The organism is Enterobacter sp. S-33, from assembly GCF_028735835.1.
Classification (GTDB): Bacteria; Pseudomonadota; Gammaproteobacteria; order Enterobacterales; family Enterobacteriaceae; genus Enterobacter; species Enterobacter vonholyi.
Window position 1 is genome coordinate 1945072 of the sequence record NZ_CP117838.1, and the last position, 114436, is coordinate 2059507.

107 protein-coding genes and 1 pseudogene (1 of these 108 cut by a window edge) are annotated in these 114436 nt (G+C 56.2%); 37 read left to right on the forward strand and 71 right to left on the reverse strand.

Translation table 11 applies throughout. The features are described 5' to 3' along the window. The 6 genes from rsxC to blr form a co-directional block, all read right to left on the reverse strand. Nucleotides 1-1980: the 5' portion of an electron transport complex subunit RsxC gene (gene rsxC, locus PUP35_RS09245; protein WP_274242926.1), read on the reverse strand. It extends 42 nt beyond the left edge of the window; only the first 1980 of its 2022 coding nucleotides appear in the window; its start codon is at nt 1978-1980; its stop codon lies beyond the left edge, outside the window. Then, nucleotides 1973-2551, reverse strand: a complete 579-nt coding sequence (rsxB, locus tag PUP35_RS09250) for an electron transport complex subunit RsxB (RefSeq protein WP_149366757.1) — start codon at nt 2549-2551, stop codon at nt 1973-1975. Before rsxB ends, rsxC begins: the two co-directional genes overlap by 8 nt. Continuing rightward, a complete protein-coding gene (gene rsxA / locus PUP35_RS09255) occupies nt 2551-3132 on the reverse strand; it encodes an electron transport complex subunit RsxA (RefSeq protein ID WP_063438368.1) in 582 nt (193 codons plus the stop codon). The genes rsxB and rsxA overlap by 1 nt, the downstream gene beginning before the upstream one ends. A gap of 76 nt (nt 3133-3208) precedes the next feature. Beyond that, on the reverse strand, nt 3209-3649 hold the full coding sequence (locus tag PUP35_RS09260) for a DUF2569 domain-containing protein (protein ID WP_274242932.1): 441 nt from the start codon (nt 3647-3649) through the stop codon (nt 3209-3211). 86 nt (nt 3650-3735) lie between these two features. Beyond that, complete coding sequence (gene ydgT, locus PUP35_RS09265; RefSeq protein ID WP_013096896.1) at nt 3736-3951, reverse strand: transcription modulator YdgT; 216 nt, start codon at nt 3949-3951, stop codon at nt 3736-3738. A 231-nt stretch (nt 3952-4182) separates the two neighbouring features. Continuing rightward, a complete protein-coding gene (gene blr / locus PUP35_RS09270; protein WP_168112406.1) occupies nt 4183-4308 on the reverse strand; it encodes a division septum protein Blr in 126 nt (41 codons plus the stop codon). A 243-nt stretch (nt 4309-4551) separates the two neighbouring features. On the opposite strand from blr, the gene PUP35_RS09275 reads away from it, so the two are divergent. Then, entirely contained in the window at nt 4552-5592 is a 1041-nt protein-coding gene (locus PUP35_RS09275) for an oxidoreductase (RefSeq protein WP_274242934.1), read from the forward strand. Nucleotides 5593-5644: 52 nt separating this feature from the next. Here the strand turns inward: PUP35_RS09275 and add are convergent, their stop codons facing one another. From add to malX, 3 genes are all read right to left on the reverse strand, one after another. Next, nucleotides 5645-6646, reverse strand: coding sequence for an adenosine deaminase (add, locus tag PUP35_RS09280; RefSeq protein ID WP_111965673.1), 1002 nt, complete (start codon nt 6644-6646; stop codon nt 5645-5647). A 96-nt stretch (nt 6647-6742) separates the two neighbouring features. Beyond that, entirely contained in the window at nt 6743-7915 is a 1173-nt protein-coding gene (locus tag PUP35_RS09285; protein WP_274242936.1) for a MalY/PatB family protein, read from the reverse strand. A 48-nt stretch (nt 7916-7963) separates the two neighbouring features. Beyond that, entirely contained in the window at nt 7964-9556 is a 1593-nt protein-coding gene (gene malX / locus PUP35_RS09290) for a maltose/glucose-specific PTS transporter subunit IIBC (RefSeq protein ID WP_063621468.1), read from the reverse strand. Nucleotides 9557-9734: 178 nt separating this feature from the next. Between malX and PUP35_RS09295 the strand changes: the two genes are divergently transcribed. After that, the gene (locus PUP35_RS09295; RefSeq protein ID WP_115874877.1) at nt 9735-10763 is read left to right on the forward strand and encodes a Mal regulon transcriptional regulator MalI; all 1029 of its coding nucleotides are present in this window, start codon (nt 9735-9737) and stop codon (nt 10761-10763) included. Nucleotides 10764-10765: 2 nt separating this feature from the next. On the opposite strand, the gene PUP35_RS09300 is transcribed toward PUP35_RS09295, so the two are convergent. After that, nucleotides 10766-11662 (reverse strand): LysR family transcriptional regulator, encoded by an 897-nt coding sequence (locus PUP35_RS09300; RefSeq protein ID WP_274242942.1) that lies wholly within the window; start codon nt 11660-11662, stop codon nt 10766-10768. 108 nt (nt 11663-11770) lie between these two features. On the opposite strand from PUP35_RS09300, the gene PUP35_RS09305 reads away from it, so the two are divergent. Both PUP35_RS09305 and PUP35_RS09310 read left to right on the forward strand, forming a co-directional pair. Next, the gene (locus PUP35_RS09305) at nt 11771-12751 is read left to right on the forward strand and encodes an MBL fold metallo-hydrolase (protein ID WP_274242944.1); all 981 of its coding nucleotides are present in this window, start codon (nt 11771-11773) and stop codon (nt 12749-12751) included. Nucleotides 12752-12766: 15 nt separating this feature from the next. Further along, nucleotides 12767-13621, forward strand: a complete 855-nt coding sequence (locus PUP35_RS09310; RefSeq protein WP_274242945.1) for an alpha/beta fold hydrolase — start codon at nt 12767-12769, stop codon at nt 13619-13621. Nucleotides 13622-13660: 39 nt separating this feature from the next. Here PUP35_RS09310 and PUP35_RS09315 read toward each other — a convergent pair whose 3' ends face one another. Both PUP35_RS09315 and manA read right to left on the reverse strand, forming a co-directional pair. Continuing rightward, nucleotides 13661-15193: a YdgA family protein gene (locus PUP35_RS09315; RefSeq protein WP_274242947.1), complete on the reverse strand. Its 1533-nt coding sequence runs from the start codon at nt 15191-15193 to the stop codon at nt 13661-13663. A gap of 99 nt (nt 15194-15292) precedes the next feature. Beyond that, entirely contained in the window at nt 15293-16468 is a 1176-nt protein-coding gene (gene manA / locus PUP35_RS09320; protein WP_274242949.1) for a mannose-6-phosphate isomerase, read from the reverse strand. Between the two features lie 199 nt (nt 16469-16667). Here manA and fumA point away from each other — a divergent pair, with 199 nt between their 5' ends. Continuing rightward, entirely contained in the window at nt 16668-18314 is a 1647-nt protein-coding gene (gene fumA / locus PUP35_RS09325) for a class I fumarate hydratase FumA (RefSeq protein WP_274242951.1), read from the forward strand. 182 nt (nt 18315-18496) lie between these two features. Continuing rightward, nucleotides 18497-19891 (forward strand): class II fumarate hydratase, encoded by a 1395-nt coding sequence (fumC, locus tag PUP35_RS09330; RefSeq protein ID WP_274242952.1) that lies wholly within the window; start codon nt 18497-18499, stop codon nt 19889-19891. Here the strand turns inward: fumC and tus are convergent, their stop codons facing one another. The 7 genes from tus to ydgH all read right to left on the reverse strand — a co-directional run bounded on the left by tus (nt 19892) and on the right by ydgH (nt 26869). Further along, on the reverse strand, nt 19892-20821 hold the full coding sequence (tus, locus tag PUP35_RS09335; RefSeq protein ID WP_127730550.1) for a DNA replication terminus site-binding protein: 930 nt from the start codon (nt 20819-20821) through the stop codon (nt 19892-19894). A gap of 73 nt (nt 20822-20894) precedes the next feature. Next, nucleotides 20895-22193 (reverse strand): two-component system sensor histidine kinase RstB, encoded by a 1299-nt coding sequence (rstB, locus tag PUP35_RS09340; protein WP_127730552.1) that lies wholly within the window; start codon nt 22191-22193, stop codon nt 20895-20897. Nucleotides 22194-22268: 75 nt separating this feature from the next. Further along, nucleotides 22269-22529: a hypothetical protein gene (locus PUP35_RS09345; protein WP_115874885.1), complete on the reverse strand. Its 261-nt coding sequence runs from the start codon at nt 22527-22529 to the stop codon at nt 22269-22271. Nucleotides 22530-22766: 237 nt separating this feature from the next. Beyond that, the gene (gene rstA / locus PUP35_RS09350; RefSeq protein ID WP_021241154.1) at nt 22767-23483 is read right to left on the reverse strand and encodes a two-component system response regulator RstA; all 717 of its coding nucleotides are present in this window, start codon (nt 23481-23483) and stop codon (nt 22767-22769) included. Between the two features lie 110 nt (nt 23484-23593). Beyond that, nucleotides 23594-24316: a dihydromonapterin reductase gene (folM, locus tag PUP35_RS09355; protein ID WP_111965687.1), complete on the reverse strand. Its 723-nt coding sequence runs from the start codon at nt 24314-24316 to the stop codon at nt 23594-23596. Between the two features lie 39 nt (nt 24317-24355). Continuing rightward, nucleotides 24356-25738, reverse strand: coding sequence for an amino acid permease (locus PUP35_RS09360; RefSeq protein ID WP_115874886.1), 1383 nt, complete (start codon nt 25736-25738; stop codon nt 24356-24358). Nucleotides 25739-25924: 186 nt separating this feature from the next. Continuing rightward, nucleotides 25925-26869, reverse strand: coding sequence for a DUF1471 family protein YdgH (ydgH, locus tag PUP35_RS09365; RefSeq protein WP_111965689.1), 945 nt, complete (start codon nt 26867-26869; stop codon nt 25925-25927). A 535-nt stretch (nt 26870-27404) separates the two neighbouring features. Between ydgH and pntA the strand changes: the two genes are divergently transcribed. Then, on the forward strand, nt 27405-28934 hold the full coding sequence (gene pntA / locus PUP35_RS09370) for a Re/Si-specific NAD(P)(+) transhydrogenase subunit alpha (RefSeq protein ID WP_115874887.1): 1530 nt from the start codon (nt 27405-27407) through the stop codon (nt 28932-28934). 10 nt (nt 28935-28944) lie between these two features. After that, entirely contained in the window at nt 28945-30333 is a 1389-nt protein-coding gene (gene pntB, locus PUP35_RS09375) for a Re/Si-specific NAD(P)(+) transhydrogenase subunit beta (RefSeq protein ID WP_032668239.1), read from the forward strand. 64 nt (nt 30334-30397) lie between these two features. On the opposite strand, the gene uspE is transcribed toward pntB, so the two are convergent. Then, complete coding sequence (gene uspE, locus PUP35_RS09380) at nt 30398-31348, reverse strand: universal stress protein UspE (RefSeq protein WP_032640084.1); 951 nt, start codon at nt 31346-31348, stop codon at nt 30398-30400. Nucleotides 31349-32167: 819 nt separating this feature from the next. On the opposite strand from uspE, the gene PUP35_RS09385 reads away from it, so the two are divergent. Next, nucleotides 32168-32506 (forward strand): hypothetical protein, encoded by a 339-nt coding sequence (locus PUP35_RS09385; protein ID WP_111965692.1) that lies wholly within the window; start codon nt 32168-32170, stop codon nt 32504-32506. 431 nt (nt 32507-32937) lie between these two features. Here PUP35_RS09385 and PUP35_RS09390 read toward each other — a convergent pair whose 3' ends face one another. The 8 genes and pseudogenes from PUP35_RS09390 to PUP35_RS09425 form a co-directional block, all read right to left on the reverse strand. Further along, nucleotides 32938-33243, reverse strand: a complete 306-nt coding sequence (locus tag PUP35_RS09390) for a transposase (RefSeq protein WP_111965693.1) — start codon at nt 33241-33243, stop codon at nt 32938-32940. Between the two features lie 276 nt (nt 33244-33519). After that, a pseudogene (locus PUP35_RS09395) lies at nt 33520-34191 on the reverse strand (SOS response-associated peptidase). Nucleotides 34192-34511: 320 nt separating this feature from the next. After that, nucleotides 34512-34694 carry a hypothetical protein gene (locus tag PUP35_RS09400; protein WP_014883604.1) on the reverse strand — a complete coding sequence of 61 codons (183 nt, stop codon included), beginning with the start codon at nt 34692-34694 and terminating at the stop codon, nt 34512-34514. A 146-nt stretch (nt 34695-34840) separates the two neighbouring features. Next, a complete protein-coding gene (fnr, locus tag PUP35_RS09405) occupies nt 34841-35593 on the reverse strand; it encodes a fumarate/nitrate reduction transcriptional regulator Fnr (protein WP_006174991.1) in 753 nt (250 codons plus the stop codon). Between the two features lie 183 nt (nt 35594-35776). Next, on the reverse strand, nt 35777-36292 hold the full coding sequence (gene ogt, locus PUP35_RS09410) for a methylated-DNA--[protein]-cysteine S-methyltransferase (RefSeq protein WP_115874888.1): 516 nt from the start codon (nt 36290-36292) through the stop codon (nt 35777-35779). Between the two features lie 10 nt (nt 36293-36302). After that, entirely contained in the window at nt 36303-37829 is a 1527-nt protein-coding gene (abgT, locus tag PUP35_RS09415; protein WP_274242965.1) for a p-aminobenzoyl-glutamate transporter, read from the reverse strand. A 36-nt stretch (nt 37830-37865) separates the two neighbouring features. Beyond that, nucleotides 37866-39311, reverse strand: a complete 1446-nt coding sequence (locus PUP35_RS09420; RefSeq protein WP_274242967.1) for a M20 family metallopeptidase — start codon at nt 39309-39311, stop codon at nt 37866-37868. After that, nucleotides 39311-40621 (reverse strand): M20 family metallo-hydrolase, encoded by a 1311-nt coding sequence (locus PUP35_RS09425; RefSeq protein ID WP_274242969.1) that lies wholly within the window; start codon nt 40619-40621, stop codon nt 39311-39313. Before PUP35_RS09425 ends, PUP35_RS09420 begins: the two co-directional genes overlap by 1 nt. 175 nt (nt 40622-40796) lie before the next feature. Between PUP35_RS09425 and PUP35_RS09430 the strand changes: the two genes are divergently transcribed. Beyond that, on the forward strand, nt 40797-41708 hold the full coding sequence (locus tag PUP35_RS09430; protein ID WP_111965698.1) for a LysR family transcriptional regulator: 912 nt from the start codon (nt 40797-40799) through the stop codon (nt 41706-41708). Nucleotides 41709-42064: 356 nt separating this feature from the next. Continuing rightward, on the forward strand, nt 42065-42628 hold the full coding sequence (gene smrA, locus PUP35_RS09435) for a DNA endonuclease SmrA (RefSeq protein ID WP_271367754.1): 564 nt from the start codon (nt 42065-42067) through the stop codon (nt 42626-42628). A gap of 27 nt (nt 42629-42655) precedes the next feature. Here smrA and tcp read toward each other — a convergent pair whose 3' ends face one another. After that, nucleotides 42656-44317 carry a methyl-accepting chemotaxis citrate transducer gene (gene tcp, locus PUP35_RS09440; RefSeq protein ID WP_274242974.1) on the reverse strand — a complete coding sequence of 554 codons (1662 nt, stop codon included), beginning with the start codon at nt 44315-44317 and terminating at the stop codon, nt 42656-42658. Between the two features lie 144 nt (nt 44318-44461). On the opposite strand from tcp, the gene PUP35_RS09445 reads away from it, so the two are divergent. The 3 genes from PUP35_RS09445 (at nt 44462) to umuC (ending at nt 47168) form a co-directional block, all read left to right on the forward strand. Further along, nucleotides 44462-45328, forward strand: coding sequence for an aldo/keto reductase family oxidoreductase (locus PUP35_RS09445; protein ID WP_274242976.1), 867 nt, complete (start codon nt 44462-44464; stop codon nt 45326-45328). 159 nt (nt 45329-45487) lie between these two features. Further along, a complete protein-coding gene (umuD, locus tag PUP35_RS09450; RefSeq protein ID WP_111965702.1) occupies nt 45488-45922 on the forward strand; it encodes a translesion error-prone DNA polymerase V autoproteolytic subunit in 435 nt (144 codons plus the stop codon). Next, complete coding sequence (gene umuC, locus PUP35_RS09455) at nt 45906-47168, forward strand: translesion error-prone DNA polymerase V subunit UmuC (protein WP_111965703.1); 1263 nt, start codon at nt 45906-45908, stop codon at nt 47166-47168. Before umuD ends, umuC begins: the two co-directional genes overlap by 17 nt. Before the next feature lie 12 nt (nt 47169-47180). On the opposite strand, the gene PUP35_RS09460 is transcribed toward umuC, so the two are convergent. Together PUP35_RS09460 and PUP35_RS09465 are read right to left on the reverse strand one after the other, a co-directional pair. Next, nucleotides 47181-47450 carry a hypothetical protein gene (locus PUP35_RS09460; RefSeq protein WP_274242979.1) on the reverse strand — a complete coding sequence of 90 codons (270 nt, stop codon included), beginning with the start codon at nt 47448-47450 and terminating at the stop codon, nt 47181-47183. 82 nt (nt 47451-47532) lie between these two features. Next, complete coding sequence (locus PUP35_RS09465; protein WP_274242981.1) at nt 47533-48420, reverse strand: LysR family transcriptional regulator; 888 nt, start codon at nt 48418-48420, stop codon at nt 47533-47535. 97 nt (nt 48421-48517) lie between these two features. On the opposite strand from PUP35_RS09465, the gene PUP35_RS09470 reads away from it, so the two are divergent. After that, nucleotides 48518-49573, forward strand: a complete 1056-nt coding sequence (locus tag PUP35_RS09470) for an SDR family oxidoreductase (RefSeq protein WP_274242983.1) — start codon at nt 48518-48520, stop codon at nt 49571-49573. A gap of 40 nt (nt 49574-49613) precedes the next feature. Here PUP35_RS09470 and PUP35_RS09475 read toward each other — a convergent pair whose 3' ends face one another. Continuing rightward, nucleotides 49614-50594 (reverse strand): NAD(P)H-dependent flavin oxidoreductase, encoded by a 981-nt coding sequence (locus PUP35_RS09475; protein ID WP_274242985.1) that lies wholly within the window; start codon nt 50592-50594, stop codon nt 49614-49616. A 135-nt stretch (nt 50595-50729) separates the two neighbouring features. Between PUP35_RS09475 and PUP35_RS09480 the strand changes: the two genes are divergently transcribed. Next, nucleotides 50730-51614 (forward strand): LysR family transcriptional regulator, encoded by an 885-nt coding sequence (locus tag PUP35_RS09480; protein WP_115876059.1) that lies wholly within the window; start codon nt 50730-50732, stop codon nt 51612-51614. On the opposite strand, the gene PUP35_RS09485 is transcribed toward PUP35_RS09480, so the two are convergent. Beyond that, nucleotides 51586-53040 carry an aminotransferase-like domain-containing protein gene (locus PUP35_RS09485; RefSeq protein WP_274242989.1) on the reverse strand — a complete coding sequence of 485 codons (1455 nt, stop codon included), beginning with the start codon at nt 53038-53040 and terminating at the stop codon, nt 51586-51588. The genes PUP35_RS09480 and PUP35_RS09485 overlap by 29 nt on opposite strands. A gap of 96 nt (nt 53041-53136) precedes the next feature. Between PUP35_RS09485 and PUP35_RS09490 the strand changes: the two genes are divergently transcribed. Further along, nucleotides 53137-53904, forward strand: coding sequence for an arylamine N-acetyltransferase family protein (locus PUP35_RS09490; protein WP_133294280.1), 768 nt, complete (start codon nt 53137-53139; stop codon nt 53902-53904). Nucleotides 53905-53926: 22 nt separating this feature from the next. Here PUP35_RS09490 and PUP35_RS09495 read toward each other — a convergent pair whose 3' ends face one another. The 4 genes from PUP35_RS09495 to PUP35_RS09510 all read right to left on the reverse strand — a co-directional run bounded on the left by PUP35_RS09495 (nt 53927) and on the right by PUP35_RS09510 (nt 60116). Then, complete coding sequence (locus PUP35_RS09495) at nt 53927-57004, reverse strand: efflux RND transporter permease subunit (protein WP_274242992.1); 3078 nt, start codon at nt 57002-57004, stop codon at nt 53927-53929. Next, nucleotides 57001-58149, reverse strand: a complete 1149-nt coding sequence (locus PUP35_RS09500) for an efflux RND transporter periplasmic adaptor subunit (RefSeq protein ID WP_274242995.1) — start codon at nt 58147-58149, stop codon at nt 57001-57003. Before PUP35_RS09500 ends, PUP35_RS09495 begins: the two co-directional genes overlap by 4 nt. Nucleotides 58150-58227: 78 nt before the next feature. Then, on the reverse strand, nt 58228-59424 hold the full coding sequence (locus PUP35_RS09505) for a sensor histidine kinase (RefSeq protein WP_271367766.1): 1197 nt from the start codon (nt 59422-59424) through the stop codon (nt 58228-58230). Next, nucleotides 59421-60116, reverse strand: coding sequence for a response regulator (locus PUP35_RS09510; RefSeq protein WP_271367767.1), 696 nt, complete (start codon nt 60114-60116; stop codon nt 59421-59423). Before PUP35_RS09510 ends, PUP35_RS09505 begins: the two co-directional genes overlap by 4 nt. Nucleotides 60117-60239: 123 nt before the next feature. Here PUP35_RS09510 and PUP35_RS09515 point away from each other — a divergent pair, with 123 nt between their 5' ends. Then, a complete protein-coding gene (locus tag PUP35_RS09515) occupies nt 60240-61025 on the forward strand; it encodes a MipA/OmpV family protein (RefSeq protein ID WP_274242997.1) in 786 nt (261 codons plus the stop codon). Nucleotides 61026-61062: 37 nt separating this feature from the next. On the opposite strand, the gene yajD is transcribed toward PUP35_RS09515, so the two are convergent. Continuing rightward, a complete protein-coding gene (gene yajD / locus PUP35_RS09520; RefSeq protein ID WP_023617218.1) occupies nt 61063-61410 on the reverse strand; it encodes an HNH nuclease YajD in 348 nt (115 codons plus the stop codon). A 178-nt stretch (nt 61411-61588) separates the two neighbouring features. On the opposite strand from yajD, the gene PUP35_RS09525 reads away from it, so the two are divergent. Continuing rightward, nucleotides 61589-62614: an LLM class flavin-dependent oxidoreductase gene (locus tag PUP35_RS09525; RefSeq protein ID WP_274242998.1), complete on the forward strand. Its 1026-nt coding sequence runs from the start codon at nt 61589-61591 to the stop codon at nt 62612-62614. Between the two features lie 25 nt (nt 62615-62639). Further along, on the forward strand, nt 62640-63587 hold the full coding sequence (locus PUP35_RS09530; RefSeq protein ID WP_271367769.1) for a zinc-dependent alcohol dehydrogenase family protein: 948 nt from the start codon (nt 62640-62642) through the stop codon (nt 63585-63587). Between the two features lie 3 nt (nt 63588-63590). On the opposite strand, the gene PUP35_RS09535 is transcribed toward PUP35_RS09530, so the two are convergent. Then, the gene (locus tag PUP35_RS09535) at nt 63591-64625 is read right to left on the reverse strand and encodes an AI-2E family transporter (RefSeq protein WP_111965717.1); all 1035 of its coding nucleotides are present in this window, start codon (nt 64623-64625) and stop codon (nt 63591-63593) included. Between the two features lie 133 nt (nt 64626-64758). Here PUP35_RS09535 and PUP35_RS21980 point away from each other — a divergent pair, with 133 nt between their 5' ends. The 4 genes from PUP35_RS21980 (at nt 64759) to PUP35_RS09550 (ending at nt 67971) form a co-directional block, all read left to right on the forward strand. Beyond that, the gene (locus tag PUP35_RS21980) at nt 64759-64929 is read left to right on the forward strand and encodes a protein YdgV (protein ID WP_085930315.1); all 171 of its coding nucleotides are present in this window, start codon (nt 64759-64761) and stop codon (nt 64927-64929) included. 117 nt (nt 64930-65046) lie between these two features. Further along, a complete protein-coding gene (gene mdtJ, locus PUP35_RS09540; RefSeq protein ID WP_029739354.1) occupies nt 65047-65409 on the forward strand; it encodes a multidrug/spermidine efflux SMR transporter subunit MdtJ in 363 nt (120 codons plus the stop codon). After that, nucleotides 65396-65725 (forward strand): multidrug/spermidine efflux SMR transporter subunit MdtI, encoded by a 330-nt coding sequence (mdtI, locus tag PUP35_RS09545; RefSeq protein ID WP_045910373.1) that lies wholly within the window; start codon nt 65396-65398, stop codon nt 65723-65725. The genes mdtJ and mdtI overlap by 14 nt, the downstream gene beginning before the upstream one ends. A gap of 83 nt (nt 65726-65808) precedes the next feature. Continuing rightward, the gene (locus tag PUP35_RS09550; RefSeq protein ID WP_274242999.1) at nt 65809-67971 is read left to right on the forward strand and encodes a bifunctional diguanylate cyclase/phosphodiesterase; all 2163 of its coding nucleotides are present in this window, start codon (nt 65809-65811) and stop codon (nt 67969-67971) included. Between the two features lies 1 nt (nt 67972). Here PUP35_RS09550 and PUP35_RS09555 read toward each other — a convergent pair whose 3' ends face one another. The 8 genes from PUP35_RS09555 to puuD form a co-directional block, all read right to left on the reverse strand. Continuing rightward, nucleotides 67973-68794, reverse strand: coding sequence for a trypsin-like serine peptidase (locus tag PUP35_RS09555; RefSeq protein WP_127730589.1), 822 nt, complete (start codon nt 68792-68794; stop codon nt 67973-67975). Between the two features lie 279 nt (nt 68795-69073). Then, nucleotides 69074-69448: an acid resistance repetitive basic protein Asr gene (gene asr / locus PUP35_RS09560; protein WP_032668244.1), complete on the reverse strand. Its 375-nt coding sequence runs from the start codon at nt 69446-69448 to the stop codon at nt 69074-69076. 230 nt (nt 69449-69678) lie between these two features. Continuing rightward, complete coding sequence (locus PUP35_RS09565) at nt 69679-71166, reverse strand: carboxypeptidase M32 (protein ID WP_274243004.1); 1488 nt, start codon at nt 71164-71166, stop codon at nt 69679-69681. Between the two features lie 151 nt (nt 71167-71317). Beyond that, nucleotides 71318-72589, reverse strand: coding sequence for a 4-aminobutyrate transaminase (gene puuE, locus PUP35_RS09570; protein WP_274243005.1), 1272 nt, complete (start codon nt 72587-72589; stop codon nt 71318-71320). A gap of 25 nt (nt 72590-72614) precedes the next feature. Then, nucleotides 72615-73895, reverse strand: a complete 1281-nt coding sequence (locus tag PUP35_RS09575; RefSeq protein ID WP_274243007.1) for an NAD(P)/FAD-dependent oxidoreductase — start codon at nt 73893-73895, stop codon at nt 72615-72617. Further along, nucleotides 73892-75385, reverse strand: coding sequence for an aldehyde dehydrogenase PuuC (gene puuC, locus PUP35_RS09580; RefSeq protein WP_274243009.1), 1494 nt, complete (start codon nt 75383-75385; stop codon nt 73892-73894). The genes PUP35_RS09575 and puuC overlap by 4 nt, the downstream gene beginning before the upstream one ends. A 157-nt stretch (nt 75386-75542) precedes the next feature. Continuing rightward, nucleotides 75543-76100, reverse strand: coding sequence for an HTH-type transcriptional regulator PuuR (puuR, locus tag PUP35_RS09585; protein WP_111965724.1), 558 nt, complete (start codon nt 76098-76100; stop codon nt 75543-75545). 25 nt (nt 76101-76125) lie between these two features. Further along, nucleotides 76126-76890 (reverse strand): gamma-glutamyl-gamma-aminobutyrate hydrolase, encoded by a 765-nt coding sequence (gene puuD, locus PUP35_RS09590; RefSeq protein WP_115876060.1) that lies wholly within the window; start codon nt 76888-76890, stop codon nt 76126-76128. 214 nt (nt 76891-77104) lie between these two features. Here puuD and PUP35_RS09595 point away from each other — a divergent pair, with 214 nt between their 5' ends. From PUP35_RS09595 to PUP35_RS09600, 3 genes are all read left to right on the forward strand, one after another. Further along, on the forward strand, nt 77105-78523 hold the full coding sequence (locus tag PUP35_RS09595) for a glutamine synthetase family protein (protein ID WP_048956333.1): 1419 nt from the start codon (nt 77105-77107) through the stop codon (nt 78521-78523). A gap of 181 nt (nt 78524-78704) precedes the next feature. Next, nucleotides 78705-78890, forward strand: a complete 186-nt coding sequence (locus tag PUP35_RS21985; RefSeq protein ID WP_418251760.1) for a YmjE family protein — start codon at nt 78705-78707, stop codon at nt 78888-78890. Continuing rightward, nucleotides 78880-80271 carry an APC family permease gene (locus tag PUP35_RS09600; RefSeq protein ID WP_045284883.1) on the forward strand — a complete coding sequence of 464 codons (1392 nt, stop codon included), beginning with the start codon at nt 78880-78882 and terminating at the stop codon, nt 80269-80271. The genes PUP35_RS21985 and PUP35_RS09600 overlap by 11 nt, the downstream gene beginning before the upstream one ends. A 75-nt stretch (nt 80272-80346) precedes the next feature. Here the strand turns inward: PUP35_RS09600 and PUP35_RS09605 are convergent, their stop codons facing one another. Beyond that, nucleotides 80347-81600, reverse strand: a complete 1254-nt coding sequence (locus PUP35_RS09605; protein ID WP_111965727.1) for an MFS transporter — start codon at nt 81598-81600, stop codon at nt 80347-80349. 121 nt (nt 81601-81721) lie between these two features. On the opposite strand from PUP35_RS09605, the gene PUP35_RS09610 reads away from it, so the two are divergent. The 3 genes from PUP35_RS09610 (at nt 81722) to bioD (ending at nt 84795) form a co-directional block, all read left to right on the forward strand. Further along, nucleotides 81722-82654 (forward strand): LysR family transcriptional regulator, encoded by a 933-nt coding sequence (locus tag PUP35_RS09610; RefSeq protein WP_127730601.1) that lies wholly within the window; start codon nt 81722-81724, stop codon nt 82652-82654. Between the two features lie 94 nt (nt 82655-82748). Beyond that, nucleotides 82749-83969: a sugar metabolism global transcriptional regulator Mlc gene (gene mlc, locus PUP35_RS09615; protein ID WP_111965729.1), complete on the forward strand. Its 1221-nt coding sequence runs from the start codon at nt 82749-82751 to the stop codon at nt 83967-83969. A gap of 130 nt (nt 83970-84099) precedes the next feature. Further along, a complete protein-coding gene (gene bioD / locus PUP35_RS09620; RefSeq protein WP_115874916.1) occupies nt 84100-84795 on the forward strand; it encodes a dethiobiotin synthase in 696 nt (231 codons plus the stop codon). Here the strand turns inward: bioD and clcB are convergent. The 8 genes from clcB to PUP35_RS09660 form a co-directional block, all read right to left on the reverse strand. Beyond that, nucleotides 84730-86040: a voltage-gated ClC-type chloride channel ClcB gene (clcB, locus tag PUP35_RS09625; RefSeq protein WP_115874917.1), complete on the reverse strand. Its 1311-nt coding sequence runs from the start codon at nt 86038-86040 to the stop codon at nt 84730-84732. The two genes, bioD and clcB, sit on opposite strands and share 66 nt — an antisense overlap. Before the next feature lie 102 nt (nt 86041-86142). Further along, nucleotides 86143-87291, reverse strand: coding sequence for an osmoprotectant ABC transporter ATP-binding protein OsmV (osmV, locus tag PUP35_RS09630; protein WP_149366791.1), 1149 nt, complete (start codon nt 87289-87291; stop codon nt 86143-86145). Continuing rightward, nucleotides 87291-87938 (reverse strand): osmoprotectant ABC transporter permease OsmW, encoded by a 648-nt coding sequence (gene osmW, locus PUP35_RS09635; RefSeq protein WP_274243018.1) that lies wholly within the window; start codon nt 87936-87938, stop codon nt 87291-87293. Before osmW ends, osmV begins: the two co-directional genes overlap by 1 nt. A gap of 8 nt (nt 87939-87946) precedes the next feature. Next, on the reverse strand, nt 87947-88846 hold the full coding sequence (gene osmX, locus PUP35_RS09640) for an osmoprotectant ABC transporter substrate-binding protein OsmX (protein WP_274243020.1): 900 nt from the start codon (nt 88844-88846) through the stop codon (nt 87947-87949). Between the two features lie 17 nt (nt 88847-88863). Continuing rightward, on the reverse strand, nt 88864-89574 hold the full coding sequence (osmY, locus tag PUP35_RS09645; protein WP_274243022.1) for an osmoprotectant ABC transporter permease OsmY: 711 nt from the start codon (nt 89572-89574) through the stop codon (nt 88864-88866). Nucleotides 89575-89850: 276 nt separating this feature from the next. Further along, nucleotides 89851-90588 carry a YoaK family protein gene (locus PUP35_RS09650; RefSeq protein ID WP_274243024.1) on the reverse strand — a complete coding sequence of 246 codons (738 nt, stop codon included), beginning with the start codon at nt 90586-90588 and terminating at the stop codon, nt 89851-89853. Nucleotides 90589-90746: 158 nt separating this feature from the next. Further along, nucleotides 90747-91370, reverse strand: coding sequence for a glutathione S-transferase family protein (locus PUP35_RS09655; protein WP_045910392.1), 624 nt, complete (start codon nt 91368-91370; stop codon nt 90747-90749). 143 nt (nt 91371-91513) lie between these two features. After that, the gene (locus PUP35_RS09660) at nt 91514-92068 is read right to left on the reverse strand and encodes a VOC family protein (RefSeq protein ID WP_274243027.1); all 555 of its coding nucleotides are present in this window, start codon (nt 92066-92068) and stop codon (nt 91514-91516) included. A 9-nt stretch (nt 92069-92077) separates the two neighbouring features. Between PUP35_RS09660 and PUP35_RS09665 the strand changes: the two genes are divergently transcribed. Then, the gene (locus PUP35_RS09665; RefSeq protein ID WP_252092830.1) at nt 92078-92638 is read left to right on the forward strand and encodes a TetR/AcrR family transcriptional regulator; all 561 of its coding nucleotides are present in this window, start codon (nt 92078-92080) and stop codon (nt 92636-92638) included. 54 nt (nt 92639-92692) lie between these two features. Here the strand turns inward: PUP35_RS09665 and asd are convergent, their stop codons facing one another. The 3 genes from asd to PUP35_RS09680 all read right to left on the reverse strand — a co-directional run bounded on the left by asd (nt 92693) and on the right by PUP35_RS09680 (nt 94858). Further along, nucleotides 92693-93811 (reverse strand): aspartate-semialdehyde dehydrogenase, encoded by a 1119-nt coding sequence (gene asd / locus PUP35_RS09670; protein ID WP_111965739.1) that lies wholly within the window; start codon nt 93809-93811, stop codon nt 92693-92695. A 305-nt stretch (nt 93812-94116) separates the two neighbouring features. Next, nucleotides 94117-94434: a YebG family protein gene (locus tag PUP35_RS09675; RefSeq protein WP_274243028.1), complete on the reverse strand. Its 318-nt coding sequence runs from the start codon at nt 94432-94434 to the stop codon at nt 94117-94119. Nucleotides 94435-94504: 70 nt separating this feature from the next. Then, a complete protein-coding gene (locus PUP35_RS09680; protein WP_115874926.1) occupies nt 94505-94858 on the reverse strand; it encodes a helix-turn-helix domain-containing protein in 354 nt (117 codons plus the stop codon). A 337-nt stretch (nt 94859-95195) separates the two neighbouring features. On the opposite strand from PUP35_RS09680, the gene PUP35_RS09685 reads away from it, so the two are divergent. Further along, nucleotides 95196-96371, forward strand: a complete 1176-nt coding sequence (locus PUP35_RS09685; protein ID WP_274243029.1) for an efflux RND transporter periplasmic adaptor subunit — start codon at nt 95196-95198, stop codon at nt 96369-96371. Between the two features lie 24 nt (nt 96372-96395). After that, a complete protein-coding gene (oqxB, locus tag PUP35_RS09690) occupies nt 96396-99551 on the forward strand; it encodes a multidrug efflux RND transporter permease subunit OqxB (RefSeq protein WP_111965742.1) in 3156 nt (1051 codons plus the stop codon). A 67-nt stretch (nt 99552-99618) separates the two neighbouring features. On the opposite strand, the gene PUP35_RS09695 is transcribed toward oqxB, so the two are convergent. The 3 genes from PUP35_RS09695 to PUP35_RS09705 form a co-directional block, all read right to left on the reverse strand. Then, the gene (locus PUP35_RS09695) at nt 99619-100098 is read right to left on the reverse strand and encodes an RrF2 family transcriptional regulator (RefSeq protein ID WP_029739386.1); all 480 of its coding nucleotides are present in this window, start codon (nt 100096-100098) and stop codon (nt 99619-99621) included. A gap of 137 nt (nt 100099-100235) precedes the next feature. Further along, nucleotides 100236-101624 (reverse strand): sensor histidine kinase, encoded by a 1389-nt coding sequence (locus PUP35_RS09700; protein WP_274243030.1) that lies wholly within the window; start codon nt 101622-101624, stop codon nt 100236-100238. Next, nucleotides 101624-102301: a response regulator gene (locus tag PUP35_RS09705; RefSeq protein WP_111965744.1), complete on the reverse strand. Its 678-nt coding sequence runs from the start codon at nt 102299-102301 to the stop codon at nt 101624-101626. Before PUP35_RS09705 ends, PUP35_RS09700 begins: the two co-directional genes overlap by 1 nt. Before the next feature lie 203 nt (nt 102302-102504). Here PUP35_RS09705 and PUP35_RS09710 point away from each other — a divergent pair, with 203 nt between their 5' ends. Further along, the gene (locus PUP35_RS09710) at nt 102505-103341 is read left to right on the forward strand and encodes a MipA/OmpV family protein (RefSeq protein WP_274243031.1); all 837 of its coding nucleotides are present in this window, start codon (nt 102505-102507) and stop codon (nt 103339-103341) included. Nucleotides 103342-103448: 107 nt separating this feature from the next. Here the strand turns inward: PUP35_RS09710 and PUP35_RS09715 are convergent, their stop codons facing one another. Beyond that, nucleotides 103449-103997, reverse strand: a complete 549-nt coding sequence (locus PUP35_RS09715) for a hypothetical protein (protein ID WP_223582071.1) — start codon at nt 103995-103997, stop codon at nt 103449-103451. A 257-nt stretch (nt 103998-104254) separates the two neighbouring features. Here PUP35_RS09715 and PUP35_RS09720 point away from each other — a divergent pair, with 257 nt between their 5' ends. Both PUP35_RS09720 and PUP35_RS09725 read left to right on the forward strand, forming a co-directional pair. Beyond that, the gene (locus PUP35_RS09720) at nt 104255-104680 is read left to right on the forward strand and encodes a VOC family protein (protein ID WP_274243032.1); all 426 of its coding nucleotides are present in this window, start codon (nt 104255-104257) and stop codon (nt 104678-104680) included. Between the two features lie 478 nt (nt 104681-105158). Next, nucleotides 105159-106895, forward strand: coding sequence for a SulP family inorganic anion transporter (locus PUP35_RS09725; protein WP_111965747.1), 1737 nt, complete (start codon nt 105159-105161; stop codon nt 106893-106895). A 126-nt stretch (nt 106896-107021) separates the two neighbouring features. Here PUP35_RS09725 and PUP35_RS09730 read toward each other — a convergent pair whose 3' ends face one another. From PUP35_RS09730 to PUP35_RS09755, 6 genes are all read right to left on the reverse strand, one after another. Next, a complete protein-coding gene (locus PUP35_RS09730) occupies nt 107022-107246 on the reverse strand; it encodes a hypothetical protein (RefSeq protein WP_274243033.1) in 225 nt (74 codons plus the stop codon). A 252-nt stretch (nt 107247-107498) separates the two neighbouring features. Next, on the reverse strand, nt 107499-108068 hold the full coding sequence (locus PUP35_RS09735) for a hypothetical protein (RefSeq protein WP_249577030.1): 570 nt from the start codon (nt 108066-108068) through the stop codon (nt 107499-107501). A gap of 155 nt (nt 108069-108223) precedes the next feature. Beyond that, nucleotides 108224-108838: a Tat proofreading chaperone DmsD gene (dmsD, locus tag PUP35_RS09740; protein WP_274243034.1), complete on the reverse strand. Its 615-nt coding sequence runs from the start codon at nt 108836-108838 to the stop codon at nt 108224-108226. A gap of 93 nt (nt 108839-108931) precedes the next feature. Beyond that, nucleotides 108932-111370, reverse strand: coding sequence for a selenate/tellurate reductase subunit YnfE (ynfE, locus tag PUP35_RS09745; protein WP_274243035.1), 2439 nt, complete (start codon nt 111368-111370; stop codon nt 108932-108934). Between the two features lie 131 nt (nt 111371-111501). Further along, complete coding sequence (locus tag PUP35_RS09750) at nt 111502-111771, reverse strand: DUF1161 domain-containing protein (protein WP_274243036.1); 270 nt, start codon at nt 111769-111771, stop codon at nt 111502-111504. A 131-nt stretch (nt 111772-111902) separates the two neighbouring features. Next, nucleotides 111903-112691: a hypothetical protein gene (locus PUP35_RS09755; protein WP_274243037.1), complete on the reverse strand. Its 789-nt coding sequence runs from the start codon at nt 112689-112691 to the stop codon at nt 111903-111905. A gap of 63 nt (nt 112692-112754) precedes the next feature. Between PUP35_RS09755 and PUP35_RS09760 the strand changes: the two genes are divergently transcribed. Further along, on the forward strand, nt 112755-113465 hold the full coding sequence (locus PUP35_RS09760) for a YnfC family lipoprotein (RefSeq protein WP_271367786.1): 711 nt from the start codon (nt 112755-112757) through the stop codon (nt 113463-113465). 17 nt (nt 113466-113482) lie between these two features. On the opposite strand, the gene speG is transcribed toward PUP35_RS09760, so the two are convergent. Both speG and PUP35_RS09770 read right to left on the reverse strand, forming a co-directional pair. Then, the gene (speG, locus tag PUP35_RS09765) at nt 113483-114043 is read right to left on the reverse strand and encodes a spermidine N1-acetyltransferase (RefSeq protein WP_048030664.1); all 561 of its coding nucleotides are present in this window, start codon (nt 114041-114043) and stop codon (nt 113483-113485) included. Beyond that, complete coding sequence (locus tag PUP35_RS09770; RefSeq protein WP_008502414.1) at nt 114043-114381, reverse strand: DUF1283 family protein; 339 nt, start codon at nt 114379-114381, stop codon at nt 114043-114045. Before PUP35_RS09770 ends, speG begins: the two co-directional genes overlap by 1 nt. Between the last annotated feature and the right edge of the window lie 55 nt (nt 114382-114436).

The window sequence follows — 114436 nt, forward strand, 5'->3', positions numbered from 1 at the left end:
AACGCGCGCGATGGCGGCGGCCACGGCGGCTTTGCGCGGGTCATCGTTGGCGGCCTGCGGCTGCTCTTCCTGCTGCGCCGCCTTACGGGCTTTAGCCCGGGCAATCGCTGCTTCGACTGCGGCTTTACGCGGGTCGACCGGTGCTTCTGTTTCTGCAGCTGGCGTCTGCTGTGCCGCCTTGCGCGCTTTGGCCCGGGCAATCGCCGCTTCGACGGCCGCTTTGCGAGGGTCGACCGCTTCCTGCTCAACCACCACGTTCTGCTCGCCGGCTTTGCGCGCTTTGGCGCGGGCTATTGCTGCTTCAACTGCGGCTTTGCGCGGGTCAACCTCGGCATCCGTCTGGACCGTTTGCGCTTTTTCAGCCTGACGAGCGCGAGCCTGGGCTTTGCGAGCTTCACGCGCCGCGATGGCTTCACTGTTGTCAGGCTTCTCGCCGGCCGGGATCACCACAGGCTGCGCAGCTGTCGCTTTTTTCTCACGAACGCGCGCCAGTGCGGCGTTAATGGCATCCTGATCTTTCTCGCCGGGCTGAACCGCGGCCTGCTTATGGCGCTCCTGACGGGCGATTTTTTCGCGCTCCAGTCGCGCCTGGCGCGCTTCGAAACGTGCCTTAGCTTCCGCGGCGCGTTTTTCTTCCATGGAGATAGCATAAATCTCAGCCTTCTCCTGGCGGAAATACTGCACCAGCGGGATGTTGCTTGGGCAGACCCAGGCGCAGGCGCCGCATTCGATGCAGTCGGCCAGGTTATGGGCTTTTGCCTTGTCGTGCAGCTGCCCTTTGCTGTACCAGTACAGCTGCTGCGGAAGCAGATCCGCCGGGCAGGCATCGGCGCAGGCGCTGCAGCGGATGCAGCCTTTCTCTTCCTGCTCTTCGCCCATCTCGGTCGGGGAAGGGGCGAGCAGACAGTTGGTAATTTTCACTACAGGCACATCGAGCCACGGCAGGGTAAAGCCCATCAGCGGGCCTCCCATGATCACCATCTGGTCGCTGCCCGGGCAAAACTCAGCCTGCTCCAGCAGGTGACGCACCGGCGTACCCAGACGTGCCCAGACGTTGCCCGGACGAGAGACCGATTCCCCGGTCAGCGTTACCACGCGCTCGGTCAGCGGCTCGCCGTCGATCACCGCGCGCTTCACGGCGTACGCGGTGCCGACGTTCTGCATCAGCACGCCGATATCCGAAGAGCGTCCGCCGTGCGGCACCTGCTTGCCGGTGAGAATTTGCGTCAGCTGTTTAGCACCGCCAGAGGGGTACTTGGTCGGAATGACGCGCAGGCTGATATCGTGGCTACCGGCCAGCACGGCGCGCAGCATCGAGATAGCCTGCGGTTTATTGTCTTCGATACCGATCAGCACTTCCCGCGGCTGCAGAATGTGCGCCAGGATGCGGATGCCTTCCACCACCTGGGCGGCGCAGTCCTGCATCAGACGATCGTCAGCGGTAATGTACGGTTCGCATTCGGCGGCGTTGATAATCAGCGTCTGAATATTATCGCCACCGCCGCGCAGCTTGACGCCGGTCGGGAAGCCTGCGCCGCCGAGGCCGGCAACGCCGAACTGATGAATACGTTCGATGAGTGCTTCGCGGCTCTGGCTGCGGTAGTCGCTCCAGCCATCTCGGTCGATCCAGCGGTCTTCACCGTCGGCTTCAATAATCACGCCCAGCTCTGAAAGCGCTGACGGATGGGCCACCGTGTGGGGTGCGATGGCGACCACCTTACCGGAGGTGGGGGCGTGCACCGGCAGCATACGTCCGCGGCCAAAGGTCAGCGGCTGACCGCGAAGGACCGTATCGCCTTCTTTGACGCACAGCTCACCCTCAGCGCCGATGTGCTGCTTGAGCGGCATAACGAAACGGGTCGCCAGCGGAATTTGACGCAGCGGCGTGCCGCTAGACTGGGTTTTCATCTCCGGTGGGTGAATACCCCCGTCAAAATCCCAAATCTTCTCTTTTCTGAAAGCAGAAAATAACTTAAGCATGTTGTTCCACAGGAATATTGCGAACCGGAATGGTTTGAAGATCCCACTTCCAGCTTTCGGTAGTCGTTTCAACCGGGCGCAGCTCGATACATTGCGTCGGGCAGGGTGCTACGCAGAGGTTACAGCCGGTGCACAGGTCCGCCACCACGGTATGCATGGCGCGCGTTGCGCCAACAATGGCGTCGACCGGGCAGGCCTGAATACATTTGGTGCAGCCGATGCAGTTCGCTTCGTCGATCACGGCCAGCGCGCGGACCGGCTCCAGCACCTCCGCATCTCCGTCAACGGGCTGCGGATCAACGTTAAGCAGGGCCGCAATTTTCAACATCACCGCTTCGCCGCCGGGCGCACAGCGGTTAATTTTTTCACCCTGAATGCCTACCGCTTCCGCGTAGGGACGGCAGCCCGGGTAGCCGCACTGCCCGCACTGGCTTTGCGGCAGGAGCTCATCAATTTTCTCAACAACAGGATCGTCCTCTACCGCGAAGCGGCGGGAGGCGTAACCCAGGATAAGGCCAAACACCAACCCCAGAACGCTAATAGAGGCGATGGCAATCCAGATAGCACTCATTACAACTTCACCAGACCACTAAAGCCCATAAAGGCCAGAGACATTAAACCTGCGGTCACCAGCGCAATCGCGTTACCGCGGAAGGGGGCGGGGATATCCGCTGCCGCCAGACGCTCGCGAATCGACGCGAACAGAACCATAACAAATGAGAAACCGACTGCAGCGGAAAAACCGTACAGCGCCGACTGCATAAAGTTATGGCCAAGGTTGATATTCAGCAGCGCCACGCCGAGAACGGCGCAGTTGGTAGTAATCAGCGGCAGGAAGATACCCAGCAGGCGATAGAGCGCCGGGCTGGTTTTGCGCACCACCATTTCGGTAAATTGCACTACCACCGCGATAACCAGAATAAAGGCCAGCGTACGGAGATAGGTTAACCCCAGCGGAATGAGGATCCAGGTATCAATCCACCACGCGCAGATGGACGCCAGCGTCATGACGAAGGTCGTCGCCAGCCCCATGCCCATTGCCGTTTCCAGCTTTTTGGAAACGCCCATAAACGGACACAGGCCAAGGAACTTCACCAGAACGAAGTTGTTAACCAGCACGGTGCCGACAAAGAGCAGTAAGTAATCGGTCATTATTTAGCCTGAAATAAAAAAGCCGCCTATTATCGGACAAACACACGCAGGCGACAACAGGTTATCTGTAGGGTTATTACGGGTTCACGAAGGTGTTTTTCACCCGTGTCGAACGCTTGAAGTAGGGTACCAGCAGCGCCGCGGCCAGCAACGGGAAAAGCAGCTGACGAACGGCCAGCGCGTCTGAAACGGGCAAAAAAGCAAATGCCTTCACCGCCAGCAGGACCGAAACCAGCAGCCAGATAATGTAGTGCTTAGGCACATTCTTACGGCGCTTAAAGAAGGCGATGGTCAGCCACAGCGTGTAGTACCACATCCCGATCGCGAAAACGAATGACACAAACCACAAAGCAATATTCAGCACGTTTTGCGACATCAGGGTCTGAATGGCGTGAGGGGTAATCAGTGCGGTGGTATAAAGCAGCAGCGCAAGTGATGCGCTTAATAAGGCAACCAGCAGCCATGCCAGTGGGGCGATTAACCAGCCTCCAATGCGTTCTCCAGGCGTTGCGGTCATGAACTCTCCCATAATCTGCGCGAAATGTTGTACAGCCAGTTGGCTGGGCGGAGAGTATATAACATTTCGCGCGGATGGCTACTTTCTTATAAAACGTAGCGCCATACGGACTTAGGCACTTCACCCACGTTGAACAAACGACCGCCGGAAACCAGCTCCGCACGGCGATGGTCAGCGGCACGATACATATTAATGATGTCCTGATTATCAGACAGGGTGTAGTTCAGATGGTCAAACAGTTTTTCCAGGCTCTCAAGCGAATTGATCTTGCGAAATTTTAATAAATAGTCCTGAACTGTCATATTAATAAGTTTCCATATAAAAGTGAGTAATACCAGTTAAGGTAATTCGTTCGAATAATAAACGGATTAATAAAGACGTAAACAGCCCACTCAGGTAACGCGACGAAATTAGGAGTTTTCTTTGCTGAAATTCAGGCATCAGACGATGCCTGGAAGAGAAGGTTAACCGTGTTCACCGGGGCTGGCAATAAGTAACTGACATATTATGTCACTCTTTATTGCGGTAACCGGTTACTTAGGTTGGGCGACTGTGACAGGCTCCGGCGGCTGGTAGTTATCGATATGGCTGGCAACGCCCAGCAAAATGACCGAAACCCCAAGGACAATCCATCCCGCTAATTCAATGATTCGATTAATAATTGACGTCATGATTCGTAGTTGTACTTTATCCTTAAATACAGGGTGCAAATGTTACAGCGACGTTTCCCCGGCCGCAAGCGCTTTGGGAACGGTTCCCTTAAACAAAATCAGTAGGTTAATACTATGTAACAAAAACAACCCGTACGACCTGCTATTTTAAGTCATATGGCACATTATTAATCTGTGGTAATGCCAGGCTAGCCAGTGTGAAATAAGAACGTCATAAAAGAGGATGGCACTATGAGTGATAATATCCGCGTTGGGCTTATCGGCTACGGGTATGCAAGCAAAACGTTTCATGCGCCTCTGATAGCCGGGACGCCGGGGATGGCGCTGGCAGCGGTATCCAGCAGCGATGCCGCTAAAGTCCATACAGACTGGCCTTCCGTGCCGGTTGTCTCTGAGCCAAAACACCTTTTCAACGATCCGAATATTGATTTAATCGTTATCCCCACGCCGAACGACACCCACTTTCCACTGGCAAAGGCCGCGCTGGAAGCCGGCAAGCACGTGGTTGTCGATAAGCCCTTTACCGTTACGTTGTCTCAGGCGCGCGAGTTGGATGCGCTGGCAAAGAGCCTGGGTAGGTTGCTGTCGGTGTTCCATAACCGCCGCTGGGACAGCGACTTTTTAACGGTAAAAAGGCTTCTCAGTGAGGGCACATTAGGGGAGATCCTCTTTTTTGAATCGCACTTTGATCGCTTCCGTCCGCAGGTACGAAACCGCTGGCGCGAGCAGGCCGGTCCGGGCAGCGGCATCTGGTACGATTTAGCCCCGCATCTGCTGGATCAGGCCGTCAATCTTTTTGGTCTGCCGGTGAGCATGACGGTCGATCTGGCCCAGCTCAGGCCCGGAGCACAGACGACCGATTACTTCCACGCGGTGCTGAGTTACCCGCAGCGGCGGATTGTGCTCCACGGTACGATGGTCGCGGCCGCAGAGTCGGCCCGCTATATTATGCACGGCACGCGCGGGAGCTACGTGAAGTTTGGTCTCGATCCGCAGGAAGACCGGCTGAAAAGCGGTGAACGTTTACCGCAGGAAGACTGGGGCTATGATATGCGCGACGGCGTAGTGACGCGGGTGGAAGGCGAGGAGCTGGTCGAGGAGACCTTTCTGACGATACCGGGTAACTATCCGGCCTATTATGCGGGCATCCGCGATGCGCTGAACGGCACGGGAGAGAATCCGGTTCCGGCCAGCCAGGCGATGCAGATTATGGAGCTGATTGAGCTGGGTATTGAATCTGCCAAACATCGCGCGACGCTCTGTCTGGCATAATTTTAAATATTTTAGTAGGCCGGGTAAGCGTTAGCGCCACCCGGCAGCGGAGTTAACCGCGAGCCACTTTATCTTTCAGCGCCTGCTTCTCTGCAGGCGTCAGGAAGGCACTCTCCAGCCCGTTGATCTGCGCCTGACGGATCTGCTCGCGGCTCAGACCCGCCTGCGGTGCGGCGATGTTGTACTCATGGATGATATCCACCCCCTGTACCGCCGGATCGTCAGTGTTCAGAGAGGCCAGCACGCCGTGCTCAAGGAACGTTTTCAGCGGGTGCTGCGACAGCGATGCGACGGTGCTGGTCTGAATGTTAGACGTCAGGCACGACTCAATCCCGATACGCTGCTCCGCCAGGAAATCCATCAGGGCGCGATCTTCTACCGCCTTCACGCCGTGACCGATACGCTCGGCGCCCAGCTCGCGGATGGCCTGCCAGATGCTTTCCGGGCCAGCCGCTTCGCCCGCATGCACGGTAATGTGCCAGCCGGCATCGCGCGCGCGGTTGAAGTGGGAGAGGAACAGGCTGCCCGGGAAGCCCAGTTCGTCACCGGCGAGATCGACGGCGGTGATGGCATCGCGATGGGCCAGCAGCGCCTCCAGCTCCTGCAGGCAGGCGGCTTCACCGAACGTACGGCTCATGATGCCGATCAGGCGAGCCTGAACGTCGAAGGTTTTGCATCCTTCGCGCACGCCTTCAATGACGGCTTCCACGACGCCTGCAACGGGCAGGCTGTGGGTCATTGCCATATAGCCCGGCGAGAAGCGCAGCTCGACGTAGTGCAGGCCGTTGCGGGCGGCATCTTCGATGTTCTCAAACGCCACGCGGCGGCAGGCCTCCAGCGACGCCAGCATCTTCACACCCCAGTCGAGTTTGCTCAGGAAGCTGACCAGGTCCGGTTCATTAGAGGTCACCTGTACGTGAGGGATCAGGGACTCAAGGGTCTGAGCAGGAAGCGTTAAATTGAACTGGCGGCCAAGATCGAGGATGGTTTGGGCACGAATGTTACCGTCAAGGTGACGATGAATATCAGTTAAAGGCAGGCGTGTATCAATCATGGTCGCACTCTTTTCTGGTTAAAGTGCGCCATATTATAAAAACAAAACGGGGTAAAAAGCTATTTGCGCAAGGGAATATTCCGTTGCGCAAATTGATTACAGAAGCGTATCAATGCCGGCGATCAGGCGTTGAACCCCTTGCTCCAGCTTGCTTCGCGGGCAGCCCGCATTCAGGCGTACGAAGCCATTTCCCTCTTTTCCATAGGTGTATCCCGGCATGATGGCGACTTTTTGCTGCTCGATCAGCACTTTTTGCAGCGCCCGATCGTCAATGTTCAGCGGGCGCAGATCGATCCAGGCCAGATAGGTCGCTTCCGGCGGCTGCCAGTTTAGTTTCGGAAAAGCGCGGTTGAGTTCCTGTGCGATATACGACAAATTCCCTTCGAGATAATGGCGTAGCGCATCCAGCCACGGCGCTCCCTGCTGGTAGGCGGCGATATGCGCCGTCAGCGCCAGCACGGAAGGGGAAGAGAGTCCGTCCCGTCCTTTTAGCGCGCTGAGATAGCCGTTACGGCTCTCTTCATCGCCAATCATGCCGTAAGCGCCCGTCAGCGCTGGAATATTAAAGCTTTTCGAGCCGGAGGTGAGAAGCGCCCATTTCCCGCGCGCCACCGCGATCCACGGCGTGTGACGATGCTCTCCCCACACCATATCCATATGAATTTCATCGCTGATCACCGCCACGTCATAGCGTGCGCACAGTTCCGCCATGTGCGTCAGCTCATCCCGCGTCCAGACCTTGCCGGTCGGATTCTGCGGGCTGCACAGCAGTAAAATTTTGTTTTCCGGTTTCGCCAGCGCCGCTTCGAGGGCCGCCATATTGCCCTGCCAGCCTGCTGCCTGCTTTTCCATCTCAACCGCCACAACACGACGCGCGTTACCCTCTATGGCCTTATAAAACGCATCGTATGCCGGGGTGTGTACCACCACGCCGTCGCCGGGGTTTGACCAGAGGCGTATCAGTTCAGAGACCATGTAGATGACGGAGGGGCCATAAACCACGCTTTCGGTATCAATTCGACTGTTAAAACGCTGCTGGAACCAGTGCGCGACGGCGGCGAGAAATTCGTCGTTTTTCCAGCGGCTGTAACCGAACACGCCGTGATGAATGCGCTGATGCAGCGCGTCGGTAATGCAGGGGGCGGTGGCGAAATCCATATCCGAGATGGTGAAGGGCAGCAGATCCGCCGCCCCAAAGCGGTCGGCGACGTAGTCCCACTGCGTACACCAGGTGCCGTGTCGATCCACGACGGTGGAGAAATCAAACATGCTTTAATCCTTAACGTAAAACCCCCTCATGGAGAGGGGGCCGAGGCATCAGGCTTCTACTGTTCGCATCAGGGTAGCCAGCTCATCTTTGACTGACTGTACCTGCGGGCCGATAACCACCTGCAAATTGTGCTGATTTAACTGTACCACGCCGATGGCCCGGTTGGCTTTCAGGGCGTTGGTGTCCACTTTTGACATATCCGCCACCGACAAACGCAGGCGGGTAATGCAGTTATCCAGCGAGGTAATGTTATCCGCACCGCCCAGCGCTGCCAGAATTGCCGGGGTGTTATAGCCGGATTTGCCCACGGTACCGGCTACCGCCTGCTCAACGCTGGTGGCCGTATCGGTATCGCGGCCTGGCGTTTTCAGGTTAAAGCGGGTGATGGCGAAGCGGAAGATGCCGTAGTACACCACGAACCAGATCGCCGCCACGACCGGCACCAGATACCACTTGGTGGAGAGGCCGTGCAGGATCCCGAACACCACGAAGTCGATCACGTTGCCGTCGGTGTTGCCGATGGTAACGCCCAGCACCGCCATCACGGTAAAGCCCAGACCGGTCAGCACAGCGTGAATCAGATACAGCACCGGCGCAACGAACAGGAACAGGAACTCGATTGGCTCGGTGGTACCGCCCACGACGCAGGCAATCACACCGGAAATCAGCAGGCCTTTAATTTTATGACGGTTTTCCGGGCGTGCGCAGTGGTACATCGCCAGCGCGGCACCCGGCAGGCCGCCGAGGAAGGCCGGCATTTTACCTTGAGACAGGAAGCGGGTTGCGCTCTCGGAGAAGCCGTGGGTGGTCGGGCAGCTCAGCTGCGCCTGGAAGATGGTCAGCGCGCCGCTCACATCGTGACCGCACACCTCCATGGTGCCGCCCGCTTCGGTGAAGCGAATCAGAGCCACCAGGATATGCTGCAGGCCAAACGGCAGGAGCAGACGCTCGCCGGTACCGAAGATCATCGGACCGAAATCTCCCGCGCCGTTGATGATGCGGCCAATGCCGTTGATGCCCATCGCGAAGACCGGCCAGATCAGCGGAATGATCAGACCAAACAGGCCCATCACCACCAGGGTGATAATCGGCACAAATCGGGTACCGCCGAAGAAGGCCAGGGCATCCGGCAGACGGATATTGTGGAAGCGCTCGTGCAGCATCCAGATAATCACCCCGGCGATCACCGCCCCGAGGATCCCGGTATCAATAGACTGGATACCAATCACGCTCTGAATGTTGTTAGCTTTCAGCACGGCAGCGTCGGTGGTCGGCAGAATGCCTTTCGCGGTCAGCCAGAAGTTAACCGCGAGGTTCATCACCGCGTAACCCACAAAACCGGCAAACGCCGCGACGCCTTTGTTCTCGCGGGCCAGGCCCAGCGGGATAGCGATACAGAACATCACGGGAAGGAAACTAAATGCAAAGGAGCCGACTTTACTCATCCAGATAAAGATCGCCTGCAGCACGGGGGTGCCGAGGAACGGGATCAGCGTAATGACGTCTTTACTGCTGAGTGAACTGCCGATCCCCAGCATAATCCCGCAGAACGAGAGAAGTGCCACGGGCAGCATAAAGGTTTTACCCAGTTGCTGGAAAAATTCCCACAGCGATATTTTTTGTGCTGCTTTCGCCGTCATAAAACGACTCCTTTATTGTTAAAATCAGTTTGTCTGCCTCAATGCTGCGAGAAGATAAAACGTTTTATCAAAGTTTAGTGCGCGCTAAATCACATTCTCAGGCTTTGACTGGTAGTATAAAGATAACGTATTGATAAAACGTTTTACCGATCTCATTTTCAGGGAGTCACGCCAACACATGGCCGTAGCGAAAAAAGTCACCATCAACGATGTCGCGCTGGCGGCGGGGGTTTCCGTCAGCACCGTTTCTCTGGTACTGAGCGGAAAAGGGCGCATCTCTCCCGCGACCGGTCAGCGGGTGAACGAGGCGGTTGAACAGTTGGGCTTTGTGCGTAACCGCCAGGCGTCGGCGCTGCGCGGGGGGCAAAGCGGGGTGATTGGCCTGATCGTTCGTGACCTGACGTCACCGTTCTATGCGGAGTTGACGGCCGGGTTAACCGAAGCGCTTGAAGCGCAGGGGCGGATGGTCTTTCTGCTTCACGGCGGCCGCGAAGCCGATCAGCTGCTTTCCCGGCTCGATATGCTGCTGAACCAGGGGGTGGACGGGGTGATCGTCGCAGGGGCGTCGGGCGTGGGCAGCGAGCTGTGCGAGCGCGCCGCCGAAAAGGGCGTGCCGCTGGTGTTTGCTTCACGCGCCAGCTACCTCGATGAAGCCGATACGCTGCGTCCGGATAACATGCAGGCCGCGCAAATGCTGACCGAGCATCTTATTCGTCGCGGTCATCAGCGCATTGCCTGGCTGGGCGGGAAAAGCTCGTCCCTGACCCGCGCCGAGCGGGTCGGCGGCTACTGTGCGACGCTGATTAAATACGGCCTGCCGTTCCACAGCGAGTGGGTCGTGGAGTGTGAGTCCAGCCAGAAGATGGCGGCGGAAGCGATAGGCGCGCTGCTGCGAAGCAGCCCGACGATCAGCGCCGTGATTTGCTATAACGATGTGATCGCTATGGGGGCCTGGTTTGGCCTGATCCGCGCCGGGCGTCAGAGCGGCGAGGGCGGGGTGGAAACCTTCTTCGGCCACCAGGTGGCGCTGGGGGCGTTCGCCGACGTCGGTGAAAACGCGCTGGACGATCTGCCGATCGTCTGGGCCACTACCCCCGCGCGGGAGATGGGTTACACCCTGGCGGACAGAATCATGCAGCGTATCGAAAATACGGATGTGCAGGCCGGGCACCAGATTGTGGCGGCGCGTCTGGTGCCGGTAAAATAGTATCAGGTGAGTTGCGTTAGCGGATTGAGCAACAGTTCGGCTTCCAGTGCCTCCACAAATTTTCGTACTTTTGCCGGGATCAGCCTGGAGGTCGGATAAACCGCCCAAACGGCCAGCGATTCCGGCCGGGCATCCTCCAGGACGATCCGCTCGAGTTTACCCTCTCTGAAGGCCGGTTCTACGTACCAGCGAGATAAATTGGCGATGCCCAACCCTCCAAGGCAGGCTTCGAAAATGGCCTCAACAGAGTTCGCGGAGAATCGGCCCGAGACCTTTTGCCTGTAGCGCTGTTCGCCCTGTTCGAATGACCAGTGGACGGTATCTGACGTGGTCAGACAGCTATGTGCCGCCAGATCGTTAAACGATTTTGGATAGCCGTGTGCGACCAGATACGCCGGGCTGGCGCAAAGGTCTCGAGGGTTGTGACACAGGCGATGGGCAACCAGCCGGTTATCGCGCAGCGGCGCAATGCGTAACGCCACGTCTATGCCTTTACCGACAATATCCACCTTTTCGTCAGTGGCGAGTAAATCGACCTGCAGGGCGTGATGTTGCTGCATAAACCGGGTCAGCATGGGAGCAACGATCTTACGGCCAAACCCTGCTGAGGCGGTAATGCGCAGGCGTCCGGTAAGATGCGTCCCCTCGGGAAACAGATCGGCCAGCGCATTATTTTTATCTTCCAGCAGCGCCTGCGCATGGGGTAAAAAAACGTCCCCATCGCTGGTGGGTGAGAGGGAACGCGTGGTGCGGTGCACCAGCCTGACCCCCAGTTCCGCCTCAAGATTATTAAGAGACCGTGACGCCGCCATAGGGCTCACAGAGAGCCGACGCGCGGCGCCCGCCAGGCTACCCGCCTTGACGGCTTCGACAAACACTTCAACGTCTTCCAGCTTCATTGTATCGCTTTTCGTTATGCTGACCTATCAAAGTACATGTCTACATTATTAATCGTTACGCTGCCATAGTCTCTTCACAACCTGAAAAAATATCAGTCTGGAGTGAAGATGAAAAAGTTGAAAACGGTTCTGGCGTTCAGCGGCCTGCTCTTTGCAAGCACATCATGGGCAGATGCCCCCGCGCAGGTGAAACAGCAGGTCCCCGGTTATTATCGTCTGGCGATAGGGGAATATGAGGTGACGGCGCTGTTCGACGGCTATAACGATCTTTCGCCTTCCCTACTGCACGGGCTCTCAGGTGACAAGGTTCGCGAACTGTTGGCTCAACACAAAATTGATGCAGAACGCATGCCTACCGCCTTCAACGCGTTTTTGGTCAATACCGGTAAACACCTGGTGATGATTGACAGCGGAGGAGGCCACTGCATGTCGGAAACGGCCGGCCAGCTGGTCAGCAATATAAACGCATCAGGGTATCGTCCTGAGCAGGTCGATACCATTTTCCTGACCCACCTGCATCTTGACCACGTGTGCGGCCTGAGCGATGCAGACGGTAAGGCGCTGTTCCCCAATGCCACCGTCTACGTACCGCAGGGGGAGGCCGACTACTGGCTTGACCCTGCAAAAGAAGCGAGCGCTCCGGCTAACGCGAAGGAGTATTTCGCTATCGCCAGGAATGCGCTGTCTGCGTATAAAGCCACCGGGCATCTTAAAACCTTCGTCCCGCCAGCTTCGCCGATCCCGGAAGTCCAGACGACCTATGCCACTGGTCATACGCCTGGCAGTACCGTTTATCGCTTTGCGTCGCAGGGTACGGCTATCAACTTCATTGGGGATTTGATTCATGCGCCTGCCGTCCAGTTCCCGCACCCTGAAGTGTCTATTCGCTTCGATGTCGATCCGAAAAAAGCCATCTCGTCCCGGACGCAGGAATTTAACGCGCTGGCGAAAGACGGTGAGTGGATGGCCGCAGCGCATTTGCCTTTCCCCGGTTTTGGGCATATCACTGCCGGGCGGCAGGGCTTTAGCTGGAACCCGGTAAATTACGGTCCTTATCAACGTGCGGCCAACGTGCCTCTGCTGAAATAATATGAGGTTATGAACATGAAAAGTTACACTGTAACGGCAAACGGTATCCGTCAGTATGTGGTCGAAGAGGGTGAAGGCGCACCGGTTATTCTCCTGCATGGTTTCCCTGAAACAAACTATGCCTGGCGCTACCAGATACCCGTACTGTCCCGGCACTATCGCGTGATTGCGCCGGATTTACGCGGGTATGGCGAAACGGATAAACCTGCTTCTGGCTATGATAAACGCAACATGGCGCGGGACATCCGGGAACTGATGCGTGTGCTTGGCTTACAGAAAGTGGTACTGGTGGGGCACGATCGCGGCGCGCGCGTCGCGACGCGGTTTGCAAAAGATTACCCTGAACTGGTGGATCGACTGGTGGTGATGGATAACGTGCCAACGCGTATTGTGGCGCGCGATCTGAATGCGTCGATTGCGCGTGCATACTGGTTCTTTCTGTTTCATCTTGTACCAGACCTGCCGGAAGCGCTGATTGCGGGTCGGGAGCATATCTGGCTGCGCCACTTTTTCTCGGACTGGACCTACGATCCGTCTACCATCAGCGGTGAGGCGTTTGATACCTATGTTCGGGCGTATCAGGCACCGGGGGCCGTGCGAGGCGCTATGGCTGACTATCGCGCCAACGCAGAGGATGTGGCGCAGGATATGGCAGACGCTGAGGTGAAAATCATCTGCCCGGTAATGTCGCTGTGGGGAAATGATTTTCATGCGGTCGGCAAGCTTTTCGATATGGAAAGCGTCTGGGCCGAAATGGCGGAGAACCTGCGGGCGCATGGTATTGATGAGTGCGGCCACCTTCCGCAGGAAGAACAGCCTGAGAAAGTTAACGCGCTTCTGCTGGATTTCCTGGCGGGATGGAAAAGCTAGCGGGCAATAAAAAACCCCTCATGCGAGGGGTTTTGCTGTTTACTGCTGCGGTGCCGCCGGTTCGGCTGGCGCTGCCGGTTCAGCCGGTTCCGGCATCCCCAGAGCAGGCATACCAAACATGCCGACGAAGTCTTCCAGCGGCATTTTGTCGCCGTTGAGCGTGACCTGTCCGTTGGCGTACTGCAGGCTGGTGGAAATCGCGTTGTTGTCCACCTTCGTGATGCGGAACATCTGGCCCATTGCCGCCAGGCCTTTCACCTGCTGGTTCGCCAGCTTGCCGGCATCTTCATCGCCGTAGCCTTCCAGCTTCGCAATCTGGGTCATGAACTCGGTTGCCATATCCATCGGAATGGTCAGCTTGCTGTCGAGCGACTTCACGCTGCGATCCACTTCCTGCGCCAGCGTCTGCGGTTCACCCGTTGCGGTGGCCGGATCTTTCAGGAACAGCGACAGGTTGAAGCTGGTTTCGCCTTTGCTGTTTTTCCAGCTCAGCGGCGCAACGGTGACCACCGGCTCACCTTTCAGCAGGATCGGCAGGTTGTTGAACAGCACCGCCATCGCCTGCTGCTGGTAGACTTCCGGGTTTTGCTGCAGTGCGGCATCGGTCAGCAGCGCCTGGCTCTCTTTGCTGTATTTCTGGCTAAACTCGTGCCACGCCTGACCGTCGATATTGCCGATCTTGAGCGAGAGTTTGCCGGTGCCCAGATCCTGATTCTGCACTTTCAGGCTCTTCAGCGTGTAATCCAGCTGGGTATTGATGCTCTTACCATCTTTAGAAACGTCGGATTTTCCGTTGACGTCCATGCCTTCCAGCACGGCCATCTCTTTTCCTTCAACAGCAATGGCGACTTTGTCGAGAGACAGTTTCTGATCGCCGATACGCTCCTGGAAATCGGTCATGCGGCTGTTGCCGTCGGCTTTCAGGTTATTGAAGGTGAGCTGAACTTTTTGGTTATATTCGTTCACGGCGTTGACCAGGCCGCTTTCCGCTTCACCCGTCAGGGAGAACACGTTTCCATCGCGGTCAGCATCGAGTTTGAAGTGACCGCCGCTGAAGGCGACTTTCTCATTCTCTTTCTCGTAGTTCAGCGCTTTCAGAGCAATATCGGAACTCGTGTCACCGGAATAGCTAATGCGGGTATTAATGTCGAAAGGCGATTCATTCTTCGCCAGGTCAAAAAGCGGTTTGGTGACGTCATTATTCACCAGCACGGTATGGACGGACGCCATCGACGGGATCAGGTTAAAGGACTTCAGCTGCGCCAGCGGCAGGGGACCGTGGCTCACCACCTCGTCCAGCACCACGCTCTGGCCCGGTTTCAGCCAGCCGTTTGCAGCACCGGCAACCGGCTTCACTACCAGCTGCATGCGGCTGGTAAACACGCCGCGATGATAGTTCTGGTAGCTCAGCTCAAGGCCCGCCTCCGGCGCGCTGCGCTTAATCTCTCCGTTAGCCTGCGCCACCATCTCAGCCAGACGGCCTTCCAGCTGTTTCCCGGTAAACCAGGAAGCACCCGTCCAGACCACGCCTAACGCTACAATCACTCCAACCGCTACGACCGATTTTTTCATTGCGACTATCCCTAAAATGAAACCAGGCGGTAAAAACCGCCTGGAGATATTAAGCCTGCAACTAGCTTAGCAAGAGTTGTTAAAAAATTCAGTAAGTGGTTAAAGCTTATTGAAAACGCGCGCCAGGCGACCGGTGCCGCTTACGCTAACCGGAGACTCATTGGCTGCAACGAAGGCTGACTCACCGGGCTTAAGCACCAGACGCTGTTCGCCTTTGTTCAGCGTCGCTTCGCCTTCCACGCAGAACAGGATCGCCGCGCTTTCCTGTGCGATGGCGGTTTCGGCCTGGCTCAGGTCGTGCAGGGAAAAGGCAAAATCTTCAACCGGAATCGGGAAGTCCAGCTCTGCGCCGTTTTTCACCGGCTGAGTCAGCAGCTCCGCGGCAGGTTTCGCCACGAACTTCACGTTGGCTACCAGTTCAGGGATGTCGATGTATTTTGGCGTCAGGCCCGCGCGCAGCACGTTATCGGAGTTGGCCATCACCTCCAGCGCCACGCCCTGAAGGTAGGCGTGCGGGGTTTCCGCGAAGAGGAACATCGCTTCACCCGGATTGAGCTTCACCACGTTCAGCAGCAGAGGGGAGAACAGGCCGCTGTCGTCCGGATAGAATTCGGAAATCAGACGGATGGTCTCCCACGGTTCACCTTGCTGGCTGTCCAGGGCGGCTTTCAGCACCGCCAGGGCGTGGGTTTTCTCTTCATCCTGCATATTCAGCAGGCTGGCAAACAGCTGGCTCAGCGCATCGGCGTTCGGGTTTTCAAGGAAATGCGCGATGGCTTTATGGGCACCCGCGACCGGCTGCAGCAGGGAGATAATTTCTGAAAACTCGCGGAACGCGTTCATCGCCAGGAACGGCGTCAGCGCGAACACCAGTTCCGGCTTGTGGTTAGGATCTTTGTAATTACGCTCGGCAGCATCTAATGGAATACCCGCCGCGTTCTCTTTCGCAAACCCGATTTCTGAGGCTTTCTTGTTCGGGTGAACCTGGATGGAGAGCGGCTGGTCAGCGCACAAAACTTTAAACAGGAACGGCAGTTCGCCAAAGCGCTGAGCGACTTTGTCACCCAGCAGCGCGGCTTTATCGGCATTAATCACGTCTCGCAGGCTGCGTACCTGGCCGCTGGCGTCTTCAATTTTTGAGCTGCTCTTCGGGTGCGCACCCATCCACAGTTCCGCCATCGGCAGGTTGTTCGGGTTCGCGATACCGTAGAGATCCGTTAACGCAGTTTTACTTCCCCAGGCGTAGTTTTGCACTGAGTTAATGAGTTTTTGCATTATCAAGCCCTGATTCAATTGTGGAATTAACTCCGGGTATTAAAGCAATAAACCTCATGGAAGTAACCTGTGGATGTAAAAAGTCGTACTAGTCTCAGTTTTTGTTAAAAAATTGTGTAGGATAAGCTGACTCGCTTTTAAGCCGGGCAGCGGAACATCTGCCCTGAATAAACAGACCGAAGCAGTAAGTGAGAGACCAATGTCGAATAAACCCTTCCATTATCAGGATCCTTTCCCCCTCAGTAAGGATCAGACCGAGTATTACCTGTTAACCCGCGATCACGTCTCCGTCTCTGAATTTGAAGGACAAGAGATCCTCAAGGTGGATCCGCAGGCGCTGACGCTGCTGGCGCAGCACGCTTTCCACGACGCCTCGTTTATGCTCCGTCCTGCGCATCAGCAGCAGGTGGCCGATATTCTGAGCGACCCGGAAGCCAGCGAAAACGATAAGTACGTTGCCCTGCAGTTCCTGCGTAACTCTGATATCGCGGCGAAAGGCATTCTGCCAACCTGTCAGGATACCGGCACGGCGATCATCGTCGGTAAAAAAGGGCAGCGCGTCTGGACCGGCGGCGGTGACGAAGCGGCGCTGGCATACGGCGTTTATAACACCTACACCGAAGACAACCTGCGCTATTCGCAAAACGCGGCGCTGGACATGTATAAAGAGGTCAACACCGGCACCAACCTGCCTGCACAGATTGACCTCTACAGCGTCGACGGGGATGAGTACAAATTCCTCTGTATCGCCAAAGGCGGCGGTTCGGCCAACAAAACCTATCTCTATCAGGAAACCAAAGCGCTGCTCACCCCGGGTAAGCTGAAGAACTACCTGGTTGAGAAGATGCGCACCCTCGGTACCGCGGCGTGCCCGCCGTACCATATCGCGTTTGTGATTGGCGGCACGTCGGCTGAAAGCACGCTGAAGACCGTGAAGCTGGCCTCAACCAAATACTACGACGGCCTGCCAACCGAAGGTAACGAGCACGGCCAGGCGTTCCGCGACGTTCAGCTTGAGCAGGAGCTTCTGGAAGAAGCGCGTAACCTGGGTCTTGGCGCGCAGTTTGGCGGCAAATACTTTGCCCACGACGTGCGCGTGATCCGTCTGCCACGTCACGGTGCTTCCTGTCCGGTCGGGATGGGCGTCTCCTGCTCTGCGGATCGCAACATCAAGGCGAAGATCAACCGCGAAGGCGTGTGGATCGAAAAACTGGAAAACAACCCGGGCAAATACATTCCGGAAGAGCTGCGCAAAGCGGGCGAGGGGGAAGCGGTCCGCGTTGACCTGAACCGTCCGATGAAAGAGATTCTGGCGCAGCTTTCGCAGTATCCGGTCTCGACCCGTCTCTCCCTGAACGGCACGATTATCGTGGGCCGCGACATCGCGCACGCGAAGCTGAAAGAGCGCCTGGACAACGGCGAAGGGCTGCCGCAGTACATTAAAGATCACCCGATCTACTACGCGGGCCCGGCGAAAACGCCTGAAGGCTACGCCTCTGGCTCGTTAGGCCCAACCACGGCGGGCCGTATGGACTCGTACGTTGACCAGCTGCAGGCCAACGGCGGCAGCATGATCATGCTCGCGAAAGGCAACCGCAGCCAGCAGGTGACGGACGCCTGCCACAAGCACGGCGGCTTCTACCTCGGCAGCATCGGCGGCCCGGCTGCGGTTCTGGCGCAGGGCAGCATCAAGAGCCTGGAGTGCGTGGAATACCCGGAACTGGGGATGGAAGCAATCTGGAAAATTGAAGTGGAAGATTTCCCGGCGTTCATCCTCGTGGATGACAAAGGCAACGACTTCTTCAAGCAGATCCAGTCGTCCCAGTGTTCGGCGTGTGTGAAGTAAATCTGTAAATTGCCGGGTGGCGCTGACGCTTACCCGGCCTGGATTTTCGTAGGTCGGGTAAGGCGCAGCCGACACCCGACATCAAAAAGAGCGCACAAAGCGCCATAACGTTTCTCAGAAGTCATCAATACTTATCCCTTAAGCATGTGAGCTATCCCTCTTTTGTTATCAAGGAGAAAGTAATGACCACGGTACGCCATGAGAAAGACTCGATGGGCGCCATCGACGTCCCGGCCGACAAGCTATGGGGCGCGCAAACCCAGCGTTCGCTGGAGCATTTCCGTATCTCGACTGAAAAAATGCCCGTCTCGCTGATTCAGGCGCTGGCGCTCACCAAACGTGCAGCCGCGAAAGTGAACCAGGATTTAGGCCTGCTGACGGCAGACAAAGCGACCGCCATCATCAACGCCGCCGACGAAGTGCTGGCGGGCAAGCATCCCGATGAATTTCCCCTCGCTATCTGGCAGACCGGTTCCGGCACCCAGAGCAATATGAACATGAACGAAGTGCTGGCGAACCGGGCAAGCGAACTGCTGGGCGGCGTGCGCGGCATGGAGCGCAAGGTTCACCCGAACGATGACGTCAACAAAAGCCAGAGTTCTAACGACGTCTTCCCGACGGCCATGCACGTGGCGGCGGTGATTGCTATCCGCGAGCAGCTTATCCCGCAGCTCAACGTCCTGAAGTCTACGCTCAACGAGAAGGCGCAGGCCTTCCGCGACATCGTCAAAATTGGCCGTACGCACCTGCAGGACGCCACGCCGCTGACGCTCGGCCAGGAGATTTCCGGCTGGGTGGCGATGCTGGAACACAACCTGAAGCATATTGAGAACAGCCTGCCGCATCTGGCGGAGCTGGCGCTCGGCGGGACGGCGGTTGGGACCGGGTTGAACACCCATCCGGAGTATGCGGTGCGCGTGGCGGAGGAGCTGGCAAACATCACCGGGCAGCCGTTCGTCACGGCGCCCAACAAGTTCGAGGCGCTGGCGACCTGCGATGCGCTGGTCCACACCCACGGCGCGCTGAAAGGGCTGGCGGCCTCGCTGATGAAAATCGCCAACGACGTGCGCTGGCTGGCCTCGGGCCCGCGCTGCGGCATCGGTGAAATCAGCATTCCGGAAAACGAGCCGGGCAGCTCCATCATGCCGGGTAAAGTCAACCCGACCCAGTGCGAGGCCATGACCATGCTCTGCTGCCAGGTATTGGGCAACGACGTGGCCGTCAACCTGGGCGGTGCGTCCGGCAACTTCGAGCTGAACGTCTATCGCCCGATGGTGATCCACAACGTTCTGCAATCGATTCGTCTGCTGGCGGACGGCATGGAGAGCTTTAATGAACACTGCGCGGTGGGGATCGAGCCAAACCGCGAGCGCATCAGCCAGCTGTTGAACGAATCGCTGATGCTGGTGACCGCGCTCAATACCCATATTGGCTACGACAAAGCCGCCGAGATCGCCAAAAAAGCGCACAAGGAGGGGCTGACGCTGAAAGACTCCGCCCTGGCGCTGGGCTATCTGACGGAGGCGGATTTCGATGCCTGGGTACGTCCCGAGGCGATGGTTGGCAGCCTGAAATAATCAACTCGCTACGTACAGGTGCAGCCGCGGAATAATCAGCTGAAGCGGCTGCGCCTGAGGTCGGTAACGGTGCTGGACATTTTCAGCATCGTAATTCAGCAATTCACCAATATCCGGCACTATGGCCCCCCGATCGTCATCATAGAGCGCAATCAGCGGCGTTGGGCAGGCATACTGCACCTGTTTTTGCTGGCCGGAATACCAGACGCGGGCGATAGGCTGAACCTTCACCGGGCGCTTAATTTTGAGGCGCGTATCCGCCGGCAGCGAGGCGATGCTGTGGTACTCCTGTTCGAGGCGCTCAATCCACTGCTCACGCGACCACGGCGCGACGGTGCGCGGCGTCTTCAGGCTCTTTTCCAGCTGCGCCAGAATTTCATCCCGGGTGAAGTTTTTAATGATGTGCTTATTCGCCCAGCCGAAGCGCAGCGTGGCGGGATGACGCAGTACCGTCAGCGTGCGATAGGCATTCAGGGTAATTAACCCCGGAAGCTGACGGTGCACCCACTCAAACCGGGCGGCGGGGGCCAGGCCCGACTCTTCGGTAACGATTTTCTCAAATACCGCTTTCAGGCTGTTTATATGGGTAATCTGGCTTTCCAGCGCGTCGCGCGCTGCGGCATCGGTTTGCAGGCAGATCACGCCGGGCAGCCGCACCGCCGCTTTGCTGCTGCGCTGTTCAGACTGCTGCTGGATAAAAAAATGGCGATAGTGCTTCATCGCCAGCTCCAGTGCGGCCTTGCCGATGTGCTGCTTCACGTCGATGGTGTCCAGCGGATCGTGCTCGGCTCCTTTGACCACCTCGGGCAGGGTAAATACGCGCGCGGCCAGCAGGCGGCAGGTCTGCAAACGTTCTGTCAGGGTTAGCAGCTCGTGTTCTATTTCCCGGAACGTGCTGTTCAGCCGTTCGATGAGATCGTAGGTCGCCATAAATACTCTCATTAGTTACAACATACTTATCATATAGCACAGCACGCCGGGTCAGGCCAGCGTGCGCTTGAAGTCAGACAGGGACGGGAAGGGCGATGTTATGGTACACCGGCCAGCTAAAGCAGAAGCGCGCGCCGCCGAGCTCGCTCTCCTCGCAATGCACCGTACCGCCCATGGCCTGGGCGATAGAGTAGACAATGGCCAGCCCCAGGCCGCATCCTCCGGTGGCGCGATCGCGGCTGGGATCGAGGCGGACAAACGGTTCAAACACGGTTTCGCGTGCCTCCGGGGCAATCCCCGGTCCGTCATCCTCTACCGTCAGGCTGGCCTGGTTTCCCTGCAAATCCAGCCCAATCTGCAGCGTACTTTCGCTGTAGCGCATGGCGTTGTTCATCAGGTTGTCCAGCACGCGCTCCATCAGGCGCATATCAAGCGCGCCGTAATCACCCGGCGTGACGCGCGTTAACAGCGTGCGCTGCGGGTTTACGCTCTGAACATCGTCAATATGGGTTTGCAGCCACGCGGGCAGATCCGGCGTGCTGAGGTTCAGTTCGTTTTGCGGGCGATCGAGGCGCGCATAGGTCAGCAGCTCCTCAATCAGCGCTTCGAGCTGGCCAATATCGCGGTTCAGAGCCTGAGACTCCGCTTCCGTCAGATTCTCGCTCATCTCCAGACGATAGCGCAGGCGCACCAGCGGCGTGCGCAGCTCATGTGCAATCCCGTCGATCAGCTGTTTCTTACTGGCTATCAGGGCATTAATGTTATCGGCCATCTGGTTAAAGGCCACGCCAAGGCGTTCAAAGCTGGAACCGCTGTCGAAGTGAATACGTTCGGTGAAATGCCCTTCGCCAAAACGCTGCGCGGCGGATTCCAGTTTCAGCATGTCCTGCCAGTGGGGGCGCATCCAGATAAAAACCGGAAAAGCGAGCGAAATGGCGATAAAGGCCATCAGCGCCATGTCCAGCAGACGCATCTGGTGCAGATAATAGAGATAGGGCACCGGCCCGACGGCAAGCACGTAATGGCTGCGAGGAATACGCTGGATAAAGGTGTATTTCTCATCCAGCGCGACGATGTCCCCGTCGCGCAGACGCTGCATGGCGGGCGGGTCCAGATCGAAATCTTTCAACGGCTCGATGCGTAAATCGAATGACAGATTCAGATCCAGCTCTTTCAGGGTTTTCGCCCAGTCGTGTGGCGGGATCTCTCTTAGCTCGCTGCGCATCAGATAGAGCGAGCTTTTCATCAGATCGTCCAGCGACTGCCTGCCCGCACGTTCGGCGGTAAATTTATAAACCAGCCCGACCAGCATGGTCATCACCAGGAAGCAGACAAACAGTAAAAGATAAAACTGCACAAACAGCTTTTTCATTGGATCTCACCGCAAAAACGCTATGTGCAGAATATACATGAAAACCCTTCGAGTTTTTCACGTCTGTCGAGCGTGTTATATGGCTTTCGCGCTGTTTTTTACCTTGGCGATGAGTTTTTCGGTCATCGCCAGTCCTTCAGCAATATGCGTATCAATCACATCCGTCCCGTATTCGCTGATGAGGTCCAGCAGTATTTCGTAAGACTGGATGAGTTCCAGCAGGTCAAAGAGCGCTTTTTGATCGGTTCGTGAGGGGGAGACGTGGTTAAGGGTTGCCTGATTAACAATCCACTCAAGATTGGTTTTTATCGCTTCTACCTGACCGTAGCTATACATATGTCATGGGCTTAAATCCTCATTTCAAGATTTATTGGAGAGATGTCGTGAAAGCTTCACGGCGAAAATGAGTAAAACGATCGCAAGAGCGGGGCGAGCTGAAGAAAGGAGAGTCGAGAAGGTAATTATGGAATAGTTCGCGTGCTTAGCAAGTAAATTGTTGCGCAAACGTAAAAATAAACATACGAAAGAGAAGGCATCGTCGCGCAATGCCTTCATTTCTTTCAGGTTATCTTCTCAGGTTTCCCACGCATGTGGGGCAAACAGATAACCCTTATTACGCACGGTTTTAATGCGGTAGGGCTCGGTGGCGTTATCCTGCAGTTTTTTGCGCAGACGCGAAATCGCCACGTCAACGCTGCGGTCCATTCCGTCATAGCTCACGCCACGCAGGTTTTTCAGCAGCGCGTCACGGTCCATAATCTGTCCGGCATGCGTTGCCAGCTCCCACAGCAGGTCAAAATCTGCGGTAGAAAGGGCGATAAGTTCGCCAGAGAGCAGCACCTGACGATTAATCGGATCAATAGACAGCGTCCCGAAGCGCATCGCTTTGTGCGGCGTCAGAGACGGCGCCGGTGCTTCGCGTTCGATACTGGCGTGCTGGCGTAAATGGAGGCGCAGGCGAGCAAGCAGGACGGCAGGCGGTGTGGTTTTCAGAATGTAGTCATTGGCACCCATCTCCAGCGACAAAATGTGGTTCATATCGCTGTCCAGCGAGGTGAGCAGGACAATAGGGCCCTCCCACCGGGCGCGCAGGTCACGGCAGAGCGTCATGCCGTCTTTGCCTGGCAACATGATATCCAGCAGCACCAGATCCGGGTTTTCACGGACGACCACCTCTTCGGCACGATCGCCGCGAGGTTCAACAATGACGTCCATATCATGTTTACCCAGATAGGCGGCGATCAGCTGCCCGACTTCGGGTTCGTCTTCAACATAAACAATCTTATTCATACAGCGTCTGTTTTCGTGAAAAAAGCCAACATACACCGCGAAACCTTAACCTTCCATTAATCTTTCTAAATTAACGCCGGTTCCGTAATTCTGGCTGTTATTCGCTTTCACTAGCGCAGCGGACGGCCACCGTCCACGGCAAAGGTTCTGCCGGTGACGTAGCAGCTGGTGAGCAGGTAATCCACGAGGTCGATGACCTCTTTCTCGCCGGGGGCGATTTTCATGAGCGACTTATTCAGCGCCTGCTGGCGATACTCTGCATCATCGTTTTCGTTAAACAAAATCATCGCCGGGGCGATGGCGTTCACCTTCACCTCCGGGGCGAGCTTGCGGGCAAACGAGCGGGTCATGTTATCCAGCGCGGCTTTACTGGCCGCGTAGGCGATGTGCTTGTCGCTGCCGCGCTCCACTACATAATCGGTGAAATGAATGATGTCGCCCGCAGCGTGCCCGTGGCCGCGCAGCAGGTCCTGCAGAGCGTGGTTAAGCAGATAAGGGGCATTGACGTGGATCTGCAGCATGGAGGAGAGCGTTTCGCTAAGTGACGTACCGGGTTTTTCGGCACGCCATGCGCTGGCGTTATGGATCACGGCGCGCAGACCCGTCGTGGTGGCTTTTACCGTTTCCGCGAAAGCCAGAATGCCTTCATCGGTTGAAAAATCAGCCTGAATGCAGACCGCCCCCGCTTTGCGTAACCCTTCAATCGACGGGTATTCCGTACGGTAGCTGACAATGACCGGATGGCGAAGGTTGAGAAAGTGATGGGCGAGGGCGAGGCCGATACGGCGGCCTCCACCGGTAATCAGTATTGGGCGAAGCGGTGCATTTCCCATCGTATTCTCCTTTACAGTTCAACAATGGGAAAGGCGATGCTATCCCATTAACATCCAGGTTGCCGGTAGGGCAGCAACCAGTAACAGTCCAATCAATGCCATCTCACGGCGTTTCAGCGCGTTCTCCAGCTGATGCGTGCGGCGGGCATAGATAAACACCAGCAGACCCGGTGCGTACAGCACTACCGACAGTAGCAGATGCATAGGACCGGAAGCATACAACAACCACAGGCCGTAAATACAGGCTCCGACACCCACAACATAATGCGCCGGGCGTGTGGCAATTTTTAACAGATACGCACCCACTAAGAAATAGGGTACCAGAATCATCTCCGAGGCGATGGTCAGCAGGGTGTTATAGTCTGAACCTGTGAGCCAGATCAGCACCAGACAGACCTGAACGCTGATGTTGGTCAGCCAGAGCGATGCCGACGGCGCGCTGTTTTGGTTTTGACGGGCGAACAGGCGTGGAAACGCTTTGTGCGTCGCGGCCAGGAAAGGCACTTCAGCCGCCATGATGGTCCAGCTCAGGTACGCGCCGCAGACGGAGATGATAAGGCCAGCCGCAATCACCACGTCGCCCCAGGGGCCGAGCATTTTCACCATCAGCCCTGCCATTGACGGGTTACGCATTTCAGCCAGTTCAGGACGCGCCACCACGCCCAGCGACAGCAGCGTTACCAGCAGATAGACCCCGAGCGCAGCGAGTACGGCCAGCAGCGTGGCGCGGCCCACATCGCGTTTATTTCGGGCTCGGGCAGAAACCACGACCGCGCCTTCTACACCGATGAACACCCACAGGGTAATCAGCATCGTGTTTTTCACCTGCTCCCAGACGGGGACGCCCAGCGCAACGCCGCTGAAATCAAGCTTAAACACGTCCATACGGAACGCAATGAAGGCCAGAACGATAAACAGGCCGAGCGGAACCAGCTTCGCGAGCGTCGCCACCAGGTTGATGCTGGCGGCCGTTTGTACGCCACGTAACACCAGCCAGTGGACGAACCACAATAACACCGAGGCACCCACAATAGACTGCCAGGTATTTCCGTCGCCAAAGAGGCGCAACTCAGGCGTGTCGGTAAAGAAACTGAGCGCCGAGAAGACGATTACCAGATAGGAGACGTTGGCGATAACGGCACACAGCCAGTATCCCCACGCGGAACAGAAGCCAATCAGCTCGCCGAAACCTTCACGCGCATAGGTGAAAATACCGCCGTCCAGATCCGGGCGAATGCGGGTGAGCAGCAGCATAGCGAAGGCCAGCAGCAATATTCCGACACCCGTAATGCCCCAGCCAATGATGAGCGCAGAAGGGCTCGCGACTGCCGCCATATTTTGCGGCAAACTGAATACGCCCGCACCCAGCATTGAGCTTAAAACGAGTGCAGTCAGAGCACTCAGGCCAAGTTTCTTTTCCATTGGCTTCCTGTTATGAAAGGTCAAAATCCAGAATAATTATTTCGCTCAGGCGCATAAAAATGGTGGATCACACTAAGGCGCGGGATTTTACGGAGTGTAACGAAAGCATGCAATGACGTGAGGCAGAAATTCAAAAAAAGTAACAAAAAAAGGCGGCATTGCGCCGCCTTTCGTAAACGACTTTTGTTACTTGTACAGATCGGCGCTGATGGTCACGTTGTTACCACGTTCCTGCCACTGGCGGGTGATGTGGTAGTACTTCGCACCTTTCTTCGCCGCACGCTTCGCGACCTGGTAAGAGACTTCCGTCATGTTGCCGTAGTTACCGGTAAATTTGATGCTGTCGAACGGCACCATCTGCGCTGCAGTGGCGTTGTTCAGCTCTTCAATTTTGGTACCGTCCGGCAGCGTAACGGAGTAACGGCCACCTTTCGTGGACTGCGTTTCAAAGAAACGACCCACTTCAGCGCTTGGGGCCGCCGTCGTTGCGACGCCTGGAATTTCAACTTTCTTCGCGGCTTCGCCGCCTTTCGCTATCGCCGCGCGACCCGCTTCTGAATTCGCCGGGATGGCATCCGGGCTTTGCAGAACACGTTTTTTCGCATCTTTTTTATAGATGAACGCGGTAATGCGCTGGTTGCCACCCTGGTTAGCATCGACCTGACGCACGATGTAGAAAGAATAAGCTCCTTTCTCTTTCGCGGCTTTGGTGATGGCATCGTTCACTTCTGGCTGGCTGCGGTAAAAGCCCTGAACGGTGACGGTGTCGTAGGGTTCCAGCTCAATCGCCTGATCTTTCGGCAGTTCAACAACACCGTTGATCACGCGGTTTTTCGGTGCGTCAGCTTTTGGCGCATTGTCTTTGAATAGCGCGATGGTCACGCGCAGGTTACCGCTGTTGCCGTAATCTGACTGGTCAACGACATAAAACGAGGCCGCCCCGTTTTTATCAGCAGCTTTTGATGCAGCGGCGACGGCGTCGCCAATAGAATTATAACGACCCACAATGACCGTATGGTCAAAAGGTTTTAACGCTGCCGCTTGCTCCGGCGTTAACTCTGTTGCGGCATTCGCAGACAGGGCGGTCGCGGAAAGAAGTGCGGACGCCAGGAGTGTGTTCTTAAGCTTCATAAAAATGATCCTTCGCCTTGCGCAAACCATGTACTGGTATTGTTGTTAATTTGAGACGGTCCCGATTATTGCATTTAAAACCCGTCGCTGTCTGCGCCATTTTTCACTGCCTGTGCTCACTGAATCACCTTATTCGATAACATTTAGTGATATGTTGAAAAAACACGCGTTTGACAAGTAAAACTGATAAAGCATATGACTTTTACAAGTTAATTTAATGTTAATAAGTTGTTCTCTTACGGCGCTATATCATGTTTTTACCGCTTCGCTTGCGCGATTTATCGGTTCCGGCGATGAATTTAAGGTAAATATCACTGTCAGTGACGCCGATCGCTTATTTTTCACAGATAAAGTAAGAAATAGTGTTTTCTGGCGGTAGATCACGGGCGCTATTTTCAGTAGGTTATAGACAGTTTGTTACTGTTTTATTTTCCGGGGTTAATCATATCTCGTCGCTGGTGCGATGGTGAAAATTGATACAAATCGCGGGCATTTATCGATAAACCATCATCAAGAACCGATGGAAGGGAAAACTATGCGTATTGGGGTACCAAAAGAACGGTTAGCCAATGAAACCCGCGTAGCGGCAACACCGAAAACGGTGGAGCAACTGCTTAAGCTGGGTTTTACGGTCGCGGTTGAAAGCGGCGCGGGCAAACTGGCGAGTTTCGATGACGAGGCCTTTATCCAGGCTGGCGCGGAAGTGGTCGACGGTGCTGACGTCTGGCAGTCTCAGGTGATTCTGAAGGTCAATGCACCGGAAGAGGGTGAGATTGCGCTGTTGAATCCGGGGACAACCCTGGTGAGCTTCATCTGGCCTGCACAAAACCCGGAGCTGATGGAGAAGCTGGCAGCCCGTGGCGTGACCGTAATGGCGATGGACTCCGTGCCGCGCATTTCGCGCGCGCAGTCGCTGGATGCCTTAAGCTCCATGGCAAACATCGCTGGCTACCGCGCCATTGTTGAAGCAGCCCACGAGTTTGGTCGCTTCTTTACCGGTCAAATCACCGCCGCGGGTAAAGTCCCTCCGGCGAAAGTCATGGTGATTGGCGCGGGCGTGGCGGGCCTTGCTGCAATCGGTGCGGCAAATAGCCTGGGCGCTATCGTACGTGCCTTTGACACCCGTCCTGAAGTAAAGGAACAGGTTCAGAGTATGGGAGCCGAATTCCTTGAGCTGGACTTCAAGGAAGAAGCCGGCAGCGGCGATGGTTACGCGAAGGTGATGTCCGAAGCCTTTATCAAAGCCGAAATGGAACTCTTCGCCGCTCAGGCGAAAGATGTCGACATTATTGTCACCACAGCGCTTATCCCGGGTAAACCTGCGCCAAAGCTGATTACCCGTGAGATGGTTGATTCCATGAAGCCGGGCAGCGTGATTGTCGACCTGGCCGCCCAAAACGGCGGTAACTGTGAATATACCGTACCGAATCAGGTGACCACGACCGCTAACGGCGTGAAGGTGATCGGCTATACCGATCTGCCGGGCCGTCTGCCAACGCAGTCTTCTCAGCTGTACGGCACTAACCTCGTCAACCTGCTTAAGCTGCTCTGCAAAGAGAAAGACGGCAACGTCACCGTTGATTTCGACGATGTGGTGGTGCGCGGTGTGACCGTGGTCCGTGAAGGTGAAATTACCTGGCCTGCGCCGCCTATTCAGGTTTCTGCTCAGCCTCAGGCGGCACCAAAAGCGGCGCCTGAGCCAAAAGAACCTGCTAAACCGGCTTCACCGTGGCGTAAATACGCGATCATGGCGCTGGTAATTATTCTGTTCGGCTGGCTGGCTGACGTCGCGCCAAAAGAGTTCCTCGGCCATTTTACCGTCTTCGCGCTCTCCTGCGTCGTAGGCTACTACGTGGTGTGGAACGTCTCCCATGCTCTGCATACCCCGCTGATGTCGGTAACCAACGCCATCTCCGGGATCATCGTGGTGGGGGCGTTACTGCAGATTGGTCACGGCGGCTGGATCAGCTTCCTGAGCTTTATCGCGGTGCTGATCGCCAGTATCAATATTTTCGGTGGTTTCACCGTGACTCAGCGCATGCTGAAAATGTTTCGTAAAGGCTAAGGGGTAGCATATGTCTGGAGGATTAGTGACAGCCGCATACATTGTTGCTGCAATCCTGTTTATTTTCAGTCTGGCGGGGCTTTCCAAACACGAAACGTCTCAGCAGGGGAATAACTTTGGTATCGCCGGGATGGCGATTGCGCTGATTGCCACCATCTTCGGGCCGGATACCGGCAACGTAGCGTGGATCCTGGTGGCGATGATCATCGGCGGCGCGATTGGTATTCGTCTGGCAAAACGCGTTGAAATGACCGAGATGCCGGAGCTGGTTGCCATTCTGCACAGCTTTGTGGGTCTGGCCGCGGTGCTGGTGGGCTTCAACAGCTACCTGTATCACGAACCGGGTCTGGAACCGATTCTGGTCAATATCCACCTGACTGAAGTGTTCCTGGGTATCTTCATCGGTGCGGTGACCTTCACGGGCTCCATTGTCGCGTTCGGTAAACTGCGCGGGAAGATCTCCTCTAAACCGCTGATGCTGCCAAACCGTCATAAGCTGAACCTGGCGGCGCTGGTGGTGTCATTTGTTCTGCTGGTGGTCTTCGTGCGTACCGAAAGCGTCGGTCTGCAGGTGCTGGCGTTGCTGGTAATGACCATCATCGCGCTGGCATTCGGCTGGCACCTGGTGGCATCCATCGGTGGTGCGGATATGCCGGTTGTTGTCTCAATGCTGAACTCCTACTCCGGTTGGGCGGCAGCGGCGGCAGGCTTTATGCTGAGCAACGACCTGCTGATCGTCACCGGTGCGCTGGTGGGTTCTTCCGGTGCGATCCTGTCTTATATCATGTGTAAGGCGATGAACCGTTCGTTCATTAGCGTAATCGCCGGTGGTTTCGGGACAGATGGCTCTTCTTCCAGTGCTGATGAAGAAGTGGGTGAGCACCGTGAAATTTCTGCGGAAGATACCGCAGACATGCTGAAAAACTCGCATTCCGTTATCATCACCCCTGGCTACGGCATGGCGGTGGCACAGGCGCAGTATCCGGTTGCGGAAATCACCGAGAAGCTGCGCGCGCGGGGCATCAAGGTTCGCTTTGGTATTCACCCGGTGGCAGGGCGTCTGCCGGGCCACATGAACGTGCTGCTGGCGGAAGCGAAAGTACCTTACGACATCGTGCTGGAAATGGATGAGATCAACGATGATTTCGCCGACACCGACACCGTGCTGGTCATTGGTGCCAACGATACCGTTAACCCTGCTGCACAGGACGATCCGGGTAGCCCAATCGCCGGTATGCCGGTTCTGGAAGTGTGGAAGGCGCAGAACGTAATCGTCTTCAAACGTTCTATGAATACCGGTTATGCCGGGGTGCAGAACCCGCTGTTCTTCAAAGAGAATACCCACATGCTGTTTGGCGATGCTAAAGCCAGCGTGGATGCGATTCTGAAAGCGCTGTAAGTTGCGCTGAAACGAAAAAACCGCCGAATTTGGCGGTTTTTTTATTGTCGGGCGGCGTCAGGTGTTAATCGTCTTCCGGATCGTCCAGCTCAACCGGCGTCTGGTACTCATCCGGCTTAATGACCAGCAGGTCGCAGCGCAGATGGTCGATCACCTGTTCGGCGGTATTGCCGAGGAAGGCGGCAGAAATACCGGTCCGGCCAATGGTGCCCAGCACCACAATCCCCGCCTGCAGGTGTTCCGCCAGGTCCGGGATCACCTCTTCAGGCAGCCCTTTTTCCACGTGGGTCATTTTCTCATCAATGCTAAATTTCTGGCGCAGCGCTTTCATGGCCAGCAGATGCTGACCGCGGATCGCGTCGTTGTACACGCTCGGGTCAAATTCAGGTAGCTCAATGGCAATGTTAATAGGGGTGACCGGATAGGCACCTACCAGGTGCACTTCAGTATGATTGACCTGGTCGGCAAGCTGGATGGTCTCCTTCACCAGCTTCTCGTTCAGGGAGTTGTGGTAATCCTCTTCGCTAGCGAGGTTTACCGCCACAACGGCTTTCCCGCCTTCAGGCCACGGCTGGTCTTTCACCATCCAGACCGGGCAAGGGCATTTGCGCAGCAGGTGCCAGTCGGTCGGGGTGAAGATCACGGATTCCAGCTTGTCGTGCTGGTGCGCCATCTTCAGCAGCAGATCGTGCCCACCGGCGACAACTTCCTGGATGATGGCTTCGAAAGGTCGGTTGTGCCAGACCACTTTAATATCAATGGGAACACCCGCTTCCAGGTAATACTTCGCCTGTTCTCGGATCCACGCGGTACGCTGGCTGATGACGCCCTGACGCATAGCGGTTCGCTCGTCAGGCGACAGAAGGGTGGTCATCTCATACGAGAAGTCATAGATCGGCAAAAACGCTTTGATTTTGCCACCAATCCGTTGATGTAAATACACAGCACGTCGTAATGCCGGCTGATCGTCCTGGTTCGGATCGATAGCTACCAGCATGTTTTGATACTTGGCCATACAGGTCTCCTTACTACTGTCACCACAGTCTGTAATTAAAAGAGTAACCTATATATCCTGAATGAAACAGAGGGGAGGTTTTGCCAGATCAATAAATCATGCAAATTTATTGGTTCGTACTGCTGCATGATGAATGTAAAGATTTTCTTGGGCTTCAAATCGTTATGGGGGCGCGTCAGGGGCATATTGACAAGAATCCTCCTGTTAATAACAGCAACCTGGTCCTTATCCATATCACCGTTCCACTTTGCACCGACCTCATAAACCATCCGTGAATCCTCATGTCCCCTCGGTGTCGCTACAAACGAAGGATGTGCACATGCATAAAGTGACCAGCAGGCATGGTGTGTCTCGACTGATGGGGACCGTTCTCTGATTCCTGCCCTACGTAATCCATTCTTCCATCCGTAGGACAGAGAACCTGCCTTTGTTGTCGAGCGCTGGTCGGTTACAAATACTGTCCTGATGCGCTGCGTTTCGGTTTTTCCATGTTCGCGGCGATTTTCAGGTTGCTGTTTTATCTTAGATAGGTTGTACAAGAGTTCTGCTCTTTCAGAGCATCACTTTATGTAGCAATCGCTTGCTGGGAAGAGAAACCGTTTACGAGCCAAGGTTTGTGGCAGCGAAATAAATTTAGCCGCTTTTATTCGTCGGCATTACCTGGTGTCGTTGCCCAGTAAGCCAGGGAGAGGGCGCATGGACAGGATGTGCAAGGAATAAATATCATAATGATACCAAATTTTAGTAGGGTGATCAGCCTTAGTCTGATGTTTCTTTTTATGATAGAAGTTATCTGACACATTTAATCGAGTAAAATTCATGAAAAAGATCGTACTTGCATTATTTATCACTACAGTAAGCCTTTCAGTTCATGCCACTGATAACACGAAATCCTTGTCTGATGAGGTGTTATCATATCAAGCCGAACTAATTTGCAGTCCTAAATTCAGAGAAGAAGCCGCAAAACCAGACTTTAAGATTAAAAAAGGATTGATTAACGCAACTGATCCTACTCCTTTCAATGAAGACGTTCTGAAAGCTTATCAGGAAGTAGTGAAGGAACATCCGGGGATTGAGAAAATCGTAGTCGACCCTAAAAATGTTGACGCGTGTAAACCAAACGTCATTGAAAAATACCGTAAAAAACATCCGCTTTAAAAACGAACTGACCAGAGCTTAAGCCAGGCTAATTAAATTTAAATGGTATGGTGTGTATCTTTACGAGATGCTCGACAGGCTAACGTTTACAGGCCGTACCATATAACTTTTGGACGTACTTGAACTTTTATCATGATACGTCGATAAATTTACCGAAGTTAGCGATCCCCATTACATCGAAATGGCAGTGACAAACTACAAATGACAATTGTTTTCATCCCCGCATTGATAGCTATCTTGGTTGCAAAAGAACGGGAATCTGGTCGTGCACTAACGCAGCAAGAGAAAGGAATGCTCCACTTTGGAGGGCAGGGCATTCAGCTGCAGTGGCAGATGAAGCGATAAATGCTGTCGCGGCTGTATACGACAAAATATACAGATCTGCTAAAAGTTCGGTAAAATTTGCTAATGCCCTGGCCCGTTTTGCGCCATTACCTGACGTTGTATTCTCTAATGTTAGCCCCGTTAATGCTATATATGCCTGTTCGCTTAATCCGCTTGCCATTTTTATCCGTAATAGTAGCGGTTAGGGTGCTGCAGCGAATGGAATGACTCTCATCAATAACCAGCCTAATGGCTTCTAAAGGATCTTCTACCTCAACAAGATCCACAGTCTTATCCAGACCGAATGGCACAAGGTGGAAGGCTGTTTTCCCCGATGATTTTCTGGTTATTTTCACGGGATACAGTACGTCTCCACTTTTATGAATAAATTCAAGGCGTTCAATGTAAATCATGGCGATTCTCCTGGTTTGTCTGCATGAATATACAAACCGAAGATAGGAGATACAATATAAATAAATAGGGAAATCTAAAATAGCCTAACATGACGTGTAATACATTGAATTATTTGCGTAATCTTATAAAGCGCATGCAAAAAATCGAATCGTTTACTAGCCTTATTGCCAGCTGACGTGACCTGCGCCCTATGACTCAAGAAACGGTTATGTACGTACGCATTCCGAACACCTGCTGTTCTCTCATTTCGGAAGTCATGTGGCTCTCTTGTTTCTTTATAGGATCACGTCGATTAACTCCGGCCCCTGATTTTTCACATTATCCCCGATGCGCGTCACGGCGTTCCAGGTGAACTCGTCGGCGGGTACTGCTCCGTTGGCAGCAATCTCTTCAGCTTCTTTCCCGCCTATATCCTGCCGCATCCACTTGCGGGCAGCTTCTGATCGCAGAACCAGAGGACGACGGTCGTGAATGTCGACCAGGCCTTTATCCGCTGCAGACATCACGATAAGAAATCCCTCTGATTCATCACCACGCTCAAATGGCGTGCTGCCGACCGCTGCCATGAATATCGGCTGGCCACCTGCCCGATGAATGAAATGGGGCTGCTTCTTGTCGCCTTCCTTTTTCCACTCAAACCAACCGTCTGCAAAGCAGATTGCCCGGCCATACTGCCACAGAGGTTTAAACATGCTGCTGGTGGCGACCGTTTCGACGCGCGCGTTTATCAATGGTGCTTTGTCCCGCCAGCCTGGCGCGTAGGATCACAGGACCGGGTCAAGATGCAGCTGCTCGTCGCGTTCGCTCACCAGCAGAATTTTAGTACCGGGCGCGACGTTGTACCGGCCAATCGGCTCCGGGTCGTATGCGATGTCATGGTCGTCTTCGTCGGCAAGATATAGCAGGTATTCTTCACGGGGTTGGGCTTGTGCAAAACTTCCACACATAAAAAAACTCCAGTCAGTCAGAATGAAAGTAAAGGGCAGGGAGAAAAAGTCGCGCGCTGGTAAAGTCTTACAAACGGATCGGTGGGGAATATGCACTTGAGGGGAGAGAAGGTAAAGCGACACGTTGCGAAACGGGAAGTAGCAACGCAAAATTGGAGGATGTTGGGCGGCGAAATGAGCTGCTGGGGGAGTTTTTAGGGCGTTTGATTATCCTACATTCTCCGTAATCGTCTGATAACGAACCAAAATGTCATTTTTCTTTGATAACTTATTGAATGTTGAAGGGTCTACATACCATATTTATAAGTCATGAAAATTTATCAGAGGAAAAGCACCGTGGTCGTCACCGCGATAAACGCAATAAACAGCAGCACCATCACTGCTATCGCAAAGGTCGTGGAGTCCTGGACGTAGGTTTTTTCTTCCCCCTTCATTGGGCCGACAAGCATGATCCAGATGAAGATAAAGGTCACTGAGGCAATCACGACTGAAACGAAAAACAAACTTTCTCTCAATTCATAACCTCAACGAGAACCTTTCGGGCGCTGTGTGGGGACGTACTTCGGTGAAAATATCTTGAAACGGAAGTGATTACACCAGACCAATAAATCACAAGAATTTATCAGTCTGGTCATCAATATGCGGAGTGTTACGCCACGTTACGGGCGTGCCCGGCAAGAACGGCCAGCGCTTCACCGTTTTCGATAGTGATGTATTTACCCTTAACGGCCAGCATCCCGCTTTTCTGGAAACGACCCAGCAGACGGCTGATGGTTTCCACGGTCAGACCCAGGTAGTTGCCGATATCGCCACGCGTCATCGTCAGACGGAATTCACGCGGCGAGAAGCCACGCTCGGCGAAGCGGCGGGAGAGGTTGTAGATAAACGCGGCCAGGCGCTCTTCGGCATTCTTTTTAGAAAGCAGCAGGATCATGTCCTGATCGCCTTTGATCTCACCGCTCATCAGACGCATCATCTGCTGACGCAGGTTAGGCATCTTGCCGGACAGATCGTCCAGGGTTTCAAACGGAATTTCGCAAACCATCGAGGTTTCGAGTGCCTGAGCAAAGCTCGGGTGGTGGCCCGTACCGATGGCATCAAAGCCTACCAGGTCACCCGCCAGATGGAAGCCGGTGATCTGCTCATCGCCCTGTTCGGTGATGGTGTAGCTCTTGATGGTGCCAGAACGGATAGCATAGAGCGATTTCAGTTCGTCTCCCGCTTTAAACAGCGTCTGCCCTTTCTGAATAGGCTTCTTACGCTCGATAATATTATCAAGCTGATCGAGTTCATGCTCATTCAGGGTAAACGGGATACAGAGCTGGCTGATGCTGCAATCCTGGCAATGGATAGCACAACCGCCAGACTGAATGCGTCGTATAATTCGCTTTTCCGGGATCATAGGTTTGCTCAAGCCTTAATTGATATTGGTCAATTTTAACATCTTTTTGGTAAGTACGTAAGCCTGACAAACCCTCAATAAGGACAAGAGACGACAATGCGTCGCCATCTTCTTGAAATTCCACAGCTTGATTATGGATTTTTAGCCTAACCGGTAGAAAATTAAGCACAAAAAGCCTGGGAACTAGAGCAAGAGATACCCTTCGTGACGCAGCAACCACTCTTTTCGCTGCACGCCACCGGCATAGCCTGTCATGGTACCGTTGCGGCCAATGACGCGATGGCAGGGCACCACTATGCTGACCGGGTTAGAGCCGTTAGCGGCACCCACCGCGCGTGCAGCGCCTGCGCGACCTAACTGCTCCGCGAGCTGGCCGTAATGCATGACCTGCCCGCACGGAATCGACCGCAGCGCCTGCCACACTTCGCGCTGAAAAGGCGTGCCAGCCGTGGCGGTCGGCAGAGTATCAATGATGCTGAGATCGCCTTCGAAGTACGCCGCAAGCTTGTCGCTCAGTCCACCCGGATTGGTGGCGCTGATACGTTCATAACCCTGCAGGCGGTAATGAATATTGAGCAGCTCTTCCATGCGGTCGCTGTGCTCTTCCCACTCAACGGCGCGCAGGCAAAACTGCTCGTCCGCGATCACCCACAGCGGCCCAAGCGGCGTCGCAATCTTATCTTCGAGTAATCTCAGCATCCTCATTCCTTTAGTTCAGCCTCGGGTATATTCCCGGCCCAATCGGCAGGCCGACAAGATACCACGCCACCAGCATCACCAGCCATACCCCTAAAAAGATAAGCGGGTAGGGTAAAACCAGCGAATAGTAGGTACCCAGTTTGGCCTCGGGTTTATAGCGCTGGAGGAAGCCTAAAAACAGCGGAACAAACGGCGAAACCGGTGCCAGCGGTATCACCGAGGAGTCCGCGATACGGAACAGGATCTGGGCAAACGCCGGGTGAAAACCCAGCATCATAAACATCGGCACGAAGATCGGGGCCAGAATCGACCAGATGGCGGAGCCGCTGGCGATAAACATGCACAGCAGGGATGACAGCAGCGCCAGGCCGACAAACGCCGGTACGCCGCTTAGCCCGGCAGCCTCCAGCGCGTCGGTCAGGCCCACGGCCATAAACTTGCCCATGTTGCTCCAGTTAAACATCGCCACAAACTGGGCCAGCGGGAACACCATCACGATAAAGCCCGCCATCTCTTTCATCGGCTCGATCATCAGCTGCGGCAGATCGCCCTGGCGGCGGATTTTACCGGTGGCGATACCGTAGGCGAGCGAGACGACAAAGAAAAACAGAATAATCAGCGGCACGATGCCCTGGATAAACGGCGAAGGCAGGACCGTATGTTTAACCGGATCGCGCAATATGCCGTTTTCCGGCACCACCATCAGCGCCACCAGCGCGATAAAAGCCAGCGAGACAATCCCCGCCACGCGCAGGCCAAAGCGCTGCTCTTTGCTCAGGGTTTCCAGCTTTTCATCACTGCGGCCTTCCCATTTGCCCAGGCGCGGCTCGACGATCTTATCGGTAATCAGCCCGCCGACAATCGTCAGGACAATGACCGAGCTTGCCATAAAGTACCAGTTGTCGATCACGCTGACGTGCATGGCCGCATCAATGGTTTTCGCCGCCTCCGTACTGATGCCCGAGAGCAGCACGTCGGTGGTGACGATCAGCAGGTTGGCAGTGAATCCACAGCCCACGCCCGCAATCGCCGACAGCAGGCCCGCCACGGGGTGGCGCCCGACGGCGAGAAAGATCAGCGCCCCCATCGGCGGCATGATCACCAGCGCGGCGTCGGAGGAGATATGGCTAAAGAAGGCGATAAACAGCACCATATAGCTGGCGTAGCGCGCGCTGACGTGAGAAGCCATCTTTACCATCAATGCGGGCAGCAGGCCCACGCGCTCGGCCAGCCCGGCACCCAGCACCAGCGCCAGAATGGCGCCCAGCGGGGCGAAGCCGCTGAAGTTTTTAATCACGTTGGGTAAAAACCAGTGCAGCCCCTCAACGCTGAGCAGGTTTTTCACCGCCACCAGGCTGCCGTCGGCCGGACTGCGCACGCTGACGTCAAAGGCGGAGAGCACGGCGGTGGCGACCATCAAAATCACAATCAGATAGATAAACAGCAGGAAAGGGTGCGGCACTTTATTGCCGATCCTTTCAACCCAGCCATAGAGCTTACCGGATGGGGAATGCGAAGGTATGGATGACATACTCATGGGCGTTCCTCGGGAGTGTTGTTGTGTTGTGTTTTGTTATTTTAAAGGTGACGGTGTCACGCCCCGTGGGATCGGACACGCGTACGGTTTTTCCTGTATTTGCTGTTCAAACTCTTCACGGCATTCTTTCAGCAGCGATGCGTCCTGCAGCAGGTTGAGCGCGGTTGCGCCCATCACTTTTCCGGCCAGCAGCATGCCTTTGTGGGCAATAGAGGTTCGCCCCTGAGACACCAGCTGCCAGGTGTGCAGCGGCGTGCCGACGGTAAAGCAGGGGCTGAAGCACTGGGCGACCGGCATTTTCCAGCTGACGTCGCCCACGTCGGTTGAACCTGCCAGCACGTTGTCGGTGACGGCGTAAGGCGCGACTTCATCCACCAGCAGCGTCGCCTGATGACGACGGGCAAAGGCTTTACCCGCATCGCCGCCCGTCGCGGCAATATTTTTCAGACAGTTTTGCAGATCGTTGGTCGTCAGCGTGGCGCGGATCTCGCGGGCAAACTCTCGCTCTTCGTCGGTCCACTGCGGCGTGCCGTAGTGCTGCAGGGCGCGATACATCGCCGCCTCGAGCGTGCGGTTCGGCAGGTAGCTGGAGCAGGCTTTATCAAAGCGACACTCGACGGTGGTTTCGGTCATCATTGCCGCGCCCTGGGCAATTTTCTCGATGCGCTCGTAGATCTGCTGTGCATCCGCCATCTCAGGGGCGCGGATCAGGTACAGCACCTCGGCCTGCGCCTGCACCACGTTGGGTGAAATCCCGCCGGTATCGGTAATGGCGTAATGGACGCGCGCTTTCTCGATGATGTGTTCGTTGAGGAAGTTGGTGCCGGTGGTCATCAGCGTCACGGCGTCCAGCGCGCTGCGTCCCAGGTGAGGAGAGTTGGCCGCGTGCGCCGCCACGCCGTGAAAGCGCCAGGCGGCCTGAATATTCGCCAGCGTGCTGACGTTAAACATCCCGGCAAAGGCTTCCGGGTGCCAGGTGACGGCGGCATCGACGTCATCAAACAGCCCTTCGCGCACCATAAAGGTTTTCCCGGAGCCGCCTTCCTCGCCGGGACAGCCGTAAAAACGCACCGTTCCGCTGCCGCCGTGCTGCTCCAGCCAGCTTTTCACCGCCACCGCGCCCGCAAGCGCCGCGGTGCCTAAGAGGTTATGCCCGCAGCCGTGGCCGTTAGCCCCCGGCGTGGCGGTTTGCGCGGTCGCGCAGTGTGCCTGCTGGCTTAACCCGGCCAGCGCGTCGTACTCGCCCAGCAGGGCGATAACCGGTTTTCCGCTGCCGAAGCTGGCGATAAAGGCATTTGGAATACCGCCTGCCTCGCGGGTCAGCGTGAAGCCTTCTGCTTCCAGCTCGCTGGCCAGCCGTTCGGCGGACCAGAACTCTTCAAAGCGGGTTTCGGGACGATCCCAGATCGCGTCGGCAATATCTGCTAACGTCCGACATCGCGTGTCGATCGCATCGGCAATAAAAGCGTAGTTCTCCTGCATTACACACCTCGCGTCCACGGGAAATTAAGCGCAGTTCGCGCCAGCGTTTCGATGGCGACAGGCATCACCTGCTCATCGAAGTCGAATTTTTCGTTGTGATGCCCGGCGCTCAAATCCGTGCCAAACACCATATAGGACGCCATGCCGCCGTTCTGCTGCACGCGGGCCATCATCAGCGTGGCGTCTTCGGAGCCCGCTGGCGCTTTCACCTTATCGATGGCGTGAACAACCCCGGAAACCCGGCTCGCCTGTTCGCGCAGATAATCCACCCACGCCGATGTCGGCGCGCTGGAGGTGGCAGCCCCCATCAGGCGCATCTCCGCGCTCACGCCGTAGAGCGCCGCCGCGCCGGTAATCACCGCCTTCGCGCGTTCAAAGACGTACTGATTAATCGCTTCGCTTTCGCCGCGGGTTTCAACCTTAATCAGCGCATTCGCGGGGACCACGTTGCGCCCGCTGCCCGCCTGCATCACCCCGACGTTCACCCGGGATGCGCCGTCGCTGTGCGGGGCGATGCTGTGCAGGGCGAGGGCGGCCTGCGCGGCGGCGAGCAGGGCGTTACGGCCGTCCTCCGGTTTACCGCCCGCGTGCGCGGCCACGCCGGTGAAGCTCACGTCGAACTTGGTGGTGGCCATAAAGTTATCGCTGCCGCAGATTACCGTCCCGGCAGGTACGCCGGTGCCAATGTGAATGGCCGTGAAATAGTTCACGTCATCCAGCGCCCCGGCGGCAACCATGGCGCGCGCGCCGCGCGTTCCTTCTTCGGCAGGCTGGAAGATCAGCTTGATGGTGCCGTTCAGCCGGGCTTCATTCTGCTTAAGCACCTGTGCCAGCCCCAGACCAATGGTGGTGTGGCCGTCGTGCGCGCAGGCGTGCATCATGCCCGGATTGCAGGAGGCAAACCCGTCGCGGAACGGGCGATGGCTGTCGTCAAGCGCTTCGCTTAAATCAAGGGCGTCCATGTCGACGCGAAATGCCAGGGTTGGGCCCGGGCGGCCGGTATTCAGGGTGGCGACAATGCCGGTGAACCCGCCTTCAAACGGCGCCAGCCATTTCTCAGGCGCGCCCTGCGCCCGCGCGCGGGCAAACTCTCGCGCCAGGGTTGTGTCATCGGGTAACCCCATCCGGCTTTCGGCATCGACCACGTCGCGGCCCATCGCCAGTGCGTAACCCAGCGAGTCCAGTATTTCCGCGACTTTCGCGGCGGTACGAAACTCTACCCAGCCGGATTCCGCAAAATGGTGAAAATCGCGACGCCACGCGCTCAGCTGCGGCGTTAACGTCTGGATGTACTGCGCCAGTGTGTCCATATCTGTTCCTGTCATCATTAAAATATGTGAACTGCTTCACGCTGTGATAGTTTTTACTTATCACTAACCGATTTTTCACAGTTTTAACCGTTCAGGAATTACCCTCGCACATCCCTTTCCATTAAAGTAGATGACAGTTTCTTTACTCTGATAAACAACGGTTATCGGTCGGGCTATGACATTCCAGATTAAATTTCATCAAATCCGGGCGTTTGTTGAGGTTGCGCGTCAGGGCAGCATTCGCGGTGCCAGCAGGACGCTGAATCTTTCGCAACCGGCGCTGACCAAATCCATCAAAGAGCTGGAGGAGGGCATGGCGGCGCAGCTTTTCGTGCGCAGGAGTAAGGGCGTCGCGTTGACCGAATGCGGTGAGGGCTTTTACCAGCGCGCCCGGTTGATTCTGGAAGAGCTGCGTGCCGCGCAGGATGACATCCGTCAGCGGCAGGGTGAGCTGGCCGGGCAGATCAACATCGGAATGGGGGCCAGCGTTTCGCGCACGCTTATGCCCGCCGTTATCACACGCTTCCATGCGCAGCATCCGCAGGTCAAGGTGCGGATAATGGAAGGGCAGCTGGTGTCGATGATCAATGAATTACGCCAGGGCGAGCTGGACTTCACCATCAACACCTATTATCAGGGACCTTACGACCAGGAATTTACGTTTGAAAAACTCTTCGAGAAGCCGTTTGCGGTATTTTGTCGCGAAGGACATCCGGCAACGGGGGCAACGTCGATTAATGAACTTCTGCATTATAACTGGACAATGCCGACGCCGCGGGGAAGTTATTATAAGCAGTTAGAAGAGGTATTTAGCCATCGCTCGCAAATACCGCGAATTGGTGTGGTCTGCGAAACATTTTCTTCCTGTATTAGCCTGGTCGCGCAAAGTGATTTCTTAAGCATTTTGCCGCAGGAGTTGGGCTGTGACCCGCTTCTGGCGCACCGCCTGGTCATGTTACCGGTTGTCGAATCGCTTCCCAAAGCAGCATATTATTTAATTCAGCGCCGTGATTCACGTCAGACGCCCCTTGCTGAATCATTAATTACGCAATTCAGGAGAGAAGCGAGAAAAATAATCGTGGCGTGAAAGTGAGATAATAAAAAAACAGGATCTGCCCGACATCAGACAGATCCTCCAGTACACACAGCAGTGCGTCCTTTCGCCAATCCTGAGTATTATATCCATGAAGCAGGTATATTTAGGTATAACACCTTTTCCGCAAAATGGAAGGGTGTTGAGTGTTTGATTTTACGAAAATTTAACACAAATCACTTATTTCATTCTTGCTGAAATTTTAGTTAAGTCTTATTTAAATCCATTTTATAAATACTATATATATTCATCAGGTTAATATTTATGGCCCACGGCGGCCTGTAACGGTGATTGAGGCCTGTCTCTGGCGCAGGTATAGTACCGTCCTCAGTTGTAGCCGGAGGATATCCATGAACCCTGACGACAAATCCTTTTTTCTTGACGCCATGGAAGATGTCCAGCCGCTGAAGCGTGGCCCGGATATTCACTGGCAGCCCAGCCGCAATACGCGGACGCGCCAGGAGGTGGATAGCGAACAGCTGGATAACTTCCTTACGCTGGATTTTCTTGACCTGCTTCCCCTGGAAGAGCCGCTGGCGTTCCAGCGCGAAGGGGTACAGCAGGGCGTTATTGATAAGCTGCACTCGGGTAAATATGCCCGCCAGGCCAGCTTAAACCTCCTGCGTCAGCCTGCCGAACGCTGCCGTCAGATGCTCTATTCTTTTATTCGCCAGGCCGGACGAGACGGGTTACGCAATCTGATTATCATTCACGGGAAAGGGCGCGAGCAAAACTCGCATCCCAATGTGGTGCGCAGCTATCTGGCGCGCTGGTTAACCGAATTTGAGGAAGTGCAGGCCTTCTGCGTGGCGCTGCCGCATCACGGCGGCAGCGGGGCATGCTACGTTTCACTGCGAAAATCCGATGAAGCAAAACAGGAGAACTGGGAGCGACACGCCAAGCGCAGCCGCTAGCGGGCGATATTCTCGCCCGCCTGAAACTCAGAAGGTTTCCCAGTTGCTGTCGGTGGAGGCGTTTGCGGTTGCCGGGCGCAACAGCTGGGGCGTTTTCACGCTGGCCGGGCGTGGGGCTACCGCTTTTTCTTTGCCGTTCAGACGAAACGCGGCCACCGCCTGGCGCAGCTGCTCGGACTGATCTTCCAGCGCCGCCGCCGCCGTGGCGGATTCCTGCACCAGCGCGGCGTTTTGCTGCGTCACGCTGTCCATCTGCGAAACGGCCAGGCTCACCTGCTCAATGCCGCGGCTCTGCTCATCAGAGGCAGAGGAAATCTCGCCCATGATATCGGTCACGCTGGTAACGGCGGCGACGATTTCCTTCATGGTGGTGCCCGCCTCGCTGACCTGCTCAGAACCGGTATTCACCCGGCTGACGGAGTTCTCGATAAGCCCTTTGATCTCTTTCGCCGCCTGCGCGCTGCGGCTCGCCAGGGTACGGACTTCACCTGCAACGACCGCAAAACCACGGCCCTGTTCCCCGGCGCGTGCCGCTTCCACCGCGGCGTTTAGCGCCAGAATGTTGGTCTGGAACGCGATGCTGTCGATCACGCCGGTAATATGCGCAATTTGCTGCGAACTGTCGGCGATTTCGTTCATGGTGCGAACCACGTTATCCACGACGTGACCGCCGCGCGCGGCCGTTTCAGAGGCGTTTTTCGCCAGCAGCGTGGCCTGACGGGCGTTATCGGAGTTCTGTTTAACCGTCGCGGTCAGCTCTTCCATGCTGGCAGCGGTCTCTTCGAGCGAGGCGGCCTGCTGTTCGGTGCGAGCGGAAAGATCGTTGCTCCCTGCGGCAATTTCACCTGCGCCGGTGTAGATGGAATCCGTACTTCCCCGTACGGCGCTGACGGTGGTCACCAGCGACTGCTGCATCTCATGCAGGCCCGCGGCCAGCTGGCCCATCTCATTGCGACCGGAGATAGCGATCTCCTGCGTCAGGTCGCCCCCTGCAATGGCGCGAATATGGTTCATAATGGAGTGGAGTGGTTTTAACAGCAGGTGCTGTAACCCCTGCCAGATGACCACCAGAACCGCGATCACGGCCAGCAGAATTGCCGCCAGCGTCCACTGCATCTGCGTGAAGCTGCTCTGGTTCTCTTCGGTTGCCGCCTTCAGCAGGGTATTGTTTTCGGCGCGCCAGCGGTTATAGACCGCTTCCATCTCGTCCTGTGCCTGCTGGGCGTCCAGATCGCCATAGGCCTGATAGTTGTCGGCGCGCAGATACTCAATTGATAAACGCATGACTTCGTGCATCTGGTTCCAGGATTTCTGCATCTCGTCGGTCAATGCCGCCTCCTGGCCCTTAACCTGCGGCAGTTTCTGCCACTCTTTGTTATAGGCTTCGGCTTTTGCCAGCGAGTCGCCTGCGGTGCCCAGCAGTTTATTGATCGCCGCAAGGGAAGCCGGGTCACGCTGGTTTTTCAGGTAGCGGATCGCCACGCGGGTGACGGTGACGCGCGTTTTCACCAGCGTGTTCACGCTGTCGCTCAGGCTTTCCTGCTGGGCGTTGAGCACGCCGGAATTCTGGAAGTTATGGCGATCGTTGCTGACGGCAGAGTAGAACAACCCTCCCGTGACAACTTGCAGCAGACAGAATATGGTGAGGGCAAAGATAATTCCGGTAATCACGTGCAGATTTTTCAGCATAGCGGTCGTCCGTTAGAAAGGATGCAGAGGTACACCAATACTATCGTCGTATAGAATTTAAACTTTAATTTAACTCGCGCTTAACTAAGGGCTCCGGTGAGGAACCTGTTGTAAATCCGGATCATTTTTATGAGGAAGGTCAACATGAGCAGCATTGATAAAAGCGGGACGTACGCGCTCGGGACGCGGACGGTTAATCGGCTGGGCTACGGTGCGATGCAGCTCGCCGGGCCGGGCGTCTTTGGCCCACCGAAGGATAAGCAGGCCGCGCTGGACGTGCTGCGCGAAGCGGTGACGGCGGGGGTGAACCATATTGATACCAGTGATTTTTATGGTCCTCATATCACCAACCAGCTGATCCGCGAGGCGCTTCATCCTTACCGGGACGATCTGACGATCGTCACCAAGATTGGTGCCCGTCGCAACGACAAAGGCGCCTGGCTGCCGGCCTTTTCCGCACAGGAACTGACGCAGGCGGTGCATGACAACCTGCGTAATCTGCAGCTGGACGTGCTGGACGTGGTGAATCTGCGGATCATGTTTAGCGCACACGGGCCTGCGGAAGGGTCGATTGCTGAACCGCTCTCCACCCTGGCAGAATTACAGCAGCAGGGGCTGGTGCGGCATATTGGCCTGAGCAACGTCACGGCCACCCAGGTTGCAGAAGCGCAGAAGATGGTGCCGGTGGTGTGCGTGCAGAACATGTACAACATTGTGAACCGGGGTGACGACGCGCTGGTGGATCTGCTCGCGCAGCAGGGGATTGCGTATGTGCCGTTCTTCCCACTGGGAGGCTTTACGCCGCTGCAATCTTCCGGGCTGAAGGCTGTCGCGGATTCACTGGGCGTCACGGCAATGCAGGTTGCGCTGGCATGGCTGCTGCAGCGTTCTTCGAATATTCTGCTGATCCCGGGCACCTCTTCCGTGGCGCATCTGCGGCAAAACCTCGCGGCGGGGGAACTGCAGCTGCCGCCTGACGCGCTGGAAACATTGAATACGCTGATGGACTGATCGTCACAGGCGCAAAGCCCGACATGCGCTTCCGGGCTTTGCGCGTTTTAAATCTTCTGACACTTCAACGCGTTTGGGTTCGCTTCCGGAAATGGCCTTGATCCTTGTCCATAATCCGTAATACTGTATTTATATACAGTATTCAGCGAGAAAGGCATTATGGACACTCTCTTTTCTTATCAACCAAAACAAATCATTGAATTACCTTTATTTTTAGAACGTGTTGCCTGTGGGTTCCCCAGCCCGGCACAGGATTATGTGGAGGATCGTCTCGATCTTAACCGGCTGGCAGTAAGGCACCCCAGTGCGACCTATTTTATCAAGGTGAGTGGAGACTCCATGATTGGCGCGGGGATCGGCGATGGCGATCTGCTGGTGGTTGACCGCTCGTTAAATGCCGAACACGGAGATATCGTCGTGGCGTCGGTCGCCGGTGAGTTTACGGTGAAGGAGCTACAGACGCGCCCGGTTCTGAGACTGTTGCCACATAATGTCCGCTATCAGCCGATTACCTTTCAGTCCGAAGAGGAGCTGCAGATCTTCGGCGTCGTCACCCACACGCTTAAAACGCATAAACATGTTCGCGCTGGTTGATGTGAACAGTTTCTATGCCTCCTGCGAGCGGGTCTTCCGCCCCGATCTGGAGGGGAAGCCCATCGTGGTGGTTTCCAATAACGACGGCTGCATTATTTCACTGTCGCGGGAGGCAAAGCAGTTCGGCATAAAAATGGGGGAGCCGTATTTTAAATTCAAAGAAAAGCTATATCCGTCAAAAGTTTACGTCTTTAGCTCGAACTATGCGCTGTATGCCGATCTCAGCAGTCGGGTAATGCAGACGCTGACCGATCTCGCCCCGGCCATAGAGATTTACTCCATTGATGAGGCGTTCGTGAACGTTTCAGGGGTCAGTCACTGCCTGTCACTGGAAGCGTTTGGTCACCAGATGCGCTCGCAGGTCTTTAAAAATACGGGCTTAACCGTTGGCGTCGGTATTGCCCCGACCAAAACGCTGGCGAAGCTGGCCAACTATGCGGCGAAACGGTGGTCCGGCACCGGCGGCGTGGTCGATCTCTCAGGCCGCGAGCGGCAGCGTAAACTGCTGGAAAAGGTTCCGGTAGAGGAGGTGTGGGGGGTAGGCCGACGCATCACGAAAAAGCTCAACGCGATGGGGATCACCACGGCGCTGGAGCTGGCGGAGGCCTCCTCGTGGGTCATTCGCAAACATTTTAACGTGGTGCTGGAGCGTACGGCCCGCGAGCTTCGCGGTGAGCCCTGCCTTGACCTGGAGGAGTTCACCCCCACGAAGCAGCAAATTATCTGTAGCCGTTCGTTTGGACACCGTATTACGCAGTACGAGGAAATGCACCAGGCGATTTGCGCCTACGCGGAACGCGCCGCAGAGAAACTGCGCGGCGAGCATCAATACTGTCGTTTTATCAGCGTGTTTGTGCGCACCAGCCCGCATGCGGACAACGAAATTTATTACGGCAATCAGGCTTCGGTCACCCTGATGACGCCCACCAATGACTCGCGCGATATCATCCGCGCCGCCACGGAAGCGCTGGGGCGGATATGGCTCGACGGGTATCGCTATATGAAGGCCGGGGTCATGCTGGCGGACTTTTTCAGCAGCGGCGTCGCCCAGCTTAACCTGTTTGACGATAATCGCCTGCGCGCCAACAGCGCGGCGCTGATGGAAACGATCGACAGCCTGAATCATTCCGGCAAAGGGAAGATATGGTTTGCCGGGCAGGGCATTGAGAAACCGTGGGCGATGAAGCGGGAAATGTTGTCACCGGCCTATACAACGCGGTACGCCGATTTGCCGGTGGCGAGGTAGAGTATCGTTGCGTTATTTCTTTTGAATCAACCAGGTTGCCGCAGCCGCCAGCACGCCGATCAGCGGCATTTCGCCCGCACCGGCCAGGAAGTTATGACGATCGATCTCACTATTTTTACGGATATCGGCAAGGCGAGTAAGCGCCTCTTTTTCATCCGCGGCGCCGATCTCCTCGAACTGTTTTTCGAACCCCTGGGCGATGAGCTGTTCAGCCGCATCGGTGTTTGCGCTTTCGAGTGCTATGAGGTTTGGGCCTTTTTGGAAAAAACAGTACTCCGGCATAAGTGCTCCAGAAAAAGGGGATACGGTAAAAATACTCTATTCCTGGCGGTTGAAAAATGCACGTAATTTACGGGGGGAATCATCAGCATTTCTTTAGTATTTCAGGCAGTAACTGCTCAATCATGCTGACGACCTTTCTGACGCGCTGCGGAATAAAGCGGGCATCAGGATAAACGGCATAGAGGAAGCGATCGGGTAACCGCCAGTTGGGCAGCACCGGTACCAGCGTGCCCGCCTGCAGCGCCCTGGCCACGAGCGGTCGCTGCATGCCGCCGATACCCATGCCGGATTCCAGCGCCTGCAGCAGCGCGTCGCTGGTGTTGGCACGGAAAACGGTATTCACGTTGACCTCGACCGTTTCCTCGTCAGAAATCAGGCGCAGGGGGGCATCCAGTGGAATGCCGCTGAACCGCACGTGTGGGAGCGTCGCCAGCGCGCTGACGGCGTGTACCGCCTGAAAATCGGGAGCGGCAAACAGCGCCGCCTCAATACGCCCCAGCACGCGAGCCGCATGCGCCTGCGGAGGCTCGCTGCCCAGCCGTATCGCGATATCCACGCCCTCCGTCACCAGATCGGCAAGGCGGTCATCGAGAGAAATCATCAGCTGCAGTTCGGGATGCAGGCGCTGCTGCGCCAGCAGATGCGGTAAAAAGATCTGGCCCAGGCCGCTCGGTAACTGGACATGGACGCGTCCCTGAACGCTATGATCGGCAGGATGTAAACGCCTCTCCGCTTCCCCCATGGCGTCCAGCACAAGCTGCATATCACGCCGGTAACGTTCACCCTGTTCGGTCAGCTTCATCGTACGCGTCGTTCGGTGCAGCAATACCACACCAAGCGCTTCCTCAAGCGCCGCGATCTGTTGACTGACGGCGGACTGCTTAATCCCGGTCTGACGGGCGGCCGCTGAGAACGAGCCTGCTTCAGCGACGCGTAGAAAGGTAGAAATGGCGGTGAGCTTGTTATTCATTTAATGATTCTGCTTATAAGTGCCATCGATTTCAGGGAGTATTTGCAGAAAAAATAATATATCACACTGTGGCTGTCACCCTTTACGGAAAAACACCATGAGTAAGAGGCAGCAACACAACGTCGCCCTGGTCGCGGGCGCCAGCGGCATTGTCGGCAGGCAGCTGGTCAACACGCTCCTGAACCATCAGTGGGAGGTGATTGGCCTCAGCCGTCATGCCGGGTCGCATCCTGACGGCATTCCGATGGTCAAGGTCGATTTACTGGATGAACAGGACAGCGCCCGGGCGCTGCGCTCCCTGAACGGTGTCACCCACATCTTTTACAGCGCCTGGGCGAACGCGGCGAACTGGACGGACATGGTTGAGCCGAACGTCACCATGCTGCGCAATCTGGTCAGCACCCTCGAAACAGCGGCACCTTTGCAGACGATAAGCCTGATGCAGGGGTACAAGGTCTACGGCGCGCATCTGGGGCCGTTTAAAACCCCGGCGCGGGAAAGCGATCCCGGCGTGCCGGGGGCCGAGTTTAACGCCGCACAGCTCACGTGGCTCAGCCAGTTTCAGCGGGGAAAACGCTGGCACTGGAATGCCATCAGGCCGGGCGTGGTGGGGAGCGCGGTGCCGGGCAATGCCATGAACCTTGCGCTGAGCATCACCCTGTACGCCTCCCTGTGCAAGGCGTTGGGCTTACCGCTGCGTTTTCCCGGTTCAGAACAGACCTGGCACAGCATTGTGGATCATACCGACGCCGGGCTGCTGGCCGAGGCCACGCTGTGGGCCGCCGCGTCGCCTGCGGCACAGAATCAGGCCTTCAACGTAAACAATGGCGATATCTGGCGCTGGAGCGAGCTGTGGCCGCGCATCGCACGCTGGTTTGAACTGGACTCTGCGCCGCCGGTGAGGCTGTCATTTCATCAGCTGTTTAACGACTATCGCGGCGTATGGCGCGAACTTGCCGAAGAGCGGCTGGTGGAAGCGGATATTCTGCAGCTGAGCGACGGGCGGTTTGCCGATTTTGTCTTTAGCTGGGATTACGACATGTTCGGTGACGGGAGCAAGCTGCGCAGGGCGGGTTTTACGCAAATGCAGGCGACCGATGAGATGTTTTTCCGCCTGTTTGCGCAGCTGAGAGCCGCGCGGATTATTCCCTGAGAACACAGGGCGTCCTGATAACCGTCAGGACGCCAGGGGCTTACTCAACCGCTAACATATTGACGATCTCGGCCACGCTTTTCACGCTGTGGATGTTCCCAATCCCCGTGCCGAGCGCGATATAGCCTTCATCGGTGTTATCTTCCAGCATGCCCAGTCGCAGGCCCCGTAATCCTCCCATCGCCTTGCCCAGCGCTTCGTTGCTTGCGCCTGCTTTATCCATCGCCGCCAGTTTTTCCGCCAGCTTGCCGGGTAGAGAGCGGTAGTAATGGGGCACGGTCCGGAAAAGCAGCAGGTCCAGGCCGTTGGCGGCAACAATTTTCTCTTTGACTCCCTGCGGCACGCGGCTTTCTTCGCTGCTGATAAAGACCGAACCGGCAAACACGCCTTCAGCGCCTAACGCATGCGCCGCTCTGGCGGTGCGATTATCGGTAATGCCGCCCGCGGCCATCACCGGGATATGCTTCACGGCATCGGCAATCAGCGGCACGATGGAAAAGGTGCCAAGCACCGTTGCGGGCAACGTTCCGCCCTCGTCAAAACCGGTGGCGACGATAATGTCTGCCCCCATTTCTTCTGCGAGACGGGTGTTTTCCGGCGTTGGGTTGATGTCGCGGTAGACAATGGCGATACCTGCCTCTTTTAACTCATTGAACAGCGAGGGAATAATGCTGCCTTCCCCATAGCCCGTATACACCACGACCCTGACGCCTTCCTCTTTTACCACCTTAAGAATAGGCCCTGTCCAGACGTCATTAACGGCGGTAGGGATCAGGTTCACACCAAACGGTTTTTCGGTCAGCCGTTTGGTTTTTCGTATTTCTTCACGCATTTTTTCGGCGGTCTCTTCCGGCGTGGAAACCGTGGTATCGGCGGTTAACCCAGCGTTGGGCCCCAGCACGCCGACCCCTCCGGCATTGCTGACCGCAGCGACTAAACGGGCGTCAGTAAGCCAGGATAATGGTCCCTGAATAACAGGTTTTTCGATACCCAGGATCTGACAAATACGGTTATTTTTCATAGCAGACTCTCCCTTACGTTTGAATGGGGAAGAGTGTAGGGCGCACTATTGTTAGGAAAAATAGCCAAAAATATTCATCACTGTTATAAGATTAATAACAATAACTTTATCCTGCTCGCGGCAAAAACATCCCTTATGCAAATAAACCTCTTTGAATCTATTCGAATTTTTATTGAAATTGTCGAGTCAGGCAGTCTTACCCAGGCGGCGGAGAATCTGCAGGTCCATCGCCCGGCGGTCACCAAAGCGCTGCAGCTTCTTGAGCAACACAGCGGCACGCGGCTCCTGCAGCGCACCACGCGTCGGATTAGCCTGACGCCGGATGGAGAAGCCTTTTATCGCCGGAGTAAACCCCTGCTGGCGCAGGCGGACGAATTACTGGAGTCGTTTGGTACGGATCGGGCAATACATGGCCAGCTGAGAGTCGATATGCCGGTCTCGTTTGCAACGCTGCGGGTGATACCCAATCTGCCTGATTTTTATCGTCAGCATCCCGGGATCGACATCATTCTGAGCAGCTCTGACCGCCGTCGGGATATGCTGCGGGATGGACTGGACTGCGTGCTGCGGGTGGGTGAGCTGGAGGACGGCGATTATATTGCGCGTAAAATCGGGAACATCAAAATCACGACCTGCGCCAGCCCGGCCTGGCTGGCAAAACACGGTACGCCAGAAACGCCGGATGATTTACGCAAGCATCAGGCCATCAACTGGATTAATAACCGCAGCAGACACATTCATCCGTGGACGTTTACCACGCCAGAAGGCATCGCGGAGATTACCCTGCCCGGTAAGCTTGTCGTGGATAACTCCGAGGCCTACATCGCGGCAGGCCTGGCCGGGCTGGGGTTAATGCAGGGGATGAATCTTTTTCTCCAGCCTTACATAGACCGCGGTCTTCTGGTTGAAGTCTTGCCAGGCTATCGCTCGCCGGACCGCAAGCTGTCACTGCTCTATCCACACCGTCACCTCTCCCGCAAGGTGCGGGTTTTTACCGAGTGGCTGGAGAGTCTTGTGTGAAAACGGCCAGCTCGTGGCACAGCGCACCAATTTGTTCCACGGCGTTCAGCAGGCGGGGCGTGGGTTCGTTTGCGCAGTTCAGCCGCAGAAAGTGCGTTAATTCGGCGGCAGGGGAAAACAGGGGACCGGGGCTGACGCCTATACCCAGCGCCAGCGCGCGACGATGCACCTCCAGCGCGTTGACCTGCTGAGGCAGTTCTACCCACAGCAGGAAACCGGCAGCGGGCACGTTAACGCGTGTACCGGGTGGAAAGCTCGCCTTGACCTGCGCCACGACGGCGCGAACGCCCTCTGCGATTCGGCGCTTCAGCCGCCGCAGATAGCGATCGTAGTCGCCGCTCGCCAGAACGTCGCTCGTCGCCGCTTCCAGCAGCGGCGCACCGGCCCAGTCTCCGGCCATGCGGGCCTGCAAGACCTGTGGGTAATAGCGTCCGGCGGCAATCCAGCCGATTCGCCACCCGGGCGCAAGCGTTTTAGACAGGGAGCTGCAGTAGATCACATTTCCGTTCTGGTCGAATGCCTTGCAGGCCGGAGGGCGTTGCCCCTCGCCGACCAGGTCACCGTAAACGTCGTCCTCAATCAGAGGAATACCGGCTTCTTCAAGCAGAGAAACCAGTTCCTGCTTGCGCGCGACGGGCATGCTGGCACCCAACGGGTTTTGCACGGTGGGCGAGGCCAGAACGGCCGCGGGGCGGTGGCAGCGGATGGCGTCCGCCAGCGGTTCCAGCAGCAGGCCTTCTGCAGGGTCGGTGGGGACCGCTAAGGCCTTCAGGCCTAAATCCTCCAGCAGCAGGAGCGTACCAAAGTAGGCGGGCTGCTCAATCGCCACCACATCTCCCGGCTGGCATACGGCCCGAAGGGCCAGGCGGAGCGCCTGCGTCGCGCCTGCGGTAATAATGAGATCGTCCGCGCTGAAACGGGCTCCCCACTGCGCAGAGCGCGCGGCAATTTTACTTCGCAAATCCCGCCTTCCCGGAGGCAGGCTGTAGCTCTGTCCATGTGCGTCCAGACGACGGCCCGCAGAGTGTAACGCCCGCTGGAGCGCATCTCCCGGCAGCCACGCGGGATCGGGCAGGGCGGCGCCCAGCGGGATCAGCCGGGCTTCTGCACTGCTGAACAGCGACCGGGCCACGGCGGACATCGTGACGGGGACCGGGCCGGGTGAGGAACGCGCGGGCTCCACGCGCGGAGGGAGGCTGGTCTGGCGGATGTAATAGCCTGAACGCGGACGCGCAACGATCAGCCCTTCAGCCTCAAGGCAGCGAAGGGCCTCCAGCGCCGTCGGGAGGCTAACGCGCTCGCGTTCGGCCAGTTTGCGCGCGGAGATGATCCTGTCACCGGCGCGCAGCGCGCCGGACGTAATGGTAAGACGCAGCATATCCGCAATACGGCGATAGTGAGGAGAGGAGTGGTACGGCGCAGACATGGATAACTGTTCAGGCTAATTTTCGATGAAACTGACTATACAGCCAATGATGTGTGCCATCTATAGTGTCCGGCATGTTCAGGACAAGGAGGCATTATGCACAGCGATAATTTCAACATTTCCACCTATTTCAAGCGCATAAACTACACCGGACCGGCGGCTGCCGATACGGCCACCCTGCATGCGCTGATGCGCCATCAGCTCTTTTCCGTTCCCTTCGAAAATCTGGACGTGCAGGCGGGCAAAATTGTCTCGCTGGCGCCAGACGAGATTGCCGATAAGGTGTTAAAGAAAGGGCGCGGCGGCTACTGCTATGAGGTTAACGGGCTTTTTGCGATGGCGCTGGAGGCGTTAGGGATACCTTACCGCTTCGTGGCGGCGCGCCCGATGTTCTACCCCGCGCGGCGGCCGAAAACCCATATGGCGCTCATCGCCGAGGTGGAGAGCCGCCAGTGGCTTTGCGATCTCGGGTTCGGCAGCTACGGCATCCGCGCGCCAATGGCGCTGGACACGCTTGACGTGGAAATCACCCAGGATTTCGACACGTTTCGCCTGAGCCGCAGCGCGGAGGGAGCGTATTTGCTTGAGGCGAAGGTTGAGGGAGAGTGGGCCCGGCAGTACGGCTTTGATCTCACCCCTCAGGAATGGATTGACTTCGTTCCGGCCAACTACCTTAACTCCACGCACCCGGATGCCATCTTTGTGCAGAAGCGGGTGGTGGTGCAGCACAGCCCGGAGGGACGCCAGATTTTACTGGGCGATATGCTGAAAACCATTACGGCGAACGGCACTGAAACGCGGAAACTGGCGGAGGATGAAATCCGTCATGTCCTGAAAGACCGTTTTGCGCTAACCGCTGCGTAATCTGCCGGTGAACGGTAGGGCCTCAGCGCGGTCCGTCTTCTGCGGCTTTGCGCTGGGCTCCCCGCTGTAACAGCAGGCTAAACGACGCGGGTAACACGGTCAGCGTCACCAGCGTCGCAGCCAGCAGCCCGCCGATAATCGCATAGGCCATTGGGCCCCAGAAAACCTGGTGAGAGATCGGGATCATGCCCAGAATGGCGGCGCAGGCGGTCAGACAGATGGGTCTGGCCCGGTGCTCCGCCGCTGCCATAATTGCGGCATCATTTGCCATCCCCTGAGCTAGATTGCTGTCAACCTCGCTAATCAATATCACCGCGTTACGTACGATCATCCCCGCGAGGGCGATGACGCCCAGCAGCGCGACAAACCCCATCGGCGTGCCGCCGGGCAGCATAGCCAGCACGATCCCCGGTAAACCAAACGGGGCCATCAGGAGCGCCAGTAGCATCCGGGAATATCGCCGCAGCTGGAGCATCAGAAGCAACAGCATGATGACCAGCGTCACCGGAAGAACGGTAAAGACGGAGCTGTTCCCCTTATCCGATTCGGCGACCGCGCCGCCTTCTTCAATGCTGTAACCTGCCGGCAGGCTCGCGCGCAGTTTATCCACCGTCGGACGCAGCGCGGCGGATACCGCTTCAGCCTTCAGCCCCGGGGCAAGGTCGGTTTGCACCGTGATAAAGGGCACGCGCTGGCGGCGCCAGATGACCGGATCGTCCACGCCCCAGACCGGCGTCGCGACGGCGCTGAGCGGAATTTTTTTACCGTCATTCCCCTGAATCGTGAGCGAGGAGAGGGTGGCGGTGCTGTGGCGAGCGCTGTCCTCGGCCCGCAGCACCACGTCGACAAGGCGGTCGTTATCTCTGATGGACGTGACAACGCTGCCGGACCAGACGGTATTCAGCGTGCGGGCGAGGCTTTCTGACGATATTCCCGCCGCTCTGGCCGCCGTCTGATTCACCTTAAGGGTGATGACCCTCTCCGGCTCTCCGGCCGTCTGGTTAACGTCGCGTGAGAACGAAGACCGGCCAATCGCGTCCGTGAGACGGTTCACGAGGGCCCGGACCTGCAGATAATCCGGCCCGCTCACCCGGTATTTGATGGGCCAGCCGACGGGAGGCCCCAGCTCAAAGGGCGACACGCGGGTGATGATGTCGCTAAACTGCGTCGCCAGGATCGTGTTGAGCTGTGCGTGCAGACGATCCCGCGCCGCAAGATCCTTCGCGACCACAACCATCTGGGCGATGTTTTCATTTTCCAGCAGCACGTCCATCGGCAGGTAAAAACGGATGGCGCCTGAGCCAACGTACGTCGAAAAGCGATCGATATTGCTGTTGTCGGCCAGCGCTTTTTCCAGCTTTTCCACCTCTCTGAGCGTTTCCGGCTGCGACGCGTTGGCCGGAAGCGTCAGGCTGACCAGCAGCTCGGGCCGGTCCGAGGCGGGGAAAAACTCGCCCTGCATAAACGTCGTGCCGTACGCTGACAGCCCCAGCGCGGAAAGGGCGAGCAGCACGGTAGCGACTCGGTGACGCAATGCCAGGCGTAAAAGCCGTCCGTACCCGCGCGCGATCCTTCCGGGTTCTGCCGCGTGATGTCTGACTGTTTCCGGCAGCAGCCACGTGCCCGTTAGCGGGGAAAACAGGATCGCGACGGCCCAGGAGCAGAGCAGGGCAATGAGCACCACCGCAAAGAGGGAAAAACAGTATTCACCGGCGCTGGAGGCCGCAAAACCAACGGGAATAAAACCGGCAATCATTACCAGAGTCCCGGTGAGCATCGGGAAGGCCGTCGTTTTGAATGCATAGGTGGCCGCGTGCCGACGGGAATCCCCCGCTTCCAGCCGGGAGACCATCGTTTCGACGGCGATCATGGCGTCATCCACCAGCAGGCCCAGGGCGATGATCAGCGCCCCGAGCGAGATACGCTGAAGGCCAATACCTGCAAGCATCATGCCGGCAAACGTCATGGCGAGCACCAGCGGAATAGCCGTCGCCACCACCAGTCCGGCCCGTAAGCCCAGCGAGACAAATGAAACCGCCAGCACGATAACAACGGCTTCGATAAGCACCCGGATAAAACCGCTTACCGCGTCACTCACCACCGCGGACTGATCGGCAACTTTCACCATCTCGATACCGTGCGGCAGCCCGGCGCTGAGGGCCGCCATTTTTGCGTTCAGCGCAGCGCCGAAACGAAGCATGTTGCCTGTTGGCGCCATCGACACCGCCAGCCCGATAGCCGGCTTGCCGTTCACCCGGTAGGCCGGAGCCGGTGGCTCGGCGATTTCGCGGGTGACGGTGGCAATATCGGTCAGCGGAATATAGCGATTGTTAACGTGCAGCGTGACGGCGCGTAAGCTCTCTTCGGTGGTGAGCGCTCCGCTGACCTTGATCGCCATGTTCTCTTTTTCGGTACGCATCGTTCCTGCCGGAACAACCGCATTTTGCGACCGGAGGGCGTCGGCAACTTCCTGAATATCGAGCCCCATCCCGGCCAGGCGCGCCGGAGAAAAGGCGAGAACCCACTGCTCCTGCTGTTCGCCCAGCAGGGTGGTTTTGCCTATATCCGGCAGGGACATGAGCTCGCGCCGTATTGTCTCTGCGCGATCCCGCACCTCCCGCAGCGTGAAGCCTTCGGGAATAAAGGCGTAAATTGTGCCGAACGTGTCGTCAAACTCGTCGTCCACGGCAGGACCCTGCACCCCTTCGGGCAGGGACGGCGCGATATCCTGCATTTTTTTGCGAACCTGATACCAGATATCGGGCACGCTTTGCGGGGGCGTATCGTCACGGAGGTTGACGTGGATAACGGTGCGCCCGGCACGGGTTTCACTTTCGAGATAGTCCAGCCAGGGCGTTTCCTGCAGCTTTTTTTCAAGCGTATCGGTCAGCAGGCGGGTGGTATCCGTCACGGAGGCTCCCGGCCACTGCGCGGAGACGACGGCCGTTTTAATGGTGAACGCCGGATCTTCGTTACGCGGCAGCTTCTCATAGCAGAACACGCCCATCGCAATCACCAGCAGCATGAAAAAGCTGACCATCTGCTGGTTCTTCAGCGCCCAGGCGGAGAGGTTAAATTTGGCTTCCGCTCCGGTACTCATGGCTGAACCTCCCCTGGCACCACCGGCTCGCCGGATCGTAATGTGCTCACGCCCGCCGTAATCACCCTGTCGCCGGGCTCAAGGCCGGAGGCAATCATGACGGAGGAGGCCGTATAGCTCGCGGGCACTACCGCGCGCAGCTGCGCCTGCGACCGCGGGGTAATGACAAAAACGGCCGGTTTGTCGCCGACGCGGGTCAGCGCCGACGCGGGAAGGGTGTACCCGTGCGGGGATGATGATGGCAACGTAACGGTGACGCTGGCGCCCAGCGCCATGGCCTCCGGCGGGTTTTGCAGGGTGGCTCTGACGCGCCATGTGCGGGTCTGAGGATCGGCCTGCGGGGTAATATCCCGCAGTACGGCAGAGGCCTGTACCGACGGGTCGCTGAGGAGGGAAACCCGCAATTCTGTCTTATCCAGAGGCGGGATCGCATCCGGAGTAGCAATATCAAACGCCACGTCGCGGGCTTCCCCGGTCGCCAGCGTCAGCACGGACTGGCCGTCGCTGACAACCTGCCCCGCTGAGGCGCTCACGGCCGTGATGACGCCCGCTTGCGGCGCGATCAGGCGCGTCCAGCCGAGGCTTTCGCGAGCATTTCGCCACGCGGCCTCGCTGCTTTTTAAGCGCGCGCGGGCGACAAGCCAGTCAGCCCGGGCGCTGTCGAGCTGCGTGCGGGCGATAGCACCCGTTGGCATAAGCTTTTGCATTCGACTAACGTTAAGCGCGGCGACCTGGGCAGAGGCTTTGGCGCTTTCATAGTCGGCCGCGGCGCTGTCGAGCTGGTTTTGCCCGGTCGTATTATCAAGCGTGGCCAGCAGCTGTCCGGCAGTGACCCGGTCGCCAATATCAACGCTACGCGTCAGTATCCGGCCTCCGGTACGAAAGCTCAGGGTCGTTTCATCATGGGCATGGATCTCACCGGTTCTTTCCAGCGCGGGAGGGGATTGGGTGGAGCCAACGACGACGTAGCGTACCTTACGCACTGGGTCAGGTTTGTTTTCGTGTTTATCACCGCAGCCGGTCAGCGGAAAAATCGCCAGCGCAAGCAGGGCCAGGGGAAGAAAATGCAGCCAGGAAAGGGTGCGCGCCACGCCGTACAAATGATGCAGGCAGTGGCGGAGGGAGAGAAAAAATTCGTCTGACATAACGCCGCTCCATAAAGGGAATGGCGTTATTAAATGCGCGCTACATCGAGAAAGATTCGACGTTCTGTCAAGGCTGTATCAAGAGTGGAAATTTTCATTACCGGACGGGTGCCAGGGCAATACGATGCGTACGGCGAGGCCGCCAGTTTCGGATAATGACGCGCTAATCTCACCCCCATGCGCCTCGCAAATTGCCCGGGCGATGGACAATCCGAGGCCGCTACCGCCGGAATGCCGCGCGCGGGACTGCTCCTCGCGGCTAAAGCGTTTAAACATTTCCGGTAAAAACTGGGGCGAAACGCCCGGCCCGTCATCGGTAAAGTCGAGAGTGTAACGCCCGCTGGCGTAACGCAGCGCCACATCAAGATGTCCGCCCTCGCGCCCGTAACGTAGCGCATTTTCCATGAGGATGGTAACAACCTGTCCCATACGGAACGCGTCGCCTCTGAAGGGACTGGTGCGCGGGTTACGCAGCGTTATCCGGAAATGATGCGCATCAGCCTGGGGCATGATCCAGGCAGCCCGCTCCTGAATCAGCTCATCCAGACAGAACGGCTGGTTCTCCAGCACAAGGTTACCTGCGTCGGCGAGCGAGAGAAGGTGGAGCTCATCGGTGAGTCGGTTGAGATGCTGAAGCTGTTTCATCACCATGCCCAGCTGTGCCGGGCTGGCATCAAACACGCCGTCTAACATGCCCTGCAGACGCCCGATGGCGGCCGTCAGGGGCGAGCGCAGCTCGTGCGCCATCGCGACGTGCGAGGCGCGGAGCTCTTTTTCATAGCGGGCGAGTTGCCCCGTCATGGAGTTAAAGTCGGTCGCAAAGCTGACCATTTCCGCTGGCGCATCCTTGATGAGCTCTGCCTGACGGCCAAACTGCCCGTCGGCGACATCCTTTGCCGCATCGCGAAGGCGGCTGAACTGCAGTGCCAGCGGTCGGGCGTGTTTGAGCCCCATCACCACGATAAACGGGATCATCACCAGCACCAGCAGGGCCACCGTAACCCAGTCCGCAGAGGCGATGGATGGCGTGGAATAACTCAGCCCCCACCAGGTATCCACAATCGAGTGGAAGCGGGCCGGATCGGCCTGTGGGTTCTGGCTGAGCGTCAGAAATTCCTGCCGGACCGCCGGTGGCATCCTGCCCATGATCCAGTAGTTCTGGACCGCATAGCGCAGCCACATGCAGGTGGCAATGACGATCACGCTGCCGATAGCCAGCGCCAGGATGCGCGCGCAAATCCAGCGCCACAGAGAGGAGTGCCGGTTTTTTATCATGGCTGTCTGAACCTGTAACCCACGCCGCGAACGTTGATCAGCACGCCGGAGATGCCCACCGCTTCGAGTTTTCTACGCAGGTTATAAATATGGGTGTCGACAACGCGCTCCAGCGCCTCGCTTTCCGGCAAACAGTGTTCCAGTAAATACTGGCGGGAAAACGGGTGTGCAGGCGAGCGCAGCAGCGTTGCCAGAAGCGAGAATTCCGTTGGCGTAAGATCGAGCATCACGGGCGCGTCGCCGCCGTTATCCACGCTCGCCACAATGGCGGCGACATCCACCGCCAGCGTTTGCCAGCGAAGGATCTCTTCGTCAGCCTCTTTTTTACTGCTGCGCCGCAGCACCGCCTGCACCCGCGCCACCACTTCGCCCGGATGATAAGGCTTCACAACGTAATCATCGGCACCGTAACGCAGGGCGCCAATGCGATCGGGAGTATCCCCCATGGCCGTAACCATAATCACCGGCACATCGCTTTTACGACGCAGGCCAGCCAGCACTTCGGTGCCGTTAAGCCCCGGCAGCATCACGTCCAGCAGAATGAGGTCTGGCTTCCACCGCTGCGCCATATCCAGCCCGGAATGACCGTCCCCGGTAATGGTCACGTCGTAATTTTCCCGCCGTAAATAGGCTTCGAGCACGCCGGCCGCATCGGCGTCATCTTCAATAATCAGCACTCTTCTGGACAACATCCGTTCACCTTGACCATTTCTTAACACTATCCCGACGATTCATTGATTCAGCCAAATCATACTGCGCCAACATTGTGTGGCCGTCCTGTATCAGGAGACGCCAGCGTCTGTATGGAGAGCAGTATGATAGCGATAAATAAAGTCCTGTATATGTCCGTCCCGCTTCTGATGGCCGTGGCTTCCGGCGCGCAGGCGGATGATGGCACCGCTTCCGATTCCCTAACCGTCGGGCTGGGAGGGCAATACGCCCCGCGTTACTCAGGCTCAGACAAGCAGGTGTGGCAGGTGGTTCCTGTGCTGCAGGGACGCAAAGGCGCTTTCTTCGTTGATGCGCAAAAAGGGGTGGGGTATGACCTGCAAAATGACAGCGGCTGGTATTTCGAACACACGCTGGGCTACGACTTCGGAAGGGCTGATAAAAATTCTGGCTGGCGTGAGGGCGCAAACAATCTGAAAGGGATGGGGGACATTGATGCCACCCTGAATACCGGCCTTGCCGTGGGCTGGCAGGCCGCGCCATGGCTGAGTATGGAAGGCAAAGCGACGCTGCCGTTAACCGACAGCCAGGGGGCAAGCTATCAGGCCTCCGTTACGCTGATCCCGGTACAAAATAACCAGGACACGATCGCCTTGCAGTCTGCGGCCCTGTTTGGCGACAGCCGTTACCTGAATACCTGGTATGGGGTCAGCGAGCAGCAGAGCCGCCGCACCGGCTATCGCCGCTATGCTGCGCCGGGTGGATTTTACGGCGTCGACACCAGCCTGACCTGGAGCCATCAGTTCGATGCCCACTGGGGGACGGTCCTGAGCGCGGACTATACCTGGCTTGGCGACCATGCAAATGACAGCCCGATAGTGCTGCGGCGTAATGAGGGGTCTGCAACCGCCGCTATCACCTGGACATTCTAAATTCGTGGATCACGATGTGAGCGAGGGGGCGAGAGGATTACTTCTTCTTATCCATCATCGCCTTTAAATCGGCAAACGGGTTAAACGTGGCGACGCCCACGTCTTTTTGCGCGTCTTCCCCGGCGACCACGGTGGTGCCGTACCGATCCGCTTCGGTGTATTTCGAATGCTCGTGATCGTGGCAAAACAGGCACAACAGCTCCCAGTTGCTGCCATCTTCCGGGTTGTTGGTATGGTCGTGATCGATATGGTGAACCGTGAGTTCGCGAAGATTGGAATAGACAAACTCGCGCGAGCAGCGTCCACACACCCATGGATAGATTTTTAATGCTTTTTCGCGATAGCCGCTTTCCAGCCGCGCGTAGTTTTTGGGGATCAAAGCCATTGCCGGTTTTACCTGCCATGAAAAGAGTGGGGAAGATTATATCCCATTATGGGGCGGAATGAAGAACCACGCTATTCTGTCAATTTATTTGATGCTTTCCGTTAAATAAACGGCATTTATTCTTATCGGGTAATGCGTAAAGTGGACAGAACGCAACGTATTATCAGGAAAAATGGTTATGAAAAAGATCGGATTTTTATCCTTTGGTCACTGGACGCCTTCGCCGCAGTCGAGCACGCGCTCGGCGGCAGACACGCTGCTGCAGTCTATTGATTTAGCCGTGGCGGCTGAGGAACTGGGGGCAGACGGCGCCTATTTCCGCGTGCACCACTTCGCCCGACAGCTTAGCTCGCCGTTCCCTCTGCTGGCCGCTATTGGTGCAAAAACGAAAACCATCGAAATCGGCACCGGCGTGATCGACATGCGTTACGAAAACCCGATGTACATGGCCGAGGATGCGGGCGCGGCGGATTTGATTTCCGGCGGTCGCCTGCAGCTCGGCATCAGCCGCGGCTCCCCGGAGCAGGTTATTGATGGCTGGCGTCATTTCGGCTATGTCCCGCAGGAAGGGGAAAACGAGTCGGACATGGCGCGCCGTCATACCGAGGTGCTGCTTGAGGTGCTGCGTGGGGAAGGGTTTGCCAAACCGAACCCGCAGCCAATGTTCCCGAATCCGCCGGGGCTGCTGCGCCTGGAGCCGTATTCTGAAGGGCTGCGCGAGCGTATCTGGTGGGGCGCAGGTTCCAATGCGACGGCCGTATGGGCCGCAAAGCTTGGAATGAACCTGCAAAGCTCAACGCTGAAGGACGATGAAACCGGTGAGCCGTTCCATATTCAGCAGGCAAAACAGATCCGCGCGTACCGTCAGGCCTGGAAAGACGCAGGGCATACGCGCGAGCCGCGGGTGTCGGTCAGCCGCAGTATTTTTGCGCTGATGGACGACCGTGACCGGATGTATTTCGGTGCCAGCCGCAACGACAGCGATAGCGTGGGTTACCTCGATGAGAAAACGCGCGCCATCTTCGGGCGCAGCTATGCCGCGGAGCCGGACAAGCTGGTTGAACAGCTGAAAAAGGACGAGGCAATTGCCGAAGCCGATACGCTCTTACTGACCGTACCGAACCAGCTGGGTGTGGATTATAATGCGCACGTGATTGAGTCTATTCTCAAGCATGTCGCACCGGCAATGGGCTGGCGCGAGTAGTTCCGCTATCAGCCTTGAGATCGTAATGGAAAATCTGGCCCTCTGGTATCGCCGTTTTGGCGAGCCAGAAACCGTTCTGCAACCTGAAACCACGCCCCCGGGCGCGCTTGCGCCGGGACAGCTCCGCGTGCGGATGCTGTTTTCTCCGGTGAACGCGTCCGATCTTATTCCCATCACCGGCGCCTATCGCCACCGAACCCCGTTACCGGCGATCGCGGGGTATGAAGGTGTTGGGGTTGTCATCGAGGCGCCCGCCTCGTTTAAGCATCTGGTGGGTCAGCGCGTCCTGCCGCTGCGCGGTCAGGGAACCTGGCAGCGCTATGTTGATTGCCCGGCAGAGTATGCGATACCCGTTCCGGACACCGTCGACGCACAGCTGGCCGCGCGGGCCTATATCAACCCGCTGGCGGCGCAGATGATGCTGACCCGCTACCCGCCTCGTGGAAAGCGGGTCTTGCTCACGGCTGCCGGATCGGATTGCGCCATTCTGCTGGGGCAGTGGGCGCGTCAGGCGGGGGCGGAAGCGGTGTATGGCATTCACCGTTCTGCCGTGCATGCTGAACGGCTGGAAGCGATGGGCATCACGCCTGTCGCGCAGCATGACGCAAACAGAATCGGCATCGTCGCCGCCCGTAGCGATATCGTCTACGATGCCATCGGCGGACCGCTTGCGGAAGCGATCCTCAGCGTGATGCCCGAGCAGGGCATGTTTGTCTGCTACGGGCTGCTCTCCGGGCAAGCCTTTACACAGCGGCGGCCTGCGCCGCGCGTGGCGTGGTTCCATATCCGAAACGGTCTGGATGCGCTCGGCGTTGAGGCGTGGCGCGCGGAGTTCGAGCGCATCTGGCTGAGGTTGCCTGGCAGTGAGTACAGCGACGTTACGGTGTACCCGCTGGCGGAGTGGCAGAGGGCGCTCAGCGCTTATCGTGAAGGTGGAAGGACCCGCAAGCCCCTCCTGTCGATGGAGGACTGAGCGCTATTTATGGCTCATATCGCTCAGCAGCACGGCGATACTTTGCCCGCCTGCCGTCTGTTCCAGACCAATCTTGACGATAATGGTTAGCGGGACGGAGAGCAGCATCCCAACGGGCCCGAGCAGCCAGCCCCAGAATATCAGGGACAAAAAGACCACCAGCGTGGAGAGCCCCAGGCCGCGACCCATCATGCGTGGCTCAAGAATGTTACCGAACACAAGATTGATGACCAGGTATCCGGCAAGCAGGATCAGCGCGTCATAAAGCCCGCTGAAAACCAGCACCTGGAGGATAGGGGGGATCGCCGCCAGCACGGAGCCAATGTTGGGAATGTAGTTGAGCGCAAACGCCAGCAACCCCCAGACAAATGCAAAGCGAACGTCCAGCGCCAGAAGCATCAACCAGACGACAACGCCCGTCACCAGGCTAATGGCGGTTTTCAGCACCAGATAGCGGGAAACGCTGTCCAGCGCGCGTTGAATCGCCCCCATTCCTTCGACCGGACGGACCATCATCTGCTGCAGCTTTGCTGGCAGCTGCGGCACCTCCAGCAGCATGAAAACCACCGTTAAAAACAGCAGGAAAATGGAGGTCATGGCATTGGAAAGCTGCGCCAGCAGGCTGGTGACGATCGTCATCGCCGCGTTGGGGTCGATATATTTCAGCAGTTCTTCCACCGAGACTTCGATACCCGCCCGCTGCAGCCAGGGCTCCAGCTGCAGCAGGGGGATAGCCAGCGAAGAGCGGTATTTTGGCAGCGTTCGCGCCAGTTCATTGAGCGAGGTACCCAGATAAGCCACCAGCAGTACCATCGCCACAATAATGATGCTGATAAGCAGCGTGATGGCCAGCACGCGCGGAATGCGTAGCCGCGTCATGCGCTGCACCAGCGGGTTGAGGATCACCGCAATAAACAGGGCCAGAATAAAGGGCACAATAATGTCGGCGGCGAAGCGCACGCCTGTCAATATGATCACCAGCATGCCCAGCATGATGACAATTTTTAACCCGTTCAGGGTAATGATGGGTTTAGCCATGGTGACTCCGAAATTTTCTTTATATTTATAATAAAGGTGAAAGGCTTTGCAATAAACTAACCAAAATCAAACGGAGTGGGTAAAGAATTGCAAAGACTTTGAGTAAAATCCTGGCTTATGGTACAAATTCGGTGTGTTTAACTACCGAGGACAATTTTCATCCGCAAAGACGAGAAGCAACAACGCGGATAATTGTAATTTTATGGACAATATGTTCAGGACGTACTCTTCAAACAATACTGCTGTATACTCCACTTCTTTCTGCCTGCTTTCTGGTGAGCAACACTGGCGCACCGCACTATAGTCATTTCTTCTGCCTGAGCTGGCGCTAAGCGCTTAGCTGTCTGATTTCAATTCTTATTTTTGGGTTTGCTGCACGCAGCGGGCCACGATGGATTATATTCTCAAGCAGGAGAAAAACATGTTTTACTGGATTTTATTAGCGCTGGCTATTATCGCTGAAATTACCGGCACGCTGTCTATGAAGTGGGCAAGCGTCAGCGATGGCAACACCGGTTTTATTTTGATGCTGGTGATGATTTCACTGTCTTATATTTTCCTCTCGTTTGCAGTGAAAAAAATTGCGCTGGGCGTCGCGTATGCCCTGTGGGAGGGGATCGGTATTTTGTTGATTACGCTGTTCAGCGTGCTGATATTTGACGAAACATTAACAACAATGAAGGTCGCCGGTTTAACGACGCTGGTCGCGGGTATTGTGCTGATTAAGTCCGGTACCCGTAAACCTGGCAAACAGCAGAAGGAGCAGAACCATGCAACAGTTTGAGTGGGTTCATGCGGCCTGGCTGGGGTTCGCCATCGTGCTTGAGATCCTGGCGAACGTTCTGCTGAAATTCTCCGATGGTTTTCGTCGTAAATTCTACGGCCTGATGTCAATTGCGGCGGTTCTGGGGGCGTTCAGCGCGCTGTCCCAGGCGGTAAAAGGTATCGATCTTTCGGTCGCCTATGCGTTGTGGGGCGGTTTTGGTATCGCCGCCACGCTGGCTGCAGGCTGGGTGCTCTTCGGCCAGCGCTTAAATAACAAGGGCTGGATGGGGCTCATCCTGCTTCTTGCCGGCATGATCATGATAAAACTCGCCTGACGGTCATAAAGCCATCCTTTACAGGCAGCGAAATTCGCTGCCTGTATTACGCTTAGAAAAGCAAAACATGAAGAGGATGGCTGATGTATCGCACATTAAGCTGGCGCAATATTCCCAATGCGAGAACGTTGTTTGCCATGGTCTTTATGGCGGGCATCGGCTTAATCATTTCCGTCGTCGCACTCCTCTATCTTTCCCTGAATCTTATCAGCACCAAAACCAATGAAATTGATGAACACCGCACGGCGCTTTCCGTGCAGGGGGCTATTCAGACATCGGTTAACCGCGTCTCATCTCTGGTGCTTGACAACGCCGTCTGGGACGATGCTGTGCGGGAAGCCTACCGTCCCACGCTTAATACCGACTGGCTCTACGACTCCTGGGGCACCGGCTTTAAAATTAATAACCTCTATGACGGCACCTTCGTGCTGGATGAACATTTCAACGTCCTCTGGGGATCGTTTAAAAGTCAGCCTTTTCAGGAGACGAATCTCGATTTTTTCGGTAAGGGGCTGAAAGCCCTTATTGCTCAGCACGCGCGCGCCTTATCAGGCGATAAAAATATCTATGCCGGGATCAGCAAAACGCGAAGCGGCGTTGCCTTTGTGGGCATTGGGCTGATTCGCCCAATGGTCGGAAGATTACAGGTTACCGACGGAACGCGCCGCTATCTGGTGATTACCCGTCATCTGAACGCCAGAATCTTATCCGACCTGGGGGCGACCTTTCAGATCGATAACCTTCACTTTACGCCCGATAAAGTTAACGAGATGAGTATGCCGCTGCGCAGTTCGGCTGGGGAGCTGCTGGGCTATCTGAACTGGCAGGCGCGGCTTCCAGGGGCGCAGGCCGCCCGGGCGGCATCCTCTGATATCACGCAGATTGTTGTGCTGGCATCGGCTCTGATCCTGCTCTTTATTCTGGTGAGCAGCGTGGGGCTGTACAAGCTTGCGCGAGGAGAAAGCCAGGCACGTCTGGTGGCCAGAACGGACTGGTTAAGCCATCTGCCGAACCGGCGAGCGCTTATCGAGGCGCTGGATCGGGTGAGCTTACGCGGAGATATCGACGTCAAAAGCGTGGTGTTTATCGATCTGGATGGTTTTAAAGATGTGAATGATATCTACGGCCACAGCGTGGGGGACGATCTCATCGTGGCGATTGCGAAAACGCTGAGTGAACGGGTGCCGCCGGGCGGGATGCTGGCCCGCATGGGCGGGGATGAGTTTGCCATGACAATCGGCGGTGATGATGCAGAGGCCCGAGCCACCGCGTTTGCCGTTTCGGTGCTGGATTACCTCGCCACCCCGGTTCAGCTGGGGGAACGCACGATCCATATCGGGGCCAGCATCGGTATCGCCAGCGGAACTCTGATTGAATGCACCAGCTCAGAACTGTTTCGCCGCGCCGATATTGCCATGTATCACGCCAAAATGAGTGGGAAAGGGCGGATTACCCACTACGATGCGGAGCTGAACAGCGTCCGGGAACGCAAGCTGGCGATTGAAAATCAGATCCGTAGCGGTCTGGAGCGCGATGAGTTTGAGGTCTGGTATCAGCCGATCGTTGACGCCCGCACTCAGACAATGAGCAGCGTCGAAGCGTTGGTCCGCTGGCCGCGTCGCCCGGAAGGGCCGCTGGGCCCGGATACCTTCATCGCCATCGCGGAGACCAGCGGTCTGATTTACAAACTGGGCCAGTTTGTGTTGCAGCGCGCCTGTCAGGATCTCCAGCCATACGGTGACTTAAAGCTTTCCGTTAATATCTCTCCCGCGCAATTTCGCGATCCCGCCTTCGAAGACAAAGTGGCCAGCGTGCTGGAGAGTACCCGTTTCCCGGCCCACCGGCTGCAGCTTGAGGTAACGGAGAGCTATGTGCTGGAAAATCCGGATCGTGCCCGCATGGCAATAGCCAATCTTAAAGCGCTGGGTACCGCGGTGGCGCTGGATGACTTTGGCACCGGCTATTCCAGCATTGGCTATTTGCGGCGTTTTAACTTCGACACCATCAAGATCGATAAATCCCTGGCCGGGCTGGTGGACAACGATGAACAGGCAGCCGCGCTGGTGAGCGGCACGGTGCGGATCGCCAACGCGCTGGGGATGGCGGTGGTCGCCGAAGGGGTGGAAACCGAGAAGCAAATGAAACTGCTGCGGCTGGCTGGCTGCGATCAACTGCAGGGTTTTTGGTTCAGCCAGCCGATGCCGATTGAGTCAATCAGGGCACTACATCAGGTCAGACGATGCTGATTTATTGCTGTGCCAGCGCTTCCAGCTTGTCGCGAAAACCGGTCACGGACAAGGCCCGGTTATCTGCGCGCCAGCGATCTTTCGCCGCCGGTGCAGAGCTCTGCACGCCAATCAACTGCCAGCCGTTATCTGTTTTCAGCATTAGCGGTGAGCCACTGTCACCCGGCAACGTATCGCACTGGTGCGAAAGTACGCTGTTTTGCGCCCAGCCCGTCACAATACAGTCGGTGTGGGTGTAAAGCGTATCCAGATGGTCGACAGGATAGCCGGACTGCGTCACCTTTCGGTCAGCGGCTTTCAGGGCGGCGGTGAGTGCGTCTTTGTCGCCGTCAAATAACGGCAGCGGCGTAATGCCGGAAGGGGGGTAGCGCAAAACGATCAGGCCAAAGTCCCATGAGGCGGCCGCCGGTGGCACGATCCAGCCGTCACCATCCGGCTTCAGGCGTTTGCCGAGAGACGGATCGACACGGCCTTCAATACCGTGGATTTCATAGCGCCAGGTCCCTTTTTGCGACACAAACCGCAAGGCCACCGCTTTATCCGGCTTGCCGTTTGGCGGCGTTAACAGACAGTGGCCTGCCGTCAGGGCAAGCTGAGGGGTGATCAACGTCGCAGTACATAAGTTACCGCTGGCGGTTTCCAGTTGACCTATAGCATCCCAGGGCGCCTGGGTGGGATCGGTGACGCGCGTGCGGTCGTCATGATTGAAAAAAAGCGTCTTGAGCTCTTTCGCGCTAATGGTGTCATCACCGCCATCATCCGCATGTGAGAATCCAGAAAAAAGACCAAACGTTCCCAGTAACAACACAACAGATTTACGCATATCTCACTCTGGTGGGGGGTAATTATGATTATTAAAAGTGAACCCTATGAAAATACTATAGACGGGACAGCGCTAAAGTGGGAGTAAAATCAGCGTGCTACAATCAGGAAAGATAAAAATGGCTGGCAATGAGCGCGCATAAAATAAGCAGGATCAGAATCAGCTCAAACCGATAGCGTCGCAGCATACGCCCTCCGGATAAAAAAAACGGCGCGGAACCTGTCCGGTTCAGCGCCGGTTTACCAACGTGCCCCGAAGTGCACGGTTAAGCTTGTACTCTTACGCAGCTGGCTGTGCAGCTGGTTTAGCAGCTTCGTGTTTTACTGCTTTTTTGTGATGCTTTTTAGCAGCCTGAGCTTTCTGTTCTACAGCCGGTTTGGTCGCTTTTTTGTGATGCTTTTTAGCAGCCTGAGCTTTCTGTTCTACAGCCGGTTTGGTCGCTTTTTTGTGGTGCTTTTTAGCAGCCTGAGCTTTCTGCTCTACAGCCGGTTTAGCGGCTTTATGATGTTTCTTGTGATGGACAGTTTTTGCTGGCGCCGCGGTGGTCGTTGCAGCAGGTGCCGCAGCAGCCGGTGCAGCAGTAGTTTCAGCAGCGAACGCAGCAGAAGACAGACCCATAGCAGCGGCAACAACCAGAGCTAATACTTTTTTCATGTTCATACCCTCGAATTTGGTTTTTCATTTAACCCCACTGCGGGGCCGTTGAAATAACTATATCCCTGTAAATTCGGGGTTTCCGTGAGTGATTGGTATCGGCGTGTAACCATATGTACATTGCCGGGGTCCTGCACAGACGGCTCCCTCTCCCATGAGGGGGTACGGGCTGGGGTGAGGGGGAACATACGGCTCTTTTACCTGAGGTCCCTCACCCCCGGCCAAACAGATTACAAATAACGGGAGGTCAGATGCTCGCGGAAGTAACGGATATTCAGATCTTCACCCGTCGCCTGGGTGATTAACTGCGACGTGCTGAAGCGACTGCCGTGCTGCCAGATGTTCTGGCGCAGCCACTCAAAGAGTGCGGAAAAATCGCCCTCAGCGATGGAGGCCTGCAGACCCGGAAGCGCCGTTTTCGCGGCGTGGAACAGCTGTGCGGCATACATGGCCCCCAGCGTATATGACGGGAAGTAGCCAAAACCGCCGTCGGTCCAGTGGATATCCTGCATGCAGCCGTTGCGGTAGTTGTCTTTGGTGGACAACCCGAGCCAGGCCTGCATTTTCTCGTCCCACAGGGCGGGAATATCGTCTACCCCAATCTCGCCGTTGATCAGCGCCCGCTCAATCTCATAGCGCAGCACCACGTGCGCCGGGTAGCTCACTTCGTCCGCATCGACGCGGATATAGCCCGGCTTCACGCGCTGGTTCCAGGCAATAAAGTTCTCTTCGCTGAACGCCGCCTGGCTGCCAAAACGAGCGTGCACCGCAGGGAGAAGATGTTTGAGGAAGGCTTCACTCCGTCCCAGCTGCATCTCAAAGAACAGGCTCTGCGATTCATGGATCGCGGTTGAGCGGGCCAGCGCAATCGGCTGTCCTGCCCACGCGCGCGGCAGGTTTTGTTCGTAGCGCGCGTGTCCGGTTTCGTGGATTACGCCAAACAGCGCGCTGAGCAGTTCATCCTCGTCGTAGCGCGTGGTGATGCGCACGTCTTCCGGTACGCCGCCGCAGAACGGGTGCGCACTCACGTCGAGGCGACCGCCGTTAAAATCGAAGCCGAGCATCTTCATGGCTTCCAGGCCCAGTTCACGCTGTGTTGCCGTCGGGAAGGGACCCTGCGGGGGAATAAATGACCGCTGAGCCTGTTTTTCCACCACGCTTGCCAGCAGGTCCGGCAACCAGGACTTCATGTCGGCGAACAGAACGTCCAGACGCGCGCTGGTCATGTCGGGTTCAAAAATGTCCAGCAGCGCGTCGTACGGCGTACAGCCTTTGGCTTCAGCCCGCAGGCGAGCCTCTTCGCGGCTGAGTTTAACCACCTCTTTCAGGTTGGCGGAAAAGCCCTGCCAGTCGTTGGCGGGGCGCTGAGTACGCCAGGCGTGTTCACACCTGCTGCCCGCCAGGGATTTGGCTTCCACCAGCGATTCCGGCAGCAGGGTCGCCTGCTGGTAGTGGCGCGTCATTTCGCGCAGGTTGGCCTGTTCGACGTCATTCAGATCTTCTCCTGCCGCCGCCGCTAACAGGTCGCCGACTTTTTTATCGGTCAGGAGCTGGTGCTGCAGGACGCTCATCTCTGCCAGCGCCTCGCCGCGCGCGGCGCTGCCGCCGGGCGGCATCATGGTGAACATGTCCCAGCTGGCGATGGAGGAGAGGTGCGAGAAGCGGGAGAGACGCTGGAAGGCTTTCACAAGTGACTGATAGGCTGATGTTTTTTGCAATTCTTATTTCCTCATGCCGGGGATGTGTTTCAGGGAGCATACAATGAAACCGAGCAAATTCCCCAACATTTCCCACACGGAGGAAATCTGTGCCGATCTCCTCCGTAGAAAACCGTCCCCGGCATTCCGGGAGACGGTTTTTGGTGGGCACTCAGGACTTATCGCGCATAACCTGTTGCAGGATTGCCAGCGCCTGGTTGAACTGAGCATCCGGAATGGTCAGCGGATAAAGGAAGCGGATCACGTTGCCGTACTGGCCGCAGATCAACAACAGCAGGCCCTGGGCGAGCGCCTTTTGCTGGATCGCCTGCGCAATGGCGGCCGAAGGTTCACGGCTCTCGGGATCAAAAAACTCCGCCGCGATCATCGATCCTCTTCCCCTTATCGCCACGAGCGCAGGGAAGGTGCCCTGAATCTCCTCCAGCGTGGCTTTCAGCCGATCGCCCAGCTGACGGGCGCGCGCGCACAGTGACTCGTTGTCGATAATATTCAGCACCGCGTGCGCGGCGGCCACCGCAAGCGGGTTGCCGGCATAGGTTCCCCCCAGGCCGCCGGGAGCCGGCGCGTCCATGATTTCGGCGCGGCCCACCACGCCGGACAGCGGCATTCCGCCTGCCAGGCTTTTAGCCATCGTCATCAGGTCGGGTTTGTCCGCGTAGTGTTCCATGGCAAACAGCTTACCCGTTCGGGCGAAGCCGCTCTGCACTTCGTCGGCAATCATCACGATCCCGTGCTCATCACAGATGCGGCGGATGGCGGACACCAGCTCTGGTGGGGCGACGTTGAATCCGCCTTCACCCTGGATGGGTTCAAAAATAATCGCCGCTACTTGTTTCGCCTCAATATCCGCTTTGAACAGGCGCTCTATCGCCGTGATGGCATCCTGCGTCGTGATGCCGTGCAGCTCGGAGGGATACGGCACGTGATAAACCGACCCCGGGAAGGGGCCAAATCCCAGCTTGTAAGGCGCGACCTTGCCGGTTAACGCCATGGTCATATAGGTGCGGCCGTGAAAGCCTCCCCCGAAGGCAATCACGCCCGGTCTGCCGGTGTGGGCCCGGGCGATTTTAATGGCATTTTCTACCGCTTCCGCGCCCGTTGTGAAGAACGCCGTTTTGGCCGGGCTCTGCACCGGGGCCAGCTCGTTAAGCTTTTCGGCTAATGAAACGTAGCTTTCATACGGCACAATCTGGTAGGCCGTGTGGGTGAACTGGTGAAGCTGTTTTTCCACTGCGGCCACCAGTTCAGGATGGCGATGGCCGGTGTTCAGTACCGCGATCCCGGCGGCGAAATCAATATAGTCGTTGCCTTCCACGTCGGTAAGCGTGGCATTCTCCGCCGTGCGGGCAAAGAAATCACACATTACGCCTACGCCGCGCGGGGTGGCAGAAAGTCTGCGCTGATGAAATTCCTGGTTACTCATGTCAGATACCCTTTTGTCGAAACGATCATACGCCAAGACGATCGCGCAGGCTGTAGTACGCCGCGCCCATCGCCGTAAATGGAATCCGCAGGCTGCGGCCGCCCGGGAAGGGGTAGTGCGGGAGGTTAGCAAACGCATCAAAGCGCTCGGCGTCGCCGCGCAACAGTTCCGAGATCAGCCGTCCGGCCAGGTGGGTGCAGGTCACGCCGTGGCCGCTGTAGCCCTGCATGTAATAGATGTTTTTATCCAGACGACCAAACTGCGGCATACGGGACAGGGTCAGCAGGAAGTTGCCCGTCCAGCGGTAGTCGATTTTGACGCCTGCCAGCTGAGGGAAGGTTTTCAGCAGCTTTGGCATCACCAGGCGCTCGACATCGTCCGGATCGCGCGCGCCATACACTACGCCACCGCCGTACAGCAGGCGGTTGTCGGCGGTGAGACGGTAGTAATCCAGCAGGTAGTTACAATCTTCCACGCAGTAGTTATTGGGGATCAGCGTGCGGGCGACCTCTTCCGCCAGCGGGGCGGTGGTTACAACCTGGGTGCCGCAGGGCATGCTGCGTTTTGCCAGTTCCGGTTCGATCTTATCGCCGAGATAGGCATTCCCGGCGACGATCACGTAGCGGGCCGTCACCTGGCCATGCTGCGTGCTCACCACGGCCGGGCTGGTGTGCTGAATGGCGGTCACCGGGGACTGCTCATATACCCGCCCGCCGTTCAGGCGAATGGCGTCCGCTTCACCGATCGCCAGGTTCAGCGGATGAATATGCCCACCGCTGCGGTCCAGCAGCGCGCCGGTATAGCGTTCGCTGTCGACTTCCCGGCGAATGGCGCTGGCGTCCAGCAACTCCAGCTGCGTGTTGCCGTAGCGTTCCCAGTTGGCTTTTTGCTCCTCCAGCGTCTCCAGCTGCTTATGGTTAAGCGCCACAAACAGCCCGCCGGGACGATAGTCGCACTGGATCTGATAGCGCTGGATGCGTTCCCGGATGATTTCCCCGCCTTCAAACATCATGCTCCCGAGCATTCTGGCGGCATCGGGCCCGTAGTTTTTCTCGATCACGTCGATATCGCGGCTGTAGGAGTTAACCAGCTGGCCGCCGTTGCGTCCGCTGGCGCCGAAGCCGATGCGCGCCCCTTCAAGGAGCACCACGTCATAGCCCATTTCGGCGAGATGCAGCGCGGAGGAGAGGCCGGTATAGCCGCCGCCCACCACGCACACGTCACAGCTGATCGACTCGTTAAGCGTCGGGAAGGGTTCGTAAGCGTTCGCGCTGGCCGCGTAGTAGCTGGTGGTATGTTCGGTCATGATTGAGGCTCCAGGGCAATCCAGATGGTTTTCAGTTCGGTAAATTTTTCCAGCGCGTGCAGGGACTTATCGCGACCGTTGCCGCTCTGCTTATAGCCGCCAAAGGGAACGGTCATATCACCGTCGTTATAGTTATTGACGAAGACCGAGCCGGCCTTCAGGCGGCGGCTCATGCGGTGCGCGCGGGAAAGATCGCGGGTCCATACCGCCGCGCCAAGCCCGTATTCACTGTCGTTGGCCAGCGTTAAGGCTTCCTCTTCGGATTTAAAACGGGTGACGACCAGCACCGGCCCGAAAATTTCTTCCCGGCACAGCGGGGAGGCGGGGTCGATGTCGACAAAAATGGTTGGACCGACTGCGGAAGGCCATGATTGTTCCCGCCCGTCAAGCAGAAGCGTGCCTTTCCGGGTTCCCTCGCGAATGAACGTGTGGACGGTATCGGCGTGCGCAGCGTCGATGAGCATGCCCATCGTGCTGTTGGGGTCGAGCGGATCGCACGGCTGCCAGTGGCGGGCCTGCGCCTTCAGCCTCGCCAGGAAGTCATCGGCGATGCTGTCTTCGAGCAGCAGGCGGGTGCCGGCGATACAGACTTGACCCTGGTTATAAAAAATCCCGGCGGCGGTCGCGCTCACGGCCTTGTCCAGGTCCGGACAGTCGGCAAAGATAATGTTGGCGCTCTTGCCGCCAGCCTCCAGCCAGACGCGCTTCATGTTACTTTCGCCTGCGTCCTTCAACAGCTGCTTGCCGGTACGGGTAGAGCCGGTAAACGTCAGCACCTCAACCTCCGGATGCAATGCCAGCGCCTGGCCCGCTTCGTGGCCGTAACCGCTTATCACGTTCAGCACGCCGTCCGGCAGGCCCGCCTCTTTCGCCAGCCCGGCCAGCCGCAGGGCGGTGAGGGGGGATTTCTCCGACGGTTTTAATACCACGCTATTGCCCGCGATCAGCGCCGGGCCCAGCTTCCAGCAGGCCAGCAGCAGCGGGAAGTTCCAGGGGACGATGGCCGCGACAACCCCGATGGGCTCGCGCACGATCATCGCCAGCTCGCCCGGACCCGTAGGCGCCACTTCGCCGTAGACTTTATCCGCCGCTTCGGCGTACCAGCGAATGGCGCGCGCCGCGCCGGGAATATCGTCGCGCAGGCTGTGGCGGATGGGTTTACCGGTGTCCAGCGTTTCCAGTAAGGCCAGCTCTTCGCTATGGCGTTCCATCAAATTGGCGAGCTTATTTAGCACGGCCTTGCGCTGCGCCGGAGACGCCTGCGACCAGTCACCGCGCTCAAATACCTCACGCGCGGCCTGAACCGCGCGGTCCACGTCCGCCTGCTTGCCCCGGGCGACGTTCGCCAGCGTCTGCTGGGTCGCGGGATTGACGGTTGCAAACGTGGTGTTATCGGCGGCGTCACAATAGACACCGTTAATAAATAACCGGGTCTCAATGGCGCTGTTTTTTGCTTTATCCTGCCAGTAAGTCAGGTGCTGAAAATGCATATTCACTCCTTTCTTTCGCAATCAGATAAATAAAGGCATGGCCGTTTCAGGCAATACGAAACCGTGGGGCATCCCGGGAATTAACCCGTTAAATGCCGACAGCGATCGTTTTTATATTTCCCGGCGTAAGCGCGCTTACGCCGGGACTGAGTGGTAATTAGAACGTGGTGGGGGTGTGGGCACTGATAATGCGGCAGACGCCTGCCGAGGTGTTGCTGAAGCTGTGCGGTATGCCGGTATTGATGGCATAGCTTTGCCCCGCAACCAGGTGATATTGCTGGCCATTAATGGTCAGCAATATTTCACCTTCCAGTATCGTACCGATCTCCTCACCCTGATGTTTGATCCTCTCTCCGGTCGTGGTTCCAGGCTGGTAAGTTTCAAAAATCATCGCCAGCGTACGGTTCGGATTTCCGTTATGAACCAGCTTCATCGAAACTCCCTGACTGCCTATTTCGATAAGGTCTTCCTGATTAATAACCACCTGCGGTTCATCAGGTTTTTCCGGTTCCGAAAAGAATTCCGAGAGCGACAGCCCATAGACTTTCAGCAGCTTTTGCAGCGTACTGATAGCAGGACTGACTTTGTCCTGCTCAATGGTGCTGATGGCACTGTGTGTTAACCCAGACAGTTCGGCGGCACGCCGCTGCGAGAGACCCAGCTGCTGGCGGATCTCCGACAGACGTTTCCCTGGCGCCAGTCCGTCATCGCTCATAGTTGCATTTCCTTTACGGTAGTGGTCAAAGCCGTTGCTTCTCGGCAATGTGGCTTTGACAGGCGGTGATAAAACCTTCAAACAACATACGGGACAGGGCGTACTCGCTGCTGTTCCATTCGGGGTGCCATTGCACGCCGAGGGCAAAAGGGTGGTCATGAACGCTGACCGCCTCGACCAGCCCATCCGTCGAGCGGGCCTCCACGCGAAGCCGTGCTCCTAACGTTCGTGCACCTTGCCCGTGTAACGAGTTTACCCAAAATGTGTTACAGCCTGGTATTAATTGAGACAGCAGTCCTCCCTCCTGAACCTGAACTTCATGAGACGGAGCGTATTGTAGCTCAACCGGCAGTTCAGGATCTTCCCGGTGCTCGAGCAGGTCGTTCTGCTCGAACAGGCGGCGATACAGCGTCCCCCCCGTCGCAACAACCAGCTCCTGCAGCCCCCGGCAGATGGCGAAAATGGGGATGCGCCTTTCGAGCGCGGCGGCAATCAGCGCCATACTCAGAAGATCTCGCCCGGGATCGGCGTTAGGCTCATCGCCGTTTTCACCATAAAGGTGCGGCTGCACGTTACTTGGGCTGCCCGGCAGGTAAATCCCGTCCAGGGTTGGGAGCAGAGCGGTGAGCAGCTCTGGCTCTGCCAGCGCATGCGGTAAGGCAATTGGTAAACCCCCCGCGTTAATAATGGCATTCAGGTACTTTTCTTGCAGGGTCTGGGTCTCATGACCCTTAAGCCTGTTTCTACACATCACCACGCCAATAACTGGCTTGTTCATTATATTTTCCATGATCGCCCTCACAAAGTGGACTAAATTTAGGCCATTTTCGCCTGATAAACGGCCTTTTCGTTCAATATTTTCTCAATCTAGCAACGGGATCTGCCTTTTGCAAACTTAATTTAACATTTGACAAACAATTTATTTGCATACAGATTCGATAGGGTGGACATTATATTTGACAGTCCAGAGCAGCGAACGCAAATCCCAAAAACGGTGGTAAATCATGGAAACCAATATCGTAGAAGTTGAGAACTTTGTGCAGCACACGGATGAGAGGCGGGGCAGCGCCTTTACGCAGGAAGTGAAGCGCTATTTAGAAAAGTATCCTGACACCCAGTTTATTGATGTCCTCCTGACCGACCTGAACGGCTGTTTTCGCGGCAAGCGCATCCCGGTTGCCGGACTGAGCAAACTTGAAAAAGGCTGCTATTTCCCGGCATCGGTTTTCGCCATGGACATTTTGGGTAACGTCGTGGAAGAGGCGGGCCTGGGACAGGAGCTCGGCGAGCCGGACTGTATCTGCGTGCCGGTACCGGGCACCCTGACGCCGTCCGCCGCCGACCCGGAATACATTGGTCAGGTGCAGCTCACCATGGTCGATGAAGATGGCGCTCCCTTTGACGTTGAGCCGCGGAACGTACTCAACCGACTCTGGCAGCAGCTGCGCCAGCGCGGCCTGTTCCCCGTGGTAGCGGTAGAGCTGGAGTTCTATTTACTTGACCGTAAACGCGATGCCGACGGCTATCTGCAGCCACCCTGCGCGCCGGGCACCGACGTGCGCAACACGCAGAGTCAGGTCTACTCGGTTGATAATCTGAACCACTTTGCTGACGTGCTGAACGACATTGACGAACTGGCGCAGCTGCAGCTGATCCCCGCCGACGGAGCAGTGGCTGAGGCCTCCCCGGGCCAGTTTGAGATAAATCTGCACCATACGGAAAACGTGCTCGATGCCTGCGATGATGCGCTGGCGCTAAAACGTCTCGTCAGGCAGATGGCAGAAAAACATAAGATGCACGCCACGTTTATGGCAAAGCCGTATGAAGAACATGCGGGCAGCGGGATGCACATCCATATCAGCATGCAAAACAACCGAGGCGAAAACGTGCTCGCAGACGCCAGCGGCGAGGATTCCGCGCTGCTGAAACGCGCGCTGGCCGGGATGATCGACCTGATGCCTGCGTCCATGGCGCTGCTGGCACCGAACGTCAACTCCTACCGCCGTTTCCAGCCGGGAATGTACGTGCCGACGCAGGCGTCATGGGGACACAATAATCGCACCGTTGCCCTGCGTATCCCCTGCGGCGATCGCCATAACCATCGGGTCGAGTACCGGGTAGCGGGCGCTGACGCGAATCCGTATCTGGTGATGGCGGCGATTTTTGCCGGCATTTTACATGGCCTGGATAACGATTTACCGCTGCAGGAAGAAGTGGAAGGCAATGGTCTGGAGCAGGACGGACTGCCGTTCCCGATCCGTCAGAGCGATGCGCTGTGGGAATTTATGCAAAACGATAACCTCCGCGAGCGGCTGGGCGAACGCTTCTGCCACGTCTATCACGCCTGCAAAAACGATGAATTACTGCAGTTTGAACGCCTGATTACCGAAACGGAAATTGAGTGGATGCTGAAAAACGCCTGATGACGTGCCCCGGTAAGGGGCCGCTTTGTTTCATCCCATACGTATCACCAAACGGCCTGCGCGGAGCCTGGCCTAACTGTTTGCTGGCACGCCAGCTATCTCCCGGGAGTCGCGTTATGGAGCGCAGGCGGCACAGGGATTTTCTTAACGACACTGTGTGACGAGGTAGGAAATGATGCAGATGTTCAACTATCCGCAGGGCGAAGGGGGCCAGTCAGGCGCCTGCTGTGAGTGCGAGCCAGAGACGGTGCGCTGGTACGATCGCGTGTGTTCTTTACAACTTCCCCCTTTGCTAAGCAGGTTTGCGTTAAGGACAGCGCGATTGCAAACCACGGTAAGCATGGGGGGGACGGTTTATGGCGACTAACACCTCTCTTGACTCGCCGGGCATGGCCGGAAGAACCCGGCTGCGCAGTTCCCTTAAGCTCTGGCAGGTGGTGATGATGGGGCTGGCTTATCTCACCCCCATGACCGTGTTTGATACCTTCGGCATTGTGTCCGGTATCAGCAACGGCCACGTGCCCGCCTCGTATCTCCTGGCGCTGGCTGGCGTCATGTTTACCGCCATCAGCTACGGCAAACTGGTACGACAGTTCCCGGAAGCAGGCTCTGCGTACACCTACACGCAGAAATCGATCGGACCCCATTTAGGTTTTATGGTCGGCTGGTCATCGCTGCTGGATTATCTCTTCCTGCCGATGATTAACGTGCTGCTGGCGAAGATCTACCTTTCCGCGCTGTTCCCTGAAGTCCCGCCGTGGGTTTGGGTGGTGGGGTTTGTAACGATCCTGACGCTGGCGAACCTCAAGAGTGTGAATCTGGTCGCCAACTTTAACACCCTGTTTGTGCTGGTGCAGATCGCCATCATGGTGGTGTTTGTCATACTCGTGGTGCACGGTCTGCACAAGGGGGAGGGCGTCGGCACCGTCTGGTCGCTCCAGCCGTTTATCAGCGAGAACGCACATCTGATCCCGATTATTACCGGCGCGACTATCGTCTGCTTCTCTTTCCTCGGCTTTGACGCGGTCACCACGCTGTCGGAAGAGACGCCAAACGCGGCGCGGGTGATCCCTAAAGCGATTTTCCTCACCGCTCTGTATGGCGGGCTGATATTCATTGTTGCCTCGTTTTTCATGCAACTCTTTTTCCCGACGATCGCGCGCTTCAAGAACCCGGACGCCGCGCTGCCGGAAATAGCGCTGTACGTGGGCGGCAAGCTCTTCCAGTCGGTGTTTCTGTGTACCACGTTTGTGAATACGCTCGCTTCAGGCCTGGCCTCGCACGCCAGCGTCTCGCGCTTACTGTATGTGATGGGGCGTGACAACGTGTTTCCGGAGCGGGTGTTTGGCTACGTGCATCCGAAATGGCGTACGCCGGCCCTGAACGTCATTATGGTTGGGATAGTGGCGCTGTCGGCCCTGTACTTCGATCTCGTGACCGCGACGGCGCTGATCAATTTTGGCGCGCTGGTGGCGTTTACGTTTGTTAATCTCTCGGTGTACAACCATTTCTGGCGGCGTAAGGGGCTGAACAAAACGTGGAAAGATCGTTTCCACTATCTCCTGCTGCCGCTCATCGGTGCCGTCACGGTCGGCGTGCTGTGGATAAACCTCGAAGCGACGTCCCTGACGCTTGGCCTCATCTGGGCGGCACTGGGGATCCTTTACCTGACGTGGCTCACGCGCCGTTTCCGCAAACCGCCTCCGCAGTTTGAAGCCGGTAAGATAGAGCAGGCCTGGGATTCCTGAACGTGAAACGGCACCAGTACGCTGGTGCCGTTTTTGTGGATGGCGCGTCTTAACGGACATCAGCCCGCAGGCGTATTATCTCAGACGTTTATGAAGACTTGCGCCAACCAGCAGCGCGGCGCACAGCATCAGCGCGATAAACCCGCCCACGCCGTTCCAGCCGTAGTTATGCCAGAAGACACCGCCGAGCGTCCCGGCGATGCTGGATCCCAGGTAATAGCTAAACAGATACAGCGACGATGCCTGACCTTTGGCGCGACGGGCGCGCGGTCCAATCCAGCTGCTGGCGACCGAATGCGCGGCGAAGAACCCTGCGGAGAAGAGCAGCATGCCGGCAAAAATCAGCCACAGGGAGGAGAAGAGCGTCAGCAACAGGCCGACCAGCATCATCGCCGTGAAGAACAGCATGACCGGGCCGCGGCCATAGCGTGCGGTCATCGCCCCGGCCTTCGGCGAGCTCCAGGTGCCGGTAAGGTACGCCACGGAAAGCAGGCCGACCACCGCCTGGCTCAGATGCCACGGCGAGAGCATCAGGCGGTAGCCAATATAGTTAAACAGCGTGACGAACGAGCCCATCAGCAGGAAGCCGGTCAGGAACAGGCGCGGCAGCCCCTTGTCGCGCCAGTGCAGACGGAAATTGATAAACAGCGTTTTCGGACGCAGCGATGTCGGGCGGAAATGACGCGATTCCGGCAGAATTTTCCAGAACATCAGGGCAGATGCCAGCGCAAAACACCCGATGACTGCCAGCGCAATACGCCAGTTAAAGAAGTCCGTGAATACCCCGCTCAGCAGACGTCCGCTCATTCCGCCAATCGAGTTCCCGCTGATGTAAAGCCCCATAGAGAAGGCAACAAAGCTCGGGTGGATCTCCTCGCTGAGATAGGTCATCCCGACCGCCGCCACGCCGCTAAGCGAGAGCCCAATCAGCGCGCGCATCACCAGAATACCGTGCCAGCTGGTCATCATGGTCGAGAGTAACGTACAGACCGAGGCCAGCATCAGCGCGGTTACCATCACCGGTTTACGGCCAATGGCGTCGGACAGCGGCCCGGTAAAGAGCAGGCCAATCGCCAGCATGCCGGTAGAAATAGAGAGTGAAACGCTGCTGCTGGCAGGCGATACGCCAAACTCATGGGAGAGAACGGGCAGGATCGGCTGTACGCAATAGAGCAGGGCGAAGGTTGCCAGACCGGCGGAAAAGAGCGCCAGCGTGACGCGCATAAATTGGGGAGTACCACGTTTAATGAACTGAACCGGCTGCGATGCTGCGGGTAAATCATTGATATCTCTGGCCGGATCGATATCAATAGTAGTTGTACGACTCACACAGTTTCCTTGCTTAAACATCCCCGTGATTTCTGGTGACGGGTATGACCACCTGTTAAGGGTAGGAAAATGTAAATATTCCGTCTAATATATTAATAATCTTAAATGATACTTTATAAATATGAATATCGAGCTGCGTCATCTCCGCTACTTTGTCGCCGTCGCCGAAGAGCTGCATTTTGGCCGCGCGGCGGCACGGCTAAACATCTCTCAGCCACCGTTAAGCCAGCAGATTCAGATCCTGGAGCAGCAGGTCGGGGCGCGCCTGCTGGCCCGCACCAACCGCAGCGTGAGCCTGACGGCGGCGGGTAAGCAGTTTCTGAACGACAGCCGACAAATTCTGAGCATGGTCGATGACGCCGCCGCCCGGGCAGAACGGCTCTATCTCGGGGAAGCCGGAGAGTTGCGCATCGGGTTTACCTCGTCCGCGCCGTTTATCAGCGCCGTCTCGGAAACCCTGTCGTCATTCCGCCGCCATTTCCCGGATGTTCACATTCAAACGCGCGAGATCAATACCCGCGAGCAGATTGCGCCGCTAAATGAAGGTTCGCTGGATTTGGGGCTGATGCGTAATACCCAGCTGCCGGACTCGCTGGCGTGGGAGGTGATCCTGCGCGAGCCGCTGATGGCCATGATCCCGCACGATCACCCGCTGTCGTCGCGTCCGGCGGTTTCGCTGGCAGAGCTGGCAAAAGAGCCGTTTGTCTTTTTTGACCCGCAGGTCGGAACGGGTCTGTATGACGATATCCTGGGGCTGATGCGCCGCTACGATCTTGCCCCGGTGATCACCCAGGAAGTCGGGGAAGCGATGACGATTATCGGCCTGGTCGCCGCCGGGCTGGGCGTCTCTATTCTTCCAGCCTCCTTTAAACGGGTACAACTGCGCGAAATGCGCTGGGTAACCATTGCCGAAGAGGATGCCGTTTCAGAGATGTGGCTGGTCTGGTCAAAACATCGAGAACAGAGCCACGCCGCGCAGCGTTTCAAACAGCAGTTGATGAACGCCTCCGCCGGGCAGCATTTTCAGGCAAAAGTGGGCAAAAATGTGCGGTAAATCACATGGCTAAGTAAATATTTGACGGCAGCCATACAAGTGCTTCACCATAGCCAACAGTTTATTTCGAAGCTCGAAAATAAGGGAGTACGAGGTGGTCGCGGATAGTCAGCCAGGGCATATTGATCAGATTAAGCAGACCAACGCTGGCGCGGTGTATCGCCTGATTGATCAGCTTGGTCCGGTTTCGCGTATCGATCTTTCGCGCCTGGCACAGCTGGCACCTGCCAGTATCACCAAGATAGTCCGCGAGATGCTGGAAGCGCACCTGGTTCAGGAGACGGAAATTCAGGAGCCGGGCAGCCGTGGCCGTCCGGCCGTTGGGCTGGTGGTGGAGACGGAAGCCTGGCACTACCTGTCGCTGCGCATCAGCCGCGGCGAGATCTTCCTTGCGCTGCGCGACCTGAGCAGCAAGCTGGTGGTGGAAGACCGTCTTGAACTGCCGCTCAACGCCGAGGAGTCGCTCCTTGAGGCGATTGTCTCGCACATCGATCGCTTCTTTATCCGCCATCAGCAGCGCCTTGAACGCTTAACGGCGATCGCCATCACCATGCCGGGCATTATTGATACCGAAAATGGTATTGTTCACCGCATGCCGTTCTACGACGATGTGAAAGAGATGCCGCTGGGAGAGGTGCTGAAAAACCATACCGGCGTGCCGGTCTATATTCAGCATGACATCAGCGCCTGGACGATGGCGGAAGCGCTGTTCGGCGCATCCCGCGGCGCGCGGGATGTGATCCAGGTGGTTATCGACCATAACGTCGGGGCGGGCGTGATTACCGATGGACGACTTCTTCACGCCGGAAGCAGCAGCCTGGTGGAAATCGGCCACACCCAGGTCGACCCGTACGGCAAGCGCTGCTACTGCGGGAACCACGGCTGTCTCGAGACCATTGCCAGCGTGGAAAGCGTGCTGGAACTGGCGCAGGTCCGGCTCAGCCAGTCCATGAGCTCCTCGCTGCACGGACAGCCCTTAACGGTGGATTCCCTCTGCGCCGCCGCGCGCCAGGGCGATCTGCTGGCGAAGGACATTATTACTGGAGTAGGGAATAACGTTGGCCGCATTCTGGCCATTATGGTGAACCTCTTCAACCCGCAAAAAATCCTCATTGGCTCACCGCTGAGCCAGGCGGCGGAAATCCTCTTCCCGGCGATCTCGGCCTGTATCCATCAGCAGTCGCTTCCCGCCTACAGCAAAAATATTGCGGTAGAAAGCACCCAGTTTTCCAACCAGGGCACGATGGCAGGCGCGGCGCTGGTCAAAGATGCCATGTATAACGGCTCGCTGTTGATCCGCCTGCTACAGGGTTAACTCTTTTCCGCTGATGTAAGAAAAATTGCGCTATCTCAAGCCGGGTAGCGTACGCATCCCGTAGACTTCCTCCACTGAATTATTTACCTGGTTTATATTTTCGAAGCATACCCAAGAGGTGGAGTGAGTCATGCTTAAGCGTTTCTTTGTTACTGGTACAGATACCTCTGTCGGCAAGACCGTCGTATCCCGCGCATTGCTGCAGGCGCTGGCAGCAAGCGGTAAACGCGTGGCAGGGTACAAACCGGTCGCAAAAGGCAGTAAAGAGACGCCAGAAGGATTGCGTAATAAAGACGCCCTGGTGCTGCAAAGCGTCTCGTCACTGGAACTGCCTTATCACGCGGTCAATCCCATTGCGTTAAGCGAAGAGGAGAGCAGCGTAGCGCACAGCGGCCTGATTAATTATCCCCTGTTGTCCGACGGACTGGCGAACCTGAGCGAGAAGGTTGACCACGTAGTGGTTGAAGGGACGGGCGGCTGGCGCAGCCTGATGAATGATTTGCGCCCGCTGTCTGAATGGGTTGTGCAGGAGCAGCTTCCGGTGGTAATGGTGGTAGGGATCCAGGAAGGGTGCATCAACCACGCGCTGCTGACGGCGCAGGCGATTGCCAATGACGGCCTGCCGCTGATTGGCTGGGTGGCAAACCGCATCAACCCGGGCCTGGCGCACTACGCCGAGATTATTGACGTGCTGAGCACCAAACTGCCTGGCCCATTAGTCGGCGAGCTGCCTTATTTGCCACGCGCCGAGCAGCGCGAGCTAGCGCACTACATCGATCTCTCTGCCCTCGGTGGCGTGCTGACCGTAGACAGAGTCGTGGCGTAACGTCCGCGACAATACGGACGCCACCACGCAGGCGACCAGCAGGCCGGGCAGTAAAAAATACTGTCCGGTCATTTCACAGACCATCAGTGCCGACATAATGGGCGCATGCGTGGTCGCGGCGAGTAGCGTTGCCATCCCTGCCAGCCCCAGCAAAATAGCCGTTTCAGAACCCGGCAGCCACAGCGCGAAAAGCTGTGCAAACAGCATGCCCGTCGCCATGCCGACAAACAGCGTCGGCGTGAACACCCCGCCCGGCGCGCCCGACCCGCTGCTCGCCAGCACTGCCAGCAATTTACAGATGAACACCCCGGCAATCACCGACAGCAGCGGCGGCGCGAGCAGAAAAGCCTGAACCACGCTGTAGCCGTTCCCCCACACCTTCGGCGTCAGAAGAGACAGCAGCCCAACGATCGTACCGCCCAGCGCTAATTGCCACGGCGGCGAAAGTTTGAGGCGCAGGAAAAGAGCGTGGCTGAATGCCATCAACCCCATCAGCAGCGGTCCGCAAAGCCCTGCCAGCAGCCCCATGGAGACCAGCAGGGCATAATCGGCTGCGGTGAGTGTGCCGCTCAAATGGACCGCGTAGAGCGTGCCGGTACCCGGCGCCAGGAGCTGCGTGGTGAGCAGCGCCACCACCGCCGCGATAATGACGGGGCCGAGCGAGGCCAGCATCAGGGTGCCAAACAGAATCTCCGCAATAAACAGGCTTCCGGCTAACGGAGCATGGTAGGCGCTGGCCATCCCGGCCGCGGCGCCGCAGGCGATCCATAACTTCCATTCAGATTTGGGCGTAAAGCGCCGGGCAAAAAAGGAGGCGGCGAGGGCGGCAAGCAGGATCATCGCCCCTTCACGCCCGATGGCGCTTCCGCTGGCGACGACCAGCAGTGAGGCAAGGGATTTAACCAGGCTGGCGCCGTAGTCAAACTGACCGTCGCCCGTCTCCAGCGCTTCCATGTAATCGGTAGGGGCATGAGGCCGCTGGGCGGTCAGCCGCTGCCATCCCCAGAGCAGCAGCCCGGCAGCCAGCCCGCCCAGCGCGGGCGTCAGCGCGCGCCGCCAGGGTGAGAGCGAGGCGGCGGCATTCACCAGGCTGCCGCTGTCGTTGCTGAGAAGCAGCCACTCCAGCAGATACATGCTGTGGCGGAACACCGCAACGGCCAGCGCGGCCAGCACGCCGGTGACGGTGGCAATCAGCAGTCGGCGAAACATCGCGCGGATGTCGGGGTACGTATGAAGACGTTGCATGAGTCGCGAGTAAACGGGGACGATACAATATTGTGGCGGCAAATCGCGGGGGTAGCAAAAGGTATGCGTGCGGAAAAGCCGGGCGATGCCCGGCCAGAAAGGTTAGCTGTCGGTGTGAATATTCAGCGCCCGGCGCGTACGACCTGAACTCAGATACTCGGCAATATAGTCCTGAGAAATCTCGCCGTTGTAGCGCCCGTCCTCATCTACGATCGGCATCCAGCTGGTGTTGCTCTCATACAGGCGTGACAGCACCACGCGCAGGTTGTCTTCCGCCTTGCCGGTCATGCGGAACGGATGCAGGATGTCGGCGCAGGTCCCGCTGGCGTTACGCGCTTCGCGACGCTTCACAAAGCCCAGCGGCTTGCCGTGCTCGTCGACTACGGTAATCGCGCGAATATCATTATCATCCATGGTCGCAAAGGCTTCGGGAAGCGGAGTAGAGCCCCGCACCGTAATGGTCGGCTGCTGGTCGGTGACGTCGCCCGCCGATACCAGCAGCAGGCGCTTCAGGGTGCGGTCCTGACCGACAAACGAGCCGACAAACTCGTTCGCCGGTTTCGCCAGCAGTTCATCCGGGCTGGCGCACTGCACGATTTTCCCCTGACGGAATACCGCGATACGATCGCCGAGCTTCAGGGCTTCGTCGATATCGTGGCTCACCAGCATGACGGTTTTTTTCAGCTTGCGCTGCATCTCCAGGAACTGGTTCTGGATCACCTCGCGGTTAATCGGGTCAACCGCGCCGAAGGGCTCATCCATCAGCAGCACCGGAGGATCTGCCGCCAGGGCGCGGATCACGCCGATGCGCTGCTGCTGGCCGCCGGACATCTCGCGCGGATAGCGATTCAGGAACTTATGCGGATCCAGTGCCACCATATCCATCAGCTCTTCGGCGCGGGTTTTACAGCGTGCTTTATCCCAGCCCAGCATGCGCGGCACAACGGTAATGTTCTCTTCGATGGTCATGTTCGGGAACAGGCCAATCTGCTGGATCACGTAGCCAATGTTGCGGCGCAGGGTGACGGTGTCCATCCCGCTGGTGTCTTCGCCGTTGATCAGGATCGTCCCGCTGCTTGGGGTAATGAGGCGGTTAATCATCTTCAGGGTGGTGGTCTTCCCGCAGCCGGACGGGCCCAGTAGCACACACATTTCCCCTTCGGGTACGTTCAGGTTGACGTTGTCGACGGCCTTAAAGGTCTGGCCGTGCTTCTGAGAAAATTGTTTGGTGAGGTTTTCCAGTTTTATCATTATCGAATCCCCTTCGGAGTCAGAACCACCTGCAGACGGTGCAGCAGCCAGTCGAGCACAATCGCTAAAAGACAAATCATCAGCGCGCCCGCAATCAGCATGCGAATATCGCTTCCGCCGATGCCGTTGAGCAGCAGCAGGCCCAGACCGCCCGCGCCGATCACCGCGGCAATCGCCATCACGCCGATGTTCATCACCACGGCGGTGCGGATCCCGCCGAAAATCACCGGCAGCGCCATCGGGATTTCGACCCAGCGCAGGCGCTGCCAGAAGGTCATGCCGATACCGCGTCCGGCTTCACGCAGGCCGGGCGGCAGGCTGTCGAGCGCCGTATGGGTGTTACGCACAATCGGCAGCAGCGAGTAGAGAAATACCGCCGTGATCGCGGGCAGGGCGCCAATTCCCTGACCGATCAGCGAAAACAGCGGGATCATCAGGCCAAACAGCGCAATGGACGGAATGGTCAGCACGATGGTGGCAATCCCCAGCACCAGCGTTGCCAGCCACTTGTGGCGAACAATCAGAATGCCCAGCGGTACGCCGATGAGAATGGCTAAGCCCACGGCCAGCGCCACCAGCCACAGGTGCTGCAGCGTCAGGGTTAGGAGGTATTCCCAGTTGTCCAGAATGTAGTGAATCGTCTCCATAGCGCCTCCTAGAGCAGCTGTTTGCTACGCAGGAAATCGCGGGCGACCTGCTGCGGTGACTGATGGTCGATATCCACCTTCTTGTTCAGCTCGGTGATAACGTCGTTGTTGAGCTGGGCCGAGAGGGTGTTGAGCGCCTCTTCCAGGCCGGGGTTGGCCTCCAGCGTGTCTTTACGCACCACCGGCGTCACCGCGTAGCTCGGGAAGAAGCCTTTATCATCTTCCAGCACCTTTAGGTCGAAGCCCTTCACGCGCCCGTCGGTGGTATAAATCAGCCCGGCGTCGACGAAGCCGTCGCGCACCGCGTTATAGACCAGACCGGGGTCCATCTGACGGATCTGCGGGCGGTCCAGGTCCATCTTGTAGGCCGCCTGAAGCGGCTTCATGCCGTCGCTGCGTCCGGCAAATTCCAGGTCTAAGCCCAGCAGCCAGTTTTTGTCCGGATCGGTTTTACGGACCTGCTCAATCTTTGCCACCATCTCCGACATGGTGTTGATATGTTCCGCCTCTGCGCGCTTGCGCTGCATGGCGAACGCATAGGTGTTGTTCATGTCGGCGGGCTTGAGCCAGACCAGACCGTGCTTCGCGTCCAGGCGTTTCACCGTCTCGTAAGACTCTTGGGGCGACATGCGCTTGTTGATGTGGTTAAAGATGATTAATGACGTGCCGGTGTACTCCCAGGTCATATCAATCTGCTTGTTGATCATCGCGTTGCGGGAGATCACCGTGGCGATATTGGTTTGCGGCTGCACCTGGAATCCTTTCTTCTGCAGGTACTGCACGGTCATCGCCGAGAGAATGTGCTGCTCGGTAAAGCTCTTGGTCGCCAGAATCAGCGGGGCCGCGATGGTCTGGCCGGTGAACAGCGCCGCGGCACACAGCGCCGCCAGGCCGGATATCAGTCTCATAAAGCTCCTTGTTATTGTTATCGGGGGAGATGGGGACTCATCACGCGACCCAGCGCCGCCAGCAGGGTATCGAGGATCAGGGCGAACAGGGCGGTGGCCGCCGCGCCGAGGATCAGGGTCGGGAAATCGTTCAGATAAATGCCGGGGAAAATTAGCTCGCCGTAGCTGCTGGCGCCAATCAGGAACGCCAGCGGCGCGGTACCAACGTTAATGGCGGTCGCAATGCGAATGCCGGAGAGCATCACCGGCCAGGCGGCTGGCAGCTCAACCTGGCGCAGACGCTGCCATTTGGTCATCCCGATGCCGTTTGCCGCTTCCAGCAGCGACGGCGGGACCGAGCATAGCCCGGCATAAGTATTACGCACGATCGGCAGCAGCGAGGCGAGGAATAGGGCGATAATGGCGGGCTTATCGCCAATGCCGATCACCACCATCGCCAGTGCCAGCACGGCCAGCGGCGGCAGCGTGTTGCCTACGTTGAAGATTTGCATCACATATTCGGCGGTACCTCGCGCGGCCGGGCGGCTCAGCAGAATACCCGCCGGAATACCCACCAGCAGGGCAAAGAACATTGATGAGAAAACCAGAATCATATGCTGTTGCCCGAGATAGATCAGGTCAACCTGACGCGCTCTGAGGGTCTCCAGCCCGATCCCCCAGACGAGGAGGGCGAGAACCACGATAATGGCGCCGACAAACAGCAGCGAACGTTTGAGTAAAGGGTGCATTGCGGTGTGTCTCCCTGTGCGCATGCGTTATAGCAACCACCGGTTGCCTGTTGTTATGCCATGTTTCGGCAGGGGTATTTCACCTATAGCAAGCGTTTGGGAAGGGTTCCAGCGAAGGGGTAAAATCAGTAACCCTATGAAAACAGTGACAACCTTAAGCCAGGCCTTACGGCGTAAGGCCTGATTGTGTGGCGGGCAGAATAGTCCTAAAGCGAATTTTTAGATGTGACAACGTCACATCTAAAGAGCTCTTACACTGAAAACATGGCATTATCTTCATAGAGTGGCACGCACTCGTCGAACCCGCGACGAGACGGTGATAATTGATACCACGGCGACAACCGCAAGCATCAACCCCAGCGCCAGCATGGCGTTGAAGCCAATCCATCTGAACAGCAGCAGCCCCGCAATACCGCCCGTAATGAATGAAAATAGGGTGGTTAAGTGGGTTTTTAGCTGGCTTTTTTGCGCCGCCGTATCTTTGGAGTAATCCCTGCGCAGCATCGCCACCATGACGGAGGCCAGGGAAATCCCCGCGTCCGTTAGCGTGCCGGTAATGTGCGTCGATCTTACCCGTCCGCCGGAAAGTTGCGTGGAGGTGGAATTATGAATGCCCATCAGAAAGCAGAGAAAAAGAATAATCTCGCGATTGCTGGTGAGCGCATGGAAATACATTTCGTAAAAGGAAACGCCGGTCAGTAATATCCCCTCGACAAAAAGGATTTGGCAAAAAACCAGCCTGACGTTATGGATAATACCCCATATGACGATCGTGCGCGCAATAATGGCGCCAGCCACAAAAGAGAGAATTATCGAGCCGAAGAAAATAATATCGCTCAGATCGGTAGAAGAAACTTCGCTGGATAATTGTGAGGTGTTGCCGGTCATGTGTGAGGGGAAAAAGCCAAATGCCCCGAGGGCGATGGCGTTCAGCAAACCTGCTGAGGTCGCCAGCCAGAGAGCAAGCCGGCGATCCTCCTGATGCGTTCGTTCTTTTTTGAGTTTAATCAGCAAGAATACCTCCGGGTTGAGCTTTGCCTGACTATTCAGGCTAGCAAAGCGGTGCAACGGGCTGTCCAGGATATGGCTTAATTATTATTCCCTCTGGCGACAATCAGGGTTTCGTAATTAAAAAAACAGCCTCGTTGCGGTATTCATTCAGGCATTAAGTTTTACACCATGCCGTTATTGCCGTGACGCAAAAATGCCGGACGCTGGTTAAGGCGCTCGAACCAGGCCTCAATGGCGGGCACGTCTGGCTTATCAAACGGCGTCATTTTCCAGCGATTCACCGACAGCCCAAGCACCACGTCAGCGAGGGTAAACGTCTCGCCCGCTGCAAAGGCCCCGGTGCGCTGCAGCTGTTGTTCCAGAATGGTGATGCAGTGGTTCCACTCCTTGATTCCTGCCGCAATACGCTCGGGGTCGTTAAAGGCCGGGTTTTTACGCCCCAGCGCCGGGAAGACATAGCGCCAGGCGTTGTTAAATTCAGTGGCCTGCCAGTCCATCCAGCGCTCTACGTTGGCACAGGCCTGCGGTTCTGCGGGCAGCAGATCGTGACGTTCGGCCTTGCGCGCCAGATAACGGCAGATGGAATTGGACTCCCACAACACGAAATCACCATCAATCAACACCGGCACCATGGCGTTGGGGTTCAGTGCGCGGAAGGCATCCGTTTCCGTCGAGGCAAAACCGCTGCCGTAATCTTCCTGCTGATAGGCTATGCCCGCTTCTTCGCAGGTCCAGAGCACTTTACGAACGTTGATGGAGGTGGTTTTGCCGAGGATGGTGATCATTGCGCAGGTGTCCTTTAGAGGAATGAATTGTCTAAAAACAATACACCCGTTGTGCGTCAGAGGCTGGGGCAAAATTTGGTGGGGGCAGCTGAAGGTAGTAGTGCGAAGCACTTTCGGAGAGCACTTCGCAGTCTAAAACTGATTTAAACAGGCTGTTGGCTAGAGTGGCTGGTGTAGAAACTTATACCGTTTCCATCCGGATCCTGCAGGGAAAAATAATGATGTCCAAATAGCGTTTCCTGCGCAATTTCCTGAGCTGAATATCCCTTTGCGATGAGGCCAGTTCGATACGTTTCAAGTTCCGATCTGGAATGGCCCGCGATCATGAGATCAATTTTTTCTGCAGCAAAATCTGGCCGCTGACCAACGCGGCTGATATGCAGACTCTGCGTTTCAGGCACATCCTTTTCGGTCAACAACAAATGGGTGCCGCCGCGTAACTCAATAATCGCCATGCCCGGAAATTTGTCGAGCGCACGCAGGCCTAGCCCCTGGTAAAATGCATAGCTGGCATCAACATCGTTCACTTTCATCACAAAATGTGCGAGTGCTGCAGAGGGTAATAATTCATTCATTTTCTTGCCTTTCATAGGTTTATCAGGGAATGAACGCATTGCAATCTTGTCGGGCAAGGCTTGCAGTGCTAATGTGACTGGCCAGTCGAAAACATTATCCGACTGATCAGTCGAATTAAGCAAGGGGAAATCGTGACGCGCAAAAAAGAAATCGATCGGGAGCAGGTTTTAGATGCTGCTGAAAGCATCATCCTTGAGTCTGGAGGGCGCGTATTTACGCTGGATGCCGTCGCGGAACGTGCTGGCATCAGTAAAGGCGGCCTTGTGTATACCTTTTCATCAAAGGATGGCCTGATATACGCCGTGCTTGAGCGCGAAGTGACGCGTTTCCAGCAGGCAGTCGGTCAGCGTCTTACAGCTACCGCCGCAGGGCCACGAGAATTAATTCTTGCACACATCGAGGAAGCACTGGAGGAAGAGGATGCTGTAACACAGATGGCGGCGTTTCTTATTACGGCTCTCGTGCATGCGCCAGGTATGCTGGCGCCCGTTCGCAACCTGTATCGCACACTCCTCGAACCGCTACGCGAGGCTGGAGAGGATATGGCCGATGTCAGGCACGCGTTTCTCGCTGTAGAAGGCATATTCCTGCTACGCGGACTGGGGCTCGCTGATATCCCGGCAGGCGAAATAAAATCGGTATTGCGTCACGCGCGTGAAATGATTTTGGTGGCGTTGGCACGAACCTGCTGAGACAATACAATAAAAGCACCTGTTCAATAGATGCTTTTATTCAGAAAATATGTCTTAGATTTTGCCCAGCAGAATATTCAACATGCGGCGCAAGGGCTCCGCCGCTCCCCACAATAGCTGATCGCCAACCGTCAGAACCGAATATATTGGATCGTTGTTGAGAGACATTTTCTTGTAACGGCCAATACCAACCTGAAGCGAACCGCTGATATAAGCCGGGGTCAATTTACTGACGCTTTCAACCTTGTTATTGGGCACATAGTTAACCCAGGGATGAGAATGCGTCACTAACGCTGCAAATTCTTCTTCGCTGACGTCACGCCTGAGCTTCATGGTGATTGCGGCGCTGTGGCAGCGTATCACGCCAACACGAATACACAATCCATTTACCGGGATCGCACCAGGAGACAAACCAAGAATTTTGTTTGTTTCGGCTTCACCTTTCCACTCTTCACGGCTATTACCATCCCCTAAATCGCTGTCAATCCACGGTATAATGCTGCCCATTAAAGGCGCGCCGAAATTCTGTATCGGCATGTCAGCGCTGTTAATTAACGCACTGACTTTATTGACTAAAGGCAGCACTGAACCTGATGATGCCAGTTCATCAGAGGACAAATGCTCACTGATCCAGGCACTTTGAACAATTAATTCCCTGACATATTGCGCTCCCGCACCTGATGCAGACTGATAGGTCATAACGCTCATCCATTCGATCAGGTCAGCCTTAATCAACCCTGCCAGCCCCATAAGACTCAGCGTGATGGAACAGTTGCCACCGACAAAAAGTTTAATTCCCTCTTTAACGGCACGATCAATCGTGGGGCGATTGACGGGGTCGAGAATAATGCAGGCTTTCTCATCCATCCGTAGCGCTGAGGCCGCGTCAATCCAGTAGCCTTGCCAGCCACAATTAATCAAAGCAGGATAGATTGCTTTTGTGTAATCACCGCCCTGACAGGTAATGATGATATCCATTTCGGCCAGGTCACTGATGGAATTAGCATCTTTGAGTGTATAGCTGACGCCGCCAATGACTGGACCGGCGGCCCCGGCGCTTGAAGTACTGTAAAAATGCGCTGAGATATCGTCGAAGTCGTTCTCTTCGACCATTCTCTGTAATAAAACAGAACCAACCATTCCTCGCCAACCAACAATACCAACCTGCTTCATTTGTTTAGCCTTATCAACGTTACAAGAATGTTAATTTTCGCAGCAGGTTATATCTCATCCAAACATGAAGATCACTACGAACTGCAGCTAATTCCTTCATTATTAAAATGTTTCATAAGACATCAGCAATATTTATACCTGATGAAGCCATCAGTTAAAAAACGATCGCAGGCATGACGTGCAATGACTGTCAATTAAGAATGAAAGAGCAATTATTAAGAAGCGAATCTCTGGCAAAGGGGGAGCCCGGAATTGGCTGCCGGGCCTGGTGAATAGTTCAAAATTGGTGATGATTGTTCAGACAATCAGGCCGCCTTCACAGCCCTGATTTTTTTCGTGTCAGCCGCATCGGATTCTGTTTTATCCGCTACCGCTGGAGTAGTGAGATCGGGAAGCTTGCTGGTACGAAGAATATGCTGCACGGTCTCTTTCTGCTCGGCGAGATACAGGCCAAGGTTTTCAGCCTGCGTTTCATCCATCTGCATTCCGCTTTGCAACAGCCAGTCGGTGAACGCGTCGGCCATATCAAGCAGCTTGTCGTGAGCGTCAGCCTCTTTCTTACTGGCAAATGTCATTTTCTCTTCACCTTTTCTTACGACAACAAATTTTGTTTCAACAGCCATCGTGCACCTCGCTATACTGTGTTTATATACAGTATATCAGCAACAGATCGATGTTGCAGCAAAATATGCATTACTGGCGAAGCTGCTGCGTTTCGGGGCCACCTATACTGCGCCGCCATGCCCCAGGCGCCTGACCATACTGACGCTTAAAGCTGCGGTTGAAGGACTGCTGGGAGTCAAAGCCCAGCGCGATCGCCACGTTCAGAATCGGTTCGTCGCTGTGGGATAACCGCTCAACCGATTTTTGCAGCTTTTGCGCACGAATATACCCGGCGAGGGGATAGCCCGTATGCTCTTTGAACAGGCGCTGGAGGTGCCATTTCGAGTAGCCGGAACGCCTGGCGACGGTCTCAATGTCCAGGCGACTGTCCAGGTTGTTGTCGATCCAGTCGAGTAAATCATGCATAAATGCGCCAGTGTTCATCTGGTTACCCCCACGCAGCGGATGAAAAAGTATCTTTGTCTGTTGCATTTAAAGGTGGCGCGTTTTTTCAGTAATTGCAAGTTTTATTGTTGCATTTAAATCCCTGACCGAAACGGGTCTTTTCACATCCGCTCAAATAGCACATAAAGTGCAACAATTATTCTTGCACTTAGTTAAGTGCCTTCCTACAATCGCCGCGAATAGTGTATTCGCAACTGTTACAGTTTTGTGGCGATGAACGACACAAATGGCCTGAAGACAGCCCCCGGACAAAGGAAGTGGCGCGGTGCCTCCTGCTGCGTCTTGCCCGGTGGCGACAATTACTGGAATAAAAATAATGAGCCTGCAAAAAACCTGGGGTAACTCTCCTCTGAGCGCGCTGGGGGCAATATTGCTCTCCGTGCTGCTCGTCGGATGCGATAACAGCGTCGCGCAAAATGCCGCGCCACCTGCGCCTGCCGTGAGTGCCGCTGACGTGGTGGTGAAATCGATTAGCCAGTGGGATAGCTTTAACGGCCGGATTGAAGCGGTGGAGAGCGTTCAGCTGCGCCCGCGCGTTTCCGGCTACATTGATAAGGTGAATTACACCGACGGCCAGGAAGTGAAGAAGGGCGAGGTGCTGTTCACCATTGATGACCGTACCTATCGCGCCGCGCTGGAACAGGCGCAGGCGAACCTGGCAAGAGCCAAAACGCAGGCCAGCCTCGCGCAAAGTGAGGCTAACCGTACCGATAAGCTGATCAATACCCATCTGGTCTCACGGGAAGAGTGGGAGCAGCGTCGCTCGGCTGCCGTTCAGGCGCAGGCCGACATTCGCGCCGCGCAGGCGGCGGTTGACGCAGCCCAGCTCAACCTGGACTTCACCAAAGTGACCGCGCCTATCGACGGTCGCGCCAGCCGGGCGCTGATCACCAGCGGGAACCTGGTGACTGCGGGCGATACCGCCAGCGTCCTCACCACGCTGGTCTCGCAGAAGACGGTGTACGTCTACTTTGACGTGGACGAGTCAACCTATCTTCACTATCAAAATCTGGCCCGCAGCGGGCAGGGGGCGTCCAGCAATCACACGGCGCTGCCGGTTGAGATTGGCCTGACGGGCGAGGAGGGTTATCCCCATCAGGGCAAAGTGGATTTCCTGGATAACCAGCTCACGCCGAGCACCGGGACAATCCGCATGCGCGCGCTGCTGGATAACTCACAGCGTCAGTTCACGCCGGGACTGTTTGCCCGCGTACGCCTGCCGGGCAGCGCGGAATTCAAAGCCACGCTGATTGACGACAAGGCGGTGCTGACCGATCAGGATCGTAAATACGTTTATATCGTCGATAAAGAGGGGAAAGCGCAGCGTCGCGACATTACGCCGGGTCGTCTGGTAGACGGTTTACGCATCGTGCGGCAGGGGCTGAATCCTGGCGACAAAGTCATCGTCGAGGGTTTACAGAAAGTGTTTATGCCGGGTATGCCGGTTAACGCCAAAACCGTTGCCATGACCGCCACCAGCGCCCTCAACTGATCCCTTGACCTGAGAATCCAACCCATGGACTTTTCCCGCTTTTTCATCGACAGGCCGATCTTTGCTGCCGTCCTGTCGATTCTGATTTTTATCACAGGGTTAATCGCCATCCCGCTGCTGCCGGTGAGCGAATATCCTGACGTCGTGCCGCCAAGCGTGCAGGTGCGTGCGGAGTACCCGGGCGCTAACCCGAAAGTGATTGCCGAGACCGTGGCGACGCCGCTGGAAGAGGCGATCAACGGCGTTGAGAACATGATGTACATGAAATCCGTCGCGGGCTCGGACGGCGTGCTGGTGACCACCGTCACCTTCCGTCCGGGGACTGACCCCGATCAGGCGCAGGTTCAGGTACAAAACCGCGTCGCGCAGGCCGAGGCGCGTCTGCCGGAAGACGTGCGGCGTCTGGGCATTACCACCCAGAAGCAGTCGCCCACGCTGACGCTGGTGGTGCATCTGTTTTCGCCAAACGGTAAGTACGATTCGCTGTATATGCGCAACTACGCCACGCTGAAGGTGAAGGACGAGCTGGCGCGTCTGCCCGGCGTCGGCCAGATCCAGATTTTCGGCTCAGGCGAATACGCGATGCGCGTGTGGCTGGACCCAAATAAGGTGGCGGCGCGCGGGCTGACCGCTTCGGACGTGGTCACGGCGATGCAGGAGCAAAACGTACAGGTCTCCGCCGGTCAGCTTGGCGCCGAGCCGCTGCCGAAAGAGAGTGATTTCCTGATCTCCATTAACGCCCAGGGGCGTCTGCACACCGAAGAAGAGTTTGGCAATATTGTCCTGAAAACGACGCAGGACGGTACTGTCGTCCGCCTGCGCGACGTGGCGCGGATTGAAATGGGCTCCGGGAGCTATGCTCTGCGTTCCCAGCTGAACAATAAAGATGCGGTCGGGATTGGTATCTTCCAGTCACCGGGGGCGAACGCCATCGATCTGTCTAACGCGGTGCGCGCGAAAATGGACGAACTGTCGACGCGCTTCCCGGCGGACATGAAGTGGGCGGCACCTTACGATCCGACGGTCTTTGTGCGCGATTCGATCCGTGCGGTGGTGCAAACGCTGCTGGAAGCCGTGGTGCTGGTCGTGCTGGTGGTCATTCTGTTCCTGCAAACCTGGCGCGCGTCGATCATTCCGCTGATCGCGGTGCCGGTGTCGGTGGTGGGTACCTTCAGCATTCTTTACCTGCTCGGCTTCTCGCTGAATACCCTCAGCCTGTTCGGGCTGGTGCTCGCCATCGGTATCGTGGTGGACGACGCCATCGTGGTGGTGGAAAACGTCGAGCGAAACATAGAAGAGGGGCTTGCGCCGCTTGCGGCCGCGCACCAGGCGATGCGTGAAGTGTCCGGGCCGATTATCGCGATTGCGCTGGTGCTGTGCGCGGTATTTGTGCCGATGGCGTTTCTCTCGGGCGTTACCGGTCAGTTCTACAAGCAGTTTGCGGTGACGATCGCGATATCGACGGTGATCTCCGCTATTAACTCGCTGACGCTCTCTCCGGCGCTGGCGGCACTGCTGTTAAAGCCGCACGGCGCGCCGAAGGATTTCCCGACCCGGCTTATCGATCGTCTGTTCGGCTGGATTTTCCGTCCGTTTAACCGCTTTTTCCTCCGCAGCTCAAACGGCTATCAGGGACTGGTGGGTAAAACGCTGGGACGACGCGGCGCGGTATTCGTGGTTTATCTGCTGCTGCTCTGTGCCGCAGGCGTCATGTTTAAAGCGGTGCCCGGCGGGTTTATTCCGACGCAGGATAAGCTTTACCTGATTGGCGGTGTGAAGATGCCGGAAGGCTCTTCGCTAGCGCGTACCGACGCGGTGATCCGCAAAATGAGCGAAATCGGGATGAATACCGAAGGCGTGGACTATGCGGTCGCGTTTCCGGGGCTGAACGCGCTGCAGTTCACCAATACGCCGAATACCGGTACGGTGTTCTTTGGCCTGAAGCCGTTCGATCAGCGTAAACATTCCGCTGCGGAAATTAATGCGGAAATTAATGCGAAAATCGCGCAAATCCAGGAAGGCTTTGGCTTCTCCATTCTGCCGCCGCCGATTTTAGGGCTGGGTCAGGGGTCGGGCTATTCCCTGTACATCCAGGATCGCGGCGGTCTGGGCTATGGCGCGCTGCAGAACGCGGTGAACACCATGTCCGGTGCGATTATGCAGACCCCGGGAATGCATTTCCCGATCTCAACCTACCAGGCTAACGTTCCGCAGCTGGACGTCCAGGTTGACCGCGATAAGGCGAAAGCGCAGGGCGTGTCGCTGACCGATCTTTTCGGGACGCTGCAAACCTATCTGGGGTCGTCGTACGTCAATGACTTCAACCAGTTCGGACGAACCTGGCGCGTGATGGCGCAGGCCGACGGGCAGTTCCGCGACAGCGTGGAAGATATTGCGAATCTGCGCACCCGCAACAGCCAGGGCGAAATGGTGCCGATTGGCAGTATGGTGAAAATCACGACCACCTACGGGCCGGATCCGGTGATTCGCTATAACGGCTATCCGGCGGCGGATTTGATTGGCGATGCCGACCCGCGCGTGCTCTCATCTGCGCAGGCGATGACGCAGCTGGACGCGATGTCTAAGCAGATCCTGCCAAACGGGATGAACATTGAATGGACGGATCTGAGCTTCCAGCAGGCCACTCAGGGCAATACGGCGCTGATCGTCTTCCCGGTGGCGGTGCTGCTGGCGTTCCTGGTGCTGGCGGCGCTGTATGAAAGCTGGACGCTGCCGCTGGCGGTGATCCTCATCGTGCCGATGACCATGCTCTCCGCACTGTTTGGCGTCTGGCTGACCGGGGGCGATAACAACGTCTTCGTGCAGGTGGGGCTGGTGGTGCTGATGGGGCTGGCCTGTAAAAACGCCATTCTTATCGTGGAGTTTGCCCGCGAGCTTGAAATTCAGGGCAAAGGCATCATGGAGGCCGCGCTGGAGGCTTGCCGCCTGCGTTTACGCCCGATTGTGATGACCTCCATCGCCTTTATCGCCGGGACCATTCCGCTGATCCTCGGTCACGGCGCTGGCGCAGAAGTGCGCGGCGTCACGGGGATCACGGTATTCTCCGGCATGCTGGGGGTGACGCTGTTTGGTCTGTTCCTGACGCCGGTGTTCTACGTGACGCTGCGTAAGTTCGTGACGCGTGGGAAAAAAGAGGAAAGGGACGTTCTGCCCGCGTAAGGACGTTGCCGATAATAAAAAACCGCCTTCATAGTGAAGGCGGTTTTTTTTCGCATCAGGTAAAACGTTATGACGTTTTTTGATACTGGGCAATAAGATCGGGGAGTGGATCCCATCCGCTGCTGTCGGCGTTTTTCACCGCTTCCAGGGCGCTTGCCACGGTATGGCGGGCCAGTACTGCTAACGAAGCCTCTTCGGCTTCTTCAGAAATGGATTTGAAGTACCAGCAGGCGTTGGCGCTGACCACGCAGCGGGCCGGCACGTCAGGGCGGGAGGCCCACAGCTTTTTATCTTCGATGACCGAAAGGTAGATGTCGCGCAGGGTGATCTCTTCCGGCGGGCGACCAAGATGAATGGAGCCGTTACGGCCAAGCGTTGAGACGATAATGCCGTCTCGCGTCAGCGGAACCATCAATTTGCGGATGAAGCTCGGGTTCGCTTCCAGGCCGTAGGCCAGAATCGCACTCGTCGAACGTTCACCCAATTGCTCCGCCATCGCTACGCTGAGAACCATCTGCAAAGCTGTCGGGAAGCGGTAATCTAACATTTCTCTGTCCTGGGTTGCGGTGAATCTTGTTCTTTTTGGCACCGCAGAGGTGAATAAGCAATAAACAACAATATAACAAACACGGTAATTTTTTTGAAGCAATCTGCGGCATTTGCGATCAAACCCCCTGTTCTGCTTTAGCTAAACGTGCGGTTCGGGAAGTCTACCGTCACCAGGAGGCCACCTTCTGCAGAGGTTGTCAGGTTTACGCTGCTGTTGTGTTGCTGCGCCACCGCTTTAACGATGGCAAGCCCCAGCCCGCTGCCGCTCTGCACCTGATTGGGATCGCGGAAAAAGCGGTCGAACACGCGCTCCTGCAGCTCGACCGGAATACCAGGGCCCGCATCGGAGACGCGCAGCTGGACGACGCGATCGCCCGCCCGCACGTCGACCTGAATCCGCCCGCCCTCGGGGCTGTACTTCACCGCATTCTCAATAAGATTATCAATCAGCGACACCAGGCGTTCCCTGGCGCCGGGGATCCAGACTTCATCCTCGGCAAAGAATTCCAGCTCGATCCTGCGCGCAGACGCTAAGGGTTCCAGCTCGGCCATGCGCTCCTGGACGAGCGTCGTCAGCGGCACGGGCTCCATGACCGTATCAATACTCGCTTCACTGTGCATCATCAGCAGAAGCTGATTGACGAGACGCGCGGCGCGGCTGTTGCTGCGGATCACGCCGGCAAGCAGCTCCTGCTGGCTTTCGCTGATGACCCAGGACTGCAGCGCCTCCACGTTGATGCGCATCGCCGCGAGGGGCGTACGCAGCTCGTGTGCGGCATCCGCGATGAAAACCCGCTCCCTTTCCGCGCTTTCACGCACCCGGGCAAGGAAGTCATTGATCGCGTCCACCATCTGGCGAAGCTCTCTGTGCTTCGGTACGGCTTTTAAAGGAGAGAGATCGTCCGGCGTGCGTAACGTAATTTCATTGACCACCTTATTCCACGGACGCATTGCAATGCGGATGGAGAGCCATGCGGGAAACAGCAGAAAAGGGAAACAAACCAGAAGCGGCAGAATGTAGTATCCGCGCGAGTTCAGGTAGATAAAGAAGTTCCAGCCGCTGGCAGGGGTGAAAAGGGTTACCTCCACGTCGGAGTGGGGCGATTTCAAGGTTCGGCTGGTCCAGATGCGACCTTCACTTTGAACGTGCTCCATTTCGCCTTGTCGGGTATTTGTTATCCCCGCGGGTGCTCCGTCGGATGAAAAAATAACGGTATTATTTTTGCGAACGATGAGGTTAATCGACAGCAGGGGATCTTCCCCTCCGCCGTAACCTTCACGCAGCGCCTTGCTGAAGGCCTCCAGCACGGCGGTACGGTCCTGCGGGCGCCCGTCCATACGCTCAGCCAGGGTAAAAACGGTTTCGTACGTTTTGCTGCCCGTGATGATAGGAGGGCTACGCAGGTCCTCCCACAGAATGAAGGTTAAAAAAAGACACCACAGCAGTGTAAGCAGCAGCATCTGGGCGATGATAATTCGCCATACCAGCGTCGGCCGCCTCAGGTGATACCAGACGTTTTGCATCAACCGGTCACCTTCTGTATTGAGACGGTATCAATAACGTACCCGACGCCCCGGACCGTTCGCACATAGCCGTCGCCGATTTTTCGCCGTAAATTTCCCATATGCACGTCGAGCGCGTTACTGAGGTTCTCTTTGTTGCCGAATATCCTTTCTTCCAGAAACCGCCGGGTCAGCACGCGGTCCGCGCGCAGCATCAACGTCTCCAGCAGCGCGTATTCACTGGCCGTTAAATCGATATGGCGCGCGCTCACCGTCACGCGACGCGTCGGTATATGAAGAGAGAGCCCGCGAATTTCTATCGCCTCATTCTCAAAACCGTAGCTGCGCCGTGCAAGAGCCCTCACTCGCGCCAGCAGCTCGGCGAGAATAAAAGGTTTGACGAGATAGTCGTCCGCGCCGGCATCCAACCCCCGCAGGCGATCCTGCAATGTTCCTCGCGCCGTCAGGATGATGACCGGGATCCCCTTGAGCTGCTGACGCAAACGCGTCATCAGGCTCATGCCATCTCCGTCGGGCAGGCCGAGGTCGAGCAAAATAAGTTCCGGCACGCAGACGTCAAGCTGATGCAGCGCATCCTCTTTACGGCGAACCCATATGACGTCAAACCCTTGATCTGAGAGAGCGATACGTACGCCATTGCCGAGATCCAGGTCGTCTTCGATTAGTAGAATTTTCACATTGGTAACGGTATCAACCGTGAATGAAGAACATCTTAAGAAAAAAACGGTATCAGGAAATCAGCCTGGTTTACAGCACCTGCTTGCGCTTCAGCGTTTCTTCATTTTCGGCTCATAAGAACCTTAGGGTGAGTATTCAAAATGGGCGTTCTGGCGGTTAACCGCATGCATCGTCATCATTTGAATCCATAAGGACTTCCTTAATGAGAAACATCAAACTGCGTCATACGTTCCCTCATTTACTTTCGGGCCGCTGCCTGAAAACCATCGTCCCGGGCGTCGTTCTGGCGTTACTGGCTACGCCTGTACTGGCGGAAGAACAGCGGCAGGGTAACGTCTTAACCCTGGGGGGCGGCGTGGACGTAGGAACACGCTATTCGGGTTCAGATAAAACCCGCGTCTCAGCGGCTCAGGTAGTGGATTATTCCATGGAAAATGGATTCTTTATCGGCACCAAGCGAGGGATCGGTTACGGTAACAACATCGGCAACCTGGATTACAGCGCAGCGCTGAGCTATCGAACGGGCCGTAAAGATAAAGACGTGAGCAGCGATTCGATCGGCTCCGGCAGCGACGAGCTGCGAGGAATGGGGGAGATTAAAGGCTCGGCTATCGTAGTGCCCGGGCTTGAGTACAAGGTGACCGACTGGCTTCATCTGCAGCTGCAGGCTGAGGTACCGGTTTCTGAAAGAGACAACGGTGAAGCGGTACATTTTGGTATTTCCAGCCCGTTCTACACCTCACCAAAAAATGAGGTGGCGCTGGCGCTGACCGGCAGTTGGGGATCGGACAAGTATATGCAGACGTACTACGGGGTAAACGCCGCCCAATCGGCCGCATCGGGTTTTGCCCGACATGACGCCGGGGCCGGGATTTATGCCTGGTCGATGAACCTTGACTGGACCCACAAGCTCACCTCGCGCTGGAGCGTACTTGCCTCAGCGGGTGTGACGCAGCTGACGGGGGATGCAGGGGACAGCCCGATTGTGCAACGCAAAACGTCACCTACGGGGAGTTTGAAGGTGACGTATAGTTTTTAGCTTGTGGTTTTGAGCGTGCACCAGCGGTAATTTAAGCCCCTCCGGTTGCGACGGTGGGGCGGTTCCCCTTACGGGCAGTTACAGCACTGCACACATGGTTGACGGATTTATCTAAAGCTCCATTGGGCCGTGATGACAAAAACGGAGGGGATGATAATACCCACATCCATACCAAAATAAGACGTAAAATTATACTGAAATCCATGATATATGTAGGGAGAAAAACCTATCCCTGTTACTTTTTTAAAATCATGGTATGAACCATGGTCGCCACAATCATCGAAAGTATCAAAGAAAAATTCGCCTACATATCCATAGATTCCCTTAAAAACCCAACCGTTATTCCATCCAGCCCAGTCTCTTCTTACGCCGGCGGCCAGACATCTGTCATTAAAGCTGTTTTTCATTGTGCCTAGCACAACACTATATTTCGACGTATCCGAGAATTTCCGCTCCACGGATATAAACTTGTTTTCAAAGTTCTCCGTGTATTGTCCGTGATTATTTGTCAGATGATAAACGTATGAGCCAGTGTTAATTGAATACAGATTTATTTCATCTGCAGAGCAATTCAATGTCGCCAGATAAAAACTTCCGCACCAAAGCCATGCGGGGTATCTTTTCAGGACTATCTGCTTATGTGGAATATTATCCATATTCGCTCGCTTTGGCTAACATACTGAAATTTTAAAGGGTGATTTTCGATCTGCAGTTGCAAAAATTTTAGCATACATACGGAAACTTGAGATACTCACGTAATGGGGCGGGGGATGAGATCGCCTTACAGAACATGTTCAGCAAACCATTTCGCCCACACGCTTACAATGCTCAAAATCCGCTTTTTTATGGCCCCTTAATTCATAGCCCCAGGTATAATGTCTGCTCAGATAAACGGCAAAGAGGATGTGATAAGATGCTGACATATATCACCATAGGTACAAATGACCTTCAGCGCTCCGTGGCGTTTTATGACGCTGTTTTTAACGTGCTTGGCTATTCACGTTTGCCTGCCTGGACAGAGAGCTGGGCAATGTGGGGAGATGAAAATAATCCGGATGAGGGATTCAGCTTCTGTATTTGCCCTCCTTTTGACGGGCATCCCGCAACGGCGGGAAACGGGACAATGTTCGCATTCCGAGCAGATAACGCGGACCTTGTCAGACGTTTCCATGCAGCAGGACTTCTTGCGGGAGGGAAAAATGAAGGCGCACCAGGGACACGAACCGCGTACGGCCCCGATTTTTATGTTGCCTATCTGCGCGATCCTGACGGGAATAAGCTGGCATGTGTTTTTCAGCACTATTCGCCGGAAGCAGATGAATATTCAAAGGAACGATAGTTACTCCATGGATGAAATTTTGGGATGTTTAGCGGTGACGAAATCAGCCGTGCAATAAAGCTATATCAATAAAGGTGTCTACCGCAAATTGTGAAAATAACGCTGTTGTTCCATAGTTGCTGAAGCAGTTTTGAGCGAGGAGTGGACGCTGGCCTTTTATACTCGCCGATCTGTCTGACGTATGTATCATAGATTCATAGGCTCATGACTATAGTTTTCTCGACTCTATGACATCGCTATTCCAGACGATATGAGAGAAGGTGAGATTGCCAGCGTGCAGCACTGCAGCATCCGGCCAGGCCAACCCCGGCTAAGGGGTAGTTTATGAACTATGTTTAATATCCGTCAGAATAGTACGATGGCTGTAGTTTATCAGGAACTGAGAGCCGGCGGCCTCAGTCCGGAGCATTTGAAAGCCAGAACCTCACTGAGAAGTGTGCCAGCATGACGTGGCAAATATCCCTGTCCGGAGAAGAATGTGTTCGGAAAACTATTGTTAAACTACATGCCAGGTTTACAGAATTTGTTAGCCTACGATAAAAGCTGGCTAAAACATGATGTTAAAGCCGGATTATCCGTTGCGGCTGTAGCGCTACCTGTTGCAATTGCTTACGCTGAGCTGGCGGGTGTTGGGGCAATTGTAGGGCTCTATTCCTGCGTTTTACCAATGATAGCTTACGCACTGTTTGGCTCTTCACGCCAGCTTATTGTGGGCCCAGATGCAACGACATGCGCGGTGATTGCGGCCGTCGTGTTTCCGCTTTCTGCGGGGAATCCCGAACTGCACTGGCAGCTGACAATCATCATGACATTGATGATGGGCGGGTGGTGCCTGCTTGCCAGTAAATTCCGCCTGGGCGCACTTGCCGATCTGCTTTCTCATCCCATTCTTACCGGCCTGCTTAACGGCGTAGCGGTGACGATTATTGTCGGGCAACTAGGCAAGGTGTTGGGGATTAAGCTTGATGAGGCGCAGGTTATTGAAAAAATAATCGCCTTGCCAGGCCGACTTTCAGATAGCCATTTATTAACCGTAGGGATATCCCTTTTTACGTTAATTATTTTAATGGCGATTAAAACGTATCGCAGCCAGTGGCCAGCGCCTTTAATTGCTATTGTGATAACAACGGCGCTGGTATGGGTGACCTCTGCGCAACAGTATGGAATTGCCACGATTGGGGGTGAAGGCTTCCAGCCCGGTTTACCCGTCGTTAACTGGGGGGCGTTCCAGCCCGGTCCGATGCGTGATTTAGTGATCCCGGCGCTGAACCTGGCGTTGGTCAGTTTTGTCAGCCTGATGCTGACCGCCCGCAGTTTCGCCGCGAAAAATGGCTATGAAATTAATGCTGATGCAGAGTTCAGAGCACTGGGTATTGCGAATATTATGTCGGGATTATCTCAGGGGTTTGCAATCAGTGGCGCCGATTCCCGGACCGCAGTTAATGATTCAGTTGGGGGGAAAAGCCAGCTGGTTTCGGTGGTCGCAGCTTTGATCATTGGTATTGTCGTGGTGTTTTTCACTCAGCCATTACAATACATTCCGGTATCTGCGTTAGGTATAGTTCTAATGTATGCCTCGTGGTCATTAATTGATTTACGTGGACTATGGAACCTGAGGCGCAGAAATAAGCAGGCATTTCGTCTGGCCTTTTTCACGTTTGGCTGCGTTTTAATTATCGGCGTTATCCAGGGGATCGGCCTTGCGGTGTTGCTTGGGTTATTACAATTCCTTCGTACAGTGTTTCGTCCCTCTGAGCACCTGCTGGGCACTGACGACGATGGAATGATTCACTCATTAGGAAATACTAACGATATTAAAATGGTCCCGGGCGTGCTGATGTATCGATTTAACTCGCCGTTGACCTATTTTAACGTGGCTTATTTTAAACGTCGGGTTTTGAACCTGGTTGATGGGGCAGCCTTACAGCCTAAATGGGTGGTCATTGATGCCGTTGCCTGCTTCACCTATTCAGACATCAGCGTTCTGGCAACCATTAATGAGTTAAAGCGCGATCTGAAAGGTCGACAGATTAAATTAATCCTCGCGGGCAGGAAAACGGAGTTAACCCGCTGGTTTAAAGAGAGTCGGCCAACAATGAATGATGATGACATGATTCTGGCGCCAGACCTCTACCTGGCACTTCGGTTCATTCAAAGTAAAGAGAGTGCGAGTGAGGGGGAATCAGTCGGTGATACACAACCAAATACTGGTTAAAGGCTTGTAACGCATGCTACTCGCAGGCAGGGAGCAGGGAACGCTCACAATTTCTACCACCGAGGCTCAACTACTGTTGGCCTGGACAGTGAGATGTTCCTTGCCCGTTTTACCTTCTTCTTCCATCTATCTCAGTAAAAACTGAATCAGCTGAACAAAGATATACCCTGCCGCCGCCACTCGTATTGCCTGCCAACTCCATCTGAGATAGCGCCATTCATAGCGTTCTCTGGCATTAGCCTCTGCTATAGCGGAGTCATAACGCTTTTTTTTCTTTCTCCTGACTACGTCTATTACCCACAGGACGAGAATAAAGATAATGATGGTTTTCAGAAATATGGGATTATCCATTAAAAATGACTCCGGCTTGCTCGCTGAAAAAGCAGAATAGATGAACAGTCGTCACGTATCTACCACTAAATTTGTGGGTATACGGGAGGTTTTATCCTGATTCGATTTTGAGATGGTCCTGCCCATAGCCGGTTTCTCCGCTGTGAATGCGCAATCTGTGGTGCGAAGTATCTGGCTGGCGGCTACAAGCAAGGAGCGGACCTCGAGCGCCACCATTCATTTTCACCGGGACAAAAATAGATAGGGTCGTGCCTACAAATAAATAAACTCATAATTCACAATGTAACTTCCAATATTATTAACGCGGGCCGTTACCCACACTCCAGTCATTCCCTGCTTACGGTGGCTGTGCAGATACTCTTTGTTTGTACAGAGCTGAACCCATCTGTTGGTGTTCTGATCTTTTAACCAGAGACCCGCTTCACAATGGCTATACTTACCTCTCGAAGGACCCGGAAAGACAACCTCATATTCAGATTCATAGCCAATTATTTTGTCCGGGAAGAGATAGACATAAATATCATAACAATTTAAGCTCAATACAAACCCAAGGCAAAAGCCGCTAAAAAAAGCATTGGCAAAATATTCAAATGTTTTGTTGAAAGTGCGCAGATAAAAAGCGCGCATAACAAAAATTATTCCAGTCAAAACGCCAAAAGAAATATATGTTATCCATTCAGGAACGGATTTTTTTAATATTGTATTATGGGAGATGCCAGATGCCCATGACATATACCAGAGCCACCCACCTAAAACGATCAATATCACGGCTGTAACAAGTAATTTCTTACGCTTGTCTTCGAAGGAATAATTTTTATTCATGGTTTTGTTTTTATGTATCAAACGAAAGTGTTGACCTTACCAGGAAAAGCTATTTTATATTATTAAATTCAATATGCCTCCTGTTTCGAGTTAAATTTTTTAAGTCTCCTCTTTTGACCGTAGCTTGCCCGCCATCCTCGAGCAAGCCACACTCCTTATCGATACAGCGTCTTTTCCGCAACCGGAATAAGCAGCCTCGATCGCCAGTCCGCGAGCGTCAACTGCGCAAGCCTGCCCAGCGCGGTATAAAACGGATGCCCGGCGTTGTCGACAAACACGGACAGGAAGCGGGTGCTCCACGGCAGCAGGTGCCACGCCAGAAGCCGATCGCACTCAGCATCGCGACCATTCTCGGCAAGCCACGCTGCCAGCAGCAGCAATGTCCCAAAGTGGTCTTCCGGTTCGTTCTGCTGCATCTCAAACGCGATATTGTTCTCCCGCATCCACTGACGCAGGGCGAGGGTCGAGTCGCCGAACAGCACGGATTCGCGGTCGAGCCAGACGGAGCCCCACGGTGGAGCGGGCAGGGCGTAAGGGCCAATAAACAGCCGTTGCCACGCGTCCGTCAGCGGCTCGTCGGCAGGCGAGGCAAAGGATTCGGCAATGGGCTGCAGCGTTTCCGGCAGCAGAGGCCAGTCCTGAACCCAGTCGCCCGCGGTTAGGGCCTGGACCAGCGGAGCAGCCTGCTCGCTGTCGGGTGCAAAATAAAACAGCGCGCCCAGTACGCGGGCGCTAAACGCGAACGATTCACGCTGTGAGACGTTTTTCATTACATCTTCCTTGCTCGCGCGGATTTCGCCCGCGCGACTGTGTTAAACCAATTTATAGACCATAGAATAAACCACGGTCATGCGCTTCACTTTTTAGACCTTCTCGATCTGCACCAGATTGGTGTGCTGCGGGTTGCCTTTTGCCAGCGGCGACGGGCGGTGCGTGGTCAGCGTGTTGATGCATGAGCCGTGGTCGATACGATCGCCGTTCATGTTGGCGTCGTGCCAGGCACCCTGGCCCATGGCGCTCACGCCGGGCATGATGCGCGGCGTGACTTTCGCTTCAATTCTCACCTCACCGCGATCGTTAAAGACGCGCACCGTATCCCCGTTCTTAATACCGCGTTTTTCGGCATCAACAGGATTAAGCCAGACCTCCTGGCGGCAGGCCGCTTTGAGCACGTCGACGTTACCGTAGCTTGAGTGGGTACGGGCTTTGAAGTGGAAGCCAAACAGCTGCAGCGGGAACCGCGCGCGCTCGGGCGCATCCCAGCCGTCAAAGGTCGAGGCATAGACGGGCAGAGGGCTGATGGTCTCATCTTTTTCAAGCTCCCAGGTGGCCGCAATCTCCGCCAGCTTGCTGGAGTAAATCTCAATCTTGCCCGAAGGCGTTTTCAGCGGATTGGCATCCGGGTTTTCGCGGAACTTTTTATAGGCCACAAAATGTCCGTTCGGATCTTTACGCTTGTAAATGCCCATTTTTTTCAGCTCGTCATAGGACGGCAGCTGAGGGTCTTTTTCGAGCATTTTGGCATACAGATACTGCAGCCACTGCTCCTGCGTGCGTCCTTCGGTAAATTTCTGATGGATATCCGGCCCGAGGCGTTTCGCCACTTCGCTCATGATCCAGTAGATGGGCTTGCGCTCAAACTTCGGCGCAGTCACGGGCTGGAGGAAAATCAGGTAGCCCATATTGCCCGCATAATCGTTAGGAATGATGTCTTCCTGCTCGACGGTCATCAGGTCCGGCAAGATGATATCGGCGTATTTCGCTGACGACGTCATGAAGTTATCGATGACCACAATCATTTCGCACTTGCTTTCATCCTGCAGGATATCGTGGGTTTTATTGATATCGGAGTGCTGGTTGATGAGGGTATTGCCCGCGTAGTTCCAGATGAACTTAATCGGCACGTCCAGCTTATCCTTTCCGCGTACGCCGTCGCGCAGGGCGGTCATTTCCGGCCCGCGGGCGATGGCGTCCGTCCAGCTGAAGCAGGAGATTTGCGTTTTGACCGGGTTATCCGGCAGCGGCATACGTTCAATGGTGATGGTGTAGGTCGACTCGCGCGCGCCGCTGTTCCCGCCGTTGATCCCCACGTTTCCGGTGAGGATCGGCAGCATCGCGATGGCGCGCGAGGTCAGCTCGCCGTTCGCCTGACGCTGGGGTCCCCAGCCCTGACAGATATAGGCCGGCTTCGCGGAGCCAATTTCCCGGGCAAGCTTAACGATGCGTTCTGCAGGAATGCCGGTGATGCGTGAGGCCCACTCCGGTGTTTTAGCCGTGTGATCATCGCCCTGGCCGAGAATATACGCTTTGTAGTAACCGTTAGCGGGCGCGCCTTCCGGCAGCGTTTTTTGGTCGTAGCCAACGCAGTATTTGTCCAGGAACGGCTGGTCGACCAGGTTTTCGTCGATTAATACCCAGGCAATACCCGCCACCAGCGCGGCATCGGTTCCAGGACGGATCGGGATCCATTCATCTTCGCGTCCGGCTGCCGTGTCGGTGTAGCGCGGGTCGATAACAATCATGCGCGCGTTGGACCGCTCGCGGGCCTGCTCAAGATAGTATGTAATCCCGCCGCCGCTCATGCGCGTTTCCGCCGGGTTATTGCCGAACATCACCACCAGTTTAGTGTTTTCGATATCCGAGGTGCTGTTGCCGTCGTTGCTGCCATAGGTGTAGGGCATCGCGCAGGCAATTTGCGCCGTGCTGTAGGTGCCGTAGTGGCTCAGGAAACCGCCGTAGCAGTTCATCAGGCGCGCCACCAGCGAAGCGTAAGGGGAAGAGCGGGTGATATTGCCGCCGACAATTCCGGAAGAGTAGTTGATATACACCGCTTCGTTGCCATATTTAGCCACCACGTCTTTCAGGCTGGCGGTGATAGTGTCGAGCGCTTCATCCCACGTGATGCGTTCAAACCTGCCTTCGCCGCGTTTGCCCACGCGCTTCATCGGGTAGTTCAGACGGTCAGGGTGATTGATGCGGCGGCGGATTGAACGTCCGCGCAGGCAGGCGCGCACCTGGTGATCGCCATACACATCCTCGCCGGTGTTGTCCGTTTCGACCCAGTACACTTCGTTGTCACGCACGTGCAGACGCAGCGCACAGCGGCTGCCGCAGTTGACAGAGCAGGCGCCCCACACGACGGTATCTTCAGGGGGCTGGACGGCGCCCTTCACCGCGGCGGCAGCGCTTTTAAGACCAAATGGAAGCGAGATCCCACCAGCGGCAAGCGCCAGAGAACCTATCGCCGTAGATTTCACGAGAGTTCGACGGCTAATTCCGCCGTGATTTTCAGCATCGGACATGGCTCACCCCATCATTATAATTGCGTATTATTTTTCCCGAAATGATATCCGGGCTAATGATGGGGTGAGTGTCACTAATTTGGGGAGACTAAATATTAATCCTTATCAAATCAAAGTGGATTGAAGCTCAATTACTGAGGTTCAGCTGCCGCACCGCTGCCAGTGCGGGTGTACAAAATCTTAAACGTGTCGTTAGCGCAGTGGCCCACCACCTGCGTGCCCGGCTGGTCGGCCTGGTCGTTCGGCACGATGTTCAGCGTAAAACCTGACTCAGGCACGCCGTTGTTGAAGATCTTCTGCTGAATGTCGCTTTTCACGCGCTCGCAGGAATCCGGTGCCGCCAGCGCGGCCGTCGAGGCACTCATTAACAGCAGGGCGGTAATCCAGGGTAACCGTTTCATCTGTAGCTCCTTTTCTCTGTGTGTTGAGTTAGTGTAGCAGGGGAGGCGTAAGTCTATGTTTTTATCTGTGATTTTCTGATTAATCTTAATGCTGTTACGCGTAGCTGGCTCCCCCGCGCGGCGAGCCGCTATCATGTAATCGAGCGGGAATGCTCTGGTGAGACATTCTCAAATATTTCATCAAAAAAACGATGAAACGCATTAAAGCACTCAGCAATCATCTGGCTGGCTTTATTTCTTTCCTCTTCCGTTAAATTCAGGGTATCTACAATCTCATCCTCGCTCCCCATTGAATGTCCAGTCTCATGACTCAAATGTAAATGACCGCAGTATTCCAGCTGTTTATCCGTGCCCTTTGTTATGGATGCCAGCGTATCAAATGTCGCATTGCCGGTTGCCTCCATGACTTCAATCACAATTAAACGCATTTTGGCGCTTTGATTGTGAAGGGCCTGAATTAAATGGTAAGTCAGCTTTCGGCTGTTAATCAGGTTATCAGACCACAGAAAGCTCAGGTGTTCTGTGAGGCTAGCGGCGGAATTTTGCCCGCTGGTCTGCAGATCGTTTAGAAACCAGGGCCAGTGTTCGGCATCCTCCCTGGCATGGGTATTCACTGCCCGTTCCAGCGCATTGGCGGGCGTCGCAAACGGCAAAATATATTTATTAATATCGGCAAAGCTCATGACAAAATGTGAAATATAGGGTAAAAACCTCAGTCGCTCATCAAGAGATAATGTATCGTCATTGAGATAATTAAATAACGGATGATTCAGGAAGTTCTTTTTGTGATATTCAATCTCTTTTGAAATGCCCGTCATAATATATCCTTTAGCGTTGGCCGTTCCCCATAAAATATAGCCTGGTTTCCCGTCTGCGTGGGCGAGACCGGTTTTCTCCGCGTTCAGATGATTCGTTTTCACTATCGCGTAAGCCGCTGTATTTGCTAATATGATTGGGAATAATCTCCCTGTACGGAAATGAATGTGAAGATATACGCAGCGATAACGCTACTGGCAGCAACACTGGTGGGGTGCGACAACAGCTCCGCGCCGCTGTCGTTTACGCCCGAGATGGCGAGTTTTTCAAACGAGTTTGATTTTGACCCGCTGCGAGGCCCGGTCAAAGACTTTACCCAGACGCTGTTCAACGAGAAGGGCGAAGTGTCCAAACGGGTCACCGGCACCGTCTCGTCGGAAGGGTGTTTCGATACGCTGGAGCTGCACGACCTGGAGGCCAACACCGGCGTGGCGTTGGTGCTGGATGCCAATTACTATCTTGATGCTGAAACCCAGCAGCGCAAAGTGAAGCTGCAGGGTAAATGCCAGCTGGCCGAACTGCCGTCAGCCGGGATAACGTGGGATACCGACGACAACGGTTTTGTAGTGGCGGCGCACGGCAAAGAGATGGAAGTGAAGTATCGCTACGACGCGGATGGCTACCCGCTGGGCAAAACCACCGTTTCCGGAGATCAGCACCTGTCCGTACAGTCGACGCCGTCTAAAGACGTTCGCAAAAGAATGGATTACTCGGCAGTGAGCATGTTGAACGACAAGCCGCTGGGCAACGTGAAGCAGAGCTGCGATTACGACCGCCACAATAACCCGGTGAGCTGCGATCTGACGATCACGGACGACAGCGTCAAACCCGCCGTTGAGCGCAAGTACACCATCAAAAATACGATTGAATACTACTGAGAATAAAACCGCGCAGGTTACTGCGCGGTCGGTTTCAGCAGGCTGGCGCCAGACGGTTTATGTCCGGCCAGGTGCTGATGCTGGAAAATGCACATGCGAATGGTATTGCGGTATTCACCGTTAATAAAGAATTCGTGAATCAGCTCGCCTTCCACCATAAAGCCCAGCTTGCGATAGATATGGATCGCTTTCTCGTTCTCTTTATCCACAATCAGGTAAAGCTTGTAGAGATTCAGAACGTTGAATCCGTAATCCATTGCCAGCTTAGCCGCCCGTGACGCAAGGCCTTTTCCCTGATGCTCAGGGGAAATGATGATCTGGAACTCCGCCCGACGGTGAACGTGGTTGATCTCAACCAGCTCCACCAGCCCGGCTTTTTCACCTTCACACTCCACTACAAAACGACGTTCACTCTGATCGTGAATGTGTTTATCGTAGAGATCGGACAGCTCGACAAACGCCTCGTAAGGCTCTTCGAACCAGTAGCGCATTACGCTGGCATTGTTGTCGAGCTGGTGCACAAAGCGCAGGTCTTCACGCTCCAGCGGACGGAGTTTGACGTCGCAGGACACCGACATTACGGGGCTACCGTGCGGCCAGTGCGGCGATCCAGGCAGCGCAGGGTGTTTGGCTCCCAGTATGCATTGACGTTTGCACTTTGCTGACACTTATCGCGTGCGTCAAAAGCAACATCTTCTTTGTCCCACTCTTTTTCGGCACGTTTGTTGACCTTCTGGCGAAGGCTACGGGTGTCATTCCATTGTTCTTTGTCCATAGCGGCGTTCTGGCGGCTTTGCGCGCTGTCACCAGACTCAATAATGAGCTTGCTGGTTTCCGCTGTCGCAGAGGCGGCAAAGGCGAACGATGACAGCGCCAGCAGGGCTGTCAGACAAAGGCGTTTGCTTAATGTGGTCATAGCGTTTCCTTTTAAATGGGTGCAGGTAATCAGGTTACCCCGTACAGATTCTACA

Coding starts and splice junctions, on each gene's coding strand:
- rsxB (WP_149366757.1), bottom strand. CDS start 2,551: ATGAGTGCTATCTGGATTGCCATCGCCTCTATTAGCGTTCTGGGGTTG.
- rsxA (WP_063438368.1), bottom strand. CDS start 3,132: ATGACCGATTACTTACTGCTCTTTGTCGGCACCGTGCTGGTTAACAAC.
- PUP35_RS09260 (WP_274242932.1), bottom strand. CDS start 3,649: ATGACCGCAACGCCTGGAGAACGCATTGGAGGCTGGTTAATCGCCCCA.
- ydgT (WP_013096896.1), bottom strand. CDS start 3,951: ATGACAGTTCAGGACTATTTATTAAAATTTCGCAAGATCAATTCGCTT.
- PUP35_RS09275 (WP_274242934.1), top strand. CDS start 4,552: ATGAGTGATAATATCCGCGTTGGGCTTATCGGCTACGGGTATGCAAGC.
- add (WP_111965673.1), bottom strand. CDS start 6,646: ATGATTGATACACGCCTGCCTTTAACTGATATTCATCGTCACCTTGAC.
- PUP35_RS09285 (WP_274242936.1), bottom strand. CDS start 7,915: ATGTTTGATTTCTCCACCGTCGTGGATCGACACGGCACCTGGTGTACG.
- malX (WP_063621468.1), bottom strand. CDS start 9,556: ATGACGGCGAAAGCAGCACAAAAAATATCGCTGTGGGAATTTTTCCAG.
- PUP35_RS09295 (WP_115874877.1), top strand. CDS start 9,735: ATGGCCGTAGCGAAAAAAGTCACCATCAACGATGTCGCGCTGGCGGCG.
- PUP35_RS09300 (WP_274242942.1), bottom strand. CDS start 11,662: ATGAAGCTGGAAGACGTTGAAGTGTTTGTCGAAGCCGTCAAGGCGGGT.
- PUP35_RS09305 (WP_274242944.1), top strand. CDS start 11,771: ATGAAAAAGTTGAAAACGGTTCTGGCGTTCAGCGGCCTGCTCTTTGCA.
- PUP35_RS09310 (WP_274242945.1), top strand. CDS start 12,767: ATGAAAAGTTACACTGTAACGGCAAACGGTATCCGTCAGTATGTGGTC.
- PUP35_RS09315 (WP_274242947.1), bottom strand. CDS start 15,193: ATGAAAAAATCGGTCGTAGCGGTTGGAGTGATTGTAGCGTTAGGCGTG.
- manA (WP_274242949.1), bottom strand. CDS start 16,468: ATGCAAAAACTCATTAACTCAGTGCAAAACTACGCCTGGGGAAGTAAA.
- fumA (WP_274242951.1), top strand. CDS start 16,668: ATGTCGAATAAACCCTTCCATTATCAGGATCCTTTCCCCCTCAGTAAG.
- fumC (WP_274242952.1), top strand. CDS start 18,497: ATGACCACGGTACGCCATGAGAAAGACTCGATGGGCGCCATCGACGTC.
- tus (WP_127730550.1), bottom strand. CDS start 20,821: ATGGCGACCTACGATCTCATCGAACGGCTGAACAGCACGTTCCGGGAA.
- rstB (WP_127730552.1), bottom strand. CDS start 22,193: ATGAAAAAGCTGTTTGTGCAGTTTTATCTTTTACTGTTTGTCTGCTTC.
- PUP35_RS09345 (WP_115874885.1), bottom strand. CDS start 22,529: ATGTATAGCTACGGTCAGGTAGAAGCGATAAAAACCAATCTTGAGTGG.
- rstA (WP_021241154.1), bottom strand. CDS start 23,483: ATGAATAAGATTGTTTATGTTGAAGACGAACCCGAAGTCGGGCAGCTG.
- folM (WP_111965687.1), bottom strand. CDS start 24,316: ATGGGAAATGCACCGCTTCGCCCAATACTGATTACCGGTGGAGGCCGC.
- PUP35_RS09360 (WP_115874886.1), bottom strand. CDS start 25,738: ATGGAAAAGAAACTTGGCCTGAGTGCTCTGACTGCACTCGTTTTAAGC.
- ydgH (WP_111965689.1), bottom strand. CDS start 26,869: ATGAAGCTTAAGAACACACTCCTGGCGTCCGCACTTCTTTCCGCGACC.
- pntA (WP_115874887.1), top strand. CDS start 27,405: ATGCGTATTGGGGTACCAAAAGAACGGTTAGCCAATGAAACCCGCGTA.
- pntB (WP_032668239.1), top strand. CDS start 28,945: ATGTCTGGAGGATTAGTGACAGCCGCATACATTGTTGCTGCAATCCTG.
- uspE (WP_032640084.1), bottom strand. CDS start 31,348: ATGGCCAAGTATCAAAACATGCTGGTAGCTATCGATCCGAACCAGGAC.
- PUP35_RS09385 (WP_111965692.1), top strand. CDS start 32,168: ATGAAAAAGATCGTACTTGCATTATTTATCACTACAGTAAGCCTTTCA.
- PUP35_RS09390 (WP_111965693.1), bottom strand. CDS start 33,243: ATGATTTACATTGAACGCCTTGAATTTATTCATAAAAGTGGAGACGTA.
- fnr (WP_006174991.1), bottom strand. CDS start 35,593: ATGATCCCGGAAAAGCGAATTATACGACGCATTCAGTCTGGCGGTTGT.
- ogt (WP_115874888.1), bottom strand. CDS start 36,292: ATGCTGAGATTACTCGAAGATAAGATTGCGACGCCGCTTGGGCCGCTG.
- abgT (WP_274242965.1), bottom strand. CDS start 37,829: ATGAGTATGTCATCCATACCTTCGCATTCCCCATCCGGTAAGCTCTAT.
- PUP35_RS09420 (WP_274242967.1), bottom strand. CDS start 39,311: ATGCAGGAGAACTACGCTTTTATTGCCGATGCGATCGACACGCGATGT.
- PUP35_RS09425 (WP_274242969.1), bottom strand. CDS start 40,621: ATGGACACACTGGCGCAGTACATCCAGACGTTAACGCCGCAGCTGAGC.
- PUP35_RS09430 (WP_111965698.1), top strand. CDS start 40,797: ATGACATTCCAGATTAAATTTCATCAAATCCGGGCGTTTGTTGAGGTT.
- smrA (WP_271367754.1), top strand. CDS start 42,065: ATGAACCCTGACGACAAATCCTTTTTTCTTGACGCCATGGAAGATGTC.
- tcp (WP_274242974.1), bottom strand. CDS start 44,317: ATGCTGAAAAATCTGCACGTGATTACCGGAATTATCTTTGCCCTCACC.
- PUP35_RS09445 (WP_274242976.1), top strand. CDS start 44,462: ATGAGCAGCATTGATAAAAGCGGGACGTACGCGCTCGGGACGCGGACG.
- umuD (WP_111965702.1), top strand. CDS start 45,488: ATGGACACTCTCTTTTCTTATCAACCAAAACAAATCATTGAATTACCT.
- umuC (WP_111965703.1), top strand. CDS start 45,906: ATGTTCGCGCTGGTTGATGTGAACAGTTTCTATGCCTCCTGCGAGCGG.
- PUP35_RS09460 (WP_274242979.1), bottom strand. CDS start 47,450: ATGCCGGAGTACTGTTTTTTCCAAAAAGGCCCAAACCTCATAGCACTC.
- PUP35_RS09465 (WP_274242981.1), bottom strand. CDS start 48,420: ATGAATAACAAGCTCACCGCCATTTCTACCTTTCTACGCGTCGCTGAA.
- PUP35_RS09470 (WP_274242983.1), top strand. CDS start 48,518: ATGAGTAAGAGGCAGCAACACAACGTCGCCCTGGTCGCGGGCGCCAGC.
- PUP35_RS09475 (WP_274242985.1), bottom strand. CDS start 50,594: ATGAAAAATAACCGTATTTGTCAGATCCTGGGTATCGAAAAACCTGTT.
- PUP35_RS09480 (WP_115876059.1), top strand. CDS start 50,730: ATGCAAATAAACCTCTTTGAATCTATTCGAATTTTTATTGAAATTGTC.
- PUP35_RS09485 (WP_274242989.1), bottom strand. CDS start 53,040: ATGTCTGCGCCGTACCACTCCTCTCCTCACTATCGCCGTATTGCGGAT.
- PUP35_RS09490 (WP_133294280.1), top strand. CDS start 53,137: ATGCACAGCGATAATTTCAACATTTCCACCTATTTCAAGCGCATAAAC.
- PUP35_RS09495 (WP_274242992.1), bottom strand. CDS start 57,004: ATGAGTACCGGAGCGGAAGCCAAATTTAACCTCTCCGCCTGGGCGCTG.
- PUP35_RS09500 (WP_274242995.1), bottom strand. CDS start 58,149: ATGTCAGACGAATTTTTTCTCTCCCTCCGCCACTGCCTGCATCATTTG.
- PUP35_RS09505 (WP_271367766.1), bottom strand. CDS start 59,424: ATGATAAAAAACCGGCACTCCTCTCTGTGGCGCTGGATTTGCGCGCGC.
- PUP35_RS09510 (WP_271367767.1), bottom strand. CDS start 60,116: ATGTTGTCCAGAAGAGTGCTGATTATTGAAGATGACGCCGATGCGGCC.
- PUP35_RS09515 (WP_274242997.1), top strand. CDS start 60,240: ATGATAGCGATAAATAAAGTCCTGTATATGTCCGTCCCGCTTCTGATG.
- yajD (WP_023617218.1), bottom strand. CDS start 61,410: ATGGCTTTGATCCCCAAAAACTACGCGCGGCTGGAAAGCGGCTATCGC.
- PUP35_RS09525 (WP_274242998.1), top strand. CDS start 61,589: ATGAAAAAGATCGGATTTTTATCCTTTGGTCACTGGACGCCTTCGCCG.
- PUP35_RS09530 (WP_271367769.1), top strand. CDS start 62,640: ATGGAAAATCTGGCCCTCTGGTATCGCCGTTTTGGCGAGCCAGAAACC.
- PUP35_RS09535 (WP_111965717.1), bottom strand. CDS start 64,625: ATGGCTAAACCCATCATTACCCTGAACGGGTTAAAAATTGTCATCATG.
- mdtJ (WP_029739354.1), top strand. CDS start 65,047: ATGTTTTACTGGATTTTATTAGCGCTGGCTATTATCGCTGAAATTACC.
- mdtI (WP_045910373.1), top strand. CDS start 65,396: ATGCAACAGTTTGAGTGGGTTCATGCGGCCTGGCTGGGGTTCGCCATC.
- PUP35_RS09550 (WP_274242999.1), top strand. CDS start 65,809: ATGTATCGCACATTAAGCTGGCGCAATATTCCCAATGCGAGAACGTTG.
- PUP35_RS09555 (WP_127730589.1), bottom strand. CDS start 68,794: ATGCGTAAATCTGTTGTGTTGTTACTGGGAACGTTTGGTCTTTTTTCT.
- asr (WP_032668244.1), bottom strand. CDS start 69,448: ATGAAAAAAGTATTAGCTCTGGTTGTTGCCGCTGCTATGGGTCTGTCT.
- puuE (WP_274243005.1), bottom strand. CDS start 72,589: ATGAGTAACCAGGAATTTCATCAGCGCAGACTTTCTGCCACCCCGCGC.
- PUP35_RS09575 (WP_274243007.1), bottom strand. CDS start 73,895: ATGACCGAACATACCACCAGCTACTACGCGGCCAGCGCGAACGCTTAC.
- puuC (WP_274243009.1), bottom strand. CDS start 75,385: ATGCATTTTCAGCACCTGACTTACTGGCAGGATAAAGCAAAAAACAGC.
- puuR (WP_111965724.1), bottom strand. CDS start 76,100: ATGAGCGATGACGGACTGGCGCCAGGGAAACGTCTGTCGGAGATCCGC.
- puuD (WP_115876060.1), bottom strand. CDS start 76,890: ATGGAAAATATAATGAACAAGCCAGTTATTGGCGTGGTGATGTGTAGA.
- PUP35_RS09595 (WP_048956333.1), top strand. CDS start 77,105: ATGGAAACCAATATCGTAGAAGTTGAGAACTTTGTGCAGCACACGGAT.
- PUP35_RS21985 (WP_418251760.1), top strand. CDS start 78,705: ATGTTCAACTATCCGCAGGGCGAAGGGGGCCAGTCAGGCGCCTGCTGT.
- PUP35_RS09600 (WP_045284883.1), top strand. CDS start 78,880: ATGGCGACTAACACCTCTCTTGACTCGCCGGGCATGGCCGGAAGAACC.
- PUP35_RS09610 (WP_127730601.1), top strand. CDS start 81,722: ATGAATATCGAGCTGCGTCATCTCCGCTACTTTGTCGCCGTCGCCGAA.
- bioD (WP_115874916.1), top strand. CDS start 84,100: ATGCTTAAGCGTTTCTTTGTTACTGGTACAGATACCTCTGTCGGCAAG.
- clcB (WP_115874917.1), bottom strand. CDS start 86,040: ATGCAACGTCTTCATACGTACCCCGACATCCGCGCGATGTTTCGCCGA.
- osmV (WP_149366791.1), bottom strand. CDS start 87,291: ATGATAAAACTGGAAAACCTCACCAAACAATTTTCTCAGAAGCACGGC.
- osmW (WP_274243018.1), bottom strand. CDS start 87,938: ATGGAGACGATTCACTACATTCTGGACAACTGGGAATACCTCCTAACC.
- osmX (WP_274243020.1), bottom strand. CDS start 88,846: ATGAGACTGATATCCGGCCTGGCGGCGCTGTGTGCCGCGGCGCTGTTC.
- osmY (WP_274243022.1), bottom strand. CDS start 89,574: ATGCACCCTTTACTCAAACGTTCGCTGCTGTTTGTCGGCGCCATTATC.
- PUP35_RS09655 (WP_045910392.1), bottom strand. CDS start 91,370: ATGATCACCATCCTCGGCAAAACCACCTCCATCAACGTTCGTAAAGTG.
- asd (WP_111965739.1), bottom strand. CDS start 93,811: ATGAAGCAGGTTGGTATTGTTGGTTGGCGAGGAATGGTTGGTTCTGTT.
- PUP35_RS09675 (WP_274243028.1), bottom strand. CDS start 94,434: ATGGCTGTTGAAACAAAATTTGTTGTCGTAAGAAAAGGTGAAGAGAAA.
- PUP35_RS09680 (WP_115874926.1), bottom strand. CDS start 94,858: ATGAACACTGGCGCATTTATGCATGATTTACTCGACTGGATCGACAAC.
- PUP35_RS09685 (WP_274243029.1), top strand. CDS start 95,196: ATGAGCCTGCAAAAAACCTGGGGTAACTCTCCTCTGAGCGCGCTGGGG.
- oqxB (WP_111965742.1), top strand. CDS start 96,396: ATGGACTTTTCCCGCTTTTTCATCGACAGGCCGATCTTTGCTGCCGTC.
- PUP35_RS09695 (WP_029739386.1), bottom strand. CDS start 100,098: ATGTTAGATTACCGCTTCCCGACAGCTTTGCAGATGGTTCTCAGCGTA.
- PUP35_RS09700 (WP_274243030.1), bottom strand. CDS start 101,624: ATGCAAAACGTCTGGTATCACCTGAGGCGGCCGACGCTGGTATGGCGA.
- PUP35_RS09710 (WP_274243031.1), top strand. CDS start 102,505: ATGAGAAACATCAAACTGCGTCATACGTTCCCTCATTTACTTTCGGGC.
- PUP35_RS09715 (WP_223582071.1), bottom strand. CDS start 103,997: ATGGATAATATTCCACATAAGCAGATAGTCCTGAAAAGATACCCCGCA.
- PUP35_RS09720 (WP_274243032.1), top strand. CDS start 104,255: ATGCTGACATATATCACCATAGGTACAAATGACCTTCAGCGCTCCGTG.
- PUP35_RS09730 (WP_274243033.1), bottom strand. CDS start 107,246: ATGGATAATCCCATATTTCTGAAAACCATCATTATCTTTATTCTCGTC.
- PUP35_RS09735 (WP_249577030.1), bottom strand. CDS start 108,068: ATGAATAAAAATTATTCCTTCGAAGACAAGCGTAAGAAATTACTTGTT.
- dmsD (WP_274243034.1), bottom strand. CDS start 108,838: ATGAAAAACGTCTCACAGCGTGAATCGTTCGCGTTTAGCGCCCGCGTA.
- ynfE (WP_274243035.1), bottom strand. CDS start 111,370: ATGTCCGATGCTGAAAATCACGGCGGAATTAGCCGTCGAACTCTCGTG.
- PUP35_RS09750 (WP_274243036.1), bottom strand. CDS start 111,771: ATGAAACGGTTACCCTGGATTACCGCCCTGCTGTTAATGAGTGCCTCG.
- speG (WP_048030664.1), bottom strand. CDS start 114,043: ATGTCGGTGTCCTGCGACGTCAAACTCCGTCCGCTGGAGCGTGAAGAC.
- PUP35_RS09770 (WP_008502414.1), bottom strand. CDS start 114,381: ATGACCACATTAAGCAAACGCCTTTGTCTGACAGCCCTGCTGGCGCTG.